The organism is Burkholderia cepacia ATCC 25416, assembly GCF_001411495.1.
Lineage (GTDB): Bacteria > Pseudomonadota > Gammaproteobacteria > Burkholderiales > Burkholderiaceae > Burkholderia > Burkholderia cepacia.
Genome location: NZ_CP012982.1, coordinates 1021551 through 1135778, shown reverse-complemented (window position 1 = coordinate 1135778; position 114228 = coordinate 1021551). Strand labels below are relative to the sequence as shown.

102 protein-coding genes and 4 pseudogenes (2 of these 106 running past the window's edge) are annotated in these 114228 nt (G+C 67.6%); 58 read left to right on the top strand and 48 right to left on the bottom strand.

From position 1 onward, the window contains the following. Window positions 1–1454 carry the 5' portion of a type VI secretion system Vgr family protein gene (locus APZ15_RS22470; RefSeq protein ID WP_226153303.1) on the bottom strand. Its footprint begins 745 nt before the window's first position, so 1454 of the gene's 2199 nt are visible here — the first part of the coding sequence; its start codon is at window positions 1452–1454; its stop codon lies off the left edge, out of view. Window positions 1455–1822: 368 nt separating this feature from the next. Here APZ15_RS22470 and APZ15_RS41090 point away from each other — a divergent pair. Continuing rightward, window positions 1823–2056, top strand: a pseudogene (locus APZ15_RS41090) (LysR family transcriptional regulator); the annotation flags it as partial. Window positions 2057–2101: 45 nt separating this feature from the next. Here the strand turns inward: APZ15_RS41090 and APZ15_RS22465 are convergent. After that, window positions 2102–3262, bottom strand: a complete 1161-nt coding sequence (locus tag APZ15_RS22465) for a WD40/YVTN/BNR-like repeat-containing protein (protein WP_027790611.1) — start codon at window positions 3260–3262, stop codon at window positions 2102–2104. A gap of 67 nt (window positions 3263–3329) precedes the next feature. Beyond that, window positions 3330–3599 (bottom strand): ubiquitin family protein, encoded by a 270-nt coding sequence (locus tag APZ15_RS22460; RefSeq protein ID WP_027790612.1) that lies wholly within the window; start codon window positions 3597–3599, stop codon window positions 3330–3332. A gap of 252 nt (window positions 3600–3851) precedes the next feature. On the opposite strand from APZ15_RS22460, the gene APZ15_RS22455 reads away from it, so the two are divergent. After that, a complete protein-coding gene (locus tag APZ15_RS22455) occupies window positions 3852–4217 on the top strand; it encodes an ASCH domain-containing protein (protein ID WP_027790613.1) in 366 nt (121 codons plus the stop codon). Between the two features lie 96 nt (window positions 4218–4313). On the opposite strand, the gene APZ15_RS22450 is transcribed toward APZ15_RS22455, so the two are convergent. After that, window positions 4314–5003 carry an aspartyl/asparaginyl beta-hydroxylase domain-containing protein gene (locus tag APZ15_RS22450; RefSeq protein ID WP_027790614.1) on the bottom strand — a complete coding sequence of 230 codons (690 nt, stop codon included), beginning with the start codon at window positions 5001–5003 and terminating at the stop codon, window positions 4314–4316. Between the two features lie 210 nt (window positions 5004–5213). On the opposite strand from APZ15_RS22450, the gene APZ15_RS22445 reads away from it, so the two are divergent. Next, window positions 5214–5558, top strand: a complete 345-nt coding sequence (locus tag APZ15_RS22445) for a DUF4148 domain-containing protein (protein WP_027790615.1) — start codon at window positions 5214–5216, stop codon at window positions 5556–5558. Between the two features lie 71 nt (window positions 5559–5629). Then, a complete protein-coding gene (locus tag APZ15_RS22440; RefSeq protein ID WP_027790616.1) occupies window positions 5630–5905 on the top strand; it encodes a DUF4148 domain-containing protein in 276 nt (91 codons plus the stop codon). A 267-nt stretch (window positions 5906–6172) separates the two neighbouring features. Here the strand turns inward: APZ15_RS22440 and APZ15_RS22435 are convergent, their stop codons facing one another. The 3 genes from APZ15_RS22435 to APZ15_RS22425 all read right to left on the bottom strand — a co-directional run bounded on the left by APZ15_RS22435 (window position 6173) and on the right by APZ15_RS22425 (window position 8880). After that, window positions 6173–6700 (bottom strand): cytochrome b, encoded by a 528-nt coding sequence (locus APZ15_RS22435; RefSeq protein ID WP_027790617.1) that lies wholly within the window; start codon window positions 6698–6700, stop codon window positions 6173–6175. A gap of 69 nt (window positions 6701–6769) precedes the next feature. Then, window positions 6770–8224: an ATP-binding protein gene (locus tag APZ15_RS22430; RefSeq protein WP_027790618.1), complete on the bottom strand. Its 1455-nt coding sequence runs from the start codon at window positions 8222–8224 to the stop codon at window positions 6770–6772. Continuing rightward, window positions 8221–8880 (bottom strand): response regulator, encoded by a 660-nt coding sequence (locus tag APZ15_RS22425; RefSeq protein ID WP_021156343.1) that lies wholly within the window; start codon window positions 8878–8880, stop codon window positions 8221–8223. The genes APZ15_RS22430 and APZ15_RS22425 overlap by 4 nt, the downstream gene beginning before the upstream one ends. A 279-nt stretch (window positions 8881–9159) precedes the next feature. On the opposite strand from APZ15_RS22425, the gene APZ15_RS22420 reads away from it, so the two are divergent. The 3 genes from APZ15_RS22420 to APZ15_RS22410 all read left to right on the top strand — a co-directional run bounded on the left by APZ15_RS22420 (window position 9160) and on the right by APZ15_RS22410 (window position 11827). After that, window positions 9160–9510, top strand: coding sequence for a hypothetical protein (locus tag APZ15_RS22420; protein WP_021156342.1), 351 nt, complete (start codon window positions 9160–9162; stop codon window positions 9508–9510). 65 nt (window positions 9511–9575) lie between these two features. Next, window positions 9576–10745, top strand: coding sequence for a bacteriohopanetetrol glucosamine biosynthesis glycosyltransferase HpnI (hpnI, locus tag APZ15_RS22415; protein WP_027790619.1), 1170 nt, complete (start codon window positions 9576–9578; stop codon window positions 10743–10745). Further along, on the top strand, window positions 10742–11827 hold the full coding sequence (locus APZ15_RS22410) for a lysylphosphatidylglycerol synthase domain-containing protein (protein ID WP_027790620.1): 1086 nt from the start codon (window positions 10742–10744) through the stop codon (window positions 11825–11827). Before hpnI ends, APZ15_RS22410 begins: the two co-directional genes overlap by 4 nt. A 43-nt stretch (window positions 11828–11870) precedes the next feature. On the opposite strand, the gene denD is transcribed toward APZ15_RS22410, so the two are convergent. The 8 genes from denD to APZ15_RS22370 form a co-directional block, all read right to left on the bottom strand. Continuing rightward, complete coding sequence (gene denD / locus APZ15_RS22405) at window positions 11871–12842, bottom strand: D-erythronate dehydrogenase (protein WP_027790621.1); 972 nt, start codon at window positions 12840–12842, stop codon at window positions 11871–11873. Between the two features lie 28 nt (window positions 12843–12870). Continuing rightward, the gene (gene otnI / locus APZ15_RS22400; RefSeq protein WP_027790622.1) at window positions 12871–13650 is read right to left on the bottom strand and encodes a 2-oxo-tetronate isomerase; all 780 of its coding nucleotides are present in this window, start codon (window positions 13648–13650) and stop codon (window positions 12871–12873) included. A gap of 76 nt (window positions 13651–13726) precedes the next feature. Further along, window positions 13727–15052 carry an MFS transporter gene (locus APZ15_RS22395; protein WP_027790623.1) on the bottom strand — a complete coding sequence of 442 codons (1326 nt, stop codon included), beginning with the start codon at window positions 15050–15052 and terminating at the stop codon, window positions 13727–13729. Between the two features lie 113 nt (window positions 15053–15165). Continuing rightward, entirely contained in the window at window positions 15166–15804 is a 639-nt protein-coding gene (otnC, locus tag APZ15_RS22390) for a 3-oxo-tetronate 4-phosphate decarboxylase (RefSeq protein ID WP_021156336.1), read from the bottom strand. Continuing rightward, entirely contained in the window at window positions 15801–17090 is a 1290-nt protein-coding gene (gene otnK / locus APZ15_RS22385) for a 3-oxo-tetronate kinase (RefSeq protein WP_027790624.1), read from the bottom strand. The genes otnC and otnK overlap by 4 nt, the downstream gene beginning before the upstream one ends. A gap of 19 nt (window positions 17091–17109) precedes the next feature. Beyond that, window positions 17110–18006 carry an L-threonate dehydrogenase gene (gene ltnD, locus APZ15_RS22380; protein ID WP_330996593.1) on the bottom strand — a complete coding sequence of 299 codons (897 nt, stop codon included), beginning with the start codon at window positions 18004–18006 and terminating at the stop codon, window positions 17110–17112. A gap of 64 nt (window positions 18007–18070) precedes the next feature. Next, window positions 18071–18775 (bottom strand): FadR/GntR family transcriptional regulator, encoded by a 705-nt coding sequence (locus APZ15_RS22375; protein ID WP_027790626.1) that lies wholly within the window; start codon window positions 18773–18775, stop codon window positions 18071–18073. 200 nt (window positions 18776–18975) lie between these two features. Further along, window positions 18976–20049, bottom strand: a complete 1074-nt coding sequence (locus APZ15_RS22370; RefSeq protein WP_027790627.1) for a GlxA family transcriptional regulator — start codon at window positions 20047–20049, stop codon at window positions 18976–18978. A gap of 302 nt (window positions 20050–20351) precedes the next feature. Here APZ15_RS22370 and APZ15_RS22365 point away from each other — a divergent pair, with 302 nt between their 5' ends. The 6 genes from APZ15_RS22365 to APZ15_RS22340 are packed head-to-tail and all read left to right on the top strand — an operon-like array spanning window position 20352 to window position 27379. Continuing rightward, window positions 20352–21737 (top strand): L-serine ammonia-lyase, encoded by a 1386-nt coding sequence (locus APZ15_RS22365; protein WP_027790628.1) that lies wholly within the window; start codon window positions 20352–20354, stop codon window positions 21735–21737. Window positions 21738–21751: 14 nt separating this feature from the next. Next, window positions 21752–22996, top strand: coding sequence for a sarcosine oxidase subunit beta family protein (locus APZ15_RS22360; protein WP_006480591.1), 1245 nt, complete (start codon window positions 21752–21754; stop codon window positions 22994–22996). A 16-nt stretch (window positions 22997–23012) separates the two neighbouring features. Next, on the top strand, window positions 23013–23312 hold the full coding sequence (locus tag APZ15_RS22355; RefSeq protein ID WP_027790629.1) for a sarcosine oxidase subunit delta: 300 nt from the start codon (window positions 23013–23015) through the stop codon (window positions 23310–23312). Further along, window positions 23309–26320: a sarcosine oxidase subunit alpha family protein gene (locus APZ15_RS22350; protein ID WP_027790630.1), complete on the top strand. Its 3012-nt coding sequence runs from the start codon at window positions 23309–23311 to the stop codon at window positions 26318–26320. Before APZ15_RS22355 ends, APZ15_RS22350 begins: the two co-directional genes overlap by 4 nt. Beyond that, window positions 26310–26942 (top strand): sarcosine oxidase subunit gamma, encoded by a 633-nt coding sequence (locus APZ15_RS22345; RefSeq protein ID WP_027790631.1) that lies wholly within the window; start codon window positions 26310–26312, stop codon window positions 26940–26942. Before APZ15_RS22350 ends, APZ15_RS22345 begins: the two co-directional genes overlap by 11 nt. Next, on the top strand, window positions 26939–27379 hold the full coding sequence (locus APZ15_RS22340; protein ID WP_027790632.1) for a dihydroneopterin aldolase: 441 nt from the start codon (window positions 26939–26941) through the stop codon (window positions 27377–27379). The genes APZ15_RS22345 and APZ15_RS22340 overlap by 4 nt, the downstream gene beginning before the upstream one ends. Window positions 27380–27765: 386 nt before the next feature. Here APZ15_RS22340 and APZ15_RS22335 read toward each other — a convergent pair whose 3' ends face one another. After that, a complete protein-coding gene (locus tag APZ15_RS22335) occupies window positions 27766–28839 on the bottom strand; it encodes an alkene reductase (protein ID WP_027790633.1) in 1074 nt (357 codons plus the stop codon). Between the two features lie 167 nt (window positions 28840–29006). Between APZ15_RS22335 and APZ15_RS22330 the strand changes: the two genes are divergently transcribed. Beyond that, on the top strand, window positions 29007–29882 hold the full coding sequence (locus APZ15_RS22330; protein ID WP_027790634.1) for a LysR family transcriptional regulator: 876 nt from the start codon (window positions 29007–29009) through the stop codon (window positions 29880–29882). Between the two features lie 30 nt (window positions 29883–29912). Here APZ15_RS22330 and APZ15_RS22325 read toward each other — a convergent pair whose 3' ends face one another. From APZ15_RS22325 to osmF, 7 genes are all read right to left on the bottom strand, one after another. Then, window positions 29913–30323, bottom strand: a complete 411-nt coding sequence (locus tag APZ15_RS22325; protein ID WP_080982123.1) for a lysozyme inhibitor LprI family protein — start codon at window positions 30321–30323, stop codon at window positions 29913–29915. A gap of 45 nt (window positions 30324–30368) precedes the next feature. After that, a complete protein-coding gene (locus tag APZ15_RS22320) occupies window positions 30369–31043 on the bottom strand; it encodes a lytic transglycosylase domain-containing protein (RefSeq protein ID WP_027790636.1) in 675 nt (224 codons plus the stop codon). Between the two features lie 157 nt (window positions 31044–31200). Continuing rightward, a complete protein-coding gene (arr, locus tag APZ15_RS22315; protein ID WP_021156322.1) occupies window positions 31201–31596 on the bottom strand; it encodes an NAD(+)--rifampin ADP-ribosyltransferase in 396 nt (131 codons plus the stop codon). A 32-nt stretch (window positions 31597–31628) separates the two neighbouring features. Further along, window positions 31629–32417, bottom strand: a complete 789-nt coding sequence (locus APZ15_RS22310; protein ID WP_027790637.1) for an ABC transporter permease — start codon at window positions 32415–32417, stop codon at window positions 31629–31631. Continuing rightward, the gene (locus APZ15_RS22305; protein ID WP_027790638.1) at window positions 32414–33361 is read right to left on the bottom strand and encodes an ABC transporter ATP-binding protein; all 948 of its coding nucleotides are present in this window, start codon (window positions 33359–33361) and stop codon (window positions 32414–32416) included. Before APZ15_RS22305 ends, APZ15_RS22310 begins: the two co-directional genes overlap by 4 nt. Then, the gene (locus APZ15_RS22300; RefSeq protein ID WP_027790639.1) at window positions 33358–34536 is read right to left on the bottom strand and encodes an ABC transporter permease; all 1179 of its coding nucleotides are present in this window, start codon (window positions 34534–34536) and stop codon (window positions 33358–33360) included. The genes APZ15_RS22305 and APZ15_RS22300 overlap by 4 nt, the downstream gene beginning before the upstream one ends. After that, window positions 34533–35456 carry a glycine betaine ABC transporter substrate-binding protein OsmF gene (gene osmF, locus APZ15_RS22295; RefSeq protein ID WP_027790640.1) on the bottom strand — a complete coding sequence of 308 codons (924 nt, stop codon included), beginning with the start codon at window positions 35454–35456 and terminating at the stop codon, window positions 34533–34535. Before osmF ends, APZ15_RS22300 begins: the two co-directional genes overlap by 4 nt. A 164-nt stretch (window positions 35457–35620) precedes the next feature. Here osmF and APZ15_RS22290 point away from each other — a divergent pair, with 164 nt between their 5' ends. Beyond that, a complete protein-coding gene (locus APZ15_RS22290; RefSeq protein WP_027790641.1) occupies window positions 35621–36550 on the top strand; it encodes a 2-hydroxyacid dehydrogenase in 930 nt (309 codons plus the stop codon). Between the two features lie 21 nt (window positions 36551–36571). Here the strand turns inward: APZ15_RS22290 and APZ15_RS22285 are convergent, their stop codons facing one another. Then, window positions 36572–36940: an NUDIX domain-containing protein gene (locus APZ15_RS22285; RefSeq protein ID WP_027790642.1), complete on the bottom strand. Its 369-nt coding sequence runs from the start codon at window positions 36938–36940 to the stop codon at window positions 36572–36574. A gap of 131 nt (window positions 36941–37071) precedes the next feature. After that, window positions 37072–39039 carry a Xaa-Pro dipeptidyl-peptidase gene (locus tag APZ15_RS22280; protein ID WP_027790643.1) on the bottom strand — a complete coding sequence of 656 codons (1968 nt, stop codon included), beginning with the start codon at window positions 39037–39039 and terminating at the stop codon, window positions 37072–37074. A 591-nt stretch (window positions 39040–39630) separates the two neighbouring features. Here APZ15_RS22280 and APZ15_RS22275 point away from each other — a divergent pair. Then, window positions 39631–40446 carry a hypothetical protein gene (locus APZ15_RS22275; RefSeq protein WP_027790644.1) on the top strand — a complete coding sequence of 272 codons (816 nt, stop codon included), beginning with the start codon at window positions 39631–39633 and terminating at the stop codon, window positions 40444–40446. Window positions 40447–40479: 33 nt separating this feature from the next. Here the strand turns inward: APZ15_RS22275 and APZ15_RS22270 are convergent, their stop codons facing one another. Further along, on the bottom strand, window positions 40480–41733 hold the full coding sequence (locus APZ15_RS22270; protein WP_027790645.1) for a lipoprotein-releasing ABC transporter permease subunit: 1254 nt from the start codon (window positions 41731–41733) through the stop codon (window positions 40480–40482). An 11-nt stretch (window positions 41734–41744) separates the two neighbouring features. Beyond that, entirely contained in the window at window positions 41745–42029 is a 285-nt protein-coding gene (locus tag APZ15_RS41085) for a hypothetical protein (RefSeq protein WP_124536427.1), read from the bottom strand. A gap of 12 nt (window positions 42030–42041) precedes the next feature. On the opposite strand from APZ15_RS41085, the gene APZ15_RS22265 reads away from it, so the two are divergent. Both APZ15_RS22265 and pbpC read left to right on the top strand, forming a co-directional pair. Next, the gene (locus APZ15_RS22265) at window positions 42042–48038 is read left to right on the top strand and encodes an MG2 domain-containing protein (RefSeq protein ID WP_027790646.1); all 5997 of its coding nucleotides are present in this window, start codon (window positions 42042–42044) and stop codon (window positions 48036–48038) included. Between the two features lie 45 nt (window positions 48039–48083). Then, window positions 48084–50495: a penicillin-binding protein 1C gene (pbpC, locus tag APZ15_RS22260; protein WP_027790647.1), complete on the top strand. Its 2412-nt coding sequence runs from the start codon at window positions 48084–48086 to the stop codon at window positions 50493–50495. 31 nt (window positions 50496–50526) lie between these two features. On the opposite strand, the gene APZ15_RS22255 is transcribed toward pbpC, so the two are convergent. The 7 genes from APZ15_RS22255 to APZ15_RS22225 all read right to left on the bottom strand — a co-directional run bounded on the left by APZ15_RS22255 (window position 50527) and on the right by APZ15_RS22225 (window position 61045). Beyond that, entirely contained in the window at window positions 50527–51933 is a 1407-nt protein-coding gene (locus APZ15_RS22255) for a methyl-accepting chemotaxis protein (RefSeq protein ID WP_027790648.1), read from the bottom strand. Between the two features lie 268 nt (window positions 51934–52201). After that, entirely contained in the window at window positions 52202–53272 is a 1071-nt protein-coding gene (locus APZ15_RS22250; protein WP_027790649.1) for a porin, read from the bottom strand. Window positions 53273–53457: 185 nt separating this feature from the next. Next, window positions 53458–55440 (bottom strand): acetate--CoA ligase, encoded by a 1983-nt coding sequence (gene acs / locus APZ15_RS22245; protein WP_027790650.1) that lies wholly within the window; start codon window positions 55438–55440, stop codon window positions 53458–53460. 277 nt (window positions 55441–55717) lie between these two features. Further along, a complete protein-coding gene (locus APZ15_RS22240) occupies window positions 55718–57625 on the bottom strand; it encodes a sigma-70 family RNA polymerase sigma factor (RefSeq protein WP_027790651.1) in 1908 nt (635 codons plus the stop codon). Then, window positions 57609–57923, bottom strand: a complete 315-nt coding sequence (locus tag APZ15_RS22235; protein WP_057056475.1) for a high-potential iron-sulfur protein — start codon at window positions 57921–57923, stop codon at window positions 57609–57611. Before APZ15_RS22235 ends, APZ15_RS22240 begins: the two co-directional genes overlap by 17 nt. Window positions 57924–58010: 87 nt before the next feature. Further along, window positions 58011–59252: a c-type cytochrome gene (locus APZ15_RS22230; protein ID WP_027790653.1), complete on the bottom strand. Its 1242-nt coding sequence runs from the start codon at window positions 59250–59252 to the stop codon at window positions 58011–58013. 71 nt (window positions 59253–59323) lie between these two features. After that, window positions 59324–61045: a methanol/ethanol family PQQ-dependent dehydrogenase gene (locus APZ15_RS22225; RefSeq protein ID WP_027790654.1), complete on the bottom strand. Its 1722-nt coding sequence runs from the start codon at window positions 61043–61045 to the stop codon at window positions 59324–59326. A gap of 429 nt (window positions 61046–61474) precedes the next feature. On the opposite strand from APZ15_RS22225, the gene APZ15_RS22220 reads away from it, so the two are divergent. Further along, window positions 61475–63883: a TonB-dependent receptor gene (locus APZ15_RS22220; RefSeq protein WP_027790655.1), complete on the top strand. Its 2409-nt coding sequence runs from the start codon at window positions 61475–61477 to the stop codon at window positions 63881–63883. Window positions 63884–63929: 46 nt separating this feature from the next. Here the strand turns inward: APZ15_RS22220 and APZ15_RS22215 are convergent, their stop codons facing one another. Next, window positions 63930–64964, bottom strand: a complete 1035-nt coding sequence (locus tag APZ15_RS22215) for an alpha/beta fold hydrolase (RefSeq protein ID WP_034196016.1) — start codon at window positions 64962–64964, stop codon at window positions 63930–63932. A 315-nt stretch (window positions 64965–65279) separates the two neighbouring features. On the opposite strand from APZ15_RS22215, the gene APZ15_RS22210 reads away from it, so the two are divergent. From APZ15_RS22210 to APZ15_RS22175, 9 genes are all read left to right on the top strand, one after another. After that, on the top strand, window positions 65280–67298 hold the full coding sequence (locus APZ15_RS22210; RefSeq protein WP_027790657.1) for a sigma-54-dependent Fis family transcriptional regulator: 2019 nt from the start codon (window positions 65280–65282) through the stop codon (window positions 67296–67298). A 320-nt stretch (window positions 67299–67618) separates the two neighbouring features. After that, complete coding sequence (pqqA, locus tag APZ15_RS39650; RefSeq protein WP_006485436.1) at window positions 67619–67693, top strand: pyrroloquinoline quinone precursor peptide PqqA; 75 nt, start codon at window positions 67619–67621, stop codon at window positions 67691–67693. A gap of 61 nt (window positions 67694–67754) precedes the next feature. Next, the gene (pqqB, locus tag APZ15_RS22205; RefSeq protein ID WP_027790658.1) at window positions 67755–68678 is read left to right on the top strand and encodes a pyrroloquinoline quinone biosynthesis protein PqqB; all 924 of its coding nucleotides are present in this window, start codon (window positions 67755–67757) and stop codon (window positions 68676–68678) included. Between the two features lie 2 nt (window positions 68679–68680). After that, window positions 68681–69400, top strand: coding sequence for a pyrroloquinoline-quinone synthase PqqC (gene pqqC, locus APZ15_RS22200; RefSeq protein WP_027790659.1), 720 nt, complete (start codon window positions 68681–68683; stop codon window positions 69398–69400). After that, window positions 69397–69678, top strand: coding sequence for a pyrroloquinoline quinone biosynthesis peptide chaperone PqqD (pqqD, locus tag APZ15_RS22195; RefSeq protein WP_021160296.1), 282 nt, complete (start codon window positions 69397–69399; stop codon window positions 69676–69678). The genes pqqC and pqqD overlap by 4 nt, the downstream gene beginning before the upstream one ends. A 1-nt stretch (window position 69679) precedes the next feature. Continuing rightward, window positions 69680–70819, top strand: coding sequence for a pyrroloquinoline quinone biosynthesis protein PqqE (pqqE, locus tag APZ15_RS22190; protein WP_027790660.1), 1140 nt, complete (start codon window positions 69680–69682; stop codon window positions 70817–70819). Window positions 70820–70956: 137 nt separating this feature from the next. Then, entirely contained in the window at window positions 70957–71748 is a 792-nt protein-coding gene (locus APZ15_RS22185) for an energy transducer TonB (protein WP_158605823.1), read from the top strand. A gap of 14 nt (window positions 71749–71762) precedes the next feature. Beyond that, window positions 71763–72506 carry a MotA/TolQ/ExbB proton channel family protein gene (locus APZ15_RS22180; RefSeq protein ID WP_049097997.1) on the top strand — a complete coding sequence of 248 codons (744 nt, stop codon included), beginning with the start codon at window positions 71763–71765 and terminating at the stop codon, window positions 72504–72506. Then, complete coding sequence (locus tag APZ15_RS22175) at window positions 72503–72925, top strand: ExbD/TolR family protein (RefSeq protein ID WP_027790662.1); 423 nt, start codon at window positions 72503–72505, stop codon at window positions 72923–72925. The genes APZ15_RS22180 and APZ15_RS22175 overlap by 4 nt, the downstream gene beginning before the upstream one ends. A gap of 69 nt (window positions 72926–72994) precedes the next feature. Here the strand turns inward: APZ15_RS22175 and APZ15_RS22170 are convergent, their stop codons facing one another. Further along, window positions 72995–74923, bottom strand: coding sequence for a S53 family peptidase (locus APZ15_RS22170; RefSeq protein ID WP_027790663.1), 1929 nt, complete (start codon window positions 74921–74923; stop codon window positions 72995–72997). Between the two features lie 1041 nt (window positions 74924–75964). Then, window positions 75965–76303, bottom strand: coding sequence for a helix-turn-helix domain-containing protein (locus APZ15_RS22165; RefSeq protein ID WP_021160302.1), 339 nt, complete (start codon window positions 76301–76303; stop codon window positions 75965–75967). A 78-nt stretch (window positions 76304–76381) separates the two neighbouring features. Between APZ15_RS22165 and APZ15_RS22160 the strand changes: the two genes are divergently transcribed. Together APZ15_RS22160 and APZ15_RS22155 are read left to right on the top strand one after the other, a co-directional pair. Beyond that, the gene (locus APZ15_RS22160) at window positions 76382–77281 is read left to right on the top strand and encodes a hypothetical protein (RefSeq protein ID WP_027790664.1); all 900 of its coding nucleotides are present in this window, start codon (window positions 76382–76384) and stop codon (window positions 77279–77281) included. 208 nt (window positions 77282–77489) lie between these two features. Next, on the top strand, window positions 77490–77723 hold the full coding sequence (locus tag APZ15_RS22155) for a hypothetical protein (protein ID WP_021160304.1): 234 nt from the start codon (window positions 77490–77492) through the stop codon (window positions 77721–77723). Window positions 77724–77817: 94 nt separating this feature from the next. On the opposite strand, the pseudogene APZ15_RS22150 reads toward APZ15_RS22155, so the two are convergent. The 5 genes and pseudogenes from APZ15_RS22150 to APZ15_RS22130 form a co-directional block, all read right to left on the bottom strand. Further along, window positions 77818–78058: pseudogene (locus tag APZ15_RS22150) on the bottom strand (aldo/keto reductase); the annotation flags it as partial. Between the two features lie 10 nt (window positions 78059–78068). Beyond that, entirely contained in the window at window positions 78069–78947 is an 879-nt protein-coding gene (locus tag APZ15_RS22145) for an alpha/beta hydrolase (RefSeq protein ID WP_059552768.1), read from the bottom strand. A 79-nt stretch (window positions 78948–79026) separates the two neighbouring features. Further along, entirely contained in the window at window positions 79027–79821 is a 795-nt protein-coding gene (locus tag APZ15_RS22140; protein ID WP_080982065.1) for an alpha/beta fold hydrolase, read from the bottom strand. After that, the gene (locus APZ15_RS22135) at window positions 79818–80624 is read right to left on the bottom strand and encodes a DinB family protein (RefSeq protein ID WP_027790666.1); all 807 of its coding nucleotides are present in this window, start codon (window positions 80622–80624) and stop codon (window positions 79818–79820) included. The genes APZ15_RS22140 and APZ15_RS22135 overlap by 4 nt, the downstream gene beginning before the upstream one ends. 140 nt (window positions 80625–80764) lie before the next feature. Continuing rightward, the gene (locus APZ15_RS22130) at window positions 80765–81196 is read right to left on the bottom strand and encodes a YciI family protein (protein WP_027790667.1); all 432 of its coding nucleotides are present in this window, start codon (window positions 81194–81196) and stop codon (window positions 80765–80767) included. Window positions 81197–81404: 208 nt separating this feature from the next. Here APZ15_RS22130 and APZ15_RS22125 point away from each other — a divergent pair, with 208 nt between their 5' ends. Beyond that, the gene (locus tag APZ15_RS22125; protein ID WP_027790668.1) at window positions 81405–81635 is read left to right on the top strand and encodes a hypothetical protein; all 231 of its coding nucleotides are present in this window, start codon (window positions 81405–81407) and stop codon (window positions 81633–81635) included. Window positions 81636–81681: 46 nt separating this feature from the next. Here the strand turns inward: APZ15_RS22125 and APZ15_RS22120 are convergent, their stop codons facing one another. Together APZ15_RS22120 and APZ15_RS22115 are read right to left on the bottom strand one after the other, a co-directional pair. After that, the gene (locus APZ15_RS22120; RefSeq protein ID WP_027790669.1) at window positions 81682–82383 is read right to left on the bottom strand and encodes an oxygen-binding di-iron domain-containing protein; all 702 of its coding nucleotides are present in this window, start codon (window positions 82381–82383) and stop codon (window positions 81682–81684) included. Window positions 82384–82430: 47 nt separating this feature from the next. Beyond that, window positions 82431–83636: an IS110-like element ISBma3 family transposase gene (locus tag APZ15_RS22115; protein ID WP_057056474.1), complete on the bottom strand. Its 1206-nt coding sequence runs from the start codon at window positions 83634–83636 to the stop codon at window positions 82431–82433. 458 nt (window positions 83637–84094) lie between these two features. On the opposite strand from APZ15_RS22115, the gene APZ15_RS22110 reads away from it, so the two are divergent. The 4 genes from APZ15_RS22110 to APZ15_RS22095 all read left to right on the top strand — a co-directional run bounded on the left by APZ15_RS22110 (window position 84095) and on the right by APZ15_RS22095 (window position 88895). Further along, window positions 84095–85627, top strand: coding sequence for a PAS domain S-box protein (locus tag APZ15_RS22110; protein WP_027790670.1), 1533 nt, complete (start codon window positions 84095–84097; stop codon window positions 85625–85627). 140 nt (window positions 85628–85767) lie between these two features. Beyond that, window positions 85768–85959 carry a CsbD family protein gene (locus tag APZ15_RS22105; RefSeq protein ID WP_027790671.1) on the top strand — a complete coding sequence of 64 codons (192 nt, stop codon included), beginning with the start codon at window positions 85768–85770 and terminating at the stop codon, window positions 85957–85959. A 416-nt stretch (window positions 85960–86375) separates the two neighbouring features. Further along, complete coding sequence (locus tag APZ15_RS22100; RefSeq protein ID WP_027790672.1) at window positions 86376–87527, top strand: branched-chain amino acid ABC transporter substrate-binding protein; 1152 nt, start codon at window positions 86376–86378, stop codon at window positions 87525–87527. Window positions 87528–87722: 195 nt separating this feature from the next. Then, window positions 87723–88895, top strand: a complete 1173-nt coding sequence (locus APZ15_RS22095) for an NAD(P)/FAD-dependent oxidoreductase (RefSeq protein ID WP_027790673.1) — start codon at window positions 87723–87725, stop codon at window positions 88893–88895. Window positions 88896–88986: 91 nt separating this feature from the next. Here APZ15_RS22095 and APZ15_RS22090 read toward each other — a convergent pair whose 3' ends face one another. Then, complete coding sequence (locus tag APZ15_RS22090; RefSeq protein ID WP_027790674.1) at window positions 88987–90168, bottom strand: serine hydrolase domain-containing protein; 1182 nt, start codon at window positions 90166–90168, stop codon at window positions 88987–88989. Window positions 90169–90524: 356 nt separating this feature from the next. Here APZ15_RS22090 and APZ15_RS22085 point away from each other — a divergent pair, with 356 nt between their 5' ends. The 3 genes and pseudogenes from APZ15_RS22085 to APZ15_RS41080 all read left to right on the top strand — a co-directional run. After that, window positions 90525–91652 carry an aminotransferase class V-fold PLP-dependent enzyme gene (locus tag APZ15_RS22085; RefSeq protein ID WP_027790675.1) on the top strand — a complete coding sequence of 376 codons (1128 nt, stop codon included), beginning with the start codon at window positions 90525–90527 and terminating at the stop codon, window positions 91650–91652. 178 nt (window positions 91653–91830) lie between these two features. Beyond that, window positions 91831–92241: a GNAT family N-acetyltransferase gene (locus APZ15_RS22080; protein WP_027790676.1), complete on the top strand. Its 411-nt coding sequence runs from the start codon at window positions 91831–91833 to the stop codon at window positions 92239–92241. A 370-nt stretch (window positions 92242–92611) separates the two neighbouring features. Next, window positions 92612–92740: pseudogene (locus tag APZ15_RS41080) on the top strand (IS3 family transposase); the annotation flags it as partial. A 454-nt stretch (window positions 92741–93194) separates the two neighbouring features. Here APZ15_RS41080 and APZ15_RS22070 read toward each other — a convergent pair. Then, window positions 93195–93830 carry a glutathione S-transferase family protein gene (locus APZ15_RS22070; RefSeq protein WP_027790678.1) on the bottom strand — a complete coding sequence of 212 codons (636 nt, stop codon included), beginning with the start codon at window positions 93828–93830 and terminating at the stop codon, window positions 93195–93197. Between the two features lie 169 nt (window positions 93831–93999). On the opposite strand from APZ15_RS22070, the gene APZ15_RS22065 reads away from it, so the two are divergent. From APZ15_RS22065 to APZ15_RS22015, 11 genes are all read left to right on the top strand, one after another. After that, window positions 94000–94305, top strand: a complete 306-nt coding sequence (locus tag APZ15_RS22065) for an acyl carrier protein (RefSeq protein WP_051363311.1) — start codon at window positions 94000–94002, stop codon at window positions 94303–94305. After that, a complete protein-coding gene (locus APZ15_RS22060; protein WP_027790679.1) occupies window positions 94305–94820 on the top strand; it encodes a gamma-glutamylcyclotransferase family protein in 516 nt (171 codons plus the stop codon). Before APZ15_RS22065 ends, APZ15_RS22060 begins: the two co-directional genes overlap by 1 nt. A 466-nt stretch (window positions 94821–95286) precedes the next feature. Continuing rightward, window positions 95287–96591: an MFS transporter gene (locus tag APZ15_RS22055; RefSeq protein ID WP_034196018.1), complete on the top strand. Its 1305-nt coding sequence runs from the start codon at window positions 95287–95289 to the stop codon at window positions 96589–96591. A gap of 37 nt (window positions 96592–96628) precedes the next feature. Next, a complete protein-coding gene (locus tag APZ15_RS22050; protein WP_027790681.1) occupies window positions 96629–97153 on the top strand; it encodes a flavin reductase in 525 nt (174 codons plus the stop codon). 26 nt (window positions 97154–97179) lie between these two features. Then, window positions 97180–98250: a DUF6421 family protein gene (locus APZ15_RS22045; protein ID WP_226153297.1), complete on the top strand. Its 1071-nt coding sequence runs from the start codon at window positions 97180–97182 to the stop codon at window positions 98248–98250. A gap of 50 nt (window positions 98251–98300) precedes the next feature. Continuing rightward, the gene (ilvD, locus tag APZ15_RS22040; RefSeq protein WP_027790683.1) at window positions 98301–100142 is read left to right on the top strand and encodes a dihydroxy-acid dehydratase; all 1842 of its coding nucleotides are present in this window, start codon (window positions 98301–98303) and stop codon (window positions 100140–100142) included. A gap of 2 nt (window positions 100143–100144) precedes the next feature. Further along, on the top strand, window positions 100145–101335 hold the full coding sequence (gene metC, locus APZ15_RS22035; protein ID WP_027790684.1) for a cystathionine beta-lyase: 1191 nt from the start codon (window positions 100145–100147) through the stop codon (window positions 101333–101335). A 68-nt stretch (window positions 101336–101403) separates the two neighbouring features. Then, window positions 101404–102720, top strand: coding sequence for an LLM class flavin-dependent oxidoreductase (locus APZ15_RS22030; RefSeq protein WP_021156686.1), 1317 nt, complete (start codon window positions 101404–101406; stop codon window positions 102718–102720). A 66-nt stretch (window positions 102721–102786) separates the two neighbouring features. Further along, on the top strand, window positions 102787–104418 hold the full coding sequence (gshA, locus tag APZ15_RS22025) for a glutamate--cysteine ligase (protein ID WP_027790685.1): 1632 nt from the start codon (window positions 102787–102789) through the stop codon (window positions 104416–104418). Window positions 104419–104458: 40 nt separating this feature from the next. Then, the gene (locus APZ15_RS22020; protein ID WP_027790686.1) at window positions 104459–105649 is read left to right on the top strand and encodes a benzoate/H(+) symporter BenE family transporter; all 1191 of its coding nucleotides are present in this window, start codon (window positions 104459–104461) and stop codon (window positions 105647–105649) included. A gap of 59 nt (window positions 105650–105708) precedes the next feature. Beyond that, the gene (locus APZ15_RS22015; protein WP_027790687.1) at window positions 105709–106869 is read left to right on the top strand and encodes a mandelate racemase/muconate lactonizing enzyme family protein; all 1161 of its coding nucleotides are present in this window, start codon (window positions 105709–105711) and stop codon (window positions 106867–106869) included. Window positions 106870–106998: 129 nt separating this feature from the next. Here APZ15_RS22015 and APZ15_RS22010 read toward each other — a convergent pair whose 3' ends face one another. Together APZ15_RS22010 and APZ15_RS22005 are read right to left on the bottom strand one after the other, a co-directional pair. Next, window positions 106999–107910 carry a LysR family transcriptional regulator gene (locus APZ15_RS22010; protein ID WP_027790688.1) on the bottom strand — a complete coding sequence of 304 codons (912 nt, stop codon included), beginning with the start codon at window positions 107908–107910 and terminating at the stop codon, window positions 106999–107001. 195 nt (window positions 107911–108105) lie between these two features. Then, window positions 108106–108564: a GNAT family N-acetyltransferase gene (locus APZ15_RS22005; protein ID WP_034196019.1), complete on the bottom strand. Its 459-nt coding sequence runs from the start codon at window positions 108562–108564 to the stop codon at window positions 108106–108108. 244 nt (window positions 108565–108808) lie between these two features. Here APZ15_RS22005 and APZ15_RS22000 point away from each other — a divergent pair, with 244 nt between their 5' ends. From APZ15_RS22000 to APZ15_RS21960, 9 genes and pseudogenes are all read left to right on the top strand, one after another. Continuing rightward, on the top strand, window positions 108809–109675 hold the full coding sequence (locus APZ15_RS22000; protein ID WP_080981992.1) for an AraC family transcriptional regulator: 867 nt from the start codon (window positions 108809–108811) through the stop codon (window positions 109673–109675). An 87-nt stretch (window positions 109676–109762) separates the two neighbouring features. After that, window positions 109763–110677: an alpha/beta hydrolase gene (locus APZ15_RS21995; RefSeq protein ID WP_027790691.1), complete on the top strand. Its 915-nt coding sequence runs from the start codon at window positions 109763–109765 to the stop codon at window positions 110675–110677. Window positions 110678–111407: 730 nt separating this feature from the next. After that, on the top strand, window positions 111408–111782 hold the full coding sequence (locus APZ15_RS21990) for a VOC family protein (RefSeq protein WP_027790692.1): 375 nt from the start codon (window positions 111408–111410) through the stop codon (window positions 111780–111782). A 127-nt stretch (window positions 111783–111909) separates the two neighbouring features. Continuing rightward, window positions 111910–112137, top strand: coding sequence for a hypothetical protein (locus tag APZ15_RS21985; protein WP_034196126.1), 228 nt, complete (start codon window positions 111910–111912; stop codon window positions 112135–112137). A gap of 151 nt (window positions 112138–112288) precedes the next feature. Beyond that, on the top strand, window positions 112289–112732 hold the full coding sequence (locus tag APZ15_RS21980; protein WP_049116941.1) for a hypothetical protein: 444 nt from the start codon (window positions 112289–112291) through the stop codon (window positions 112730–112732). Between the two features lie 60 nt (window positions 112733–112792). Continuing rightward, complete coding sequence (locus tag APZ15_RS21975; protein WP_226153298.1) at window positions 112793–113335, top strand: GNAT family N-acetyltransferase; 543 nt, start codon at window positions 112793–112795, stop codon at window positions 113333–113335. Between the two features lie 67 nt (window positions 113336–113402). Beyond that, window positions 113403–113870, top strand: coding sequence for a hypothetical protein (locus APZ15_RS21970; protein ID WP_027790696.1), 468 nt, complete (start codon window positions 113403–113405; stop codon window positions 113868–113870). A gap of 2 nt (window positions 113871–113872) precedes the next feature. Then, a pseudogene (locus tag APZ15_RS21965) lies at window positions 113873–114058 on the top strand (hypothetical protein); the annotation flags it as partial. Between the two features lie 105 nt (window positions 114059–114163). Then, window positions 114164–114228, top strand: the beginning of a protein-coding gene (locus APZ15_RS21960) for a hypothetical protein (protein WP_027790698.1). Its footprint extends 613 nt past the window's final position; 65 of the gene's 678 nt are visible here — the first part of the coding sequence; the start codon lies at window positions 114164–114166; its stop codon lies off the right edge, out of view.

The window sequence follows — 114228 nt, the reverse complement described above, 5'->3', positions numbered from 1 at the left end:
GCGTGGACGTAAATTTCCTCTTGGCCGGCTTCATCCTCGAAACGCAGTTCGTTGAAGCCTTCACCCTTGTGCGTCTGGCTTTTGATCGTCATCCGCGTCTTGTGCCTGGGTAATTCGTACGGCGGCAGTTGTAGGCGGTTGTAGGCCCTTGACAGGACGAGTGGCTGGTCAGCATCCCCGTCGAGGTAGCCGACGATCACCTCTTGCCCGATGCGCGGGATCGCCATATGTCCCCAGAGCGCACCGGCCCAATTCTGCGCAACCTGAATCCAGCAGGAGCTGTGCTCGTTGTATTTGCCCTCGCGATCCCACGGGAACTGCACTTTCACCCGACCGTACGCGTCGGTGTAGATCTCCTCGCCTTCCGGGCCCACTACTGTCGCGGGCTGCAAGCCGTCGATGCGCGGGCGCGGCAGCGGCTCGGCACGCCACTCGACATCGTCCGGCACCAGCATGGCGTCATAACGGTAATGCGTGCCCTGCTGCGCATCGGCACTCTCTTCCGCCTGGCTGGTGTATTGCTTGCCGTAATGGACGATGCTCACCGGACGCCAGCCGCGATTCATGTCTTCGCGCGGGTGACCGATGAGATCGAACGCGATGCCGGGTTGCAGGCGCGCATCGTCGCCGCTCACACTGGCCATTCGTGCATCGCGGCGGTGGCCGCGCAGGCGATCCTGCGTAAACGCCTTGCCACTGCCCTCGTGCTTGTAGCGGCCCGGATAGTCGTAGCGCGCGTAGCTGCGGCCCTGGTGATCGAGGTCTGTGCCCTCGCGCGGGTATTCGTGCGGATAGCGTGGACTCTTGAACGTGTAGTCGCGCTGCACTTGGCGCGAGGTACGCACGTTCTCCGTGTAGGCGAACGTGCGTAGGCAAGGCCGCGGCTGGTCACCACCGGGCGTGGGGTTATACAGCACCGGCTCGCCCTGCTGACGACCGAAGATAAACAGGCGATCGCAGTGGATCAACCGATGACCGTCGGCCTTGTGCTGGAAGGCGTAGAAAAAACCTTCCTCGCGCATAACGCGTTCGATGAAATCGTAGTCGGTGTCGCCGGCCTGCACGCAATACTCGCGCGCCAGGTGCTCGTTGGTGACACGCTGCTCGTAGTCCAGCGTTTGATGGTGTGCCTTGAGCACGGCCGTGGCGATCTCCGGCGCGCTCAGGGTCTGGAAGATGCGCCAATCAGACGAGAGCTTCAAGCGCGCCAGGCGAGGTTCGACCACGGCGGAATAGCGGGTGCGGCGAAATCCCGTCTCTCCTTGAACAAACGACGAAACGGCGCCGTGAACGTAGCGTACCGGCTGATTGCCTTGCCATATGGTAAGCAAGCCGCTGCGATCGAGAACCTTGCCGAAGTCCACCGATGGATTGGCGCTCGTCAGATCCAGTTCGAGCCGGAAAGTTTCGGATAACTTCTCTTCCAGGCGGAACGCGACGACTTCGAAATCCATTGTGTCTGGAATCGAGAAGGTAAAGCTAAATTGGCATGCTTGTGACATCGTGACGATTCTCCGGGCTACAAAACACGCTCCGATGCGCGACCTGTCACGCCCCGTTTCATGAAAGACGACATACGACGTGACACCGTGCTGTGAATGCCGATAGCGTGCGGTCGGCACGCCGAGGATTTTTCAGATCGATAGAATCGCTAGCGCGGTGCTTCATGTCCATGAGACATATTCGAAATGTTCCGTGAAAATCTTTGCGGCACCGTCCTGCCGAAAATGAGATTGCATCCGCGTATTCTTGTCAGGCAGTGAGCTTGAAAGCGAAAGGGGGATGACGCGCTGACGCGTGCTGTCGGGCTGGATTGATCATCGGTCGAGGGATCGTCGACCTGGACAGTTCAGTACGGGTTGACGAACATGTCGAACGTGACGCACTGACACCGATCGAGCCGTCGGTGCGGCTCGACGGCGCGCGTTTCGCCGCGCTGTGCCGGCCCGGGCGTGAGCGCGAGCCGCAGGTCAGGTCGTTTCTCGACTGGCTCGAAGCGGAGATCGCGCAGACGCGGGCGGCGGTGGCGCGGATGGGGGCGGGCGTCGAGCGCTAAAGCGGGGCGGCGCGGGCCGTGTGCGAACGGTGCGCCCGTACACCGTCACCCGAACCTGACGCAATACACCGGCGGCAAATGCGCGGACACCAACTGCCAGTGTTCCCCGCCGTCAACGGACGTCCACAACCCGCCGGTCGTCGACGCCATCGCGAGGCGCGTGCCCGAATCGTCCACCGCGAGCCCGTGCCGATACACGAGGTCGTACGCGGGTGCGGGCGGCAGCCCGTTCGTGAATGACTCGAAACTGCGCCCGCCGTCGCGCGTGCGTGTGACGACGAACCGGCCGTCCACCGGAATCCGGCACGCGTCCTTCACGGCCGGCACGAACCACGCGGTGTCCGGCTCGTGCGGATGCACGGCCACCGCGAAACCGAAGCTCGACGGCTGTGCCTCGATCCTCCGCCAGTGTTCGGCGCCGTCGGTCGAGCGGAAGATCGCGCAGTGATGCTGCGTCCACAGCACGTCCGGGTTGGCCGCGCACTGCACGACGCGGTGCGGGTCCTGCGCGTTGGGTTCGCCGCGTCGCTCGGGCGGCATGTAGTCGGCTTCCATGCCGTCGGCCGTCACACGCCACGTCGCGCCGCCGTCGGCGGTCTGCCAGACGCCGCCGCACGAGATGCCGATCGTCACGTGCCGGCTGTCTCGCGGATCGACCATCACCGAATGGATGCCCGGCGCATCGTATCCGCCGCCGCCCCATTCGGCGCGCTCCGGGCGATCCCACAATGCCCGGTTGAGCACCCAGGAACCGCCGCCGTCGTCGGAGCGGAACAGCCCGCCGGGAATCGTGCCCGCCCACAGCACGCCCGGCTCGTCGGTGCCGCCGGCTTCGAGCGACCAGATCTGCTGGAGCGTCCACGGCGGCTGCGGCGGGCCGGGCGGCGCGTCGCCCGTGTCGCCCGTGTCACTCGCGGCGCCCGTGCCCGACGGGGCGCTCGCGGGCGGATCGTCGGCAGGCTGCGGCGGATATACAGGCACCGCGCATTCTTCCCAGTCGGTGGCGCCGGCCCGCCTGCGATGCAGTTTCACGCCGAAATGCCCCAGGTTGAGCGCCGCATACAGCGTGCCGTCGCGCGGGTCGGCGAGCGCCATGCTGACCGGCTCGCCGGCGAAATGCGGCTCGCCGAGCGTCCAGCCGCCGTTGCCGCCGGGCTGCAGGACGAACAGGCCCTTGCGGGTGGCGACGAGCAGTCGATCGTTCATGTGCGATGTCTCCTGATGGCCCGACCTGGCGTTCCGGCACGCGGTCGGCGCTTGTGCATGCGTCCCTTTATCCGCCCGTCAGCGCCTGTACGACATAGACCCGGCTCGCGTTGCCGAGCACGTCGGACAGGCGCTGACGGTCGCGTATCGGCTGGCCGTCGATGAATACCGACAGGTGTTTGCGCAGCGCGCCCTGGTCGTCGAGGATGTAGCCGCGCAGTCGCGGCTGCTCGCCGAAAACGGTGTCGAATGCTTCGCCGAGCGTGCGGGCGTCGATTTCGCGCTCGGGCGTTTCGATATGCCGCTGGATCGAGGCGGCGAAGAAGAGGTGCGCCATGGCGGTGGCTGGCAGGAGCCGCGCGGAGGGGACGGTCTTTAGTTTAGGCGATCCGTCGGGGGCGCAAAGACGGCGTCTCGTAGTCGCCGTGCGCCGGCGTGCCGATCCGTTGCGGTCGACACGATCACGCGGATCGGCAACAATCCTGCCCGTGCCGCCGTGCCGCCGTGCCGCCGTGCCGCCGTGCCGCCGTGCCGCCGTGCCGCTCGACGGTCGCACGCTCTCCACTTGCCGATGAAGGAAATCCCCGCCATGCCGCGATCCGCGCTGTCGATCGTCAACCCGGCCGTCGACGATATCGTCGCGGGCCGCAAACGCGTGGAAATCCGCTCGTGGGCGCCGCCGGCCATCCCGTTGCGCGATCTCGTGCTGGTGCAGAACGCGATCTTCCTGCGACAGGACGGGCAGGAGGATCCCGACGGTATCGCGCTCGCGATGGTCGATGTCGTGGGGGTGCACGATTGGACGCCCGACGAAGCCCGCTCGCAAGGCAAGCAATGGTGTGCCGGATACGTGTGCTGGGAACTGGAGAACGTTCGGCAGATCGCGCCGCCTGTTCCGTGCGTCGCGAAGCGCGGCATCTATGCGTTGCCGGATGATTTCGGAAAGGTATCCTGATGATTTCGCCTGCATCAGGGGCGAGCCGAACGCCCTTTCGACACAAGAGAGGGCAGTCGAGACGAAGGATCACCCGGAGCGTGCCCGCCGCCCGCGCTAAACCGGAATCGATCGCCCGCGAATCCTGATCCCGATCCGCACGATGCCGATCACCGCATTCGACAGCCACGTGAGCAGGCGCGGCATCCCGCGTCGGCGGATATCGAGCAGGAGCACGATCCGCACGGCGTCGCTGTCGTTCCACACCTCGTGCATGAACGTATCGTCCCACAGCAGGAAACGGCCTTCGTCGAGCCGGAATTCGTGGCCGTCCACCTTCAGCACGGCGGCCGGCACGCCGTCCGCGCGCTTCGGCATCGACAGCACGAGATAGCCGCGCAGGATGCCGCGAAACGGCCCGCGATGCGGTGGAATGTGCTTGCCGGGTGCGAGGAACGACAGCGATGCGGACAGCACGTCCGGCGACGTCGCGACGATCGACGCGACGGTCGGGCAGCGCGACAGGTTGCGCGGGAACGGCTGGCCGTACGCCTGCATGATGAACATCCGCCAGTCGCGTGCATCGTTGGCCGAGATGTCGTACTGCTCGCGCATGATCTCGTGGAAGCGCGGGATGCGCGGCATGTCGCGCGCGACGGCGAGCGCTTCGGCCTGGATCGCGGGCCAGGCGCGCACGAAACGCTCGGCGTCCGGGAACGCGCCCGTGTCGAGCACCGCGCCGCCATCGATATGGCGGTCGTACAGCTTGCGAAGCAGGCCGGCTGCATAGTCGTAAGCGACGGACATGGTCGATCGGAACGCGATCCGTATGAGGTGACGTCAGTCTGCCCGAACCGCAACGGGCGCTGCGTTACGTCAGGTTACGCCCGCTGACGAATGAATGACAGCTTGATGAACACCCGGCGCTCGCGGATCGAAAGGCCGGGAATAAACGCAGCCCCTCCGTCGTCATACGGGTGTAGCACGTCGTCTCGTTGACTTCTGAAGGAGTGAAACATGAACACGCATTGGCTGGTGGCCGCCACGGTGGTGGCGATGTCCGTCGCGGGTGTCGCGACGCAAGCGTCGGCACAGGCGCTGACGCGCGCGCAGGTTACGCAACAACTGATCGACGCGGAAAACAACGGGTTGCGCTTCGTGACCGATACGTCGTATCCGGACGTGAGCCCGCTGTTCCGGCAACAGGCCGAACAGATGCCGCAGCGCCAGGCGAGCACGGCGGTCGGCAGCGATCCGACCGATTCATCCGAAGCCGGCAAGCCGGCGACGATGTCGCCCCGTCCGCGCGCTGCCGCATGCGTCGGCCCCGCGAGTTTCTGCACGATCTATTTCGGCAGCTGACGTACCCGCCTGCATCCGCAGGTCACGCATTTCCCAAGCTTGATCGAGATCCAACATTGAAGGAGTTCATGATGAAAACATATATCGCACTACTGATGATGATCGGCGCGATCGCCGGTCAGTCTGCCTTCGCGCAATCGGCCGCGCCGCTGACGCGCGCGCAGGTTCGCGACGAATTGATGCGCCTGGAAGCAGCCGGGTACGACCCGGCGAAAGGGGACGACGGCGAGTATCCGGCGGACATCCAGGCGGCGCAAGCGAAGCTTGCCGAACAGGACCGGGCCCGGATGGCGGCTGCCGCCGCGCATGCACCGGCGGCCGGTATGCCGGCGCAGAACAGCAACTAGGTGTCGATATGGTCTTGTGCGACTTCAGGCCGTCGTGTTCGCGGCACGGCCGTCCGGCAGCCGTTCGTGCCGCCCGACGCGGTGGAAGGACACCGGCCGCCGTGCCCGTCATCGTGCGCCGCTTCGCTCGGCGCCGCGATCATCTGGCCGGCGGCGCGCGATGGTCGGGCAGGCCGATCGCGCGATGAGCCGGGGCGACGACGGGTGCGGCGCTGGCGGCAGGCCGGTTCATGCGCGCGATGGCATGCCGTGCTGCCGATCGCGCGATTACCAGGGCATCATGCGCTGCAGGACCTGATCGCGCAGCACGAAGCGGTGCGCCAGCGCCGCTGCGACGTGCAGGCAAATGCCGGCGAACAGCGCCCAGGCGAGGACGCCGTGCACATCGCCCATCGCGTGGCCGAATCCGGAACCGGCCGCCGACAGCTCGGGCAGCGGCACGATCCCGAGCAGCGTCACGCCCCACGCGCGCGACGATGCGTTGATCCAGCCGAGCAACGGCACGGCGATCAGCAGCGCGTAGAGCGCGAAATGCGTGACGCCCGACAGCGCACGCATTGCGGGAGACAGGTCGTTCGCCGGCGGGCGATGCGTCGCGCGCCACAGCACGCGGCAGGCCATCGCGGCGAGCAGTGCGGTGCCCACGATCAGGTGCGCGGCGATCAGGCCGACGGGTTGCGTATCGCGATGCACGTCGGGCATCGTCCAGCCGATCGCATATTGGGCGACGATCAGCGCGACGATCAGCCAGTGAAGAAAACGCGCAACGGTGTCATAACGGGCGGGTGTGGACATGAAGGCTCCTGCGTACGACGGGGACGGTATTGGACGGGTGGATTCTACGACCGCATGCTTAACGAAACGTTAAGCACGCGGCATCTCATGCGGTGATCGGTCGTCGGGTGAGCCTGCCGGCCGCGCTTCGCCCGCGTCCGCCGACGGCAGTGCAACCGTGACGCCGAGGCCCTGGCCGCCGATGCCGGGCCCGAACTGCACGGTGCCGCCCAGGTATTGCGCGATGCGCGTGACGATCGACAACCCGAGCCCGCTGCCGGGCGACTGCGCGCCGCTGCCGCGATAGAAGCGGTCGCCGAGCCGCTCGTACTCGCCGGGGGCGACGCCGGGCCCGTCGTCGCGAACGACGATGCATTGCAGTGCGCCGTCGTCGCGCACGCCGAGCTCGATGCGGCCGCCCGGGCGGCCGTACTTCACGGCGTTGTCGACGAGGTTGTCGAGCAGGATGCCGATCAGGATCGGATCGGCGTCGATCGCGCGTCCGGAGACGGGGCCGGCCACGAGGTCGATGGCCTTGTCCGACGCCTTCGCGAGATGGCGGTCGAGGGCAGCGTCGACGAGTTCGCGAACGGCGAGCGCGCGTGTCGGAATGCGTTCGTATTCGTCGAGCCGCGCGAGCAGCAGCAACTGCTCGGCGAGACGCGCACTGCGGTCGACGCCTTGAACGACCCGCTGCATCGCCAGCCGCTGGAGTGCCGGATCGTCGGTCGCGATGGCCACCTGGGCCTGGACCTTGATCGCGGCAAGCGGTGTCTTGAGCTCGTGCGCGGCGTCGGACGTGAACGCGCGCTCGCGCACGATCGATTGCCGCAGCCGGGCCAGCAGGCGGTCGATCGCGTCGACCAGCGGACGCACTTCGTCCGGCACGGCCGCGATGCCGAGCGGTTCGAGCGATCGCGCGTCGCGCGCGCCGATCAGCGTCGACAGCGTCTTCAACGGCGCGAGACCGCGTCCGATCAGGTACCAGAGGAGCAGCGCCAGCACCGGGAGCGCGACGATCAACGGCAGGACGATGCCGCGCGCGGTGCCGGTCGCCAGGTCGCTGCGCGTGTTCGCGATTTCCATCACGCGGATCCAGCGCCCCGACGCGTCGTCGCGCAGCGTGTGCGTACGCCACGACGCGTCGCGGATGACGATCGTTTCAGGAATACCGCGCGAGTCGTGCGCGTCGGGCAGGCCGGCGGCGCCGGCCGGGAGGCTCGACGCGACGACCTGGCCCCGTGCGTCGCGCACCTCGAACAGCACGTCGCGCGGAAGGCGATCGCCGTCGGTTTCGGGGCCGGGTTTCGAGCCGCGGCGATCCAGTTCGACACGCGCGTCCGGCGGAACACGGGCGAGGCGGCCGAGGTCGGCAGGCGAGAGATTGACCAGCAGCGATGCATATTCGACGAGGCGGGCGTCTTCCCATTCGCCGATCTCGCGCGTCGCGTACCGGAAGCTGCCGAACACGGCGGCGAGCCATACGACCGTCACGCAGCCGAGCGCCATCGACGAAACGCGGCGCCGTATCGAGCGGGACGTCATGCGAGATCGACGACGTAGCCGACGCCTCGAACGGTGCGGATCAGTTCCGCGCCGAGCTTCTTGCGCAGGTTCGACACATGCACCTCGATCGCATTGCTTTCGATACCTTCCTGCCAGCCGTACAGGGTGTCCTCAAGGCGCGAGCGCGACTGCGGCGCGCCCGGGTGGCTGACCAGCTGAACCAGGATGGCCCACTCGCGCGACGTGAGCGCGATGCGCGACGCATCGCGTGTCACCGTGTGGGCGGTCAGGTCGATCGTGATGTCGCGCCACACGATCTCGTCGCCGGCGCGGCCCTGCGAGCGGCGCACGAGTGCGCGGCAGCGGGCGAGCACTTCGGTCAGTTCGAACGGTTTCGCGAGATAGTCGTCGGCGCCGTCGTCGAGGCCGCGGACGCGGTCGGCCACGGTGCCGCGCGCGGTCAGGACCAGCACGGGGACGGTGTCGCCCGCATCGCGCAACGCGCGCAGCAGCTCGGTGCCCGATTTCCCGGGCAGGCCGAGATCGAGCACGACGAGCGCGAAGCGCGTGGTCGCGAGGGCGGCTGCCGCTGCGTGACCGTCGCGCAACCAGTCGACGTGATAGCCGGCCTGGGTCAGGCTGATCTCGAGACCGCTGCCGATCAGGTCGTCGTCTTCAACAAGGAGGAGTCGCATGGTCGATTCGGGGGCAGGATGCCTGCGATTGTACGAGCGCGACGCGCCTGCCGCGCAACGGAATGTAATTGTGCTGGATCAAACTTCTCCCGATTCTGAAGAACGCTTAAGGTTCGGCGGCGGCAATCCCGCTACCATCGGCCACACCGTTTCCAGGGGGATTTTCCGCTGCCCCTGATCCCGAACCGGGTCACGCCTGTCAGGCTTGCCCGTCAATCCGCGACCTTGCCGATCGACGTCCGATCGACGCGAGTCGCCCGTACGGGAGATTCATTCCTCATGGCCCCCTCAACGATCGAGCGATGGCGCGCCTACCTGCTGATCGCCGCGCTGGCCGGCATGTTCGTCCAGTGCTTCGTGCTGGTTTCATGGCTGGCGCTGCGCGTACCCGAGGCATTTTTCACGACGATGACGTTTCGCATGTGGACCGTCGTCGCGATCGTCACCGCGATCCTTTCGGTCCGCAAGCTTGCCCGCGCGGCGTTCAGAGCGGCGCTGGATTGCGGATTCGTACACGTGACCGGAATCGATCGTCACACGGTAGCCGTGTCATCCGATTGCGCGTACCGTCGGTTGGTCATCCTTCATATCCGGCTCAACGGAAATCGGTTCCGCTACGCACACGGGTGAGCCCGCCTTCGCGCGTGCCCGCCCCGACGCACCACGGTCCCGCCGGGCCACCACTGGGGAATCGCATGGTGTTGCTGCATGTGCTGCACGCGCTGGCCGGCGCGATGTCGATCGTCTGCGGGCTGGGCGTATTGCTGGGTATTGCGTATACGGTCGCGGCCAGCGTGCTGGTCGGGCGGTTCTTTTCCAGGCCGGCGGCGCAGCCGCGCGAGTATCCGGGCGTCACCGTCGCGAAGCCGCTGCACGGCGACGAGTGGCAGCTCGTACAGCATCTCGAAAGCTTCTTCGTGCAGAATTATCCGGGCCCCGTCCAGCACCTGTTCGGCGTGCACGATGCAGGCGACGCGGCACTCGCGGCCGTCGAGACGCTGCGTGCACGCTACCCTGACGCGAACATCAAGGTCGTCGCCGATGCGCGGCTGTACGGGCCGAACCGCAAGATCGGCAATCTCGTGAACATGCTCGAACACGCGGAGTATGCGGTGCTGTGCCTCGCCGACAGCGACGTGCTGGTCGAGCGCGATTATCTGCGCGCGGTCGTCGGCGCGCTGCAGCAGCCGGATGTCGGCATCGTGACGAGCGTGTACCGCGGTGTCGCATCGCCGGGTTTCTGGCCCAGGATCGCCGTCGCGATGACGAACTACCATTTCCTGCCGGGCGTGATCACCGGGCTCTGCATCGGGCGTGCGCGGCCCTGCTTTGGCCAGACGATTGCGATCACGCGCGCGACGCTCGAACGTATCGGCGGCCTCGCGCGATTCGCGCATCACCTGGCCGAGGATCACGCGCTGGGCGAAGCGGTGCGGCAGGCGGGCGCGCAGGTCGTCATTCCGCCGTTCGTCGTCGGGCATGCGTGCGTCGAGGAGACGTTCTCAAGGCTGTACGCCCACGAGTTGCGCTGGAGCTGCACGATTCGCGCGGCGGACCGCCTCGGTCATGCGGGCTCGGTGCTGATGCACCCGGTGCCGCTCGCGCTGCTGGCGCTGCTGTTCTCGGGCGGCACGGCCGCCGCGTGCGCGCTGGCGGTCGCGGCGCTCGCCGCGCGGGTGCTGCTGATGCTGAAAACCAGCCGTGCAACCGGCGCGGGGCTGCGCGGCGCAATCTGGCTGCCGTTCGTCGATCTCCTGCAGTTCTTCGTGTTCGTGTCGAGCTTCTTCTCGTCGCATGTCGTGTGGCGCGGCACGCGCTTTCGCGTGAACCGGGAAGGGCGATTGTCGGCGGCGAGCGAATCATGACGACGCAGACGAACCCCGGCGGCGACGCAGCCCGGAACGCCACGCGCAGCGACGCGCGGCTTCGGCGCGCGGGGCAGGCAGCGGCGCTGGGCGGGCTGGCGCTCGCCGTGTGGCTGATCTGGCGCGAGCATCCGCTGGACATCCTGCATCGCCTGCAGATTGCCGGCGCCGGGCTGCTGCTCGCGGCGCTGGTTCACCTTCTGCCGATGCTCGCGAATGCGTGGGACTGGCGGATGCTGATCCGCGGCCCGAGCCGGCCGTCGTTCGCGACGATGCTGAAACTCGTGTGGATTCGCGAATCGATCAACGGGCTGCTGCCGGTCGCGCGCATCGGCGGCGAGATCGTGTCGTTCGGCCTGCTGCGGCAAGCGGGCGTGCGGCCGGCGACGATCGTGGCCAGCCTCGTCGCCGACATGCAGCTGACGCTGATCAGCCAGCTGGTGTTCGCGCTGGTCGCGATCGGCTACGTGCTCGGGCACGTCTCGTCCGATGCCGCCCGGGTGGCCGGTAACCTCGCGATCGGCATGGCCGCCCTGGTGCCGGTGCTGCTGCTGTTCGCGCTGGTGCAGCACGCGCGGCCGTTCGAGCGCGCGATGCGCGTGCTCAACCGCGTCACGAGCGGGAAGGTGGTGGCGCTCGTCGGTGAATCGGCGCGTACCGATCAGTCGATCCGGATGATCTGGAGAAAGACCGGCGTCGTCGTGCGCTACCTCGCGATCTGGCAGCCCCTGCAGTTCGTGGGCTACGCGCTGGAAATCTGGCTCGCGCTGGTCTTTCTCGGCGCGGAGCCGACCTTCGCGCAGGCGCTCGCGATCGAGGCGCTGATCCAGCTCGTGAGCAGTATCGCGTTCCTGATGCCGGGCGGCCTCGGCGTGCAGGAGGGCGGCTTCGTGCTGATCGGCGGGCTCCTCGGGTTCGATCCGCCGACGTGTCTCGCCCTGGCCGGCGCCCGCCGCGTGCGCGACCTGCTGTTCTATCTGCCGGGCCTGCTCGCGTGGCAGTGGGCGGCCGGTACGGCGAACCGGCCGGGCGGAACGAAACGCGCGTCGTTGCCCATCGGGGAATCCGCCCGGCCGCATTGATGCGGCCACGCAGGCCGTGCCCGCGCGGCCGGCGGCGCGGGAATCAGCGCCGTTCGTCGGCGAGATGGCTGCGGATCACGTCCGCGAACGACGTGTCGCCCGTCAATCCGAGGGCTTCCGCGCGCGACGTGTCCCAGCGGCCCGGCCAGCTGCCGACGATCTTCTCGACGCGCTCGTCGGGCACATGGCGGATCAGCTTCACGGCTTCGTCGCCCGCGACTTCGCGCAGCGCCGCGATCATTTCGTCGACCGATACCGACAGGCCGGGCAAATTGATCACGCGTTTGTTGCCGAGCTTCGCGCTGTCGATTTCGCAGCCCGCGACGAGCGCTTCGATCGCGCCGCGCGGCGACAGCAGCCACAGCCGCGTCGAACCCGGCACCGGGCACACGCTTTCCTCGCCGTTCAGCGGCTCGCGGATGATGCCGCTCGCGAACGACGATGCGGCCGCATTCGGGCGGCCCGGCCGCACGCTGATCGTCGGCAGCCGCAGCACGCGGCCGTCGACGAAGCCGCGCCGCGCGTAGTCGCACAGCAGCAGCTCGGCGATCGCCTTCTCGGCGCCGTACGACGATTGCGGGTTCAGCGCGGTGTCGTCCTGCACGACGTCGGGGAGCGTGCCGCCATACACCGCGACCGAGCTCGTGAACACGACGCGCGGCCGGTGGCCACGGGCGCGACACACTTCGAGCAGCGCGCGCGACGCGTCGAGATTGATCCGCATGCCAAGATCGAAATCGGCCTCGGCCTGCCCGCTGACGATTGCCGCGAGGTGGAAGATCGCGCCGGTTTGCGTGTCGATCGCGCGTTCGAGCACCGCGCGATCGGCGATGTCGCCGACGATCGACGTCACGCGCGCATCGCCGAAATCGCTGCCTTCGACGACGTCGAGCAGCACCAGCTCGTCGATCTTCTCGCTGCGGCCGTCGGGGCCGCTCAGTTCGCCGCGCTCGAGCAGCTTGCGCGCCAGGCGCTGGCCGAGAAAGCCGGCGCCGCCGGTGATCAGTACTTTCATGTTCGTTACCTTCCGAGGAATGCGTGAATTAGCGGGAACAGGCCCTGAGCCAGCCGAGCCCTTCCGACGTGCCGGCCTTCGGGCGGTACTCGCAACCGATCCAGCCGTCGTAGCCGAGCGTGTCGATCAGCTCGAACAGATACGGGTAGTTGAGTTCGCCGAGATCCGGCTCGTGGCGGTCGGGCACGCCCGCGATCTGGATATGGCCGATGCCCGCGAAATCGCGCCGGAGCTTGGTCGCGAGATCGCCTTCGACGATCTGGCAGTGGTAGCAGTCGAACTGCACCTTCAGGTTCGGCGCGCCGACTTCCGCGCGGATCGCCTGCGCGTCGTCCTGGCGGCTCAGGAAATAGCCGGGCATGTCGCGCTGGTTGATCGGCTCGATCAGGATCGTGATGCCGTGCGCGGCAGCGGCCTGCGCGGCATGGCGCAGGTTCGACAGGTAGGTGTCGCGATGGCGCGCGCGGTCGGCGCCCGGCGGCACCATCCCGGCCATCACGTGCAGCTTCCTGTTGCCGAGCACGCGTGCATAGTCGAGCGCCTGGTCGATGCCGCGCCGGAACTCGTCCTCGCGGCCCGGCAGCGATGCGGTGCCGCGTTCGCCCGCGGCCCAGTCGCCGGGCGGCGCGTTGAACAGCGCCTGTTCGAGGGTGTGCGCGTCGAGGCGCGCGCGGATGTCCTCGGCGGCGAAGTCGTACGGGAACAGGTACTCGACGGCCTTGAAGCCGTCGTAGGCGGCAGCGGCGAAGCGTTCGAGGAACGCGTGCTCGGTGTACATCATCGAGAGGTTGGCGGCGAAGCGTGGCATGGCAGCGGGTCCTGTGAATGAATGGGGCGGGGCATACGTCGCCCCGCGTCGAATGGCAACTCGGCGGTTCAGCGGTTCAGCGGTTCACGAGTTTCGCGGGCGTGAGCCACACGGCGATCGCGCCGATCACGAGCATCGCCGCCAGCACGTACATGCCGGACGCCGTGCTGTGCGTGACGTCCTTCAGGTAGCCGATCACGTACGGGCTCGCGAACCCGGCGAGGTTGCCGACCGAGTTGATGATCGCGATCCCGGCGGCGGCCGCTGAGCCCGCGAGGAACGCGGTCGGCAGCGACCAGAACAGCGGTGCGCAGGTCAGCACGCCGCCCGCCGCGAGCGACAGGAACACGATCGACACCGCCGTATTGTGCGAGTACGACGCGGCGACCGCAAACCCGACCGCGCCCATCAGCGCGGGCACGATCAGGTGCCAGCGGCGTTCGCGGCGCTTGTCCGCGCTGTGGCCGAACAGGTTCATCACGACGATCGCGACGAGGAACGGGATCGCGGACAGCAGGCCGATCTGCAGCGTATCGGTGATGCCGGTCGACTTCACGAGCGTCGGCATCCAGAACGTGAGGCCGTACTGGCCCGTGACGAACGCGAAGTAGATCAGCGACATCCACCACATGCGCGGGTCGGCGAACACGGCCTTCAGCGAGTGGCCGTGCTGCTGCTGTTCCTGCGGCTGCGCGGCGATCTCGTCCTCCAGCAGTTGTTTCTCGCGTTCGTCGAGCCACTTCGCGCCGCGGATGCTGTTGTCGAGATACAGGATCGTCGCGATGCCGACGAGCACGGCCGGCACGGCTTCGATCATGAACATCCATTGCCAGCCGTGGAAACCCGAGCCGCCGTGGAAGCGTTCCATGATCCAGCCCGACAGCGGGTTGCCGAAGATGCCCGACACGGGAATCGCGGACATGAACACCGCGATGATCTTCGCGCGGCGATGCGACGGGAACCAGTACGTGAGATACAGGATCACGCCGGGATAGAAGCCGGCTTCCGCGAGGCCGAGCAGGAAGCGCAGCACGTAGAACTGCGTGGGCGTCTGCACGAATGCGAACAGCCCGGACAGCAGGCCCCACGTGATCATGATCCGCGCGATCCAGATGCGTGCGCCGATGCGGTGCATCAGCATGTTGCTTGGCAGTTCGAACAGAAAGTAGCCAAGAAAGAAGATGCCGGCGCCGAGCCCGAACACGGTTTCGCTGAACGCGAGATCCTGCGACATCTGCAGCTTCGCGAAGCCGACGTTCACGCGGTCGAGATACGCGACCACGTAGCAGAGCATCAGGAACGGCACGATGCGCCAGAACACTTTCTTGTAGATGCGGTCGAGTTCCGCGGCATGGGCGGGCGCGGCGGGCGAGCGGCCAGCGGCCGCGTCGAGAGCAGTCATCGTCGTCTCCAGGATGTTGTGTGCCGGCGGCGTGTACGCCGCCGGATCATTGTGTGTGCTGACGGAAGGGCCCGCGCACACGGCGGGCATGGGAATCGTTGCGGGGTACGTCGCTACCAGCGCGCGCCGAAGCTGGCGCGCAATTCGTCGAGCGCGGCTTCGTCGAGCGGTTCGGGTTTCGGGTTCGTCATCAGCCACAGCCGCGCCGTTTCCTCGAGCTCTTCGAGCGCATACGACGCGTGCGACACCGATGGCCCCCACATCACCGGGCCGAGGCGGTCGAGCAGCACGCCGCGCACCTGGTCGGCGAGCGCCGCGACTTCCGCGGCGACGCCCGGATCGCCGGGGCGGCGGTAGCGGATCAGCGGAATGTGGCCGACCTTCATCACGTAGTACGGCGTGATCGGCGGCAGCACGTCGGTGTCGCGCCATACGCCCGCGAGCGTCAGCGCGACGAGGTGCGTCGAATGGGTGTGGACGACGCCGTTCGCTTCGGCATTGCGCGCGTAGATGCCGCGATGCAGTGCGAGCGTCTTCGACGGCTTGCCGCCCGATACGGGCTGGCCGTCGAGGCCGACCTTCGCGATGTCGTTCGGGTCGAGCCGGCCGAGGCACGCGTCGGTCGGCGTGATCAGCCAGCCGTCGGGCAGCCGCGCGCTGATGTTGCCGGCGCTCCCGACCGCGTGGCCGCGCGCGTACAGGCTGGCGCCGACGACGCAGATCTCCTCGCGCAGTTTCGCTTCGTCGCTCATCGTGCGGCTCCGTCCAGCGCGCGCAGCGCCTTGTCGAAAAAGTCCGTGGTGCCGAAGTTGCCGGACTTCAGCGCGAGGCCGAGCGGCTGGGCGTCGATGGTGGCCGTCGCCGGCACGCCCGGATCGATCTGCGCGCCGATCTGCAGCGACTTCACGTCGAGCGCCTGCACGACCGCGCCGGACGTCTCGCCGCCGGCGACGACGAACTTGCGCACGCCGAGATCGCGCAGCCCGCGCGCGATCGCCGCGAGCGTGGCTTCGACGAGATGGCCGGCCGCGTCGACGCCGAGCGCTTGTTGTACGGCCTTCACTTCGTCAGGCGTCGCGGTCGCGTAGATCAGCACGGGCTGCGGCAGGTGCGTGCGCGCGAACGCGAGTGCCTGGTCGACGACGGGTTCGCCGCGCGATGCCGCGAGCGGATCGATGCGGAAGCTCGGCCGCGTGGCGCGCCATGCGGCGACCTGCGCGTTGGTGGCCTTCGATGCGCTGCCGGCGAGCACCGCCGACAGGCCGTCGATACGCGGCAGCGACGCCGCGTTGTCGCGCTCGGGCAGTTGCTCCGCGCGGCGGAAATTCGCGGGCAGGCCGAGCGCGATGCCCGAGCCGCCGGTGACGAGCGGCAGGCCCGCGCAGGCCTCGCCGAGCACGTAGAGGTCGCGGTCCGACAGCGCGTCGGCGATCGCGAATCGTGCGCCTTCCGCACGCAACTGGTCGATCCGCGTGCGCACGGCGGCCGCGCCCAGCGCGATCGTGTCGTAGCGGATCAGGCCGACGGGCGACTTCGTTTGCCGCTGCAGCACGCGCACGAGGTTCGCGTCCTTCATCGGCGTGAGCGGATGGTTTTCCATGCCCGATTCGTTCAGCAGCACGTCGCCGACGAACAGGTGGCCGCGATAGATCGTGCGGCCGTTCTCGGGGAACGCCGGGCACGCGATCGTGAAGCCGCCGCCGGCCGCATTGAGCAGCGCATCGGCGACGGGCCCGATGTTGCCCGCGTCAGTCGAATCGAACGTCGAGCAGTACTTGAAGAAGAATTGCCGGCAGCCTTGCTCGCGCAGCCATGCGTAGGCGGCGAGCGATTGCGCGACGGCGTCGGCCGCGGGGATCGTGCGCGACTTCAGCGCGACGACGATCGCGTCCGCATCAAGCGTGGCGCCGTCGGCGGGCACGCCGATCGTCTGCACGGTGCGCATGCCGCTCTTCACGAGCATGTTCGCGAGATCGGTCGCGCCGGTGAAATCGTCGGCGATGCAGCCGAGCAGGGGACGGGAAACGGGAGCGGTCATGGCGGGTACGTCGTTCGAATCAGCGGGCGGGCGGCAGCGTGATGCCGGGGAAGGTCTTGATCACGGCGGAATCGTCCTCGCCGCCGTGGCCGGCGCTCGACGCGCTCATGAACATCTGGTGCGCGGTGGCCGACAGCGGCAGCGGGAACTTGCTGCGGCGCGCGGTATCGAGCACGAGGCCGAGATCCTTCACGAAGATGTCGACGGCCGACAGCGGCGTGTAGTCGCCGTTCAGGATGTGCGGCACGCGGTTCTCGAACATCCACGAATTGCCGGCGCTGTGCGTGATCACGTCGTACAACGCGTCGGCATCGACGCCTTCGCGCAGGCCCAGCGCCATCGCCTCGGCCGCCGCGGCGATATGCACGCCGGCCAGCAACTGGTTGATGATCTTCACCTTCGAGCCGATGCCGTGCGCATCGCCGAGGCGATAGACCTTGCCGGCGATCGCGGCGAGCACGTCCTCGCAGCCCGCGTACGCGGCGGCCGGGCCCGACGTCATCATCGTCATCTCGCCGGAGGCCGCGCGTGCGGCGCCGCCCGACACGGGCGCATCGAGCATCTGCAGGCCGGCGGCCTCGATGCGTTCACCGAGCGCGACCGCGAATTCCGGTGCGACGGTCGCGCTGGCGATCACGACGCCGCCCGGCTTCATCGCCGCGACCGCGCCGTGCTCGCCGAACAGCACCGTTTCGGTCTGCGCGGCATTCACGACGAGCGTGACGACGACGTCGCACTGCGCGCCGAGTTCGGCCGGCGTCGCGCAGGCGACGCCGCCTTCGGCCGCGAATGCCTGCAGCACGGTGTCGCGCACGTCGCATGCGTGCACGCGCAGGCCGGCGCGCAGCAGCGAGCGGGCGACGCCGAGGCCCATCGCGCCGAGGCCGATGACTCCAACATTTCGTGACATGGTCAACCTTGATCGATTCGGAAGAGGTTCGTGACAGCGGCGGCGCCTGTAACGGCCGCGGCCGCCGGCTTCAGCAGATGCCGGCTTCCGCGAGACGGCGGGCGGCGTTGTACATATGCGTGCGTGCCGCGTTGCGCGCGGCCATCGGGTCGCGCGCGCGGATCGCGTCGGCGATCGCCGCGTGTTCCTCGCGCACCTGGCGCGAGAAGTCCTCGCGCGTCGCTTCGTTGCGCCGCGTGACCTTCACGCCGGCTTCGAGGTACTGGTTCAGGAACTGCAGCGTCTTCAGGAAATACGGGTTGCCGGTGACGGCCGCGATCGTGCGGTGGAACGCGACGTCTTCCGCGACGCCGTCGCGCCCTTCGGCCACGGCATCGTCGATCTTGCGCAGCGCCTCGTCGATGTCGGCCATGTCTTCGTCGGTGTGGTGCAGGGCCGCTTCGGCCGCGACCTCGGCCTCGATCGCGCGGCGCACCGCGAGCAGGTGCGGCAGCGAGGTGGCCTCGACCGCTTCCGCATAGTCGATCCGCAGCGGCCGGATCGCGCCGTGCTGGTTCACGTACACGCCGCTGCCCTGGCGCGGCTCGACCACGCCTTCGTTCTTCAGCCGCGAGATCGCCTCGCGGATCACGGTGCGGCTCACGCCGAATTCCTGCGCGAGCACGGCCTCCGTCGGCAGCTTGCCGGTGGCCGAGAAGCTGCCGACTTCGATCTGCTTGAGCAGTTGCTGCGCGACATGGTCGCTCATCGCACGGGCGGGAATTTTCTCGAACATGGTGCTCTGGCTTGTAAGGTTATGTGGTCATCATACAAATTTGAGCGTGATGAAGCATCCGGGATAACCCTCGATCAACGGAGGGCAACGTCGGTCAAATCAACTGAAACCGGTTCCATTTGAAGGGAAATCGACGCGATCGCCTATCGCTTCGCGGTGGGTCGACCGGGCGGGAAAGAGCCGTGCGGGTGCGTTGGCGGTCAGTCGGCGATGTCCTCGACGGAGTCGTCCGTCGCATCTGCCGTCGCGCCGGCTTCCGCCACTTCGCCGCCGCGCTCCCGATAAGTCGCCGGCGGCACGCCGAACTGCTTGCGGAACTCGCGTCCGAGGTGCGACGCATCGGCGAACCCGCAGCTCGACGCGATATCGGCCACCGTGCGGTCGGAACTGGTCAGCAGCCACGCGGCCGTGCGCAGCCGCACCTGTTTCGCGAACGCCTGCGGGCTCTTGCCCGTTTCGGCCTTGAACAGCCGTTCGAGCTGCCGCGTCGACAGGTCGAGCTTGTTCGCGAGCTCGTCGAGCGACAGCGCCCGCCCGACATGCTGTTCCATCAGGAGAATCGCGCGCTTGACCTTCGGGTGCGTCGCCGGCTCGAGGCCCGGCGGATGCGGCTGCGGCGCATTCCCTTTCTGCATCTCGCCGACCAGCAGGATGCGCAGCGCCTTCTGCACGGTCGCGTGATCGAAATGGCGCAGCAGGATCGCGGCGGCGACGTCGATCGACGCGCGGCCGCCCGAGCAGGTGATGCGGCGCCGGTCGATCACGAACAGCCGGTCGGCGATCAGCAGGTCGGGATCGGCCGCCGGAAAGCGCTCGATGAAATCCCAGTAATGGAACCAGCTCACGCAGGTGCGGTAGCCGTCGAGCACGCCTGCGCGCATCAGCGTGAACACGCCGGTGCAGATCCCGACGACCGTTGCGCCGCCGGCCGCCGCGCGGCGGATGAAGTCGAGCGTCTCGGGGCCCGCCTGCGGCCCCGAATGCAGCAGCCCGCCGACCACCACCACGTAGTCGAACGGCTCGGCCGCGTCGAACGTTTCCCATGGCGTGATCTGGATCCCGCAGCTCGCGCGCACCGGCGCGAGGGTCTCGCCGATCACGCTCCACGCGCAGCGCACGGGCTTGCTGTAGTCGCCGTCGTCGGCCGACAGCCGGAGCATGTCGACGAAGCCCGAGAAGGCCGTCAGCGTGAAGTTCGGCAGCAGCACGATGCCGAAGCGGATGCGTCGCGGTGCGGGTTCTGCGAGGGGGGAAGCGGGTACGTCGGGTGTCATCGCGGCCAATCTCTTCACGCCGGGCAGGCGGTCTCACTCAGTCTGTCGATACGGGTAACGCGGGTACGGCAGTCGGGCACGGCCGGGCGACGCGGATGCAGCCAGCGTCGCCGATCGGCTCCGGCGCGACTTGTGGTTTTCCGTCGCGAACCATCGCCAAAACGCACTTTCCGGCCCGCCGGCGCGGCGCTTGGCGGCGGTATCCCACGCCGATGCCGTTTTTGTTCTATCGGCCGATTTTACGCTTTGATGTACTGGTGCCCAACGTCACTTGATGTATGTCCCCATCCAGAGGAAGCCAGATGAACGTCAGCGCGTTCGACCTGTTCAAGATCGGCATCGGCCCGTCCAGTTCGCACACGGTCGGCCCGATGATCGCCGCGTGTCGCTTCGCGTCGCACGTGGAGGACGCGAACCTGCTCGGTTTCGTGCGCCGCGTGCGGGTCGAACTATACGGCTCGCTCGGCGCGACCGGCAAGGGCCACGGCACCGACAAGGCCGTGCTGCTCGGCCTCGAGGGTCACCTGCCCGACACGATCGATCCCGACCTGATCGAGCCGCGGCTGGCCGCGATCCGCGCGGAGAAATCGCTGTCGCTGCTCGGCAAGCAGACGGTGCGCTTCGACGAAAAGGAACACATCGGCTTCTATCGCAAGCTGATGAGCGGCACGAGCATCGTGCACCCGAACGGGATGCGCTTCCAGGCCTTCGACGAACACGGCCAGCTGCTGGTCGAGAAAGAGTATTACTCGGTCGGCGGCGGCTTCGTCGTGAACCGCGACGGCGATCGCGTGAACGGCGTGCGCGCGGCGGTCGAGGTGCCGTACCCGTTCCGCACCGGCGACGACCTGATGCGCCAGTGCCGCGAGCACGGGCTGTCGATCGCCGAGCTGATGATGCGCAACGAATGCGCGCTGCGCCCCGCCGACGAAGTGCGCGCCGGGCTGCTCGCGATCTGGCGCACGATGGCCGCCTGCGTCGAGCGCGGCTGCAAGGTCGAGGGCGACCTGCCGGGCCCGATGCGCGTGAAGCGCCGCGCGGCCGAGCTGAATGCCCGCCTGCGCGCGCGTTCGGAAGAGTCGCTGCGCGACCCGCTGTCGATGCTCGACTGGGTCAACCTGTATGCGATGGCCGTCAACGAGGAGAACGCGGCGGGCGGCCGTGTCGTCACCGCGCCGACCAACGGCGCGGCCGGCGTGATTCCCGCGGTGCTGCACTACTACGTGAAATTCGTGCCGGGCTCGAACGAAGCCGGCATCGTCGAATTCCTGATGACGGCCGCGGCGATCGGGATCATCTACAAGGAAACCGCGTCGATTTCCGGCGCGGAAGTCGGCTGCCAGGGCGAAGTGGGCGTCGCGTGCTCGATGGCGGCCGCGGCGCTCGCCGCGGTGATGGGCGGCACGCCCGACCAGGTCGAGAACGCGGCCGAGATCGGCATGGAGCACAACCTCGGGATGACCTGCGACCCCGTCGGCGGGCTCGTGCAGATCCCGTGCATCGAGCGCAACGCGATGGGCGCGATCAAGGCGCTGAACGCGTCGCGCATGGCGCTCAAGGGCAACGGCCAGCACTACGTGTCGCTCGACTCGGTCATCAAGACGATGCGCGAGACGGGTGCCGACATGAAGACGAAATACAAGGAAACGTCGCGCGGCGGTCTGGCCGTGAACGTCATCGAATGCTAACGAAGGACCACAACATGAGCCGCTACTCGATATTCAGCCTGTTCCGCAACGGTCTCTCGTATCACGAGAACTGGGAAAAGCAGTGGAAGAGCCCGGAACCGAAGAAGGAATACGACGTCGTGATCGTCGGCGGCGGCGGCCACGGCCTCGCGACCGCCTACTACCTCGCGAAGGAACACGGCATCACGAACGTCGCGATCCTCGAGAAGGGCTGGATCGGCGGCGGCAACACCGCGCGCAACACGACGATCGTGCGCTCGAACTATCTGTGGGACGAATCGGCCGCGCTGTACGAGAAGGCGATGAAGCTGTGGGAAGGGCTGTCGCAGGACCTGAACTACAACGTGATGTTCAGCCAGCGCGGCGTGATGAACCTGGCCCACACGCTGCAGGACGTGCGTGACACCGAGCGCCGCGTGAACGCGAACCGCCTGAACGGTGTCGACGCCGAATTCCTGACGCCCGCGCAGATCAAGGAAATCGAGCCGACCATCAACCTGAACAGCCGCTATCCGGTGCTCGGCGCATCGATCCAGCGCCGCGCCGGTGTGGCGCGTCACGACGCGGTGGCCTGGGGTTTCGCGCGCGGCGCGGACCGCGCGGGTGTCGACATCATCCAGAACTGCCAGGTGACGGGCATTCGCCGCGAAGGCGGCGCGGTGGTCGGCGTCGATACGGTGAAGGGCTTCATCAAGGCGAAGAAAGTGGCGGTGGTCGCGGCCGGCAACACGACGACGCTCGCCGACATGGCCGGCGTGCGCCTGCCGATCGAAAGCCACCCGCTGCAGGCGCTGGTGTCCGAGCCGATCAAGCCGGTCGTGAACTCGGTGATCATGTCGAACGCGGTGCACGCGTACATCAGCCAGTCCGACAAGGGCGACCTCGTGATCGGCGCGGGTATCGACCAGTACACGGGCTTCGGCCAGCGCGGCAGCTTCCACATCATCGAAAGCACGCTGCAGGCGATCGTCGAGATGTTCCCGGTGTTCTCGCGCGTGCGGATGAACCGCCAGTGGGGCGGCATCGTCGATGTGTCGCCGGACGCGTGCCCGATCATCACCAAGACCGACGTGAAGGGCCTCTACTTCAACTGCGGCTGGGGCACCGGCGGCTTCAAGGCGACGCCCGGCTCGGGCTGGGTGTTCGCGCACACGATCGCGCGCGACGAACCGCATCCGCTGAACGCGCCGTTCGCGCTCGACCGCTTCTACACGGGCCACCTGATCGACGAGCACGGCGCAGCCGCCGTCGCGCACTGAACGAGGAGAAGAAATCATGTTGCTGATCGAATGTCCGTGGTGCGGGCCGCGCGCCGAATCCGAGTTCTCGTGCGGCGGTGAAGCCGACATCGTGCGCCCCGTCAACAACGAGAACATGACCGACCGTGAATGGGGCGAATACGTGTTCATGCGCGAGAACAAGCGCGGGCTGCACAAGGAGCAATGGCTGCACGCGCAGGGCTGCCGACGCTGGTTCAAGGCCACGCGCGACACGGTGACCTACGATATCAAGGGCTACGAAAAGTTCGGCGGCGACGCTGCCGGCAACGCACACGAAGAGGGCACGAGCAAATGAGCCAGAAAGACCGCCTCGGCACCGGTGGCCGCATCAATCGCGCGATTCCGTTGACGTTCACGTTCAACGGCCGCACGTATCAGGGCTTCCAGGGCGACACGCTCGCGTCCGCGCTGCTCGCGAACGGCGTGCACTTCGTCGCGCGCAGCTTCAAGTACCACCGCCCGCGCGGGATCGTGACGGCCGACGTCGCGGAACCGAATGCGGTCGTGCAGCTCGAATCGGGCCCGTACACGGTGCCGAATGCGCGCGCGACCGAGATCGAGCTGTACCAGGGGCTCGTCGCGTCGAGCGTGAACGCCGAGCCGACGCTCGAGAACGACAAGTACGCGATCAACCAGAAGCTGTCGCGCTTCCTGCCGGCCGGCTTCTACTACAAGACCTTCATGTGGCCGCGCAACATGTGGCCGAAGTACGAAGAGAAGATCCGCGAAGCCGCCGGCCTCGGCAAGGCGCCGGAAGCGCTCGACGCCGATCGGTACGACAAGTGCTATGCGCACTGCGACGTGCTCGTCGTGGGCGGCGGCCCGTCGGGGCTCGCGGCCGCGCATGCGGCGGCCACGGCCGGCGCGCGCGTGATCCTCGTCGACGACCAGCGCGAGCTCGGCGGCAGCCTGCTGTCGTGTCGCGCGGAAATCGACGCGAAGCCCGCGCTGCAGTGGGTCGAGAAGATCGAGGCCGAGCTGCGCAAGCTGCCCGACGTGACGATCCTGTCGCGCAGCACCGCGTTCGGCTACCAGGACCACAACCTCGTGACGGTCACGCAGCGCCTGACCGATCACCTGCCCGTGTCGATGCGCAAGGGCACCCGCGAGCTGCTGTGGAAGGTTCGCGCGAAGCGCGTGATTCTCGCGACCGGCGCGCACGAGCGTCCGATCGTGTTCGGCAACAACGACCTGCCGGGCGTGATGCTCGCCGGCGCGGTGTCCACCTACGTGCATCGCTTCGGCGTGCTGCCGGGCCGCAACGCGGTCGTGTTCACGAACAACGATCGTGCGTACCAGACCGCGCTCGACCTGAAGGCGTGCGGCGCGAAAGTGACGGTCGTTGATTCGCGCGCATCGTCGAATGGTGCGCTGCCGGCCGCGGCGAAGCGGCAGGGCGTGACGGTGTTGAGCGGCGCCGTCGTGACGGCCGCATCGGGCAAGTGGCGCGTATCGTCGGTCGACGTCGCGTCCAGCACGAACGGCCAGGTGGGCGGCAAGCTGCAGACGCTGCCGTGCGACCTCGTCGCGATGTCGGGCGGCTTCAGCCCCGTGCTGCACCTGTTCGCGCAGTCGGGCGGCAAGGCGTGCTGGAGCGACGAGAAGGCGTGTTTCCTGCCGGGCAAGCCCGTGCAGGCGGAAGCGAGCATCGGCGCGGCGGCCGGGGAATTCGGCCTGGCGCGCGCGCTGCGGCTCGCGGTCGATGCGGGCGTGGAAGCGGCGAAGGCCGCGGGCTTCACGGCCGAGCAGCGCCCGGTCGCGCCGCAGGTCGCGGAAACCGTCGAAGGCGCACTGCAGCCGCTGTGGCTCGTCGGCAGCCGCGAGGCCGCGGCGCGCGGGCCGAAGCAGTTCGTCGATTTCCAGAACGACGTGTCGGCCGCCGACATCCTGCTTGCCGCGCGCGAAGGCTTCGAGTCGGTCGAGCACGTGAAGCGCTATACGGCGATGGGATTCGGCACCGACCAGGGCAAGCTCGGCAACATCAACGGGATGGCGATTCTCGCGGGGGCGCTCGGCAAGTCGATTCCGGAAACGGGCACGACCACGTTCCGCCCGAACTACACGCCCGTTTCGTTCGGTACGTTCGCGGGCCGCGAGCTCGGCGATTTCCTCGACCCGATCCGCAAGACCTGCGTGCACGAGTGGCACGTCGAGCACGGCGCGCTGTTCGAGGACGTCGGCAACTGGAAGCGGCCGTGGTACTTCCCGAAGAACGGCGAGGATCTCCATGCGGCCGTGAAGCGCGAATGCCTGGCGGTGCGCAACAGCGTCGGCATCCTCGACGCATCGACGCTCGGCAAGATCGACATCCAGGGCCCGGATGCCGTGAAGCTGCTGAACTGGATGTACACGAACCCGTGGAACAAGCTCGAGGTCGGCAAGTGCCGCTACGGGCTGATGCTCGACGAAAACGGGATGGTGTTCGACGACGGCGTGACCGTGCGCCTCGCCGACCAGCATTTCATGATGACGACCACGACGGGCGGCGCGGCGCGCGTGCTCACGTGGCTCGAACGCTGGCTGCAGACCGAATGGCCCGACATGAAGGTGCGGCTGTCGTCGGTTACCGATCACTGGGCGACGTTCGCGGTGGTCGGCCCGAAGAGCCGCAAGGTCGTGCAGAAGGTGTGCCAGGACATCGACTTCGGCAACGAGGCGTTCCCGTTCATGAGCTACCGGAACGGCACCGTTGCCGGCGCGAAGGCGCGCGTGATGCGGATCAGCTTCTCGGGCGAGCTGGCCTATGAAGTGAACGTGCCGGCGAATGCGGGCCGCGCGGTGTGGGAAGCGCTGATGGCCGCCGGTGCCGAGTTCGACATCACGCCGTACGGCACCGAAACGATGCACGTGCTGCGTGCGGAGAAGGGCTACATCATCGTCGGCCAGGACACCGACGGCTCGGTCACGCCGTACGACCTCGGGATGGGCGGGCTGGTCGCGAAGTCGAAGGACTTCCTCGGCAAGCGTTCGCTCGCGCGCTCGGACACCGCGAAGGAGGGCCGCAAGCAGTTCGTCGGCCTGCTGACCGAGGACGAACAGTTCGTGCTGCCGGAAGGCGCGCAGATCGTCGCGAAGGACACGCAGGTGTCGGCGGTCGATCCGACGCCGATGATCGGCCACGTGACGTCGAGCTACTACAGCCCGATCCTGAAGCGCTCGATCGCGCTCGCGGTGGTGAAGGGCGGCCTGAACAAGATGGGCGAGAGCGTCGTGATTCCGCTGGCCAACGGCAAGCGCATCACCGCGAAGATCTCGAGCCCGGTTTTCTACGATACCGAAGGGGTGCGCCAGCATGTGGAATGAAACCAGAAACCAGACGCAGGTGGCGGGCGCGGGCGGCGTGACGCTTGAATCGCCGTTCGTGGGCGCGGCCGACGTGCTGAAGCCGCACCAGGCGCGTGCATCGAAGAAATTCACGCTGCGCGAGCGGCCGTTCCTCGATCTCGTGAACGTGCGCGGCGAGTTGAGCGATCCGGCGTTCGTCGCCGCGTTCGAGCGCGTGGTCGGCTGCCGGCCGCCGGCGGCGCCGAACACCGTTGCCCGCGGCGCCGAGTACGACGTGCTGTGGCTCGGCCCCGACGAGTGGCTCGTGCGCTCGCACGGGCCCGTGCAGGCGGGCGTGCTGGAGGCGCGGCTCGCGGAGGCCGTGCAGGGTTCGTATGCGGCGGCCGTCGACGTCGGCAGCGGTTATACCGTCGTCGAGATCAGCGGCGAACGTGTGCGCGACGTGCTCGCACGCGGCTGCCCGCTCGATCTCCACCCGCGCGTGTTCAAGCCGGGCCAGTGCGCGCAGTCGCACTACTTCAAGACGTCGATCGTGCTCGTCCCGATCGGCGACGATGCGTTCGAGATCGTCCTGCGCCGCAGCTTCGCCGACTATTTCGTGCGGATCATGCTCGACGCTGCCACGCCGCTCGCATCATGAAGCCGTTCGACGAACCGTTCGTGGCGATCGACGCGCCGCGCCTGCGCGGGCACGGCTGGAGCGTGTTCGTCGACGAACTGAAGGTGCCCGCGCGGATCGGCATTCATGCGCACGAGCATGAAGCGCCGCAGCCGATCGTGATCGATGCCCGGCTCGGCTATCGCTGCGAGCCGAGCGAGCAGGGCGAGTGGATCGATTACGACGGTTATTGCGCGCGACTTGCCGCGTTCCTGTCGCACAAGCCGCATACGCGGCTGCTGGAGACGCTCGTCGCCGACATCGCGGTGCTGTCGTTCCGCGAATGGCCGGCGCTGGAGTCGCTGACGCTGTCGGTGTACAAGCCGAAGATCCGGCCGGGTACGAAGCGCGTCGGCGTGTCGCTCGACTGGACGCGCGGGGATTATTTGCGGTGGACGGGGGCGGCGGGGCAGCTTTGAAGGGGGCGGGGCGGAGAGGCAATCCGCCCACGCGATTGCTCATTGTTCCTGGAATATCGGAACAATGGCCCGCTGGTGGTTGCCGCTCGTCTTTATTCCTGAAATATCGGAACAATGAGACGTTCCCCCCGTCAGTTGTCACGCGAGCGCTTTTGGGCAACCCACTGCGGACCCGCTCCAGCAGCTTGCGGTGGCCTTCCCGGTCAATGCATCGTGATGCCGCCCTCTACGAGCCATGCGTGCGACAGTCTCATCAGGATCGCTCCGTCCAACGTGACAGGTGGCGAGCAATGAGACGTTCGGCCTTTGACGGATATCGCGCGGTTCACCGGCGATAGCTGCGAAACAGTTCAGGCGTGTCGCAGCGATCGCCCCGTGTAATCGCGTCAAGCCGCAGCCGCCCCGTCCAACGCCGGATAATCCACATACCCGCGCGCATCGCCGCCGAAGAACGTGTCGCGCTGCGCGTCGTTCATCGGTGCGCCCGTCTTCAGCCGCGTGACGAAATCCGGATTCGCGAGCACCATCTGGCCGTACGCTTCGAGATCGGCAAGACCCGTCGCGACATCCGTGCCGATCGCGTCGCGCGTGCGGCCCGGCCGGTTCACGATCAGCGTGCCGCGCCAGCGCGCGCGCAGGTCCGAGAGCAACGGCTCGTTGCCCTGGTGCATCACGTGCAGGTACGCGAGGCCGAGCCGGTCGAGCTGCGTCGCCAGGTAGCGATACAGGTCCGGCCCTTCCACGCCTTCGTCGATGCCCCACAACGTGGTGCCCGGCGACAGGCGAATCGCGGTGCGGTCCGCGCCGATCTCGTCGGCGATCGCCTCGGCAACCTCGATCGCGAAGCGCGCACGATTTTCGATTGAACCGCCGTAGGCGTCGCTGCGCGTGTTCGCGTTCGGCGCGAAGAACTGCTGGACCAGATACCCGTTCGCGCCGTGGATCTCGACGCCGTCGGCGCCGGCCTCGATCGCGCGGCGCGCGGCGAAGCGGAAGTCGTTCACGGTGCCGCGCACTTCGTCCGTCGTCAGCGCGCGCGGCGCGGGAATCTCCTGCATCCCTTTCATCGTGAACATCGGCACGCCCGGCGCGATCGCGGAAGGCGCGACGCCCTGGCGATGATGCGGCGTATTGTCGGGATGCGACATGCGCCCCACGTGCATCAGCTGGATGAACAGGCGGGCGCCGCGCGCATGCACGCGCTCGCTGACCGCCTTCCAGCCGGCGACGTGTGCATCGGTGTAGATGCCGGGCGTCGTCAGGTAACCCTGGCCGTCGTCCGACGGCTGCGTGCCTTCGCTGACGATCAGGCCGAGATCCGCGCGCTGCGCGTAGTACTCGGCGGCCAGTGCGCCGGGCGTGCCGTCGAACGCGGCGCGGCTGCGCGTCATCGGTGCCATGACCAGGCGGTTCTGCAGCGTGTAGCGGCCGACACGGGCCGGGGTGAACAATGCGTCCATGGTGCGTGCTCCTCGAGGGTCGGGTAACGGCACCGGGGCGGTGCCGTCTCGGGCGCGGGCCGCGCACCGTGCGCGCGCCTCGCCGCCATGGACACATCATCCATTGCTTCCTTTTCGAGATAAATATGGTAGTTTGGATAACATTGATCCATTGATGGAGCAGTGGCGTGGAACTGCTGAACGACATGGCGCTGTTCGTGGAGGTCGTGAAGGCGAAGGGCTTTCGCAGCGCGGCCGACGCGCTGGGGATGCCGAATTCGACGCTGTCGCGGCGCATCGGCGCGCTGGAAAAGGCGATCGGCTTGCGGCTGCTGCATCGCACGACGCGCCGGATCGAGCTCACGGAAGCCGGGCAGCTGTATTTCGAGCGCTGCAAACGCATCGTCGACGAAGCGCGGCTCGCGCACGAGCAGCTCGGCGAGTTGCTGGCCGAACCGTCGGGCGTGCTGCGCGCGTCGTTTCCGGTCGATTTCGCGGTGGTCTACCTGGCGCCGCTGATCGTCGAATTCGCGAACCGCTACCCGAAGCTCACGTTCGATTTCGAACTGACGTCGCGGCGTGTCGACCTGGTGAGCGAACCATTCGACGTCGCGATCCGCATCGGCGAATCGGCCGATTCGCAACTCGTCGCGCGGCGGCTCGCGACGTTCCGCAATCACCTGTATGCGTCGCCGCGCTATCTCGAGCGCGCGGGTGAGCCGCGCGAACCGGACGACCTGCGGCGGCATCAGTGCCTGAGCGTGCAGCGCGTCGATGCGTGGACGCTGCACGACGCCGCGCGGGAGCTCGAGGTGCCGGTGGGCGGGCGTTTCATCGTGAACAGTGTCGGCATGGTTCGGCAACTCGCCGTGCACGAGGCGGGCATCATCCAGATGCCGGCGGAAGTCGTGGCCGACGACGTGGCCGCGGGCCGGTTGCGTCGCGTGCTGCCCGACTGGGAGGGCGCGCCCGTTCCGGTCTACGCGATGACGGAAACGCGCTTGCTGCCGGCGAAGACGCAGGTCTTCATCGAGTATCTGCGCGCGCATTTCGCGCAGGCGTGACGGGCGGCTGCGCGGACGATCGTCCGCCGTTCACTGCTGCGCCGGCTGCGGCGCGTCGCCCTGCGTTTCCCATTTCTTCAGGATGCGCACGCGCGCCTGGCTGAAGTCGACCCAGCAGTTCAGCCACGCGTCGTCCGGAATCATCTGCTGCGGATTGGCGGTTTTGACGTAGTCGCAGGTGTCGCTCGCGAAGCCGTGCCAGCTTGCCTGCGACTTCGCGAGCTGTTTCGCCGCATCGGGGTTGCGTTGCCGGGTCTTGCGTTCGAGCGACCGGTACGCGCGTTCCACTTCCTGGTTGTTGTTGTCGACGATGCATCGGCGTACCGCATCCATCGTCGGCCCCTGCCGTTCGCAATCGACCGCGGCGAACGCGGACGCTGCGCCGCTCGCGAGCGCGGCGACGGCGAGAAGGCGGGTGGCGTACCGGATCGTGTCGCGCATGCGCGGAGAGGGAGTCGTGGGGCGGGACGTGTGCGACGTACTTGCTTATTGCGCGTTGCGCGCCGACGTCGATGTCGACGTCGATTCGCTCACCGGCACCATCCGCGCCTTCGTCTCGTTCGCGGCTTTCGCGTCGTCGTCGGGTTCGAGCACGAACCGGAACGAATCGACCCGCTGCATGACCTTCGCCGCATACGCGCTGGATCCGCCGCTGTAGCTCTTCAGCCCGGCCTGCACGTTGCCGCCGGCCGCTTTCACGTAGCTGGAGAGAATCCGGGAGCCGGCCTCGACGTTCGCATTCGGTTCGGTCAGGTCCTTCACGTTACGCAGCATGCCGCGGTGTGCGGACGGCACGACCTGCATCAGTCCGGTCGCGCCGTGCTGGCCGCGCGCCTTTTCCTGGAAGCGCGATTCGATCGAGATGATGGCGTAAACGAGTGCGGGAGGCAGCGAATATTTCGTCGCAGTGACGCTCACGATATCGGCGAGCTTGGCGGCCCGCTCCTTCGCGACACCGAATTTCTTCGTCAGGTAGGACGTGATGCGGCGGTTTGCTTCGTTCGGCTGATCGTCGGCGTTCGCGAGCGGCGCGGAGGCGACAGCCGGCGCCGATGCCAGCACGTCGGGCGCAGAGGCAGGCACGGCGGGCGTTTGCTGGGCCGATACCTGTTGCGCAATGCCGAGCGAGAGCACGATCAGCCAGAAAAACCGTCGTCGCATGGTCGAGTGCGGGGAAATGGGAGGCGCATAGTATATCGGCCAATCGGGCAAGACGGTCGAGTGCCGGCTCGAATGAAAGCGATGTGTAGGCTTGTGACGTTCGCAACGATCGACGCGGCGATCGTTGCGTGGACACGCATCGGAGTCCGGATGACCGCTAGTTGATGATCTCGCCGATGCCGGTTTCGATGCGGATTCTCAGTTGCTGAATGAACGCCGGATCGTACGGTTCCCAGTGATCGAGTTCGCCAACGATCTTCAAGGGCGATGTGCTTCGATACGAGCGCGTCGGATTGCCCGGGAATTTCTTGTCCGTGACGTTCGGGTCGTTTTCGAAGGCCCCGGTGGGCTCGACGATATAGACCCGCGGCTTGCCGTCGCCTTTGGCCATTTCCGCGGCAAGGCCGGCGCCCTTGGGCAGGGCCGTGAAATAAACGTGATTCATCACGACGTCATCCCGGTAATTCGATCTGAAGCCCGCCGTCAGCAAGTCGCCGATCCGCAAATCCGCTTTCGTGCCATGAAAAAACGGGCCGGTGTCCAGGACAGCCACGGCTTCTCCCTTGGAAAATGTCGCGATGTCTTCTAGGCGCGCCGTGCGCTCGCCACTCGCGCAATCGACCCGATCGCATCGCTGACGAGTACCGCAAGCAGCCCGACGATCACGCCGCCCTGCAGCACGAACGCGGTATTCGACGTCTGCAGGCCCGCGATGATCACGTCGCCGAGGCCGCGCGCGGCGACCGTCGAGCCGATCGTCGCGGTGCCGAGATTGATCACGACCGCGAGCCGGATGCCGTTGACGATCACCGGGAACGCGAGCGGCAGCTCGACCGACACCAGTTGCTGCCAGCCGCTCATCCCCATCCCGCGCGCGGCGTCGACGACATCGCGCGGCACGTCCTCGAGCCCCGCGATCGTGCTTTCGAAAACCGGCAGCAGGCCATACAGCACGAGCGCGATCAGCACGGGTTTCAGCCCGAAGCCGACGGCCGGCACCGCGAGCGCGAGCACCGCGACCGGCGGGAAGGTCTGGCCGATGTCGACGACGCTGCGCGCGACCGGCAGGAAATCCGCGCCGGCCGGCCGCGTGACGAAGATCCCGGCCGCCACCGCGACGATCGTGCCGATCAGGCTCGACAGCGCGACCGTGCCGAGATGCGCGAGCGTCAGGTCGAGCAGGCTCGCGCGATCGTAGATGACGGGCGCGCCGTTGTCCGCGAACGGTGCGAAAAGGCCCTGCAGCCACATCGGCCGCACCAGCAGCACGAGCAGCAGCGCGAGCGCGGCGGCGCGCGCCGTGAACGCGGCAACGTGGCGGGGCAGGGGCGAACGCAAGGGCCGTGTGCGTTGCGTGGCATCCGGCGTCGTCATGCGGGCTGCCTCGCGTGCGCGCGGATCGCGTCGAGCGTGATGCGGCGCGCGCCGCGCGCGTTGCGTGCGTCGCCGTCGGCGACGGGCAATGCATCGACACCGCGCCACAGCAGTTCCGACACCGCATCGCGCAGCGTGCGCGTCGCGTCGATCGGCTCGCCGTCCGCATGGCCGGGTTCGGCCACTGCGTCGATCGGCGTCAGCGCGAGCAGGCGCAGCGGCCGGTCGACGCCCGCGACGAGCTGCTCGACGACACCGGCCGCCGGCTTGCCGAGAATCTCGGCCGGCGGCGCGACCTGCAGCAGCCGGCCGCCGTCCATCACCGCGATCGTGTCGCCGAGCTTCAGCGCTTCCTCGATATCGTGCGTGACGATCACGACCGTGATGCCGAGGCGGCGCTGCAACGCGAACAGGTCGTCCTGCGCCTTGCCGCGGATGATCGGATCGAGCGCGCCGAACGGCTCGTCCATCAGCAGCATCGCGGGCTCGGCCGCGAGCGCGCGCGCGACGCCGACACGCTGCTGCTGGCCGCCCGACAGTTCGTGCGGCAGCTTGTCCGCGAACTCGGCCGGCGCGAGATGGAACAGGTCGAGCAGCTCGTTCACGCGCGCGTCGATGCGCGCGGCCGGCCAGCCGAGCAGGCGCGGCACGGTCGCGATGTTGCGCGCGACGCTCCAGTGCGGAAACAGCCCGTGCCCCTGGATCGCGTAGCCGATGCCGCGCCGAAGCTGTTCGGGCGCGACGGTCGCCGTATCGACGCCGTCGATGCGGATCGTGCCGCTGGTGGGGGCGATCAGCCGGTTGATCATGCGCAGCAGCGTCGACTTGCCGCTGCCCGACGCACCGACGAGCGCGGTGATCGTGCCGCGCTGCATCGTCAGCGAGACGTCGTCGACGGCGACGACATCGCCGAAGCGTTTGCCTGCACGTTCGATCTCGATCATCCTGTACGCCCCTTCGCGAGCGTGGTCGCGGCTTCGAATATGACGGCGGCCACCAGCGCGAGCCCGATCGTCGGGATCGCGCCGAGCAGCACGAGATCGGCGGCCGATTGCCCGATCCCCTGGAAGATGAAGGTGCCGAATCCGCCGCCGCCGATCAGCGCGGCGACCGCGGTCAGCCCGATGTTCTGCACGAGCACGATGCGCACGCCGCTCAGGATCACCGGCAGCGCGAGCACGAGGTCGACATGCAGCAGCCGCTGCGCGCGCGTCATGCCCATCGCGCGCGCCGCTTCGGTCACGTGCGGCGGCACTTGTCCGAGCCCGACCACGACGCTCGACGCGATCGGCAGCAGCGAATACAGGAACAGCGCGAGCACGGCCGGCGCGACACCGATGCCGCGGATGCCGAGCGCGGCCGCGAGCGGCACGTGTGCGGCCAGCAGCCCGAGCGGGGCCATCATCAGCCCGTACATCGCGATGCTGGGGATCGTCTGCACGACATTGAGCACGGGCATCGCGACGGTCCGCACCGCCGCGATGCGCGCGCAGGCGATGCCGAGCGGCACGCCCGCGACGAGCGCGGCGGCCACCGAGCCGCCCGCGAGCGACACGTGACGGATCGCTTCGCGCCAGAAATCGTCGCTGCGCACCGCATATTCGCGCATCACGGAGAGGCCGTCCCACCAGCCGCTCGCGAGCGGCACCGAGATCGCCGCGATCGCGACGACGAGCGCGGCGAGGCGCCGCCACGGGCCGAACGCGAGCCGTGCGAGCGCGTCCGCGACGAGCACGGCCCACGCGAACAGCAGCAGCCAGACGCCCGCGTCGGGCGACACGCGCGCGAGCATGTCGTCGGCGGCGACGACGTGCGCCGCGGCCGCGCCGAGCGCGTACGCGAGCGTCGCGAGCCATGCGCAGCCGGCCGCGAGCCGCCACGCGGGGCGGCTCGCCTTCATCGCCCACAGCGCGCCGACGATCCACAGCGCGGCCAGCGCCGCGCCCTGCATCGCCGGCAGCGCGGCGAACACCGACAGCCCCGTGCCGGCCGCGATCCGGTTCGGCCGCAGCACGACGAACGGCAGGCCGAGCACCGCGACGATCGTGAGGATTCCGATCAGGATGCCGACCTTGTCGGGGATCACGCGCCGCGCGGACGCCGCCGCGCGTTCGGTCATTTCACGAAGCCCTTCGCTTTCAGGTAGCTTTTCGCGACGCCGGCCGCCGGCTCGCCGTTGATCTGGATGCGCGCGTTCAGCGACTGCAGCGTCTTCAGGTCGAGGCTCGCGAACACCGGTTTCAGGTAATCGGCGATCTGCGGGTGTGCTTTCAGCACGGCTTCGCGGATCACGGGCGCCGGCGCGTAGACGGGCTGCACGTGCTTGTCGTCGTCGAGCACCGCGAGGCCGCTCGACGCGATGCCGCCGTCGGTGCCGTACACCATCGCCGCGTTCACGCCGTCGGTCTGGTTCGCGGCGGCCTTGATCGTCGCGGCCGTGTCGCCGCCCGACAGCACGACGAGCTGCTCGGGCTTCAGCTTGAAGCCGTACGCTTTCTCGAACGACGGCAGCGCCGACGCGCTGTTCACGAATTCGGCCGACGCGGCGAGCTTCACCTTGCCGCCGCCCGCGACCCACTTGCCGAAATCGGAGAACGTCTTCAGGTGCTGCGACTGCGCGACGGGGGCGAGCAACGCGACGCCCCACGTGTTGTTCGCGGGCGCCGGGGCGAGCCACACGAGATGGTTCGCCGCGTAGTCGAGCTTCTTCGCGGCGTCGTAGCCCTGGCTCGCGTTCTTCCACAGAGGATCGTCGGCCTTGTTGAAGAAGAAGGCGGCGTTGCCCGTGTATTCGGGGTAGATGTCGATCTCGCCGCTCGTGAGCGCCTTGCGCACGATCGGCGTGGTGCCGAGCGCGATCTTTTCGGTGACGGGGATGCCGTGCGCCTTCAGCACTTGCGAAATCAGGTTGCCGAGCAGGTTGCCTTCGGTGTCGATCTTCGACGACACCACGACGGGTGCGTCGGCGTGCGCGCCGGGTGCGACGAGGGCGGCGGCGAACGCGAGGCCCAGAATCCGGGCGGGCAGGGCGAGCTTCATGAGCCAATCTCCAGGACGGGGGCGTAGGCCGCACGTTACTTGACTGGGCGGGCTTTGGCAAACCGCGTGCGGCGGCGTGTCCACAGCCCGCGTGGGGATAACCCGCATGAGTCGCGCGGGCTTGTTACACTCGATTTCGTCTCCGCCTGCCGACAATTGCCGACATGAAACCCGAGCTGCTGGTCCTCATCGCATTGCGCGGCGACGCGCACCGCGAGATCGCCGCGTCGTTCGACGTGCGCCATGCCCCGACTGCCGAAGAACGCGAACGCGCGATCGCCGAACACGGCGGCACGATACGCGCGGTGCTGACCAACGGCAGCACGGGGCTCACCGGCGCCGAGATCGACCGGCTTCCGCAACTCACCTTCGTCAGCGCGCTCGGCGCGGGCTACGAGCATATCGACGTCGCGCATGCGAAGGCGCGCGGCGTCACGGTCGTGACGGGCGCCGGCACCAACGACGATTGCGTGGCCGACCACGCGTTCGCGCTGCTGCTCGCGGCGGTGCGCAACGTGGTGCCGCTCGATGCGAAAACCCGTGCCGGCGTGTGGCGCGACGGGCTGCCGATGCCGCCGAACGTGTCGGGCAGGAAGCTCGGCATCGTCGGGCTCGGCAAGATCGGCGAGAAGTGCGCGCGTCGCGCAGCCGGCTTCGACATCGAGATCGGTTATCACAACCGGTCGGAGAAGAACGTTCCCTATCGCTATTTCGACCGCGTCGACGCGCTTGCGCAGTGGGCCGATTTCCTGATCGTCGCGACGCCGGGCGGCGCGGGCACGCGGCACCTGATCGACCGCACCGTGCTCGATGCGCTCGGGCCGGGCGGTTTTCTCGTCAACGTATCGCGCGGCAGCGTTGTCGATACCGCTGCTTTGGCAGACGCGTTGCGCGAAGGGCGCATCGCGGGCGCGGGGCTCGACGTGTACGAAGGGGAACCGGAACCGCCGCGCGCGCTGACGGATCTCGACAGCGTCGTGCTGACGCCGCACATGGGCGGCTGGTCGCCGGAGGCGCTCGATCGCTCGGTGCAGCAGTTTCTCGACAACGCGAAGCGGCATTTCGCGGGGCAGCCGGTGTTGACGCCGGTGTGATGGCCGCAGGGCGGGCGCGGGTCAGCCAGCCTGTCTGCAGAATTCCCAATAGAAATCCGGCAGGTTCGCCGGCTTGTCGCCATCGAGGTCGATCCAGCCGAACTGGTCGTGCTCGTCGCTCAGGACGATTTCGTGCCGATCGACCCGGCACTCGAAGCACACGATGAGCACGCGCTTGCCCGGCACGACCTCACACGAGCGGCTCGCCACGTAGCGGATCGCCGAGGCGACGATTCCGCATTCCTCCCGCACTTCGCGCGCGACGGTTTCCTCGAGCGATTCGCCGGCTTCGGGCCAGCCGCCCGGCAACTCCCATTCGTCGCGTGGATTGCGCAGGAACAGGACCGAGCGCCCGTCGCGGACGATGGCTTTCGCGCTGAGGGGGATCATGAGGCGGCACCGTTGGCGTTCGACTTTCGCAGCGTAGCGCAGGTGTGCCGTTCCTGCAGCGATCCCCCGCCTGCGCCAACGAGCGCGCAGACGGGGGAGGCGGCGCCGTTGCGCCGGACGCCGGCGTGCGGTTACACGCCTGCCGACGACGCCAGCGGCACCGTCACCGACGTCCCGGCCGGATCGAGCGTGAGGCCCGTGCCCGGCGTCGGCCGCAGCGTTGCCTCGTTGTCGCTGGACAGGACGACGAGCCCCAGCCGGTGGCCGGCTTCCAGCTTGTAGTCACGCGGCATGAACGTCAGCTTCAGGTCGTACGGCATCCCGGGCAGCACGGGCTCCGAGCGCCACTCGGACCACCGGTTGCGCGGGTCGGTCCACGCGCGCGTGACGATCGTGGCCGTACCGTCCGGCGCGCGATCGACCAGCAGGGCCGTCACGTTGGCCACCGCCGTGAAGGTCAGCCTGACGCGTGCGGTCGCGGCACCGGACAGGCGTGTCGCGGCCGTGAGCGGCGCGGTTTCGAAACGGCTGCGATTCTCGCCGGTCGGTGCGTTCGCCAGCGTGAGCGCGGTGATGCGCGCGTCGTCCGTGAAGCGCGCGAGCGGGCCGCCGGTCGGCAGCCGCAGCAACGAGCCGGTGCCTGCGCCGTCGCCGCCGGCAAAGTACGTGACCGGCGTGGCGTGACGTGCGGCCCAGTCCGCTTCCTTCAGCAGCGTGCCGTCCGCCTGCTCGATCACCGCGCGCGGATCGCGTTCGACGCCGTTGTCATAACCGATCAGGTAACGCGTAAACCAGCGGTTCACCTCCGCGGTCCATGCATCGGCCATCGCCGGCACGCGGGTCGGGTCGGTGTGCTTCAGGCGGTGCAGCCACAGCTGCGTCGGCACGCCCTGGCGCCGCATCGCGAGATACCACGCCGTCGACTGGTCGACGCGCACGTTGTCGTCGGTCAACCCTTGCGCAACGAGCGCCGGCGCGACCGCGAAGCCGGTCGGGATGTCGCGCGCGGCCCAGAACGGCGAATAGTCGCCGGTCTTGCGGTCTTCCTGCTGCAACGCTTCGTCGATCAGGTGCGTGCAACGCTCCGGATGCGCGTTCGTCAGCAGCGCCTTGATGTACACGTCGACGTCTTCGCCCTGATAGCCTTCCGGCGCACGCACGAGCCCGCCCGAGCGGTAGTAGCCGTACATGTTCGTCAACCCGGCGACCGGCACGATCGCATCGAGCCCGCGCGTGCGCAGGCTCGCGACCATCTTCGGCAGCGTGCCGTCGTACGACACGCCGTACATGCCGACGTGGCCCGTCGACCAGTTCGCGACGACCGTCTTGCCGTTCGCGTCCTTCGCGGTCGCGTCGCGGCCGAGCCAGCGGATCACCGATGCCATCGCGACCGATTCGTCGCGCGTGAGGATCGTCGGGCAACCGTCCGAGCCGGCGGTGCCGAGCGAATCCGCGTAGACGATCGTGAAGCCGCGCGGAATGAAGTAGCCCTCGATCCACGAGCGCCCGGCGGCGGCGGCCTCCACCTGCTGCAGCATCCGCACCTGCGGCGCGGCGGCCATGATGCGCGCGGACGTCGAGGCGGCCGCGGCCGCCTGCGCATTGGCGGCGGGGTGCGGCGTGCCGTCGAGTTCGACGTCGACGTTGTGGTCGGGGCTGTCGGCGAGGCCCGCGTAGTACGGGCTCGCGAGCACGATGACGGGCGTACGCGCGCCGTTCGCGGTTTCGGTCGGGCGCACGATGCGCACGTGGATGCGGTCGCGCGTGCCGTCGCCGTCGGAATCGACCGACGTGTCGACCCACGCGTTCTCCTCGATCGTGCCGCCCGACAGCGACGGCTGCACCTGGCCGTTCGCGATCACGGGGCGATAGCGGCCGCCGCTGGCCGGATTGGCGTACGGGACGCCGGACGGCGAGATGCGTGATGAGAGCGACTGCTTGTCGGCCGCCGATGCGGCGGCCCCCTCCTGTTGGCCCTGCGCGAGCGCCGAGACGCCCGCCACGCTGCCGCCGTCGTCGCCGCCGCACGCGGCGAGCGTCGTGGCCGCAACGAGCGCGGGAAGCCACGCGCGACGCAATCCGGTTCGATGAATGTCCATTGTCGACCTCTTGTTGTGATTGTCCGGAACCGGCCGGCCCGCGATATGCCCCCCGCGGCCCGGCCGGGTGCTGCATCGGATGAAACGGAACTGCACCTTCGAAAGCGCCGGGCGCGATGCCCGGGTGTCACGGCCGGTGTGGACGCGCGTCACGCGTCGCGCAACCCGGCGGGTGTCGGGGCGACTGCATTGCCCCGACCGGAAAGCGTCAGCACGGCCGCCGGTTCATGACGCGCGGTCGGCACGGGGCCGGTGGCGCGAAGTGAATGGAGGAGTGCGAATCAAATGCGGGCATGCCCGATCTTCCTTCAGGTTTCGGATGAAACGGAACGGCACGATGCGATGAGGCGGGGATGGTGCGAACGGCGGTGCTGCAACGGCAGGAAAGCGCGACGCGAGTCGGCGAGGCGAGCCGGATTGCTTTCCGGAAGCTTGCGCAAACTTATCTCAGTGAAATCCTGGTGTCAAACTTTTTTAGTTTCAGTCAAACAAAGTATTGGCACGTCCTTCGCGATCGATGTGCGATCGGTCTAAATTTCCGCGAAATTTGTCCGTAAACGGTAAAAAACGGATTGAAAGGAGAGAGAGGGCATGACGATTTCAGTCACGGCAGCGAGCGGCCTTACGCTTGCGCAGATGGTGCAGGAAGCCGCGCTCGACGGGCGTCGACAGGCGGACACGGCGGCCGGGAAACCGCAGGACACACCGCTCGAGATCCGGGCGCTGGACCCGGAAGCGATGCAGGCGGCGCGCACGAAGCAGTTGACGATCCTGGGCGACCTGTCGACGAAGCTGCGCGACGTCACCAGCCAGCTCGCGACGAGCCTGCAGGAGATCATCGCGAAGCGCCCGGACCTGGCCGACGCGAAGTTCGACTTCATGACCGACAACGGCCGGATCAAGGTCGTGTCGAAGACGATGACGGAGAGCGATCGCGCGTGGGTGGAGTCGACGCTGAACGCGAACGCGGGCCTCGTGCTCGCGACGCGCGAGTTTCACCAGCAGGCCGTCGACTTCGCCGAGCAGGGCGCCGCCGCGGTGGGCGACACGTTCTCCGACGACGATCGCAAGGTGGCCAGCCAGCGCGCCGACGCGGACTTTCTCTTCATGAAGGAGATGAATGCGTCCGTCGCGCGCAACCGGAAATTCGAGGAGGTCGGCGGGCATTTCACCACGCAGGACGGCACGCGGCTGAACTTCGACGAGTCGGCCGGCAGCGCGCGCGGCACGCTCGCGCTGCTGGATACCGATCGTCAGTTGTCGTCGGGCGCGGCGATCTTCGTCAGCGACGTGTCGGGGCAGAAGACGTACGGCAGGCGTGCGGGCCTGATCGACGTCGGCTTCGGGAACGCGTTCGAGGACATCCTGAACGGCACCCACAGCGTCGGTTTTCACGAGACGGCATGACGGCGCACCACGCCGCGCCGAAGCGCCGCGCGCCTATTCGTCGCGCAGTGCTTCGGCCGGCCGTACCCGCGCGGCGCGCCAGCTCGGGTAGAGCGTCGCGACGCACGACATCAGGAACGCGGCCGCGGCGATCTCGATCACGTCGATCGCCGCAAGCTTCGACGGCAGCGAACTGAGGAAGTACACGGACGGCGTCAGGAAGTGGATGCCGAGCAACCGCTCGACCGCCGGCAGCACCCACGGGATGCTCACCGCGATCGCGCAGCCGAGCGCGACGCCCGCCAGCGTGCCGGTGAGACCGATCGTCATCCCCTGGATCGCGAAGATCTTCATGATCGACCCCGGCGGCGCGCCGAGCGTGCGCAGGATCGCGATGTCGCCCTGCTTCTGCGTGACGGTCATCACGAGCGACGACACGAGGTTGAACGCGGCGACCGCGACGATCAGCATCAGGATCAGCGACAGCATGCGCTTTTGCAGCCGCTCGGCCTCGAACCACGTGCGGTTCTGCCGCGTCCAGTCGCGGATGTAGAGATCGCCCGACAGCGAGCGCGACAGTTCCAGCGCGACGTCGGGCGCGCGCTGCAGATCGTCGAGGCGCAGCCGGATGCCGGTCGGCGCGCGCACGTTGAACAGCGTCTGCGCGTCGCGGATATGGATGTATGCGAGCGCGCTGTCGTACTGGTAGTGGCCCGACTCGAACGTGCCGACCACGTTGAACTGCCGGAACTGCGGCAGCGCGTCGCCGATGCGCGCGGTGTTGCCGGGCGCGAAGAACGTGATGCGGTCGCCGATCTTCACGTGCAGCGCGTCGGCCAGCGCCGAACCCAGCACGATGCCCATCCCGCCCGGCACGAGCGCGTCGAGCCGCCCCGTCTTCGGCTTGCGCGCGATCTCGGACACGCGCGGCTCGAGCACGGGGTCGATGCCGCGCAGCGCGACGCCCGTCACGCTGCCCGCGTTCGTCAGCAGCGCCTGCGCGTCGACGTAGGGCGCGACGGCGCGCACCGCCGGATTCCGCAGCGATTCGTGCGCGGTGAGCCGCCAGTCGGGCATCGCGCCGGTGGGCGAGAAGATTTCCACGTGCGCGAGCACCGACAGCATCCGGTCGCGCACTTCGGTCCGGAAACCGTTCATCACCGACAGCACGACGATCAGTGCCGCGACGCCGAGCGCGATGCCGGCCATCGCCGCGCCGGCAATGAACGACACGAAGCCGTCGCCGGCCGAGCGCCGGCCGCCGCGCGCGTAGCGCAGCCCGATCTGCCATTCGAACGGGAGTTTCAAGCGGATTCCTTTCATTTCGATTCGATTCGTGCCGAGCCGCGCATTCTAGCGAACGCGGCGCGGGTGCGCGCAGCGGTTGGGGCGGCGAGCCGAAATCCCGCCCGACCGGACGGTCGACGGCCGGCGTTGCGCGCCGGCACACCGATATTTCCATCGTTTCGGGTCTGATCGATAATGGCGGCCAGCATCCGGTCGAACACAACATTCCAAGCATTCCGGCGCAACCAGGGCCGCGCCGTCACAGACCAATAAATCTCGGGGAACGCCGCCGAAGCCGGCCGCACGTCCTTGAACAAGGAAATAACAACATGGATTTGCTGCGCTTCCTGCTGCTCCTGCCGATTCGCGCGGCGGGCTTCGTCTGGTGGCTGCTCGGCTGCGCGCTGCGGCCGCTGGTCGGCGACGTGTCGTGGACGGCGCCCGCGTGGATGGGCATCACCGCCGCGGCCGTGCGCCGCCGCCCGTGGCACGCCGGCGGCATCGTGCTGCTCGCGGCCGCGCTCGGCTACGGCGGTTACTGGTTCAAGCATCGGCCGAAGCCGCCGGAGCCCGAGACCGTCACGTTCACCGTGAAGGCGCCGCCGATCACCACCTATGAGGTGGACGACAGCGACAAGCCGAAGATCACCGTGCATCCGCTCGACGTCGTGTTCTCGCAATCGGCCGCGCCGATCGAGCAGGTCGGCAAGCCGGCCGGAGAGGGCATCGAGATGACGCCCGCGCTCAAGGGCGCGTGGGCGTGGGTCGACGACAAGACGCTGCGCTTCACGCCGGCGGCCGACTGGCCGGTCGGCGCGCACGTCGAGGTGCGTTTCGCGGTGCACCGGGTGTTCGCGCCGCAGGTGACGATGCACGACGACCGCTTCGCGTTCGATGTGCCCGCGTTTGCCGCCACGTTCGGCAACAACGAGTTCTACCGGAATCCCGACAATCCGGCGGAGAAGCAGGCGCTGCTGCAGCTGCGCTTCAACTATCCGGTCGATCCGGCCGAATTCGAGAAGCGCATCGGCCTCGTGCTGGTCGGCCGCGACGGCAAGAATGCGACGCCGCTGCGCTACACGGTCAACTACGACAAGATGAAGACGAGCGCGTGGGTGTATTCGCAGCCGCTCGAGATTCCGCGCGATCCGCTGGTCGCACGGCTCGACGTCGACAAGGGCGTGAAGAGCGCGCGCGGCGGCAACGGCACGCCCGACGTGCTGCACGCGGCGGTCGACGTGCCGGGGCTCTACAGCCTGTCGATCGACAACATCGCGCCGACGCTCGTCGACAACGAGCGCTACGAGCCCGAGCAGGTGCTCGTCGCGGAAGCGTCCGACGGCGTGCGCAGCGCCGACCTCGCGGCGCGCGCGAAGGCGTGGGTGCTGCCGAAGCGCAAGCCGGGCGTCGACCAGGCGGACGACGATCCGCCGTACGAATGGAACGTGGCCGACATCAGCGATGCGGTGCTGAAGCAGTCGAAGCCGCTGCCGCTCGAGGCGGTGCCCACCGAGAACGATTTCGCGACGCTGCAGAGCTTCAAGTACCACGCGACGCCGGGCGAGCGCGTCGTCGTGCGGTTCGAGGGCGACCTGAAGTCGGCCGGCGGCTACCTGCTCGGCGAGCCCGTGACGACCGCGTTCACGGTGCCGGACTATCCGAAGCTGCTGCGCTTCATGGCCGACGGTTCGCTACTGTCGATGAGCGGCAGCAAGCGGTTGTCGGTCGTGTCGCGCAACCTGCCGGGGATGAAGGTCGAGATCGGCCGTGTGCTGCCCGACCAGCTCCAGCATCTCGTGAGCTTCAACAACGGCACGTACGCGCGGCCCGAGCTGTCGTATTCGTTCAGCGAGGATCACATCGTCGAGCGCTTCGTGCAGACGCGCGCATTCCCGGCCGGCGAACCCGGCAAGGCGCATTACGAAGGCATCGATCTCGGCCAGTACCTGAAGGGCGGCAAGCGCGGCGTGTTCCTGCTGCACCTGACGAAGTACGATCCGGCCGCCGAGAAGAAGAAAGCCGATGACGCGAAGGACGGCGATGCATCGTCCGGCGACGGCAGCCAGGATCAGTCCGACAACGCCGACTCGGGCGACAGCAGCGGAAACGACAACGACAGCGACAGCGCGCTCGGCGATACGCGCCTGATCGTCGTGACCGATCTCGGGATGCTAGTCAAGAAGGCGCTCGACGGCAGCCAGGACGTGTTCGTCCAGTCGATCCGCACGGGCAAGCCGGTTGCGGGCGCAACGGTATCGGTGCTCGCGGTGAACGGCCAGGCGCTGTTCACGCAGACGACGGGCGCCGACGGCATCGTGCATTTCCCGGCGTTCAAGGGGCTCGACCGCGAGAAGCGGCCGCAGCTGTACGTCGTGAAGAAGGACACCGACCTGTCTTTCCTGCCGGTGGCCGGCCGCGATCGCCAGCTCGACTTCTCGCGTTTCGACGTCGACGGCGAGCGCAATGCGACGGGCCAGGGGCAACTGTCCGCCTACCTGTTCTCGGATCGCGGCCTGTATCGGCCCGGCGATCCGTTCCACATCGGCCTGATCGTGCGTGCCGCGAGCTGGGCGCGCAGCCCGGCCGGCGTGCCGCTGCAGGCGGAGATCGTCGACCCGCGCGGGATCACGGTCGAGCGCAAGCCGGTGACGGTCGATGCGACGGGCTTCACCGAGCTCGGCTATACGACGGCCGAAACGGCGCCGACCGGTACGTGGACGGTCAACCTGTACATCGTCAAGGACGGCCAGCCCGGCGCGGAGCCGATCGGCAGCACGACGGTGCAGGTGAAGGAGTTCCTGCCGGACCGCATGAAGGTCGACGCGAAGCTGTCGCAGCAGGTCGTCGAAGGGTGGGTGAAGCCGAAGGGGCTGAAGGGCGTCGTCGACGCGCAGAACCTGTTCGGCACGCCGGCGGAGAAGCGTCGCGTCGCGGCGACGCTGACGCTGCGCCCGGTGTGGCCGTCGTTCCGCAGCTGGCAGGGTTATCACTTCTTCGACGCGCGCCGCGCGAAGGAGGGCTACACGACGACGCTGCAGGACGGCACGACCGACGAGCACGGCCATGCCGAATTCGACCTCGATCTCGACAAGTACGCGGATTCGACCTACCAGCTCTACTTCCAGGCGAAGGCCTATGAAGCGGAAGGCGGGCGCAACGTCGCCGCGAACGCGCAGACGCTCGTGTCGAACAACGACTGGCTCGTCGGCTACAAGTCCGTCGACGATCTCGGCTACGTGAAGCGCGGCAGCCCGCGCACGGTGCGGCTCGTCGCGATCGATCCGAACGCGAAGGCGATCGACGTGAAGGGCCTGCGCGCGCAGCTGGTCGAGGAGCGCTACGTGTCGGTGCTGACCAAGCAGGATTCCGGCGCATACAAATACGATTCGCGGCTGAAGGAGGTGCCCGTCGACGAGAAGCCGCTGACGATTCCGGCGGCCGGGCTCGACTTCACGCTGCGCACCGACAAGCCGGGCAGCTATGCGCTCGTGATCCGCGACGCGGACGGCACCGCGGTGAACCGGATCGAGTATTCGGTCACGGGCGACGCGAACGTCACGCGTTCGCTCGACCGCAACGCGGAGCTGCAGGTAAGCCTCGCGAAGCACGACTACAAGCCGGGCGAGCAGGTCGAGATCGCGATCCGCGCGCCTTACGCGGGCAGCGGCCTGATCACGATCGAGCGCGACAAGGTGTATGCGCACGCATGGTTCCATGCGGACACGACGAGCTCGATCCAGCACATCACGGTGCCGGCCGGTTTCGAGGGCAACGGTTACATCAACGTGCAGTACATCCGCGATCCGTCGTCCGATGAAATCTTCATGAGCCCGCTGAGCTACGGCGTCGTGCCGTTCTCGGTGAACCTCGATGCGCGCCGCAACGCGCTGTCGGTCGACGCGCCGGCGCTCGTGAAACCCGGCGACACGGTGAATTTCACCGTGCATTCGGCGAAGCCCGCGAAGGTCGTCGTGTTCGCCGTCGACGAGGGCATCCTGCAGGTCGCACGCTACAAGCTCGGCGATCCGCTGAAGTTCTTCTTCCGCAAGCGGATGCTTGAAGTCGGCACGTCGCAGATCCTCGACCTGATCCTGCCGGACTTCGAGAAGCTGATGGCGATGGCCGCGCCGGGCGGCGACGCCGACGATGCGATCGGCCGTCAGTTGAACCCGTTCAAGCGCAAGCGCGACAAGCCGGTCGTCTACTGGTCGGGGATCGTCGACGTGAACGGCGACACGCGCCTGAGCTACACCGTGCCCGACTACTTCAACGGCAAGCTGCGCGTGATGGCCCTGTCGGTGTCGCCGGACCTGGTCGGCACGTTCGAGGGCGCGACGACGGTGCGCGGCGACTTCGTGCTGTCGCCGAACGTGCCGACGACGCTCGCGCCGGGTGACGAGGCCGACGTCAGCGTCGGTGTCTCGAACAACCTGACGGGCGCCGGCAACCAGCCGGTGCCGGTCGCGGTCACGCTGAAGACGGGGCCGCAGTTGCAGGTGATCGGGCCGGCCACGCAGAACGTCGCGCTCGCGCCGCAGCATGAGGGCGTCGCGATGTTCCGCGTGAAGGCGACCGATACGCTCGGCTCGGGCGCGCTGTCGTTCGGTGCGCGCTACGGCGCGAAGGGCGCGCAGCAGCGCGTCGACGTGTCGGTGCGGCCGGCCGCCGCGTTCCGCACGCAGCTCGACATCGCGCGGCTCGACCCGGGCAAGAAGGCGAGTGTGCCGAACCTGCGGTCGATGTACGACGCGTATGCATCGCGCGACGCGAGCATCTCGACCGCGCCGCTCGTGCTGTCCGAAGGGGTGGCGTCGTATCTCGTCAACTTCGAGCACTACTGCAGCGAGCAGATGGTGAGCGCGGCCGTGCCGCGCGTGTTCGCGGCGAAGTGGCTGTCGGTGCGCGCGCTGACGAGCGCGATGCATGCGACCGACGCCGGCGCCGACACGACGAACGCGGCGGCGATCGCGCAGTTCCTCGGCGTGCTGCGCGGCCGGCAGAACGCGCAGGGCGGGTTCGGCCTGTGGAGCGCGACGCCCGACGCCGATCCGTTCGTGTCCGCGTACGCGATGCACGTGCTGCTCGACGCGCGCGAGCGCGGCATCGCCGTGCCGAAGGATATGCTCGACGCGGGCAACCAGTATCTGCAGAGGCTCGCGGCGAACGATTCGCTCGGCTCGCTCGACCTGCTGCGCCAGCGCGCTTATGCGGTGTACTTGCTGACGCGCCAGGGCAACGTGACGACCAACAGCCTCGCGGCCGTGCAGAAGCGGCTGCAGGATGCGTATCCGAACGACTGGAAGAACGACCTCGCGGCCGCATGGCTTGCCGCGTCGTACCAGCTGCTGAAGCAGGACAAGGAGGCCGCGGCGCTGATCGCGGGCCCGCAGGCGCTGCTCGAGCGCAAGCGCGCGTCCGACGGCGGTTACGTGACCGGCTACTACCTCGATCCGCTGACGCGCGACGCGAGCGTGCTGTACCTGATCGCGAAGCACTTCCCGGAGCGCGTGCGCAAGCTGTCGCCGCGCGCGATGGACAACCTCGCCGCGCCGCTCGTCGACAACCGCTACAACACGCTGTCGTCGGCGATGACGATCCTCGCGCTCGATGCGTATGCGGCGTCGAGCGCGGGCCAGCTCGACCAGCTCGCGATCGACGAGGTGCGCGCGGGCGCCGCGCCGAAGGACGTGTCGTCGATCCAGGCGAACCTCGTGCGCTCGGGCACGTGGGCGGCCGGTGCGTCGCGCGTCGACTTCGTGAACGGCAGCACGCTGCCCGCGTGGTGGATCGCGAGCCAGTCGGGCTACGACCGCGGCACGTCGACGAAGGCGATCAGGAATGGCCTGGAGATCGTGCGCGACTACACCGACACGGACGGCAAGCCGCTCGGGAAAATCACGCTCGGCCAGGAGATCGACGTGCACCTGAAGATCCGCGCGACGGGCCCGGCGAACGTCGGCAACATCGCGATCGTCGACCTGCTGCCCGGCGGCTTCGATCCGGTGATCGCGCCGCCGCCCGTCGCCGACACGCAGGACGGCGACAGCGACGGCGGCGCGTCGGCGCCGGTGGCCGATGCGCCGTGGCGTTCGCCGATCGGCGTCAAGGGCTCCACGTGGCAGCCGCAGTTCGCGGACGTGCGCGAGGACCGCGTGGTGATCTACGGCACCGCGACGACGGACGTGCGCGAGTTCGTCTACCGGATCAAGGCGAGCAACGCGGGCCGCTTCGTCGCGCCGCCGGCTTACGGCGAGTCGATGTACGACCGCCGCGTGCAGGCACAGGCACCCGGCGGCACGGCGCTGACCGTGGAGCGCGTGCGATGACGGCGCGGCTGCAACGGCCGCGCCGGGCGCGCGGAGCGCCCGCGCGTGGCTGACGCCCCGGTGCTGCGGCGCGCGCTGCGCGGCGCCGGCCGCTGGCTGCATCGCTGGCAGAACTGGATCGCCGGCGCGCTGCTCGTATTCGGTGCGCTGGCCGCGTGCCGGCTGTGGCCGCATCCGCCGCTGCGCGACTGGAAGCCGTCGTCGGTCGCGGTGGTCGACGCACAGGGCCGCTTGTTGCGGCTCACGCTGGCGAAGGACGACCGCTACCGCCTGTGGGTGCCGCTCGACCGGATGTCGCCGCAGCTCGTCGAGGCCGTGATGCTGCACGAGGACCGCTGGTTCCGCTGGCATCCCGGCTTCAACCCGTACGGCCTCGCGCGCGGTGCGTGGATCACGTATGTGCGCGGCGGCAATCCGCAGGGCGGCTCGACGCTGACGATGCAGCTCGCGCGCTCGCTGTGGCGGCTGAACACGCGCACGCCGGCAGGCAAGCTCGAGCAGGTTGCGCGCGCGGTGCAGCTCGAACTCTTCTATTCGAAACGGCAGATCCTCGAAGCCTATCTGAACGATGCGCCCTACGGCCGCAACGTCGAAGGCGCGGGCACCGCGAGCGTCGTGTATTTCGACCGGATGCCCGATGCGCTGACGCTGCCCGAGGCGCTCGCGCTCGCGGTGATTCCGCAGGACCCGGCGCGGCGCGTGCGCGGCGGGCAGGACGAGATCAACCGTGCGCTGGCCGCGTCGCGCAACCGGCTGTATGCGCGCTGGCTGACGAAGCATCCGGGCGATGCGTCGCTCAAGCCGCTGTTCGCGTTGCCGCTGGCGATGCGGCCCTTGTCGGCCCTGCCTTTCGACGCGCCGCACGCGGTCGACCAGGCGCTCGCCGCACGCAGCGCGTGGCGCACGGCCTCGGGCGATGTGCCGGACGGCAGCGACGGCGGTGCGCGGCTCGTGACGACGCTCGATCTCGACCTGCAGCGCACGCTCGAACGGCAGATCGCGCGTTATGTCGCGCGCAACGACACGCGCGGCGTGCGCAATGCGGCGGCCATCCTCGTCGATACGCGCGACATGGGCGTGAAGGCGCTGGTCGGTTCCGCGAACTTCTTCGACCGCACGATCGACGGGCAGGTGAACGGCACGCTCGCGCGGCGCTCGCCGGGCTCGACGCTCAAGCCGTTCATCTATGCGCTCGGTTTCGACCAGGGCGTGCTGCATCCGCAAACGGTGCTGCGCGACGTGCCGACCGCGTTCGGCCCGTATGCGCCGGAGAATTTCGACGGGCATTTTCTCGGGCCGATCACCGCGACCGACGCGCTGAACCGCAGCCGCAACGTGCCGGCCGTGTGGGTCGCGTCGCAGCTCAAGTCGCCCGACCTGTACCGGTTCCTGCAGGAAGCCGGCGTGCGCCGGCTCGCGAGCGCGCAGCACTACGGGCTCGCGCTCGTGCTCGGCGGCGGCGAAGTGACGATGCAGGATCTCGCGGGCCTCTACGCGATGCTCGCGAATCGCGGCGAATTCCGGCCGCTGCGGCTGCGCGCGGACGAACCGGCGCTGCCCGGCCGGCGTTTGTTGAGCGCGGAGGCGAGCTACATGACGATGGACATGCTGCGCCAGCATCTGCGCCCCGACGAAACGAGCGGCGCGCAGCCGTCGAGCGTGCCCGTCTACTGGAAGACCGGCACGTCGTGGTCGTTCCGCGATGCGTGGACGGCCGGCGTGTTCGGCCCGTACGTGCTGGTCGTGTGGGTCGGCAATTTCGACAACTCGACCAATACGGCGTTCGTCGGCGTCGACGCGGCCGCACCGCTGTTCTTCCAGGTCGTCGACGCATTGAATGCCGAGCGCACGCTCGTCGAGCCGCCGCGCGCGGTGCCGCCGCGCCTGAAGCGCGTGCGGATCTGCCTCGCGAGCGGCGACCTGCCGAACGAGTGGTGCCCGCAGCAGGGCTGGACGTGGTTCATTCCGGGCACGTCGCCGATCCGCGTGAGCACCGTGCACCGGCCGGTCGTGATCGACGACGCGACGGGGAAGGCCGCGTGCCCGCCTTACGACGGCAAGCGCACGCATACGGAGATCTTCGAGTTCTGGCCGTCGGATCTGCAGCAGGTGTTCGTGCAGGCCGGCATTGCGCGCCGGCGGCCGCCGCAGAACGCGGAGTGCCGCGACGCGGGGCAGGTCGACGGCGATCCGCCGCGCATCACGTCGCCGCTGCGCGGCAGTACATATGCGATGCGCGTGAAGAGCACGGAGGAGACGCGCATCGCGTTCAACGCGACGGCCGATGCGAGCGCGCATGCGCTGTACTGGTTCGTCAACGATGCGTTCGTCGGGCGCAGCGTGCCGGGCGATGCGCTGTTCTGGCAGCCGCGGACGGCCGGCAGCTATACGGTGCGCGTGGTCGACGATCACGGCCGCGGCGACCAGCGGCCGCTGGCGGTGGGGCTCGAACAGTAATGGACGAGGGCCTGCCGGTGCAGGCCGGGACTCAGACGCTGTAGCCGATCCGCAGCACGCCCCATTGCCGTCCGCCGACGACGATGGGAGCGGAAACGTCCTTCATCAGCGCGAAGTTGCCGTTGCCCATGTCGCGCCGATAGGTCTGCAGCAGGAACGGCTTGGTATGCGACACGGAGGTGCGCGCCGTGCGGTCCGTGTAGATCCGGCGATTCCGGCAGTTCGCGGCGTTCCACGCGGCGTCCGCGCGCTGCGGCAGCGAGAATTTCCGGTTGTGGGTCGGCAGGTAGCACTGCCGGTCGAAGCTCGCGCAATAGACGATGCGCGCGTCGATCCCGAGCACCGGCTCCTGGATGGCCGGCAGCACGCGGTCGGTGAAGTCGGTGAAGCGCGTCATGAACTGCTGCGGATCGGTGCCGGGAATCGGCACGTAGTGCGCGTCGAAGAGCGCGTCGAGTGCGATCTCGCCGCGTCCGACCGCTTCCTCGAAGAGCTTGCTGATCGCGGCGGCCGTGTGCCGCGCGGTGTCGATCAGGCGCGTGTCGGGCGATTCGATGCCGGTCGCGGCCGTGAGTTCGATGAGCGTCTCGGAGACGGAGAGCAGGTTGCCGAGCCGGTCCTTGGCCTGCGAGAAGTTGTCGCTCGAATCCTCGACGCCGGATGCCATCTCGCCGACCTGTTCGTCGAGCCGGTGGCATTGCGTCTCGATTTCGTCCGTCAGCGACGCGATCTGCTCGGCCTCGCCGGCGAGCTCGGTGATCGCGTGCCCGGTCGCGTGCACGACCTCGCCGATCGTACGCGTGCCCTCGCGCACGCGATGCGCGCGGGCGGCGTTGTCGGTGCCTTCCGCGATCAGGTGTTCGGTCTGCTCGGCGAGGCGCGCGAGGGTCGTCTCGATCTGGGCCGTCGCCTGTCCGGTCTTCGCGGACAGGTTCTTGACCTCGGCCGCGACGACGGCGAAGCTGCGGCCCGAATCGCCGGCGCGTGCGGCCTCGATCGCGGCGTTCAGCGCGAGCAGGTGAGTCTGTCGCGCGATCACGGAGATCTCCTCGGACACGGCCCGTACATGATCGAGCGCGTCGCGCAGCGCACCCATCTGGTTGCCGATCGACGTGACGCCTTCGACGAGGCCGTGGATGTCGGCGAGCGACGCCTCGATCGTCTGTTGCGACTGGCGAACCGCGTCCGACGCATTCGCGCTCACGGCGCGCACCTGCTGCGCCGCTTCGGCAATCCGGTGGTTGCCGCGCAACGTGACGGCGGCCGATTCGCGCAGCGTGTGGCAGACCTCCGCCTGTCTGGCGACGCGGGCCGCGACTTCCTCGACGTGACCCGACACGTCGCAGATCTCGATGCCGAGCTTGCCGGCCTGCTCGGCGATGTCGCCGACGAGCGCGCGCGACGAACGGTGGCCGCGGCCGATTCCGAAGAAGTTCACGTTGCGGGGTCTCCTTGAAGGGACGCGTGCCTGGTCATCGGCGGATGCTGGGCGTGCGCTCCTGTCTTGACGGCAGCGAGGGCACGGACTTGAGGTCGGGTAAACATCGAGACCGGGATCGGGATGGCGGATCGTCCGGCCGGTGCCGCGCGTTGCCCGCCGTTCACGGCTTTTGCTGCCTTTTGCGGCGTTTGCGGTGGCCGTGTTCCGGCGCCGGGCCGGACGGGCGCACGCGGGCTGCCCGTCCGGCCGGACGCGTCGCGCCGCGTCAGAACACGTGGTGGATGCCGGCGTTGACGCCGACCGTCGTGCCCGGCAACCCGAACAGCGCGCCGCCCGTGATGCCGAGGCCCGTATTCATCGCGCCATGGTTGTTGACGACACCGACCTGCGCATACAGGCCCGTTCGCTTTGACAGGCTGTAGTCGGCGCCGATCGCGGCGAGCAGCGAATGATTGTGCGAGTCGTTGCGATCGATCGTGTACCACGCGCCGGTGTTCAGGTCGAGGGCCGGCGTGACGCGATAGTCGAGGCCGGCGCTGTACACGTTGTTGCTGAACGACCCGGCAACCTTGTAGCTCGTGAACGACGCCTTGCCGGTCACGGGCCCGAACGTGTAGGCGGTGCCGATCGTGCGGCCGACGAACGCGACCGTGCTCGATACCGGCGTCGGCGACGTGCCGCCGTTGCCGTCGTAGAGCGCCGCGTTGAGCATGAAGCCGCCATTCGTATACGTGAGACTGCCGGAATACTGGCGTCCCGCCTGGAAGTCCCCGGCTTTTCCGCCGAAGCCGAACATCGCGCTGCCCGTGAGCCCGGCGATCGTCGGGCTCGTGTACGAAATCGCGTTCGGGTTGAAGAGGCCGGTGACGAGCACGTTGTCGACGTACGGGATCAGCGCGGCGCCGAAGTGCGAAACGTTGCGCGGGTCCGATCCGAGCACCGCGAGCACGAACGGCGAGAACTGCAGGCCGATCTTCGTTTCGCCGAACCCGCCGTCGATCCCGACCCACGCCTGGCGGCCGAAGAAGTTGCCGTTCGAATGGCCGAACGCCCCGTCGGTGATGTTGAAGCCGCTCTCGAGCTTGAATTTCGCGTGCAGTCCGCCGCCGAGATCCTCGGTACCCGTCAAGCCGAAGTTGGTCGGCGTCATGCCGGTATCGGTCAGCGCGAACTGGCGGCCCGCATTGCCGCCGGTCGCCGAGTCGAGCGACCGGCTCGTGTAAAGCAACGCGGCGTCGAGGTCGCCGTACAGCGTGACGCTGCTCTGCGCGAAAACACTCGTGCTCGCCGCCGCGCCGAGCAGCGCCGCGCAAATCGTCCGTGTCGTGATCTTCATCGTCTGTCTCCGTTTTGTTGAATGTTGTAATACGTATAGCTAATTAATATTTCGGCGGCGGAATCGACGCGTGCCGCCTGCAGGCCGTGCCGTCGGGGAACGCACGGCGGTGCTTCGCGAGGGCCGGAATGCGACCGCATCCCGGCACCGAGACGAAGCGAAACGCTCCGCCCGGGCGGGCGGTGTTACAGCGAACGGTTCAACTGCTCGAGGATGGCCGGGTTCTCGAGCGTGGACGTGTCCTGCGTGATCGCTTCTCCCTTGGCGAGCGAACGCAGCAGGCGCCGCATGATCTTGCCCGAGCGCGTTTTCGGCAGGTTGTCGCCGAAGCGGATGTCCTTCGGCTTCGCGATCGGCCCGATCTGCTTGCCGACCCAGTCGCGCAGCGTCTTCGCGAGCGCCGCGGCCTCCTCGCCTTCCGGACGCGCACGCTTGAGCACCACGAACGCGACCACCGCCTCGCCCGTCGTGTCGTCAGGACGGCCGACCACGGCCGCCTCGGCCACCAGCTCGTGCGAGACCAGCGCCGATTCGATCTCCATCGTGCCGAGCCGGTGGCCCGACACGTTCAGCACGTCGTCGATCCGGCCCATGATCGTGAAGTAGCCGGTGTCCTTGTCGCGCACGGTGCCGTCGCCGGCGAGGTACAGCGTGCCGCCGAGTTCTTCCGGGTAGTAGCTCTTCTTGAAGCGTTCCGGGTCGCCCCAGATCGTGCGGATCATCGCCGGCCACGGGCGCTTGACGACGAGAATGCCGCCTTGCCCGTTCGGCACGTCCTGGCCGGTTTCGTCGACCACCGCGGCCATGATGCCCGGCAGCGGCAGCGTGCACGAACCGGGCACGGTCGGCGTCGCGCCCGGCAGCGGCGTGATCATGTGGCCGCCCGTCTCGGTCTGCCACCACGTATCGACGATCGGGCAGCGCTCCTGGCCGACGTGCTTGTGATACCACATCCACGCTTCCGGATTGATCGGCTCGCCGACCGTGCCGATGATGCGCAGGCTCGACAGGTCGTAGCTCTTCGGATGCACCTTGTCGTCGGCCTCGGCGGCCTTGATCAGCGAACGGATCGCCGTCGGCGCGGTGTAGAACACGCTGACCTTGTGGTCGCCGATCATCTTCCAGAAGCGGCCGGCGTCCGGCCAGGTCGGCACGCCCTCGAACACGACCTGCGTGCCGCCGCAGGCGAGCGGGCCGTACGTGATGTACGTGTGGCCGGTGACCCAGCCGATGTCGGCCGTGCACCAGAACACGTCGGTGGGCTTCCAGTCGAAGGTCCACTTCATCGTCTGCGCGGCCCACAGCAGGTAGCCGCCGGTGCTGTGCTGCACGCCCTTCGGCTTGCCGGTCGAGCCCGACGTATACAGGATGAACAGCGGATGCTCGGCGCTCACCCATTCCGGCTCGCAGGTGTCGGATTCGGCGGCCGTCAGTTCGTGCATCCACAGGTCGCGGTCGGCATGCCAGTCGATCTTGCCGCCGGTGCGGCGATAGACGATCACGCTCTTCACCGCTTCGCAGCCGCCCAGCGCGAGCGCCTCGTCGGCGATGCTCTTGAGCGGCAGCGTCTTGCCGCCGCGTGCCTGCTCGTCGGCCGTGATCAGCGCCGTCGCGCCGACGTCGACGAGCCGCTCGTTCAGCGACTTCGCGGAGAAGCCGCCGAACACGACCGAGTGGGTCGCGCCGATGCGCGCGCAGGCCTGCATCGCGACGATGCCTTCGATCGACATCGGGATATAGATGACGACGCGGTCGCCCTTGCCGATGCCGCGCTTCTTCAGCGCATTCGCGAAACGCGACACGCGGGCGAGGAGATCCGCATAGGTGACGCGCGTGACGGTGCCGTCGTCGGCTTCGAAGATCACCGCGACGCGCTCGCCGTTGCCGGCTTCGACGTGACGGTCGAGGCAGTTGTACGACGCGTTGAGCTCGCCGTCGTCGAACCACTTGTAGAACGGCGCGTTGGACTCGTCGAGCACTTTGGTGAACGGCTTGTGCCACGCGAGGCCCTCGCGCGCGAGGCGCGCCCAGAAGCCTTCGTAATCGCGCTCGGCCTCGGCGACGAGCGCCCGATAGGCCGGCATGCCGGAAATGGTCGCCGCCTGCTCGAGCGCCGCGGGCGGCGCAAACTGGCGGGTTTCGTGAAGAACCGATTCAATCGTGGACAAGCGTGTCTCCATGCGTTCTTGGGATGCAGGGCTGCTGTTCGGGAAAACGCAACATGCGTGCCAGCATCAACGATCGATGCGCGCATTCGGCGGAAGTCGCGGCGCACCGCGCGCGTTTCGGGCGATCCGGTCGAACGGGCGACGGGGTGGATACCGTCAAGCCGAAGCCGGCCGTTCATAAATGCAGCACATCGTGTTGCAGTCCTCAACAGGTGGCGCGTGCCGGGGAAGGTGGTCGGCCGCTCGATCCGGAGCGCGGTGGGGCGACCTGACGGCGTCAGGCGATCAGCGACCGAAGCGCCGGTGCGTGCCCGAACTGTCTGATCCGTTCGAGCGCCGACACTTCGATCTGGCGAACGCGTTCGGCGGACAGGTTCAGTTGCCGGCCGATCTCGCGCAGCGAATACTCGCTTTCGACGTCGATGCCGTACCTCAAGCGGAGAATCCACGCTTCACGTGCCGGCAGGCGGTCGATCAGCGCCGCAACCGCCGCGCGAAGCTGGCGGGCGCTCGCGGATTCTTCCGGGGTCGGCGCGGCGTGGTCGATCGCGACGTCGCACAACGTGAGGTCGTGATCGGGAGAAACGGGCAGGTCCGCGGAGATGGGCTCGCGCACGATATCCATCAGATCCCGCACCTTGTCGACCGGGATCCGCATCTGCGTCGAGAGCGTCGGGGCGCCGGCAACCTCGCCGGTTCGTTGCGCATGCGTTCGCGCGAGGCGGGCCAGCTTGTTGATCGCGTCGACCGTATGCGCGGGCACGCGGATCGTGCGGCCCTGATCGGCGATCGCATGCGTGATGGCCTGCCGGACCCACCAGGTCGCATACGTCGCGAATTTGAAGCCGCGCCGGTGATCGTAGCGATCGACGGCCTTCATCAGGCCGAGATTGCCCTCCTGGATCAGGTCGAGAAACTGCAGGCCGCGATCGGGATAGCGCTTGGCGATCGACACGACGAGCCGCAGATTGCTCTGGAACAGCTTCGTTCTCGCGGGCTGCATCGCGCGCTCGATACGCGACAGTCGCGCGTCGATCGCGATCGCGATGTCGAGCGGCAGGCTCGACTCGCCGGCGAGGCCGGCGAGCGCGGCGCGTGCTTCGATCAGCGCCGGCGCGCGGCGGGTGAGGGCGGCAGCACAGCCGGCATGCGCGGCGATGCAGTCGGTCATCCATGCGCGCACGTCGTCGCACGGCATGAAGAGGTCGCGGCGCGGCGAATCGGTACGGATGCCCGATTCGGCCAGGATGTCGACGATGCGCTGCTCGAACTTGCGTGCTTGCGTCGCACGGTCGCGAATCGCGCGGCCGATGCGTTCGATCGCACGCGCGGTGAAGCGGATCCTGCCGGTCGACGCGGCGGCCTCGCGAAGCAGCGCCCGGTAACCGGCCGACGCGAAACCGCCGGTACGCAATGCGTGCTGCATCCCGGCGGCCAGCGCGCCGGCGCGGTCGAGCGATGCGACGACGCTGTCGCGCCATGCCGGGCTGTCCGGCGCGCGGTCCGTGTCGTCCTCCCCCTCCGGTGATTCCATGGTCGAATCACGCGCCGTTGCGTTGCCGGGCGATTCCCCGGGTAAAGCCGCGGGCGCTTCGTCAAGCGATTCGGCGTCGCCGACGAACCCCGTCACGTAGACCGATGCCGCCACCTTGCCGGCGCGGATGTCGCCGGCGATCGACGCGATGGCGTCGAGCGCAGCCGGGTCGCGGCTCAATGCGTCGATGCACGCCGCGCGGCCGCTTTCCAGATGAAGCGCGAGCGCGATCTCTTCTTCGCGGTCGAGCAGCGGTGTCGCGCTCATTTCGCGCAGATAGATGCGGACGGGATCGCTCGTGCGGGCCGCGAGCAGATCGGCGGTCGCGAGCGGGGCCGGCGCGTCGGCGAGCGGCGACGTCGTGTCCGTCGCTCGCGCGAAATGACGATCGAGCGTCCATGCGCTTCGCGAGTCGACGTGCTCGCGTACCTCGATTCCCCATTCGCCGAGCATCGACGCGGCGGCGTCGAAATCCGCGCCGTCCGCGGCATCGTCGGGCAGCGCGTCGACGATTTCGCCGCGCGTCACGTAGCCGCGACCGATGCCCAGCGCGACCAGCGCATTCAAACGGTCCGTGCGCTCCGCATTCGCGCCGCCGCGCGGCACGCCGTCGTGTTCGCGCCCGCGCCCGGGATCAAGCAAGCTTTGCATAGACGTTGCACCAGCCTTCGGCGGCAACCGCCTTGCCCCCGAACATCGGGCACGTGCCGGAGGATTCGCCGGCGACGGCCTTGTAGAAGCGGCAGTTCGAGCACGTCTGGCCGGCCTGGTACTTCGGGAACTTGCCTGCATCGACGGTCGTCGCCTTCGCGCGGTAGCCGAGCGCCTTCGCGGCCGCGTCGTTTTCGTCGACGAGCGGCGCTGCCGCGAATGCGCCGGTTCCGGCTGCGAGTGCGGCACACAGGCCGGCGGTCTGAACGATGAAGGTTCTGCGAGTGCGGGAGATCATGTCGTTTTCCTGAATAAAAAACCGGCCCCGCGCGCCGGGATGGCTTCCCGGCGCGGCGGTCGATCGAAGCGAAGGGAGAAAAAAGCGCTATTTGCGCGGGCCGGCGACGAGCGGCGCCTTTGACGAGGTGGCGACATCGGCGGTCAGCTTGCTCTTCGATGCGTCATAACCGTTCGAATAGAGCAGGAACGCCATCAGGTCCTCGTATTCCTGTGCCGTCATCTTGCCGGGGCGATCGGCCGGCATGTTGTTCGACATGTACTGGAAGATGCCGCCGACCGTGATGTGCGACTTGCCCTCGGGCGCGAAGGATTCCCCGCTCAGCGCGGGGGCGGTATTGCCTTCGAGCTGGTCGCCGTGGCATTTCGCGCAGGCGTCGCCATAGAGCTTCTTGCCGTGCTGTGCCTGCGCATTGTCGAACGACGGCACGCCGCTTTCGTCACTCGCCGAGACCTTGATAAAGCCGCCCGTCGCGGACGCTCCGCCGGCGAGCAGCACGCCGGTGCGCGGATGCCCGGCCGACGCGACCGCGCCGTCGAGGAAGCGGCCGCGCGACGGCGTATTGGCCGCTTGAGCGATGTTTTCCGGCAGGTTCCAGCCGCGTGTGAGCGCGGCGATCCGGCCGTTGGCATTCAGCCGCGACAACGCCGCGTCGATGCGCTGCCGCAGCGCGTCCCGATCGGGGCCGAACGCGAACGCGAGCTGCCAGTCCGAGTACGGCGACGCCGTGGCCGCGATCCGGAACGGCTGGCCGGGATGCGCACGCCGGTACGCCACGACGCTCGGATACCAGACGATCGCGCGCTGTGCGCGACCGGTCGCGAGCGCGTCGATGGTCTGCTCGGACGTGTTCTCGAGATCGAAGCGCGCGTTCGTCGCCTGTGCCGCGATCAGTTGCGACGGGCTGGAGTACGTGGCCGCGATCGTTTCCTTGCCGGTGGACGATGCATGCGCGTCGCGCAGCGTCACGCTGACGTAGCTGGAGCGCAGATACCCCTGCGAGAAACTCATCCGGGCATTCGATGCATCGGCGATCGCCGAGCGCGGGAAGCCGGCGATCATGTCGCAGTCGCGTTCGAGCGATTGCTTCAGTTCGGCGGCGGAGATGCCGTCGTCGCCGCCGTCGTCGTCCACGCCGCGCCGGTTGAACGAGGCGGCGATGCCGGCGGTTCGCAGCACTTCACGTGCGACCGACATGTCGAGGGCGGCGGTCGGGCTGCCCGGCAGCGTGCAGACGCGCACGCCGCCGGCCGCGGCGGACATCGGGGTCAGCGCCACGCCCGCGGCGAGCAGACTGGCGAGGGTCAGGGGAGCGAGTCGAGTTTTCATGGTCGTGCATTCCGGTTGAAACAGTGGGGGCGTCGCGCCCGGATCGGGCGCATGCCGGGCGCGACGCGCGTTCAGTCGAGCGCGAATACGTAGAGCGTGCCGCCGCGCGGAACGTCTTTCGCGACGTCGGCCATCGGGCCGCCCCAGATCGGGTTCGCGCCGCCGTATCCGGCGAGCACCGCGACATATTCCTTGCCGTCGACCTCGAACACCGACGGCTGCGCGATGATGCCGCTCGCGAGCTGCGGGCTCTCCCACAGCACCTTGCCGGTCGCCGTGTCGAAGGCATACAGGTGGCCGTCGAGCGAGCCGCTGAACGCAAGACCGCTCGCGGTGGTCGCGACGCCGCCGTTCCACGGTTTCTTCGACCAGTGGCCCCACAGTTTCTTGCCGGTGTTCACGTCGATGGCCTGCAGTTCGCCATAACCCTGGCTGCCCGGTTCAGGCTTGATCTCGAAGCCTTCCCCGAGGTACGGCAGGCCTTCCATGTAGCTGACCGACTTGCCGGACAGGCTCATGCACGCGTGAAGGGAAGGTACGACCGCGATGTGGCGCGCGGGGTCGTACGACACCGACCACCAGTTCTTGCCGCCGAGGAAGCTCGGGCACGTGTCGATCGTCGTGCCGGCCTTCGGGAACTTCGACGGGTCCGCGATGGGCTTGCCGTCGGCCGTGTAGCCGGTGACCGACGTTGCCGTGACGAACGGCTCCGCGTAGATCAGCTTGCCGGTCGTGCGATCGATCGCATGGAAGAAGCCGTTGCGGTCGGCGTGAATGATCGCGTCGTAGTCCTTGCCTTTGTACTTGATATCCGCGAGGATCGGCGTGTTGACGCCGTCGTAGTCCCACGTGTCGTTGCTCGTGTACTGGTAGTGCCACTTCAGGTTGCCGTTCTTCGGATCGAGCGCGAGCAGCGAGTCGGAATACAGGTTGTCGCCGGGACGCAGCGCCGCGAGCCACGGGCCGGGGTTGCCGACGCCCCAGTACAGCGTGCGGCTTGCCGCGTCGTACGTGCCCGTCAGCCAGGCGGCGCCGCCGCCGTGCGCCTGCATCCCGTCGGGCCAGGTGTCCGCGCCTTTTTCGCCGGGGCTCGGGATCGTGTAGCGCTTCCAGACCAGCGAGCCGTCTTCGGGGTTCAGCGCGGCGATGTACCCGCGAATCCCGTATTCGCCGCCGGAGGTGCCGACGATGATCGAGCCGTCCAGCGCGAGCGGCGCGAGCGAGAACGCATAACCGAGGCCCGGCTCGAACATCTGCTTCTTCCAGACGAGATTGCCCGTCTGCGCGTCGAGCGCCACGACCTCGCCGCTCAGCATCGCGACGTAGACGTTCTTGCCGTACAGCGCGACGCCACGGTTGACGACGTCGCAGCATGCGGTCTTGAACGATGCCGCGCCAAGCTTCGGTTCGTATTTCCACAGCTGCTTGCCGCTCTTCGCGTCGAATGCGTAGACGTTGTCCTTCGGCGTGGTCACGAACAGGTAGTTGCCGTTGATGATCGGCGTGGCTTCGAAGCCCTGCTTCAGCTCGGCGGGGAACTTGTAGGCCCATACCTGCTTGAGTTCCTTCGCGTTCGACGCGTCGATCTGCTTGAGCGGCGAATGCGACTGGCCGTCGTAGGTGCGGTAGTAGGTCAGCCAGCCCGGATCGGTGTGCGCATCGGTCAGCCGCTGGTAGGTCACGGCCGGGTAGTCCGCGGCCGCTTCGACGAGGCCGGGGTTCAGCGCGACGGCCGCTGCCGCCGCGATGCCGATCGTCGCCAGCCGGCTCGCTGAAGCCGAGAGTTTCTTCATGGTTGTCTCCTGAGTCATTGTGGTCGCACCGCCGCGAACGGTTCGTCGCGCCGGCACGGTGGGGATTCCGGGCCGAGTGCGCAGCCGTTCACGCAAGTCGCATGCCATCGCGGCGCGAAGCCGGTGTGACGCGGCACACGGGCGCGTCGTGCGTCGTGCGGCGTCGGACGCGTCGCGCGCACGTGTCAACGAAGGTGTTGCATTCAGGTACACCCCCGTGCGCGCAGTGTTGCCAAACATGACAGGTGGCGCGGCATCCGTGACAGGTGGAGCGCCGCCCGCGCCGGTGTCACGCACGCCGTGCGCGGCGACGCGCGCGGGCATCGTGCCGACGCGGCTGGCACGGTTCTCGCACGCTGCTTCGCGACAACAGCACGCCGCGCGGTGCGGGGCACACCACGGCGAAATACAAGCATGGAGACGAATGAAATGATCAGGAGGCCAAAGGCAGCCGGAAAGGGCGGCGCGATGCGACGCGCGCGTCGCGCGCGGCACGGTGGCGTGATGCGTGGCGCGCTTCTCGGGCCGGCCCTCGGCGCCATCGCGCTGTTCGGCCTGTCGACGGGCGGCGCGCGTGCGCAGCAGCCTGCGGACGGCACGGCCGCGACGGGCGGCGCCATGCCGCCGGCCGCCGTCGCGGTCGCGCCGCAAGTGCCGCAAGTGCCGCAAGCGCCGGCCGTCACATTGCCGACGGTGGTGGTCGTCGGCACGACGCCGCTGCTCGGGATCGGTACGCCGCTGCAGAAGGTGCCGGCAAACGTGCAGACGGTACGCGCGGCGGAACTCGATGCGCAGCACCGCGCGACGCTTGCCGACTTCTTCGCCGCGAACCTGCAGAGCGTGACGATCTCGGAGGCGCAGGGCAATCCGTACCAGACGGACGTCAACTATCGCGGCTTCACCGCATCGCCGCTGCTCGGTACGCCGCAGGGGCTGTCGGTGTTCGTCGACGGCGTGCGCGTGAACGAGCCGTTCGGCGACGTCGTGAACTGGGACATCCTGCCGACGCAGGCAATCGACCGGATGCAATTGATACCGGGCTCCAACCCGGTGTACGGACGCAATACGCTCGGCGGCGCACTGGCGATCACGACGAAGAACGGCAAGTCGAACCCGGGCGGAGAAGCCGAGGTGTCGGGCGGCTCGTGGGGCCGCAAGACGGCCGCCATCGAGCAGGGCGGCACGATCGGCTCGAACCTCGACTACTACGCGACGGCGAACGTCGCGAACGACGGCGGCTGGGCCGACCACAATGCGAGCCGCGTGCGGCAGGCGTTCGGCAAGCTGCGCTACACGGATTCGGACACGACGCTGTCGATTTCCGCCGGCGGCGCCGACAACGCGCTGTACGGCACCCAGACGATCCCGCGCTCGTTCCTCGACAACCGGAAGCAGGCGTACACCTATCCTGACCTGAACCGCAACAGTGCCGGCTACCTGACGCTGTCGGGCGATCGCTTCTTCGGCGAGCACGTCGAGCTGAGCGGCAATGCGTATTATCGGCACCTGCGCAACACCAACATCAGCAGCAACAACAATACCGATTACGGATCGGTCGGCGACGACGGCACGGTCGACGCGGTGCAGGGCACCAACGCGCAGTCGACGATCGTGACCGACAGCTACGGCGGCAGCCTGCAGCTCACGCTGCTCGGCAAGCTCGGCGGGATGGCGAACCAGCTGATCGCGGGCGTGGCGGCGGATGTCGCGAACTCGAGCTACGTCGCGTCGTCGCAGGACGCGTATTTCACCGACACGCGCGCGGCGATCGGCGTCGGCGATTTCGAGCCGCAGACCCGCGCGAAGACGCGCAATGCGAACCTCGGCGTGTACCTGAGCGATGCACTGTCGCTGACGCCGCACTGGACGCTGACGGTGTCGGGCCGCTACGACTGGTCGAAGGCGCAGATCGGCGACGAGAGCGGCGTGCAGCCGCTGCTCGACGGCAACCATACGTTCTCCCGGTTCAACCCGGCGCTCGGGCTCAACTGGAACCCGGTCGCGGGCTTCACCGCCTATGCGACGTACAACGAAGGGATGCGCTCGCCGACCGCGATCGAACTCGCATGCGCGGACCCGGCCGCGCCGTGCTCGCTGCCGAACGACTTCATCGCGGACCCGGCGCTCAAGCCGGTGATCTCGAAGACGTTCGAAGCCGGCATGCGCGGCCGCATCGGCGCCGCGACGACCTGGAGTGCCGCCGCCTACCGCACGACGCTGACCGACGACATCCAGTTCATCAGCAGCCCGGCAAGCGCGCAGGGGTATTTCCGCAACGTCGGCGATACGCGGCGGCAAGGCATCGAACTCGCGGGCCGCACGCGGTTCGGCCCGCTCGGTGTCGGGCTTTCGTACAGCTACGTCGATGCGACCTACCGGTCGTCGTGGACCGAGCATAGCCCGGCGAATTCGGCGGCCGACGCGAACGGCAACGTGGCCGTCAAGCCGGGGGACCATATCCCGGGCATTCCCGCGCACACGGTGAAGCTCCGGCTCGACTACGCGGCGACGCCCAGGTGGGATATCGGCGCGAACGTCACGTGGCGCAGCGGCGTGTATGCGCGCGGCGACGAGAACAACCAGGACGTGAACGGCAGGATTTCAGGCTACGTGCTCGTCGATCTCGACATGCGTTACAGGATCACGAAGCGCTTCGAAGTCTTCGCGAGCGTGACGAACCTGTTCGACAAGCGCTATGCGAGCTTCGGCGTGCTGGGCCAGAACTTCTTCAACGGGCCGAATCACACGTTCGACGGTGCGAATCCGGTCAACGAGCAGTTCGTCGGGCCGGGCGCGCCGCGCGGTGCGTGGGTCGGCGTGCGCTACGCGTGGGATTGAGCTTTGCCCGGCTGCGTGCATTGCTGCATCGCAGCCCGAGCGGCGCTCAAGATGTGCGCGACGGGCCCGGTCGGGCGAGCGGTGCCGCCGCGAACATCGCGGCCACGGCGCGCGCGATGCTGCGCGCCAATGCCGGGTCGCTTGCGAGGTGCCCGGCGCTCACGTGTTCGATCGCGGCCGCGGGCACGGCACGCGCGAGGCGGGCGACGTTGGCGGCCGGACAGACGGGATCGTGCATTCCGTGCGCGGCGAACAGCGGCACGCCAGCCTGCGCCGCCCGGCGCGCGAGCGCGAGCACGCGGCGCTCGCCGAGCCAGCAGTCGTGTCGCAGGTAGTGCGCCTGGATCCGGTACTTGTCGATCAGCCGGGCGACGGTCTTGTGCGAGCGGATCGCATCCGCAGGCGAGCGGCGCGGGTTCGGCGATGCGAGGATGGCGTTCTCGTACGCGTGCCACGCAAGCGCCACCGCTCGCTGCCGGGCCGCGCCCGCGCCGGGTTGCAGCCGCCGCGCGCAGCACGACAGCAGGCGATCCGGCTGGCTGCAGCCGGCCGCCGCGTACAGGCGTTGCCATTCGCGGGGCGCGCGCGTTCGCGACGTCGTGAACAACCGGCGGACTTCGCGTCGCGACGTCAGGAACAGCCCGCGCAGCACGACGCCGGTGACCTGTGCGGGATGTGTGCCCGCGTATGCAAGCGCGAGCGCCGCGCCCCACGAGCCGCCGACGACGCCCCAGCGCGCGATGCCGAGCTGCGCGCGCACCGCTTCGAGATCGTCGATCAACCGCGCGGTGTCGTTGTGGCGTGTGCCGCCGCGTGGCGCCGACGCGCCCGCGCCGCGCTGGTCGACGAGCACGACGCGCATCCGCGTCAGGTCGAACAGCCGCAGGATGCCGGCCTGGCTGCCGCTGCCCGGCCCGCCGTGCAGCACCACGACCGGATGGCCGTGCGCCGCGCCGGCGACGGAGAACGCGATCGATTGCGCGTCGCGGTGCAAGCGTCCGCGAACGGGCGCGGCGGGCGTGGATGGTGACGCCGGCGACGCGGGTCGGGATCGGGATAGGGTGCGAATCTGGGCAGGCATCGTGTCGAATCGGTTCGGGGAATCGGGGCAATCGTCACGCGGCCGCACGGGTGCCCGGGCGACCACTGTATTTGATCCAAGACAAAGCCAGAAACGCGCCAGCCGCAAAGATCGGGATTCGCACGGGTAGTCACGCGTCGGGCAGACGCGGTATCACGAAGACCGGCCCGTCCGGTGACCCGACCTGCCCGGCGGAGCCGGATCGTGTCTTGCAATCTGCTTTCGATTGGGGCCGTGCGCTTCGCGTGGCCCGATGCTTGCTTGCAATGACGGCAAAGAGTCCGGCAACTGACCGGAAGATCCCCGGAGGAGACAATGCGCGATGACGTAGAGCAGGCGGCCGGATCGCGGGCCGCGCATTCCGCCGGCTGGCCCGCGCCGTCGATCCAGAAAGCCCATGAGCGGTCCGAGACGTTCGGCCTGCAGGTCTCGGCACGCCCCGACTACGACGTGCTGTCGAGCGCGGCGCTGGTGCTCAAGCGCGAGCAGAGCCGCGTGCTGTGCGCGCATGCGATGCCGGTGATGGAGACGCTGCACGAGCAGATCGTCAACACGCAGAGCATGATCGTGCTGACCGATGCGCAGGGGTTGATCCTGCATTCGATCGGCGACGACGATTTCCTGCGCCGCGCGGAGAAGGTCGCGCTGCGCCCGGGCGCGAACTGGGCGGAGGACCGGCAGGGCACCAACGCGATCGGTACGGCGCTCGCCGAGCTGTGCCCGATGGTCGTTCACGGCGACCAGCACTTCCTCGCTGCGAACCGCTTCCTTACCTGTTCGAGCGTGCCGATCCTCGATCCGTACGGCGACGCGATCGGTGTACTCGACGTGACCGGCGACCACCGCAGCTACCACCAGCACACGATGGCGCTCGCGAAGATGTCGGTGCAGATGATCGAGAATCACCTGTTTACGACGACCTTTCAGGAGACGTTGCAGGTGTCGTTCCATGGCCGCCCCGAGTTCCTCGGCACGCTGATGGAGGGGATCGTCGCCTTCACCGCCGACGGCCGTTTCCTGTCGGCCAATCGCAGTGCGCAGTTCCAGCTCGGCATGCCGCTCGCCGCGCTGCGCGCGCATACGCTGTCGTCGCTGTTCGACGTCACGAGCGCACAGTTGATCGACCGCATGCGCGCGAGCACCGACCGGCACCTGATGCTGAACCTCGGCACCGGTGCGGTGGTCTGCGCGCGCGTGCATTTCCGGCGCGCGACGCTCGCCGAAGGCAGCCGGCCGACGGACGTTCACGACGCGGGTGCGCCGGCCGCGCGCGCGAACGCGGTGCCCGCGCCGGCAGCCGGCACGTCGGCCGGCCTGTCGCGGCTCAACTACCTCGACACCGGCGATCCGCAGGTTGGATGCGTGATCGCGAAGGTGCGCAAGGTGATCGGCAAGGACATCCCGATCCTGATCACCGGCGAGACCGGTACCGGCAAGGAGCTGCTCGCGCAGGCGATCCACAACGACTCGCCGCGGCGCGATGCGCCGTTCGTCGCGGTCAACTGCGCGTCGATTCCGGAGACGCTGATCGAGTCCGAGCTGTTCGGCTACGAAGAGGGCGCATTCACCGGCGCGCGCCGCAAGGGCTCGATCGGCAAGCTGCTGCAGGCGAACGGCGGCACGCTGTTTCTCGACGAGATCGGCGACATGCCGTATCCGCTGCAGGTGCGGCTGCTTCGCGTGCTGCAGGAGCGCCTCGTCAACCCGCTCGGATCGACGAAGACGATCGCCGTGGACATCGCGATCATCTGCGCGACGCACCGCGATTTGCGCGACATGATTGCGCAGAACCGCTTTCGCGAGGATCTGTACTACCGGCTGAACGGCCTCGTGGTGCGCCTGCCGCCGCTGCGCGACCGCACGGATCTCGCGGTGGTCGTGCAGAAGATGCTGCAACGGGAAGCCTATGCGGGCCCGGGCCGGCCGCCGCTGTCCGTCGCGCCGGACGTGATGGCGCTGTTCGTGCGCTGCGCGTGGCCCGGCAACTTCCGCCAGCTCGGCAACCTGCTGCGCACGGCGGCGGCGATGGTCGACGACGACGGCGAGATCCGGCGCGAGCACCTGCCGGACGATTTCTTCGACGACCTGCGCCGCGACGATACCCGGGCCGAGCCGGCCGCGCACGATCCGTCCGCCGCGGCATGGCCCGCGGACGCGCTCCCGGCAGGCGACGCGCGGTTGCAGGATGTCGCCGCGTCCGCGATTGCCGCTGCGCTCGCGCGCCACGGCGGCAACGTGTCCGCGGCGGCGCGCGCGCTCGGCGTGTCGCGCAACACGATCTACCGGAAGATGCCGGCCGCCGACCCGCAGCGCCAGCCGTCCGACGAAAGCTGACGCGCGCCACGGGTTCGCGGCCGCGCGGCCTGTCACAGCCGGTGTGTCAAGTTGCAACACCGGTGTTCAACGATTCAACACCTGTCACCGCCCATGCGCATCGTGCGGCCGTGGCGTCGAACCGCATTCGCGCCAATCGCGTAGGCAAATCGTAAGGATTGCGTCCCGATGCTCGGGCGAGCGCCGCGCATCGCTGTCGGGCCGTCGAAGTGCGGCCTCGGCACGCTCCTTGCTGAATAGGAACCGACCGCTCGATTGCCGCGGTTGTACGACTCACCGACTCACCGACGCAACTCATCAACTCAATCAGGAGACACATCATGCAGTGGACCACCCCGTCTTACACCGACCTGCGTTTCGGCTTCGAAATCACGATGTACATCGCCAACCGCTGATCGCCGAGCGTGCCGCCCGCTTTGCCGTGATCGGCGCGGGCGGCGTCGGGAGCTGACGCCCATGAAGATCAAGATACTCGGCTCGGGAGCCGGCGGCGGCCTGCCGCAATGGAACTGCAATTGCGCGAACTGTCGCCGCGCGCGCAGCGGAAGCGGCCACGTGCTGCCTCGCACACAGTCGTCGATCGCGGTCAGCGACGACGGCATCGACTGGATCCTCGTCAACGCGTCGCCCGACATCCTTTCCCAGTTGCGCGCGGATCCGGAGTTGCAGCCGGCACGCGCGATTCGCGACAGCGGCATCGCCGCCGTCGTGCTGTGCGACGCGCAGATCGATCACGTGACGGGCCTGCTGATGCTGCGCGAGCGCTCGACGCCGCTGCCGCTCTACGCGAGCGCGCCGGTGCTCGACGACCTGTCGACCGGCTTGCCGCTCGTGCCGCTGCTCGGCCATTACTGCGGCGTCGCCGCGCATACGATCGTGCTCGGCGAGCCGTTCACGGTGCCGGCGGCGAGCGGGGTCCGCTTTACCGCGATTCCCGTCGACAGCAAGGCGCCGCCTTATTCGCCGCGGCGTGCGTCGGCCGCACCCGGCGACAACATCGCGCTGTCGATCGAAGATGTCGCGAGCGGCCGGCGCGCGTTCTATGCGCCGGGGCTCGCGGCCGTCACCGACGACGTGCGCGCGGCGATGGACGGCGCCGATCTCGTGCTGGTGGACGGCACGTTCTGGAGCGGCACCGAGATGATCGACCTCGGCCTGTCGCGCAAGCACGCGGCCGACATGGGGCATCTCGCGCAATGCGCGGAGCACGGGCGGCCCGGCATGATCGACTGGCTCGACACGCTGCCCGCGCGCACGCGCAAGGTGCTCACGCACATCAACAACACGAATCCGATTCTCGATCCGCATTCCGTCGAGCACGCGCACCTGCGCGCGCATGGCATCGACGTCGCGCACGACGGCATGCAATTCCAGGTCTGACCATGAACGCACCGATTCCCGCTACGGCATTGCATCCGACGCCCTGGAGCGCGACCGAATTCGAGGCGCGCTTGCACGCGCTCGAATCGCGCTATCACATCCATCACCCGTTCAACCGCCGGCTCAACAGCGGTGCCTGTTCGCCCACGCAGATCCGCGGCTGGGTCGCGAACCGCTTCTACTACCAGATCAACATCCCGCTCAAGGATGCGGCGATCCTGTCGAACTGCCCCGACCGCGACACGCGGCGCCGCTGGATCCAGCGGCTGATCGACCACGACGGGCAGGGCGACAACGAAGGCGGCATCGAGGCATGGGTGCGGCTCGGCGAGGCGTGCGGTCTCTCGCGTGCCGAACTGTGGTCGCTCGAGCACGTGCTGCCCGGCGTGCGTTTCGCGGTGGACGCATATGTGAATTTCGCGCGGCGCGCGCCATGGCAGGAAGCCGTGTGCTCGTCGCTGACCGAGATGTTCGCGCCGCAGATCCATCTCGACCGGCTCGCGGGCTGGCCGTCGCATTACCCGTGGATCGAGCCGGACGGGTTGCATTACTTCCGCAGCCGCGTGCCGCTTGCGCAGCGCGACGTCGAGCACGGGCTTGCGGTGACGCTGCAGCACTTCACGACGCCGGATGCGCAGCAGCGTGCGCTCGGCATCCTGCAATTCAAGCTCGACATCCTGTGGTCGATGCTCGACGCCGTCGAAAAGGCCTACCCGCAATGAACGCGATCGAAGCTGCCAGCGGCGTGCCGCTGCGCCCCTGCCTCAGGGGCATGTACCGCCTGCAATGGGAGGCGGCCCAGGATGCATACGTGCTCCTCTATCCGGAAGGAATGGTCAAACTGAACCCGAGTGCCGGCGAGATCCTCGCGCGTTGCGACGGCACGCGCGAGCTGGACGACATCATCGGCGAACTCGAGCGCCTGTTCAGCCAGTCGGACCTCGCGACCGACGTGTACCGTTTCCTCGATCATGCGCGACTGCGCGGCTGGCTCGACTGACATGGCTCCCGACACTTCCCGGCCGTCCGCGCCGCTGTGGCTGCTCGCGGAACTGACGTACCGATGCCCGCTGCACTGCGCGTTCTGCTACAACCCGGTCGATTTCGCGACGCACGGCGCGGAGCTCGACACCGATGCGTGGCGCACGGTCATCAGCGATGCGCGCGCGCTCGGCGCCGCGCAGATCGGTTTCTCGGGCGGCGAGCCGCTGCAGCGCGACGACCTCGAGACACTCGTCGCGCATGCGCGCGGGCTCGGCTTCTATACGAACCTGATCACGTCGGGCGTCGGTCTGAACGTCGCGCGCATCGAGCGGCTCAAGGCGGCCGGGCTCGACCATATCCAGTTGTCGCTGCAGGATTCGACGCGCGAGCTGAACGATTTCCTGACGAGCACGCGCACGTTCGAGCTGAAGCGCGGCGTCGCGCGGCTGATCAAGGCGCACGGCTACCCGATGGTGCTCAACTGCGTGCTGCATCGCTACAACCTGCCGCACGTCGGACAGATCATCGAGATGGCGCTCGACCTCGGCGCCGATTACCTCGAGCTCGCGAACACGCAGTACTACGGCTGGGCGATGGTGAACCGCGACCAGCTGATGCCGACCGTCGAGCAGGTGCGCGAGGCGGAGGAAACGGTCAACCGCTATCGCAAGCTGATCGGCGAGCGTTGCAAGATCCTGTTCGTCGTGCCCGACTATTTCGAGCGGCGCCCGAAAGCGTGCATGAACGGCTGGGGTTCGGTGTTTCTCGGCGTCGCGCCGGACGGCACCGCGCTGCCGTGTCATGCCGCGCGCTCGCTGCCGGGGCTCGCGCTGCCGAACGTGCGCGACCGGTCGCTGAAGGAAATCTGGTACGACAGCGACGCATTCAACGCGTATCGCGGCGAGGACTGGATGCGCGAGCCGTGCCGCACGTGCGACGAGCGGCATGTCGATCACGGCGGCTGCCGGTGCCAGGCGTACCAGTTGGCCGGCGACCCGGCGCAGCCCGATCCGGTGTGCGAGAAGTCCGCGCATCACGGCCGGGTCGAGCAGGCCGTGCAATTCGCGCGGCGACCCGCGCCGCGCGACGAACAGCCGCTGGTGTTCCGCAGCAAGGAGAATTCGCTCGCGCAGTGTGGAGCGGCCTGCGACTGCTGACAAGGCACGGCGGCGGCGGCGGGGTGAACAGGGCGAGGCAACGCGATGGAAGCCGGATCGATAGATATGCATTCCTCTTCATGTCGGCGATGTGGCGCGCGTGTACGAGGATGGGTGAGCGCGGGAAGGCGGGTGCGATGAGCACCGCTGCCTTCGGAACGCGGCAGGCAACCGGCGTGCGTGGTGCCGCTGGCGATCGGGTACGCCGTCGCGGAACTCGCGTCGCGTCGGTCTTCGCTGCCGTATGCGTTCTGCATGCCGCCCTGTTCGTTCTGCTCGCACATGAGCAGATCGTACGACGCGAACCACTGCAACGGCAGGTGATGGTGGCGACGCTGATCGCGGCGGCGCCGGAGGCGTCGACGACGGCGGCCGCGAAGGCGAAGCCGGTTGCCGCGTCGCGCGCGGTGCAGGAGGCTACGTCCGTGCCCCGATCATCTGCGGGCAGTGTGTCGCGGACGAACCGGCAGGTCGCATCCGGCCGTCCCCGCCCGCCGGCGCATGACGCGCCTGTGCCGGCTCCGGCACGGCCAGGTCCGTCCTCGCCGGCCGCGGCGCAACGCGATACGCCGCGCGACGATGCGGCCGTACGAATGCCGACGCAGACGCAGACTCAACCCGAATCCCGATCGTCTTCCGTGTCGGTGCCACCGCGCTTCGTCGCGCATCCCGACTGCGCGCTGGTCAAACCCGACTACCCGCCGCAGTCGCTGCGGCTGGGCGAGCACGGCACCGTGCTCGTCGAACTGGAGACCGATGCGGCAGGGCAGATCGTCGCCGCGCGTGTCGTGACCGGCAGCGGTTATCCGCGTCTCGACGCGGCGGCGCGTGAAGCCGTACTGGCGAGCCGCTGCGCGCCGCATGTGTTCGACGGCGCGCCGGTGCCGACGCGGGCACGCGCGCCGATCGCGTTCAATCTCGACGACTGACAGGACACTTCATCATGACAATCTACGGAATCGAGCACGTATGGACGCAGGGCGACCCGATGACGCGCGCGGTCGCGCTGTTGCTCGTCGCGATGTCGATCGCATCGTGGACGGTGATCGTGATCAAGGCGATCGAACTCGTCGGCATCCGGCGCCGCGCGGCGCGCGCGGAAGCGCGCTTTCGGGACGCCGGCGGCGCGGCCGGCGCGATGCACGCGCTCGGAGGGCAGGACAGGCCGTTCGTCGATCTCGTTCGCGCGGGCCAGGCGGCGATCGCGCATCACGAAGCGAGCAGGCACCGGCTGCACGACCGGATCGACGCGAGCGACTGGCTGTCGCGCAGCCTGAAGACGTCGGTGGACGAATCCGCGGCGCGGATGCAGCGCGGGCTCGGCGTGCTCGCATCGATCGGCAGCACCGCACCGTTCGTCGGACTGCTGGGCACCGTCTGGGGGATCTATCACGCGCTGCTGTCGCTCGGCGCAACCGGCGAGGCGAGCCTCGACCGGGTAGCGGGGCCGGTCGGCGAGGCGCTGGTGATGACGGCATTCGGACTGTGCGTCGCCATCCCCGCCGTGCTCGGCTACAACACGCTGGTGCGGCTGTCGCGCGATATCGTTGCGCGGCTCAACCGCTTCGCGCACGGGCTGCATCTGTTGCTGCTGACCGGCAGCGTGCCCGAGCCCGCCGGCCGCCCTGAACCGGCGACCAGGATGCCGGCCGACCTGCACCCTGCCGCCGACGGAGCACGAGCATGAACGCCGGCCCGGACGACGCGCCCGAAGGGAATGCGCTGGCAGCCGAGATCAACATGACACCGCTGATCGACGTGATGCTCGTGCTGCTGGTGGTGTTCATGGTGACGCTGCCGGTGCTGCATCACGCCGCGCGCGTTGCATTGCCGCAGGCGGCGAGCCCGCGCGAGGATACGAGCGTGCCGCATGTGGATGTCTCGATCGATGCGGGCGGCGGCGTGAGCTGGAACGCGCAGCCGGTGTCCGAAACCGGGCTGGCGGCGCGTCTCGCGGCGGCGGCCCGCACCGCGCCTCAACCGGAAGTGCGCCTGTCCGCCGATCGCGCGGCCCGCTACGACAGCGTCGCAAAACTGCTTGCGGCCGCACAGGCGGCCGGTCTCACGAAAGTCGGCTTCGTTACCGCGCCCGCTCGCGGCCGATAGCTCGCGCGGTGTCGCGTTGCATGGGCGATGCGGTGCGGCACCTTCGCCGCGCCGCATCGCGCCGGGGGCTTACTTCGCCGAACTCGCGCTGACCTTCGCGAAGTCCAGGCTGCCGAAGCCCGTATCGTCGTCCCAGCCGGCCTTCGCGGTATAGCCATGGCTGCTATAACCGTTGTTGCCCGAGGTCACGTCGTGGAGCAGCGACGTATTGGTCGGGAAGTTCTGGTAGAACGCCGACGTCGGCAGGCCGAGGCTGTTGTTGTTCGCCGATTCGACCCGCGCCCAGCCGCCGACGAAGATCGGCGAAGCGAGGCTCGTGCCGCCGACGAGCTGGTTGGTCTGCCCGTTGATGACGATGTACGCGCCCGTCGATTGCGCGGCGTCGAACGCCACGTCGGGCACCACGCGTTTCGTCACCGTGCTGCCGAGCGCGGCCGTCTGCCAGCTCGGCGCGGTTTCGAACGCGCTCACGCCGCCGCCTGTGGCCCAGATCCGCACGGCGTTGTCGACCGGGTTGCCGTTGCTGTCGAGATCCGCGTACGCGACGCCTTCGTTCCACACGGTTTCGCCTGCCCACGTCGTGGTGCCGGTGGTCGAGAGCGTCGTGCCGCCGACCGCGACGACATACGGCGAACTCGCGGGCGACGACACGCTGTACTTGGACAGGTTGATCGTTGTCCTGACCGACGTGCCGTTGTACGTGCCGATGTAGCCGGGCGCGCCTTGCGGCGACGTCGACCATTGATAGACGCCCGCGTCGCCGGCCGAGACCGAGAAGACCTGGCCCTGCGCGACGGCCTGCTTGAACACCGCGTCGTCGGCGGCGAGCGAGCCGTCCGAGTTCGCGGCGGTTTCGTCGAGGCCGAGCGACACGTTGATGACGGTCGCCTTGTTGTCGGTCACGGCCTTGTTGTACGCCGCAGTCAGCGTCGCGTCGGTGAGGCCGCTGTCGTTGCTGTCGCCGTTCACCGCCGAGTAGAAGATCAGCTGCTTGACGCCGCCGGACGTGCCGATGATGTCCTGGCTGTCGAGATCCCATTCGCCCGGATCGCCGTCGTCGGCCAGCGTGCCCGATCCGCCCGCGACCACGGCCGTGTTGACGGTCGGCAGGCCGGCATTCCGCGTGAAGGTGTTCAGGTCGGCGATGGTCTGGGTCATGTCGCCCCAGGTGATGATGCCCACCGTGGTGTTGGTCGCGGCGGGCAGGCCGCTCGCATCGTAGATCTTCGCGAAATCGGTTGGCTGGTGGCCGACCTGTTGCGACGCGGCGGCCGCGTTCTTCGCGATCTTGTTCGGCTCGATGGCGGCGGCCGGCGCGAAGCGGTGGAGCAGGCGGTGCGGCACCGCGGCGTTCTGCAGGCCGAGCACCGCGTCGACGACCGGGCCGAGCGACGCCGGGATCAACGCGGCCGAATCGTTCGCGAAGACCGGCTTGCCGCGATAGTTGAAGCGCTTGATGCTCGCGTGGAAGCCGTTTTGTGCGTTGGTCGCGTTGCCGTCGGCGGAGACCAGCGTGTTGTTCTCCGACACCGTGACGTTGCTGAAGCCGTTTGCCTTCAGGTGGGCCACGACGGCCGCGACCTGGTCGTCGGTCGGCGCGAAGCGCGCCTTGAACTGCGCGGGCGTCAGGTACTTGCGGTAGTTCGCGCTGCCCGGCTGGTTGACGTCGCGCAGGAACGCGTCGAGCTGGTCGGTGTTGCGGTTCTTCAGCACCACGGTGACATGCAGCGGCTGGCTCAGTTCGAGCGGGGTGACGTGCGTGTCGGTGAGCGCCGGCGTGCCGATGCTGTTGAGCGAGTACGCAGGCTGGGCCTGCGAGGCGGCCGAAGCAGCCGCGGCGGGCGCATTCGACAGCAGGAAAGCGGCGGTGCGGGTCGGCACCCAGTTGGTTGCGGCCTGGGCGGGCAGCGGCGCCAGCGTGGCGGCTACCGCGAGCGGCAGTGCGGCGAGGGCAAAGCGTTGCGAGAGTGTGCGATTGACGTGCTGAGTTCTCTGCATTGTGAGCTCCGAGATTTCGACGAAGAACCGGTGCAGCGCGCGACCCGGATCGCGGGTAGCGGCAGGGCGGCGCATGCAACCTGACGCAAGACCGGACCGACCGGCGTGATTCACGGCGACATAAGTTTTCCTCCCCCTCCCACCATCAAGATCGGAGGCCGGCCCAGGTGTCGGATTCGCGTATCGCGAACATCGATCCCGCGCACGGCCTGCTATCGTGCCGGCTCGCGTCGCAGCAACGGCGCGCGTGCCGGCCATCTGTTTCTCTTCAATCCGCTGTTGCGGATGTTTCGCTGCGTTATCACTTAATTAGGAATCCAATGAATGAAATCCGTATAAGCGGGCAATGCATGGTCGAGCGACGACGTGGTGTGCGTGTTTCGTGTGAGGTGCTGCGGGCGAGATCGAATGTCCCGGTCAACCGGGAGAGATGTCGACATCGTCCTCTTCCGCCAGAAGCGGAACGGGATGACCGGTGAAGCGGGAGCTGTGTGTTGCGAGCGGGTGCTGCGGCTTACGAATCAGCTACTTCTCGTTTTAAACGTAATAAAAACGGAAGTTGATTGTCGGGCCGTTGATTTCCTGATGCGGATTCGATTTCCCGGCGATATTGCTTGCGGGGAAAGATAACAAGAAAGAAAACGGCGAGTCAAACTTTTTTTGATTAGGTTTAAAAAGTTTAGATAATCGCTTCTCAGGGTGTTTTTTATAAACGGAAAACGATTATGTAAGTCATTCGTCATCCATGACGAGTGTGACCTTGACGCAATGCAGGCGCAGCGCAGGCGTTGCCGAGAACCGGTGCGGCCGCTGTCATTTATTTCGCGGCGGCGTTCCGAAGCCGGGTCTCGAGGTTTCCTTGCTGGCGTGTGGCGGGAGAGCACGCGTCCGGCGCAGCGCTCGATTCCCTTCGATTGAAGCCAGGCGGATCGCACGCCGGGTGTGGCACGGCATCTTCTTTTCCTTCTTGCCGGCTTTCCCGATTCCCGCAGCGGCGGCGCGCAGGTCGCGCGCCATGTGCCGCGCATCACGGCCCGGCGATCATCCGTCGTCCGCCTTGGCCTGCAATCCCTTCAACCCCTGGATCACGACCAGCAGCGCGCGGCCGTGCTCGTCCGATCCGTCCCACGCGTCGACGATCGCGTCGCGCAACAGGTCGTTGTATTGGCGGCGCGATGGCTCGGTATCGACGCCGTAGAAATTGCATAGCTTATTGAATGGCGCGCTGCGGCGCAGCCGATGCCCGTTCGACAGCCTCAGGCGCGATACGGTCGGCTGGCTGACCCCGGAGAGTCGCGCTATTTCGCTGGACGAACGTGTATCTGCCAGCAGACGGCGCAACAGGTCTTGTACGGGAAAATCTTGGTCCGGGGCTTCCATGCGATGCATTATACCTATACAGTTACGGCTGTTGAATGGGCTTGCTGTCACCAGCGAGGCTGTATCCCGAGAAAGTTGATGACACTGAAACACCTCCCACCCACGTTCTGCTGGACCAAGATCGGTACCGAGTCCGGCGAGGAACTGCCGACCGTCGTGCTCCGCAAGGAATGGGAGCGCCGGCTCGGGGGCGGGCGTTTTCTGTGGGGCATCAACCAGCCGCTCGGCAACAGCGCGCAGATCGCCGCGCACCGCACGGGCTCGCTGCTCGCGCTGTTCTCGCCGGTCGCGTCGCGCCCGCGCCCGGGCGAACGCAAGGACGCGCTGTTGTGGAATGCCTGGATCGACGCGAGCGGGCAGGTGCGGCCGTTGCCGCCGCATACCTTCATCGCGAGCCGCTCGACCTTGCCGTCGGGCCGGCGCCGCGAACAGCATTACGCGCTCGTCTGCGCGTCCTCCACCGCGCTGACGGTCGGCACGCAATTGCGCGTGTTTCCCGATCACCTGCGCAGCGTGAGCACCGGCAAGGCGCTCGGCGCCGCACAGGGCGCGGCCGTGGTCGATTGCGTCGGGCGAGCGAAGGAGCAGACGGGCAAGAGCTATCCGCTCGCGCTGTCGGTCGAACTCGAGGCACCGTATTTCGTGCGGCTCGCCCAGCCGTGCGTGCTGAAGGCGCGCGATCTCGCGGAAGTGAACAAGGCGACGCGCGCCGGTGATTTCGATCGCTTCGTCGAACTCGTCGCGCGCTTGCGCGGCCGTTCGCCGACGGACGCCGTGCGCGGCGTCACGCGCGATCTGTTCGACGTGCCGCCGATCGAAACGGCGGCCGCGTATGTGGCGCCCACGCACGTGGCGCGCTTGCGCAACCGGCCGGCGGCCGAGCATCCGCGCGATCTCACGGGCGACCTGTTCGACCTGTCGCCGGGCGAAGCGGCCGCGTTCGCGGGCCTTGCACATCCGCGCATCGGGCGCGCGTGACGAATCGCGCGCGGCACGTCGCGCAAGAATTTGTTGCAATCTCGCCATAGCGGAGCGGCGAGTGCAGAGGGACAATCGGCTCGAAGCGCGCTGCGCGGCGGCCGATGCGTCGACGATCGACGGTTCGTGGTTCACGCATGCCGACATGCGCACCACGCACACGGGGCGTCGGCGTGCTTCACACTGCAACCCTGAGGGAGAAGTGTCGATGTCGACCCACATCTGTTCGCGGGAAGCCCGGGCCGCGCAACGCTTCGTCGAAGCGACGCGCAACGTCGATCAGGCCTTTCGCGCCGTGCGCGGCGAAAGCGACGACGACGGTTCGTCGGCCGAATACGCGCGCGCGATGTCGCGCCTCGATCGCGCGCTCGCCGAGCTGGCGCGTGCGCAGGAGTTCTTCGATCGCGTGGTCGGCGCCGATACCACTGCGCACGACAGCTGATTCCGCCGCTTCCACGTGTCCGCGCGTCGAGTGACGCGCATGCCTCTTCATGCCGGGCAGGGCAGCCCGGCATCTCATTCGTCCCGTTCAGATTTCAGACCTTGCGGCCTTCGACCGGATAGCCGGGCTCGGTATACCCGTGCGTCGATGCGTGCCCGGGCGGCACGAGCGAATCGAAACCGTTCGTCGTCCGGGCCGAGTTCGAGCGTCAGCGTATCGATGTCGCTGTCCCGATGCGCTTCGGTGCGCGGCCGCGCGATCGTCGAGCCGACGATGCGGTTCTTCATGACCCGCACGAGCGCGAACGCCACCGATGTCGTGCCGCGCGGCGGCGCGGCATACGCGTCAGCCCGCGCGTGTCATCTCCGGCACAGCCGGTGCGGGATGGTACGCGTAACCGCGATGCTGGAACGAGGTCGCGAAGAACCGCATCTGGTAGCGGATCGCATTCGCCCAGTAATCCCACGTATGACCGCCGGGCCGCTCCGTGTAGTCGTGCGGCACGCCGAGCGCGAGAAGGCGCTCATGCAGCGTGCGGTTCGAGCCGACGAAGGAATCGTCGCGGCCGCAATCGATCGCCAGGTCGAGATGGGCGCGCACGAACGCGCGCGCGCTTTCGACGATCACGTTGCGGTTCCAGAATGACGAATGGCGTTCGGGATCGCCGAACACGTGGTCGATGCCCGGCTCGTCCGCGCAGCAGCGCGGATCGACCGCGCCGCTGATGCTGCCGACCGCGCCGAACGTGTCGGGCCGGTCGAGTGCGATGCGCAGTGCGCCGAAGCCGCCCATGCTGAGCCCGGTGATCGCGCGTGCGTGCTGCGTCGCGATCGTACGGAAATGCAGGTCGACGTAGGACACGACTTCATCGCCGATGAAGGTTTCGTAGCGGCTGCCCGAATCGAACGGGCTGTCGATGTACCAGCTTTCGTGCCCGCCGTCGGGCATCACGAGGATCACGTGATAGCGGTCGGCGAGCGCGGCGATGTGCGTGTTCGACGTCCAGTCGGTATGGTCGCCGCCCGAGCCGTGCAGCAGATAGACGACCGGATAGCGCTCGTTGCCGCGGTTGTCGCGCGCGTAATCGTCGGGCAGCACGATCGTCGCCTTCAGCGTCTCGCTCATCGCGGCGCTCGGGATCGCGACGACCCGCGCATGAAACGCGAAGGCAGGGCTCGTGACGGCCAGCAGCAGAAGCAGCCAGAAGGTACGTGCCAGGTGCATCGATCGTTGCATGTGTCGACCCAGTCCGGCGCCGGACGCCGGGAAAACCCTGTTCCGGTGACTCTAGCAACCGCGCCTTTCAACCAAATTTCGGCGAATCATACGGTTTCGGCATTTTCCCCGCCTGACGACCGGAGATGCCTGCTGCGCCCAGGATGCGCCCGATTGCATCGCGAAACGCATCCGGCCGCTCGGCCGGAATCAAGTGCCCGCAGCCTGCGATCGTGTCGAAGCCGGCGCAGCGCGCAAGCGCCCAGTCGGGCACGTGCCAGCCCGCGCACGAGCGTTCGCCGGCGACGAGCCAGACGGGATGACGCTCGAACACTTGCGCGAGCGCCTGCAGGTAGCCGGGTTCGCCCGTCGTCGCGACGACGGAGCGGCCCATCGCGCGCAGCGTCGATGCAGGTTGATGCGCGAGCCAGCGGCAGGCATCGTCGAGCTGGCCCGGCGACGGCGCGTCGATCGCGCCGCGCAGCCAGCCGAGCGGATCGGCGCGCAGCCCGTCGAGCATCGCGTCGGCCTCGCCGGGCGTCATGCGGCCGACCGACGCCGACCAGAACGCATCGTCGAGTGTGAAGTTGCCTTCGACGTTGACGATCCGCCGTACGCGTTTCGGGTGCGCATGCGCGAACAGCATCGCGATCGCGCCACCGACCGAGTGGCCGACGACATCGACCGGCTGCGCGCCGAAGTGAGCATCGACGGTTTGGCGCACATGCTCGACCTGAGCGGCGAGCGAGATCGCGTCGAACGGCACCGCGCGATATGCGCCGTAGCCGAGCAGGTCGGGCGCGAGATGCGGGCCGTTCCATCCGCGCACGTCGAGCGTGCCGATGAAACCGTGAATGAAGACGACGGGCGTGGGCTGGGTCATGGGGCGGGCGGGCAAGGAAGGGGCGGCAATGCGAGTTCGGCGAGCAGTTCGTCGAGTTCGAGCACGTGCGTGCGGTCGTGGTCGAGCAGTTCGCGCACGAGTTCGTCGAGCGACATGCGGCGGATGCCGTCGCGCAGCCCGCAGCGTGCGAGCTGCGCGGGATCGAGCGCGGCGGCGACGGTGCACAGCGCCGCGCGACCCGTGCGGAATGCCGCGACCGCCGCGTCGAGCGGCTGCGCGAGATAGTCGCGTTGCGCGGCGAGTGCGGTGCCGTCGACGGAGGCGATCACCGGCAGGTCGAGCGTGCGTACGGCGTTGATGCGTTCGGCGAACACTGCGTCGAGATCCCGCAGGTGGCACGCATGCTCGACGAGTGAGAAGCCCGTGCCGCCGGGGCGGCGCGTCCGCAGTGCGGCCGGCACGTGCGCCGCATACGCGGCGAGCCGATCGGGCAGTTGCGCCAGCGCGGCGACGACACCGGCGAACGGCAACAACTGCGGATGCGCGCTGAACACCGCGCCGTAACTGAACAGCGTGCCGCCGAGCCGCCCGCGCGCCTGCACGACGTCGTGGCCGTGGCGGCGCATGACGTCCGCGACCATCGCGCCGCAAAACTGGCGGGCCGTCGTGTCGGTTTCGATTTCGGGGAATTTCAGCGCGATCTCGTGCTGGATCGCGCCGATCGCGGCGACGCCCACGCGCGACAGCGCCGCGAATTCGACGTAGCGCTCGGGTTGAGCGATCAGTGCTTCGAGCTGGGCGCCGAGCGCGGTGGTGCGGAAGCGGTCGAAACGGGAATGCATGATGGAAAGAATCGGCCGAGTAACGTCTCAAAACGATACGTTACTCGGCCGGTAGCGTCAACGGCGGGATGTGCGCGATGCGCTGCATCAAGCGTTGCCGGCGCCCGGCGGTCACGCAAGACCGCCTGACGCCGCCAGTCTTACGCGTGTTTCCCCGCCTCGGCTTGCGCACTCTGCTGCGCTTTCAGTTCCTGCAACTCGGCCGTGAATGCCGGGCTGAAATCCTCGGCCTCGAACAGCGGGCGGATCTCGATGTCGGAGTCGCCGGGCATCGGATTCGGGCAGCGCTTCACCCATTCGACTGCTTCCTCCATCGATTTCACCTGCCACAGCCAGAAGCCGGCGACGAGTTCCTTCGTTTCCGCGAACGGGCCGTCGATGACGGTGCGGTTCCTGCCGGCAAAGTGCACGCGCTTGCCGCGCATGCTCGGGTGCAGCCCGTCGGCGGCGAGCAGGATGCCGGCTTGCGCCAGTTCTTCGTTGAACCGGCCCATCGCGGCGATCATTTCGGGGTCGGGCATCCGGCCGGTTTCGGAATCGGCGGTGGCCTTGACGATTACCAGGACGCGCATGGTCGTATCTCCTTGAAAGGAATGAGGGGGCGCCGCCGGCCGTGCCGACGGCAAAACGATCGGTTACGACAACACGACGCGCGACGGCGACGCGAATCGACATCTGGCCCGACGAATATTCGGGGACGCCCGCACCGGCGGGCGATGCGGCGGAGCCCTTTGCCAAAACTGTTATGCTGGTCCTCACCACGTTCACGCGGAGGGTGCCATGGCTGCTAAGGAAGTGTCGAAGAAGAAGTACCTGAAAATCCTGAACAAACGCCTGCGCGCGGAACCGGCGGCACCGGCCGGCGCGTCGTTTGTCTTTTTCCCGCTGGGCGCGAAGGCGAAGAACGCGACGGGTGTCGTGTCCGGCGATGCGCGCAGCAAGCGCGAACTGGCGGTGATGGCCGCGGTTCAGCGCAAGGCGGCCGAAGAGTTCGTCGTCGCCGGCGCCTGACCGGAACAACCTGCCGGACCGTCGTCCGGGTTGCCGCCACCACGGCTTACGCGGCGGCGGCCTCGCAATGCGCGATTGCGCCGGCGAGCACGCGCGGGATGTCGTGTGTGATGGCCGGGCCGTGCATCGGCAGGATGACGTTGAGATCGAGCGTCTGGATCCGGCGCAGCGCGCTCGCCAAGTGTGCGAGCGACGGCAGGTAGTCCGAGCGCCGGATCGAATCGAGGATGGCCGGCAGCGGGTCGTCGGCGGCTTCGTCGCCGAAGCGCATCAGGATGTCCGACGACAGCAGCGCCTTGTACGCCGGCAGATACACGACGAGCGCATCCCATTGATGGACATGCTTCGTGAAGATCGGCACGACGTCGACGCCGGAGATCGTCGTCGGCTCGCCGTCCTTCAGCGGCTTCGCGCGCACGCCGAAGATATCGGCCAGCCCGTGCGTGCAGATCGGATGCGCGTACGCGACGAGCGCCGGATTGGCCGCGAGGAAGTCGGGCAGTGCGCCCATCTCGTCGACTTCGAAATGCGGGACGACCACGCTGCTCACCATCGACGGCGCGATGCCGACGGTCGCGAGGCTCGCGCTCAGTTGCGGAAAGTTGGAACGCGTGCCCGTTTCGATGCAGACGACGTCGCCATCGGGCGACCGGACGAAGAACTGGCTGAAGCCGAGCTTCAGCTTGTCGATGTAGGTCGTTGCGCGAAACAGGCCGCTGCGGATTTCTTCGATACGGGCGGTGTCCATCGAGGCGGTCCTTGCGCGGGCAGTGGGGGGTGCCCCTATGTTGTTCGTCAAGCGTTAGGGGCTGACTTGGGTTGGTAAATGGTTCCGTCACGCAGCATGGCGAACAGGACGTCGCAGCGTCGCCGCGCCAGCGCGATGAGCGCTTGGTTGTGGCGCTTGCCCTGCTGGATCTTGCGGGAGTAATAGGCCCGTGAGACTGGGTCTCGTAAGGCCGCGAAGGCGGATAGGAACAAGGCGCGCTTGAGCACCTTGTTGCCCCGTCTAGATGGGTGCTCGCCACGGATCGACGATCCTGAGCGCCGGGTGACCGGCGCGAGGCCTGCGTAGGCCGCCAGATGCGCGGCGGAGGCGAAGGCTTTATGGGCGACTTCGGTCAGGAGTCTGGCAGCGGTCCTGACGTCGACTCCCGGCATGCTGGTCAGGACCGGCCAAAGAGGGTGAGCAAGCACCAGCTGTTCCACTTCGGCAGCGACCTCGTCGCGCTGCTTACGCAAGGCCGCAAGCTGCTGGGCCAAACGAGGCATGACGATGGTGGCAGCTTGCGTGCCGGGCACGGTCACGGCTTGTTCGCTCAGAGCCTGAACGATCTCGGCCGCCAAGCTCTTGCCCATGCGCGGCGCGAGCTTAGTCAGGCGGTTGGCGAGCGTCTTCTCGCTGGTTGAGGCAAGCGCGGCGGGCGACGGGTAGCGCTCAAGCAGATCGAGCACCGCCGGATGGTCGAGGCGCGGTCCGAGAACGCGCTCGAGCGCTGGATGGATCTGGGTAAGCAGGCCGCGAATGCGGTTGCTGGTTTGAGTGACCTGAGCGGCGAGATCATCGTCGAAGCCGCACAGCATGGTGAGCTCGGCGAGTTGCTCGTCAGCCAATCGAAGCGAGCGCAGCGTATGCGGCATCGAGCGGGCGGCTTCGGCAATGATCGCGGCATCGCGGGCATCGGTCTTGGCTTCACCTGCGTGCAGATCGGCGATGCGGCGCATGGCCAGTCCCGGCAGATAGGCGACGAGCACGCCTTCAGCGCGAGCGACGGCCACTGGCAGCGCTCCGATGGTGGAAGGCTGATCGACGACGAACAGGAGTCGACCATGAGTCTTGAGTTCGGCGATGAGGGCGCGCAGCTTGGCCTCATCGTTGGGCAGCGCTTTGTTGTACAGACGCTTGCCATTTCGATCGAGTGCAACAGCGTGATGCTGGCCCTTACCGACGTCAACGCCGACGAAAACATCGACGGCGTCATGCTGTTGAGTGTCTTGCATCGCAGTTTGTGCAAAGTGAACGGATTGGCCTGCAACAACGGTGGCAAGTCTCGGCATCCACGTTACGGACGGCGTCGGAATATTCCGGCCAAACCCCTATCAGCGATCACCAGCCACCCACCAGACCCGGCGACAACACCCCCCGGATCATGACTGCGACTGGGGGCGGGAATCATACCGGGCCTGGCTGGCCAAAGCCCCATTATTGGGACGGGAAGATAGTAACGGGGGCGCTCGCGGGGTGCGGCGCGCGCAAAGCAGGCGCGGAGAATGCTTCCGGGATCGGCGGGATGCCGCACGGTGGCGGCACGCGGTGCGAATGTACTATGGCGATTAGTGCATCCGCGCCTGTCGCGCACGGATGCGGCGCGCGATCATCGCCACACGCGCCGGCCGGCGCGTGTCGACGAAGCGGCAACCGGGCCGGCGGTCATGCTGACGACATGGACAAGCATTCGATGAACGAACAGGTAAACGAACAGGTGCTGAAGTCGCATACCGACCGGCGCCAGCTGCACCAGATCATCGCGGGGCTCACCGAGGGAGTGATCCTGGTCGAACCCGACCAGCGGATCGTCTGGGCGAACGAGGCCGCGCTCGCGATGCACGGCGTGACCGAGCTGAAGGCGCTCGGCGAGACCGTCACCGATTACCGCGAGCGCTTCCGGCTGCGCTACCGGAACAACCATCCGGTGCGCGACGGCCACTATCCGATGGATCGCGTGATCGCGGGCGAGGAGTTCAGCGACGTGACGGTCGAAGTGGAATCGGCCGCCGACGAAACCGTGAGCTGGGTCCACCGCATCCGCAGCCTCGTGCTGACGAACGCGGCCGGCGAGCCCGACTGCCTCGCGCTGGTGCTGCACGACGCGACCGAATGGGCGAGCGCCGAGGAGCGCTTCGAGCGCACCTTCAACGCGAACCCGGCGCCGGCCGTGATCTGCCGGCTCGACGACCTGCGCTACGTGAAGGTCAACCAGGGTTTTCTGGACATGACCGGCCACGCGCGCGACGACGTGCTCGGCCGCTCGGTGTACGAGCTCGACGTGCTCGAACAGGCCGAACGGCGCGAACTCGCGATCGAGCGGCTCGGCGAAGGCGCGACGATTCCGCAGATGGAGGCCGTGCTGAAACTCGCGGACGGCAGCACGAAGGCCGTGGTCGTCGCCGGGCAGCCGATCGACATGAACGACGAGGCATGCATGCTGTTTACGTTCATGGATCTCGAGCCGCGCAAGCAGGCCGAGCGCGCGCTGCGGCAGAGCGAGGAACGCTTCGCGACGGCGTTCCGGATGGCGCCGGTCGCCACCGCGATCGTCACGGCCGACCGCTTCGAATTGCTCGACGTGAACGGCGCGTTCGCCGCGATGACGGGCCATGCACAGGACGACCTGCTCGGCAAATCCGCGGAGGAAATCGGGTTGTGGGCCGAACGCGGCGCATGGCAGCGCATCGAAGGCCGGCTCGCGCGCGACGGCAGCGTGCGCAACGCCGACGTGCAGATTCGCACGCGCGACGGTGACGTGCGCGATTGCGTCGTGTCGGCCGACCCCGTCGCGATACACGGGCGCGACTGCCTGCTCGTCGCGCTGCTCGACATCAGCGATCGCAAGCGCACGGAGATGGAACTCGTGTACGCGATCGAAACGGCGATGCAGGATGCGTCGTGGTTCAGCCGCACGCTGATCGAGAAGCTGGCGAACGTGCGGCGCGCGAACGCGCCGGATGCGGGCGCGCAACTGTCGGACCTGACCGCGCGCGAGCGTGACGTGTTCGACCTGCTGTGCCACGGTCTCGCCGACAAGGAAATCGCCGGCCGCCTCGGGCTCGCGCCGAACACCGTGCGCAATCACGTCGCGACGATCTACGCGAAGCTCGACGTGCACAGCCGCGGCGAGGCGATCGTATGGGCGCGCGAACGCGGAATCGTCGGCGCGGCCGACGCGAACGGCACGCGCGGCGCGAAGGGGGGCGAGAACGGCAGGGACTGACGCCGTCGGTACGAATGCACCATGCGCGCTGGTGCATCCGCATCTGCCGCGCGCGGCGCCCGCTTGCGATCCTGTCCACTCGGCGGCGCGGCGCTGGCCGTCATGCCGCCGGTTCTCCCCAACCATCGCAGGAGACGACCATGGACAGGAATCGGATCGAAGGCAAGCTCAAGCAGGTCAAGGGTTCGGTCAAGGAAGCGCTCGGCAAGGTCACGGGCGACCGCAAGACGGAAGCGGAAGGCGTCGCCGAACAGCAGGCCGGCAAGCTTCAGGAGCAGGCCGGCGAGGCGGCGGATGCGGCGCGCAAGCAGACGGGCGCCGATCGGCACTGACCGATAACGCGGCGCCGCGGGCGTCGCTGCGGCCGGCCGGGCCGTCATCGCAACGATGATGCGCTGCCGGCATGACCACGACCGGCCTTGATGGACGGACGCCGGCGCAGCTTCCCATGAAAACTGCCTGCCCGCGGTTCACGGCTGCGCGGGCCGCGGGCCGGCCGCGCATGCGGAACTTGATGACAAATCCTCACTACATAGTTCCGATATTTCGTTTGCTGCACGGGTATTGGCTACCCACAATCCATTCACCTCTTTCGCGATGAAAGGCTCTTCGGAGACGGAGCCGCAGCGATCGACCGGCCAGGTGCGTTGCACGACGCCCCGGTAGCGGACGAGACGACCGGCACGCGAGAGAGTGTCGACGCGCGGTGGTCGCGCGTTGCATCCCGGCCCCCAGAACAAGGATTGTCATGACGTTCCGCATTCGTTCGCTTTCCGGCGTCGCATTGACCGCCGCGATTCTCGCGCTCCAGACGGGCGCGGCCCACGCGCAGGAGACGGTCGTCAAGGTCGGCGTCGCCGGTCCGCTGACGGGGGGCGGTGCCGCTTACGGCAAGGACATCGAGAACGGCGTGCGCATGGCCGTCGACGAAGCGAATGCCGCGCATCCGACGGTGGGCGGCAAGCCCGTGAAGTTCGTCGTCGCGTCGCAGGACGACCAGAGCGATCCGCGCACCGGCGTGCAGGCCGCGCAGCAGCTCGCCGACGCGCAGGTGGCCGTCGTGATCGGCCACTTCAATTCGGGCACGACGCTGCCCGCGTCGAAGATCTACGCGAAGGCTGGCATTCCGATGATCACGCCGTCGGCGACCAATCCCGACATCACGCGTGCCGGGCTCGGCACCGTGTATCGCGTGATCGCGACCGATACGCAGAACGCCGGCAACGCGGGCGCCTATGCGGCGAGCGTGACCAAGGCGAAGCGCATCGCGATCATCGACGACCGCACCGCGTTCGGCCAGGGCGAAGCCGACGAATTCGAGAAGGCCGTGAAGGCGAACGGCGGCACGATCGTCGCGCGCGAATTCACGAACGACAAGGCGGTGGATTTCAGCGCGCAGCTCACGAAGATCAAGAGCACCAACGCCGATCTCGTGTTCTTCGGCGGCCTCGACGCGCAGGCCGCGATGCTCGTGAAACGCATGCGCCAGCTCGGCATCCGCGCGCAGTTCCTCGCGGGCGGCGGCGTGATGAACGCGAACTTCATCAAGCTGGCCGGCAACGCGGCGGAAGGCGCGGCCGTGTGGGAATACGGGCAGCCGCTGTCGCGTCTTGCGAAGGGCAAGGCGTTCGAAACGAAATTCCGGCAGAAGTACGGTGTCGACATGCTCGCGTATGCGCCGTTCGCCTACGACGCGACGTGGATCGCGATCAACGCGATGCAGAAGGCGAACTCGACGAAGCCGGCCGATTTCAACGGCGCGCTGAAGGGCACGCGCTACGACGGCATCACGGGCACGATCGCGTTCACGAACACGGGCGACCTCAAGAGCCCGAGCTCGACGCTGTACGAGGTGAAGAACGCCGCGTGGCAGCCCGTCACGACGAAATCGGCGGATTGAACGCAACAGGCGCGGGCGGACTTTCGCGGCGCTGCCGGACGTGCTGAAATGCCATCGGCGATCGGTTGCGATCGCGGCGCACGCCGGTGCGGCAGCCGCACGAGTCCGCCCGCGCGACGCCGCGTGCGACGCGGCACGAACAACCCACGGGCGCGGCCGGCTGGCCGCGCCCTTCATGTGCAACTGGAGTCAGTCGTGAGTTCTCAAGTCGTCATCGTCGGCGGTGGTGTGATCGGCAGCTCGATCGCCTATTTCCTGCGCGCCACCGATCCCACGGTATCCGTGACCGTCATCGAGCGCGACCCCACCTATGCGAGATCGTCGTCGGCGTTGTCGGCCGCGTCGATTCGCCAGCAGTTCTCGACGCCGCTGTCGATCCAGATGTCGCTGTTCGGCATCGACTTCCTGCGCACGATCGGCGAACGGCTCGAAGTGGACGGCCACCAGCCGTCGATCGACCTGCACGAAGGCGGCTACCTGTTCCTCGCGACGCCGGCCGGCGACGCGACGCTGCGCGAGAACCATGCGCTGCAGACGAGCCTCGGCGCGGATATCCGGCTGATGGACCGCGATGCGCTGCGCGCGAAGTTTCCGTGGCTGAACGTTGACGATCTCGTCTCGGGCTCATATGGCGTGAGCGGCGAAGGCTGGTTCGACGGCTATGGGCTCGTGCAGGCATTGCGCAAGAAGGCGCAGGCACTGGGTGCGCGCTACGTGCCGTCCGACGTGACCGCGGTGGTGCGCGACGGCCGCAAGGTGACGCATGTGGTCACGGCCGACGGCGAACGCCATGCGTGCGACACGCTCGTCAACGCGGCCGGTGCGTGGGCCCGCACGCTGTCGTCGATGATGGGCATCGACATCCCCGTCCATGCGCGGCGCCGCAGCATCTTCAACGTGTCGTCGCCTGCCAGGCTCACGGATTGCCCGCTGCTGATCGACCCGACCGGCGTGTATTTCCGGCCGGAAGGGCGCACGTACATCTGCGGGACGTCGCCGAGCCCGGATCGCGATCCGGACGACCTGCCGCTCGACGAAGTCGACCACGAGCTGTTCGACGAGGTGATCTGGCCGACGCTCGCGAACCGCGTGCCGGAGTTCGAGGCGCTGCGCGTGGAGAACTGCTGGTCCGGGTACTACGAGTACAACGTGTTCGACCACAACGCGATCATCGGGTATCACCCGGACCTCGACAACGTCGTGTTCGCGAACGGCTACAGCGGCCACGGGCTGCAGCAAGGGCCGGCGACGGGGCGCGGGGTCAGCGAACTCATTCTGGGCGGGCGTTACGACACGCTCGACCTGTCGTCGCTCGGTTGGGCGCGGGTGCTGGAAAACCGGCCGATCGTCGAAAAGAACGTCGTGTAGCGCGGCGTGCCCCGCCCGGTGTGGTGGGCGGGATTCTCCTTGTGTCTCGACTCATTGGCCCGACCGTGTCGGGCCTTTTTTGTTGCGCGTGTCAGCCGGCGCCGTAGATCGCGTCGCGCAGATCGATCGTGTACTGGCCGTTCATCCCTTCGTAAAGCGTGTTCGACAGCGACACGACGGTGAGCCCGCGGGCGCGGTCGACGAACCACGAATGCCCGTAGACCCCGCCCCAGCGCCACGTGCCCACGGACTCCGGCGATGCCGCCGCGAGCGGGTCGCGCAATACGGAGAACCCGATGCCGAACCCCGCGCCGGGCAGGTCGGGCAATTCGAGGTTGCCGGTGTGGGCGCGGCCCATCTCGTCGACCAGGTCGGCCGGCAGCAGCGAGCCGCCACCCGCACGCAGCGTGTCCAGCAGGTTCAGCACGTCGCCGGCGGTGCCGACCATCCCGGCGCCGCCCGACGGGAAGGCATCCGCGTCGAGCGCGCGCGACGGCGAATACGTCACGCCGACGGTTCCGTCGAAGATGGGCACGGTTTCGTTTTCGGCGAGCCGGTGCGGTTGCGGCGTGTCGTTGACGTAGGGCGTCGCGAGCCGCGCGGGATCGCGTGCGACGAATCCCGTGTCGCGGGCGCCGAGCGGGCGGAGCACGAGCGTGTCGATGGCGTCGGCGAGCGGCAGCCCGCTGACGGCCTCGATCAGCGCGCCGACCACGTCGATCGAAAGCGAATAGTTCCAGCCGGTTCCCGGCGCGAACTGCAGCGGCACGCTCGCGATCCTGCGCAGGTTCTCGGCGAGCGTGATCGATGCGGCGTCGAGCCCGTCGGAGGCGCCCGCGCGCGCATAGGGGCCGGTCGCGTCGGCTTCCGTGAAGCGATAGCCGAGGCCGGCCGTATGCGTGAGCAGGTGGCGCACCCTGATCACCGGCACGCTGCCGTCGTGCAGCGCCGGGCGGAACCCGGGCAGCCAGCGCGTGACGTCGTCGTCGAGCGACAGCTTGTGTTGCGCGACGAGCGCCATCGCGGCCGTCGAGACGATCGGCTTCGTCACCGATGCGAGCCTGAACTGCGTGTCCTCGCGCATCGGCGTGCGCGCTTCGCGATCGGCGAACCCGGCCGCGCGGCGATAGACGAGTTCGCCGTCGCGTGCGATCAGGACGACCGCACCAACGAGGCGATGTGTTTCGAGTTGACGGGACAGTACCGCATCGACGCGCTCGGCGAGTGCGGGATCGGTCGACGGCTGCCGGGATGATGCGCGGTTGGGGATCATCGAAGACTCTGTCGTGAAAGGTGAGCCGACATGGTAGGCGGCATGCCCGGGAAGTGGCGTTTATCCATACGTCGAACAGGGCTTCGTGCGCCGCACCGGCCGACGCGGGCGGCCACGGGGTAGGGGATTCAACCGGGCGCCACGGCAGCCGCGTTGCGGTGCGTCATGCCGGCTGGCGGCCGCGTCATGCCGGACCTGCGCCGGGCAGCCGCCAAAATATGCCCCAAGCGGCGGGCGGCGTTCGTTAGAATCTGCTTTCGTCGAGGAAACAACGCAATTGCATTGGGGCAGGGCGGTATCGCGTCACGGACACTGCCTGCCCGGAATCGATCGTTCATTTTTCACCGGAGGCGAGCATGCCAGGTTTACTTCCCGATGTTGACCGCGAGGGGCTCCTCGAATATTCGGTGGTGTACACCGATCGCTCGGTCAACCATATGTCGCAACGCTTTCAGGGCGTCATGCGCGACATCTCCGGCACACTGAAAAACGTCTACAACGCGAAGTCGGTCGTGATCGTCCCGGGCAGCGGGACGTTCGGCATGGAAGCCGTCGCGCGGCAGTTTGCAACGAACAAGAAGTGCCTGGTCATCCGCAACGGCTGGTTCAGTTTCCGCTGGTCGCAGATTTTCGACATGGGCAGCATTCCGTCCGAAACGACGGTGCTGAAGGCGCGCCCGGTCGAAGCGGGGCGGCAGGCCGCGTATGCGCCGGCCCCGCTCGACGAAGTGGTCGCCGCGATCAGGGAACACAAGCCGGATCTGGTCTTTGCGCCGCATGTCGAAACCGCGTCCGGGATGATGCTGCCCGATGCGTATCTGCGCGCGGTGGCCGACGCCGTGCATGCGGTCGGCGGCATGTTCGTGCTGGATTGCATCGCGTCCGGCACGGTGTGGGTCGACATGCAGGCGAGCGGCGTGGACATCCTGATCAGCGCGCCGCAGAAGGGCTGGAGCGCGTCGCCGTGCTGTGCGATGGTCATGCTGAGCCCGCTCGCACGCGAGCGCATCGATGGCACGACCAGCACCAGCTTCGCGTGCGATCTCCGCAAGTGGCTGCAGATCATGGAAGCCTACGAGGGCGGCGGGTTCGCGTACCACGCGACGATGCCCACGGACAGCCTCACGACGCTGCGCGACGTGATGAAGGAAACCGAGGCATACGGGTTCGACAAGGTGAAGGCGGAGCAGCTCGAGCTCGGCAAGCGCATTCGCGCGCTGCTGGCCGACAAGGGTTTCCGGAGCGTGGCGGCTGAGGGCTTCGAGGCGCCGGGCGTCGTGGTCAGCTACACGGACGACGACGGGATTCGATCGGGGAAGAAGTTCGCCGACGTGGGCTTGCAGATCGCGGCCGGCGTGCCGCTGCAATGCGACGAGCCGGAGGATTTCAAGACCTTCCGTCTGGGGTTGTTCGGTTTGGACAAGCTGCATGATGTCGACGGTGCGGTTGCGCGGTTTGCCGACGCGCTGGAGCGGATTCTCTAAGCCGCTTGGCGGACCTGGGCGAGGCCGTGGGCGGTGGGTCGTTGTACCCGCGGCCTGCCGCCTCTCCCGATTCGTCGTCATGGTCTCGTTTGATGTGCGCGTTCGGGCTCCGGGTTCGACGGAGTCATCCGCGGCGGGGCCGATCCATCCGCCTGTACGGCTTACCTGAAAGGCTCGCATGGCATACATCGTTCGACACGAAGTTCCGCCGGTATCCACCTACATCGACATTCGTCTTGCCGCAGGGTTGAGCAGGAAGTCGGAACAGGCCGCGACGATCGGGTTGAAGAACGGGCTTTTCAGCGTCGTGGCTTACTGCGACGGTGTGCCGGTCGGAATCGGCAGGGTCATCGGCGACGGCGGCTGCTTCTTCGAGATCGTGGACATCGCGGTGTTGCCCGCTCACCAGAAGAAAGGCGTAGGTGACCTGATCATGCGGGCGCTGATGGGCTACGTTCACGAGCATGCGCCGCCGACCGCGTATGTCAGCCTGATGGCCGATCACGGCACGCCGAAGTTCTATGAACGTTATGGTTTTCAGCCGTCGTCGCTGCCGGAGAAGGCGGGGATGTTCCTGCGGATTGCGTAGCGTGCGGGAGGCCGATCATCGCGGGTGATCGCTGGCCGTCGACCGTGCCGGAAACGGCAGACGTGCGCGCTTACCGCCGCTCATCGTCGCCACGGTCCGGTCTTCCTTGAGTTTGTCGACACGCTTTTGCACTGAGCGCGCCTGCTTCTCATTGTCATGCTCACGGCCCCAGGCGGCGACGCGTTTGCTGCCGATGGCGAGCCGGTCAATTTTCTTTTGTTCGGCGGCACGGCGCATCTGCGCCGCCGCGTCGGCATCGGCGATCCGAATGGACCACAGGCTGGCTGGCGCCATGCGTTCGGCTATACGCAGCCGGGCTCGACTTTGTCGTTCGTGAGCGGCGGGCCGCTGTCCCGCGCGGCCACCGTGGCTTTCGTTGCGCTTCCAACGACCTCGGCGGAACAAGTCGGCACGACGCCGGCAGCCGAAGCATTCAGTGACCGCAATCAACGTAATCCGGAAGTTGGATTGCGTTGCTGGCGTGCTATATCGAGACCGCTCGAGGTTGGTCGCCAGTTGAAGCCGATTTTGCCCCGGCAATGCACGCCAATCCCGCTCCATTCGCCGCAATCAATTCGCCAGGATTGGCAATATCGGACTCGTCGGCCAATCTCTGATTAATATGCGTGGCGACTTAGTGGAAGACGAAAAATATATTGGACGTCACGAAATGGATGTTGCATTGTTCACGCATTCGATGCGATCGCAGAAAATGAGCTGAGCGGTGTAGCGCCGCGAAAGCAGAGAACGTCATATGCGATTGCGGTCGTGGCTCCTGTTCCCGGAGTCGTGGCCTGGACGATCCGCGGCGTGCGCGACGCATGTGCGCGCGCGTGTGCAGGATCGGCGCAACAGACAAAGAAAAGCGGCGAAAAGGACCTGAGAAGATGAAGGAGACGCGACGGACGCGGGCGGCATTCCGGATCGGGCGCAAACCCGACCCGGCTTCGCCGCTACGCCCAGATCGAGATCTGTTCGACCGACAACGCGGTCGCGACGGCAGGGCGGCGGAGCATGCGCTCCGTATGCGCGGCCCAATGTTCGAACCCGCGCATGTCGAGCTTCAGCATGTTCCCCCATTTGAAAAATATCAGCAGCATCGGATCGACGATCGAGTAGTGCTCGCCGAGCGCCCAGTCGCGCGCCGCGAGCCGTTCGTCAATCTGCGCATACGCAGCGAGGATGCCCGAGCGGCCTTTCGCGCGAATGCCGTCGTGCGCGGCCGGGTCTTCGCTGAAACGCGACGGATGGAAGTTGAGCGCGACCGTTCCGGGCAACACTGACGCCAGCCAGTTCATCCACTCGACGGCACGTGCGAGGCCCATCGCGGTATCGGGCACGAGCCGCGCCTGCGGAAAGCGCAGCGCGAGATAGAGCAGGATCGCCGACGACTCCGTCAGCACTTCGTCGCCGGTGTGCAGCACGGGCACCTTGCCTTTCGGGTTGAGCTGCCGGAATTCGGCGCTCTGCGTCGCACCGTCCTTGATCGAGACGAGTGCGAGTTCGAATGGTTCGCCCAGCTCGCGCAAGATGACGTGCGGTGCAAACGAAAGATGGCCGGGGCAGTAGAACAGCGTATGAGTTGTCATATTGATTAAGTCTCCTATTTATCTCTGGTGGAGATGCTGACCGGGTTTGTCGTGTCGACGCGTCGCATGGTGCATGACGCCCGATCGAAAGTCAAAAGCGAAGGACGATGTGAAGGATCTTGCGGTTCGGTGAAGACGAAGCCGGCCAGTGCGATACGCGCGGGCCGGGATGAACGTGCGTTTCTGGAGCGTGATCGTGATGCGGATGATGAGCCTCGACGAATTGATCGACAGCGTGAAGACGTTTCTGGCCGGGATCGACCCGGGCGCGCCGGCGCGCGTGACCGCGCAGACGAACCTGCTCGACGCCAACCTGCTCGATTCGCTGTCGCTTGTGCACTTCGTGCTGTTCATCGAGCAGACGCTCAGGATCGACATCCCGATCGGCGACTTCGTGCTCGACTCGATCGCGTCGGTCGCGGCGATCTACGACCACTACGTGCTGGGCACGCCGCATGCCGCGAGCGCGTCGTGATGACGCCGGACGACCTGCTTCGTGACGAGCCGTTCGCGTATTTCGCATACGGCTCGTGCATGAACCTTGCGAGCCTGTCGACGTCGCTCGGCTGCGACGCGGCGACGTACTTCGCGGGCGCGGCGCGCCTCGACGGCCATCGCCTCGCGTTCAATTACGCGTCGCTCAACGAGCCGGTCTGCTGCGCGAACATCGAGCCGGCTGCCGGTGCGATCGTCGAGGGCGCGCTGTACCGGTTGCCGATGCGCATGCTCGACGCGCTCGAGCGTCGCGAAGGCGTGCATCTCGGCCGCTACGTCCGCTACGCGGTCGAGGTGCTGGCGCCGGGCGGGCAGCGCGTACATGCGCTGACGTATCGCGGTGCGGTCACGCTCGATTGCGACGCCGCGCCGAGCGCGCGCTACCGCGACCTGCTGGTTCGCGGTCTGGCCGACGCGGGCGTGTCGGCGGCGTATCGCGACCGCACGGTCGCCTACATGGCGGGGCTGCGCGATCGGCCGCCGCGTGCCGCATGACGGAATCAAGGCATCGAGCGCTCCACAAGAGCGCCCGATCCAGCGGTGCGTTCGCGACTTCGAACGTCGACGAGCGTTTTAAAGGCGCCCTAAGCGGGCATGTGAGCAAAAGGTTGAACATGAACAAGGCTTTCGACCATCCGCGCGTTTTGCGCACCTTGCGCGTTGCCTGCGACGCAGCGCCCGGGCACAACGACGTACAACGAGCCCCCGGACCCGCGGTAACGCCACGAACGGACCTCGCGAGGCCGATGCGCACCTGATCCGCGCCCGCGAGCCGGATCGACACCCGCCCGGCGTGCCGCACACAGGTGTGCGGCACGCGGCACCCCGCATGCGAGAACGAGCCGACCGGAGGAGGACGGCTCGCCGCCTTGTGCGCCGGATCGCGGGTGCCGCCGTCGGGCGACGCGTGCAGGACGCCGTGCGCAACGAATGACAATCGATCGCAAACAAGGAAAAAATCATGGAGACGCTCGTATCGACCGTATTGCCCGCAGCGCGGGTGTCGGAAGACGCCGCCTATCGCAAGGTCGCGTGGCGGCTGATGCCGTTGCTGCTGTTCTGTTACCTGGTGTCGTATCTCGACCGCGTGAACGTGGGCTTCGCGAAGCTGCAGATGGCGGGCGATCTCGGGCTGTCCGACGCGGCCTACGGGCTCGGCGCCGGCATCTTCTTCTTCGGCTATTTCATCTTCGAGGTGCCGAGCAACCTGATCCTCCACCGCATCGGCGCACGCGTCTGGATCGCGCGAATCATGGTGACGTGGGGCGCGGTGTCCGCGCTGACGATGTTCGTCACGACGCCGACGGCGTTCTACGCGATGCGATTCCTACTCGGCGCCGCCGAGGCCGGCTTCTTTCCGGGCGTGATCCTGTACCTGACCTACTGGTATCCGGCCCATCGGCGGGGGCGGATCACGACGGTGTTCATGACGGCCGTCGCGCTGTCGGGCGTCGTCGGCGGCCCGATTTCCGGCTACATCCTGAAGGCGTTCGACGGCATCAACGGGTGGCACGGCTGGCAGTGGCTGTATTTGCTCGAAGGGCTGCCGTCGATCGTCGCGGGCTTGCTCGTCTACGCGCTGCTCGACGACCGGATCGCGCAGGCGAAGTGGCTGAACGACGAAGAGCGCGCGCTGCTCGAACGCAACGTGAATGCCGAGGACGCGGTCAAGTCTCACCTGTCGCTCGGGGCGGTGCTCGCGAATCCGCGCGTGTGGCTGATGTGCGCGATCTACTTCTCGTTCGTGATCGGCCTGTACGGCGTCGGCTTCTGGCTGCCGACGCTCATCCATGCGACGGGCGTGGCCGATCCGTTGACGATCGGGCTGCTGTCGACGGTGCCGTATGCGCTTGCGGTAGTCGCGATGATCGCGATCGCACGCAGCTCGGATCGCCTTCGCGAGCGCCGCTGGCACCTCGCGGTGCCCGGTGCGATGGGCACGGTGGGGCTCGTGCTCGCGGTCGGCTGGGCGCATCAGACGGGGCTTGCGATCGCGGCGCTGACGCTCGCGACGATGGGCATCCTCACCGCGATCCCGCTGTTCTGGAGCCTGCCGACCGCGTTCCTCGGCGGCACCGCGGCCGCCGCCGGGATCGCGATGATCAATTCCGTCGGCAATCTCGCAGGCTTCCTCGGCCCTTACCTGATGGGGCTGCTCAAGCAACTGACCGCATCGAACGACGCGGGCCTCTACATGATGGCCGGCTGCATGGCGCTGGGCGGACTGCTCGCGCTGTCGCTGCCGAAAGCGCTGGTGAACCGGTAGCGATGCGCGGCTTTTCCCCCATGCACGGAGACAGGACATGATCCACAACGAACCCGCACTGTTCCCCGACCAGTCGATGGGCGCCTCGCCGCAGCGCTTTCGCGACGCGATGTGCCGCGTGGCGTCGGCCGTTCACGTACTCACGAGCGACGGACCTGCCGGGCGCTGCGGCATGACGGCGACCGCCGTGCTGTCGGTGTCCGATGCACCGCCGACGGTGCTCGTGTCCGTCAATCGCGGCAGCGTATCGGCGCAGCGGCTGATCGCGAACGAGGTGTTCTGCGTGAACACGCTCGGCGCCGCCGACCGGTTTCTCGCCGACGTGTTCGCGGGCCGGACCGCGCACGAGCGCGACGCGCGCTTCACGGTGGGCGAGTGGGGCGAGCTTGCGACGCGCGCGCCGGTGCTGGCGAGCGCGCGCATCGCGCTCGACTGCCGGCTCGTCGCGTCGATGAGCGCGGCGACGCACGAGCTGCTGGTCGGCGAAGTGGTGGCGCTGCACTGTGCGGCGCCCGACGACGACACGCTCGTCTATCTGCAGCGGGAGTTCCGCGTCGTGTGACGACGCGTGCCGACAGGATGACCGACATGAAACGCGAAATCGTACTAGCCACCAACCGCTGCCGCGGCGAGATCCTCGCCGGCGGTTTTCGCACCGACGTCGCGCGCATCGCGCAGTGCGCACGCGCGCATCTCGGCGACTACGCCGACAACCCGCATGTGCGTGCGCTGCTCGTGGCGCTGGAGAACCGCTGCCTCGCATCGGGGCGCCTGCTCGATCTCACGTACTCGGTGGACCCGAGCTTCATCCTCGGGTTCTTCGACGTGCCCTACAACGCCGATGCGTTCCTCGAGGCGGCCGCGATCGCGCCCGTGCCGATTCCGCCGAGCGTGCTCGCGATCGCGCCGGACGGCAACGCGCTGCCGGTGCAGATCCGCATGTGCACGGACGGCTTTCTCAATCCGCTCGCGGTCGCGGTATTCGGCGAGAACTTCATCGACGCCGACCTGCGCGCGTATCACAAGGCGTACTACTTCATCGACAAGTTCGTCGAGCGCTTCAAGCGCCATACGCGCCCGGCAATCGAGGCGAACTGGTCGCCCACCGCGTTCCCGGATCTGCTCGTGGCGGACGACGAGCTGCTGACGCAGGCGAGCGCGATCTGGGTCCACCTGCACGAGTACCACCATCGCACGGGCTTCCTGCCGATCCCGGAGTACCTCGATGCGAAGAGCACGCGCAACGGTGCGGGCGCGGAGGAGTTGCGGGTCGACATCCTGTCGATCCTCGCGCTGTTCCGGCTGCGCTCGGACGACCGCGTGCTGCGCGCTTCGATCCAGTACATCCTGGCCGAGCGCCTGATCCGCTACCCGCTGCAGGCGCCGCCGCTCGACAACTACGACGCGCGCTCGTCGGTCGCGCTGTTTCATTACCTGTCCCGTCACGGCGTGATCGCGCAGCGTGGCGGTTCGCTCTATTTCGAAGGGGGCTACGAACGCCTGACCCAGGCGCTCAGGTCCATCGTGATCAAGCTGACGGCGCTCGAATACAAGCTCAGCGTGTCGTCCGATCTCGACCGGAGAAAGATCCTGTCGTTCGTGCTGCCGACGCTCGCGAAGAACGACAACAACTGGGGCGCGGCCGGCAGGCCGCATTGACGGCAGCCCGCTGCCCGCCCCATTTCGCAACGAATCAACCGAGGATCACGATGCCCACCTATCGTTCACGCACTTCCACGCACGGCCGCAACATGGCGGGCGCGCGCAGCCTGTGGCGCGCCACCGGGATGACCGACGCCGATTTCGACAAGCCGATCATCGCGGTCGTCAATTCGTTCACGCAGTTCGTGCCCGGTCACGTGCACCTGAAGGATCTCGGCCAACTGGTCGCGCGCGAGATCGAAGCGGCCGGCGCGGTTGCGAAGGAGTTCAACACGATCGCGATCGACGACGGCATCGCGATGGGCCACGACGGCATGCTGTACAGCCTGCCGTCGCGCGAGCTGATCGCCGACAGCGTCGAGTACATGGTCAACGCGCACTGCGCGGATGCGATGGTCTGCATCTCGAACTGCGACAAGATCACGCCGGGGATGCTGATGGCCGCGATGCGCCTGAATATCCCGGTGATCTTCGTGTCGGGCGGCCCGATGGAATCCGGCAAGCTGACGTTCCGCGGCAAGCGCCGCGCGTTCGACCTGATCGACGCAATGGTGGTGGCGGCCGACTCCCAGGTGACGGACGACGAGGTGCGCGCGGTCGAGAACGTCGCGTGCCCGACCTGCGGCTCGTGTTCCGGGATGTTTACCGCGAACTCGATGAACTGCCTCGCCGAAGCGCTCGGGCTCGCGCTGCCCGGCAACGGCTCGGTGCTTGCGACGCATGCCGAGCGCAAGCGCCTGTTCATCGAGGCCGGGCGCACGATCGTCGATCTCGCGCGCCGCTACTACGAGCAGGACGACGCGAGCGTGCTGCCGCGCTCGATCGCGACGCGCGATGCGTTCGAGAATGCGATGACGCTCGACATCGCGATGGGCGGCTCGACCAATACGGTGTTGCACCTGCTCGCCGCCGCGCACGAAGGCGAGGTGCACTTCACGATGGCCGACATCGACCGGCTGTCGCGCCGCGTGCCGGTGCTGTGCAAGGTCGCGCCGTCGGTGCAGGACGTCCACATGGAGGACGTGCACCGGGCCGGCGGCGTGATCGGGATCATGGGCGAACTCGATCGCGCGGGGCTGCTGAATACGACGCTGCCGACCGTCCATGCGCCGAGCGTCGCGCACGTGCTCGCGCGCTGGGACGTGATGCGCAATCGCGTCGATTCGGTGTCGCGCTTCTATCGCGCGGCGCCCGGCGGCGTGCGCACGCACGTTGCGTTCAGCCAGGACAACCGCTACGACGAACTCGATCTCGACCGCGCGAACGGCTGCATCCGCGATGCCGAGCACGCGTTCTCGCGCGACGGCGGGCTCGCGGTGCTGTTCGGCAACATCGCGCGCGACGGCTGCATCGTGAAGACCGCGGGCGTCGACGGCGGGATGCTGAAGTTCACCGGCACCGCGCGCGTGTTCGAAGGGCAGGAGGAGGCGGTCGAAGGCATCCTCGGCGGTGCGGTCGGCCCGGGCGACATCGTGATCGTCCGCTACGAGGGGCCGCGGGGCGGCCCGGGCATGCAGGAGATGCTCTATCCGACCAGCTACCTGAAATCGAAGGGGCTCGCGAAGCAGTGCGCGCTGATCACCGACGGTCGCTTCTCCGGCGGCTCGTCGGGGCTGTCGATCGGGCACGTATCGCCCGAGGCGGCGGAGGGCGGCGAGATCGGGCTGCTCGAGAACGGCGACGCGCTCGAGATCGACATCCCGAACCGCTCGATCAACGTCCTCGTGTCCGACGACGAACTGCGGCGGCGCCGCGAGGCGATGGAGGAGCGCGGCGAGCGCGCGTGGCAGCCCGAGAAGCGGCAACGCCGCGTGTCGGGCGCGCTGCGCGCTTACGCGGCGATGACGACGAGCGCGGCGCGCGGCGCCGTGCGGATCGTGAAGGGCTGACCGTGCGGCCCGCCCCGAACCATCCGGCGGCCGATGCGCAGGTCGACACCGTGCTCGTCACGGGCGGCCGCGCGCCGGCCGCGTATCACGGCTTCGTCAACCCGCCGGTGTATCGCGGCTCGACGGTGCTCGCGCCGAGCGTGGCCGACCTGCTGGGCTACACGCAGCCGTACGTGTACGGCCGGCGCGGCACGCCGACCACGGCCGCGCTGCAGGACGCGGTGCGCGCGCTCGATCACGGCGCGGGTGTCGTGCTGTGCCCGTCGGGGCTTGCCGCGATCACGACCGCGCTGTCGTCGTGCCTGTCGGCCGGCGACCATCTGCTGATGACGGATGCGGTGTACAAGCCCGCGCGCCAGCTGTGCGACGGCGTGCTGCGGCGCGCGGGCATCGAGACGACCTACTTCGATCCGCTCGCGTCGGTTGACGCGCTCGCCGCGCTGATCCGGCCGAACACGCGTGCGCTGTATCTCGAAGCGCCCGCGTCGCAGAGCATGGAGCTGTGCGACGTGCCGGCGTTCGCCGCGCTCGCGCGCGACCGCGGGCTCGCGGTGCTGTTCGACAACACGTGGGCGACGCCGCTGTTCTTCGACGCGTTCGCGCACGGCGCCGATCTCGTGATCCAGGCCGGCACCAAGTACCTCGCCGGTCATGCGGACGTGATGATCGGCATGGTGTCGGCGTCCGCGCGCGCGCTGCCGGCGCTCGAACAGTATCAGCGCGACACGGGGCAGTGCGTCGGCTCGGACGACGCGTTTCTCACGCTGCGCGGCATCCGGACACTCGGCGTGCGGCTTCGCCAGCACCAGGCGAACGCGCTGCGCGTCGCGCGCTGGCTCGCCGCGCGTCCGGAAGTGCGGCGCGTGTGCTATCCGGCGCTCGAGGACGATCCCGGCCACGCGCTGTGGGTGCGCGACTTCGGCGGCGCGACGGGGCTGTTCTCCGTCGTGCTGCGCCCGGCGCCCGCGCAGGCCGTCGCCGCGCTGCTCGAGGGGCTCGCGTATTTCGGGCTCGGCTATTCATGGGGCGGCTATGAAAGCCTCGCGATGCCGTTCGACTGCAGTGCGTACCGCACCGCGTCGCACTGGGACCCGGGCGGCCCGTGCGTGCGCTTTCACATCGGGCTCGAAAACGCCGACGACCTGATCGGCGACCTCGAGACCGGCTTCGCCCGCTTCAACGCCGCGCGCTGACGCCGACAAGAGCAGCACGCGCGCGGCCCGCACGTTTCGCGCCGCATTTCAATGACGAGGAACCCCGTATGACGAAGCAACTCTGCCTGGGTGGATTCATGCGCCCCATCTGCCTGCACACGGCGTGGTGGCGGCACCCGAGCGCGCCGACGCTCGCGAACTTCAACTGGCCGGTGATCCGGTCGCTCGCGCAGAAGCTCGAGCACGCGTGCTTCGACGCGGTCTTCACCGCCGACCACCTCGCGGTGATGCCGATGCCGCCGAATGCGCTCAAGCGCAGCGGCACGATCACGTCGTACGACCCGCTCGTGATGCTGTCGGCGATCGCCGCATGCACCGACCGCATCGGCCTGATCGCGACCGGCACGACGAGCTACGAGGATCCGTACCTGCTTGCGCGCCGCTTCGCGTCGCTCGACCACCTGAGCGGCGGCCGCGCGGGCTGGAACATCGTCACGACGGTGAACCCGGAGGCTGCGCTCAACTTCGGTCTCGAGACCGCGCTGCGCCACGCCGAACGCTACGAGCGCGCCGAGGAGTTCTTCGACGTCGTGACGGGGCTGTGGGACGGCTGGTCCGATCACGCGCTCGTGATGGACAAGGAGGCGGGGGTGTTCTCCGATCTCGACAAGATCCGGCCGCTCAACCACAAGGGCAAGTTCTTCTCGGTCAAGGGGCCGCTGAACATCGCGCGGCCCGTGCAGGGCTGGCCGGTGATCGCGCTCGCCGGTGCGTCGGAGGAAGCGCGCGACATGGCCGCGCGTTCGGCCGACCTGGTGTTCGGCAACGCGCGCAGCATCGAGACGGGCCGTGCGTTCTACCGCGACGTGAAGTCGCGCGCGGTCGCGGCCGGGCGCAACCCCGATCACGTGAAGATCCTGCCCGCCAACCAGGTGTATGTCGGCCGCACGCGCGCGGAGGCGCTGGCGAAGAAGCGCTACATGGACGATCTCGTCCACGTGGACAGCAACATCCCGAACCTGTCGATCCGGCTCGGCGTCGACTGCTCGAAGTTCGATCCCGACAAGCCGTTGCCCGAGCTGCCGCACACGGAACAGGGGCAGGGCAACCAGCGCGAGTGGGCGGCGCTCGCGCGCCGCGAGGGATTGACGGTGCGCGAGCTCGCGAAGCGGGCGGCCGAATCCGGCACCGGCGAGATGGTCGGCACCGCGTCCGAGATCGCCGACCAGATGGAGGAGTGGCTGATGACGGAGGCGTGCGACGGCTTCATCGTCGTGTTCTACACGGTGCCTGACGGCTACGACGACTTCGTGACGATGGTGGTGCCGGAGCTGCAGCGGCGCGGGCTGTTTCGCACCCGCTACGAAGGCACGACGCTGCGCGAACACATCGGCCTGCCGCGGCCGAAGAGCCCGCTCGACTGAGCGGCGCGTCGCCAGATTTCGTTCCGGGAGACCGCAATGACCCACGATTCACCCCGATCCACATGGATGACGACGCCGTACCGCCGCCGGCTCGGCGTGCTGAGCGACGCCGCACACCTGCCGCTGCTCGGCGACGGGTTATGCGGCGTCGAGCGCGAGACGCTGCGCGTCGATGCCGCCGGCCGGCTCGCGCTGACGCAACACCCGCACGCGCTCGGCGCGGCGCTCACGCACCCGTCGATCACGACCGACTACGCGGAGCCGCTGCTCGAGTTCGTCACGCCGCCGCAGCACGACGCGGCCGACGTGATCGAGCGGCTCGACGAGCTGCACCGCTTCGCGTGCCGCGCGATCGGCGACGAGCTGCTGTGGAGCCAGTCGATGCCGTGCCCGCTCGACGACGACCGCCGCATTCCGATCGCGTGGTACGGCACGTCAAACATCGGCATCCTGAAGCACGTGTACCGGCGCGGGCTGGCGTTCCGCTACGGCAAGGCGATGCAGTGCATCGCCGGAATCCACTACAACTATTCGCTCGCCGATGCCGTGTGGCCGCTGCTGCGCGACGTGCGCGACGGATGCGAGCCGGCCGGCCGCGACGCGCGCGACATGCGCTCGGCAGGCTATCTCGCGCTGATCCGCAATTTCCATCGCTACGGCTGGCTGCTGCTGTATCTGTTCGGCGCGTCGCCGGCGCTGTGCGCGGGTTTCGTCGCCGGCGACCGGCACGGGCTCGACGCGTTCGATGCGCAGACGCTGTACCTGCCGTACGCGACGAGCTTGCGGATGAGCGACCTCGGCTACCAGAACCGGGTGCAGGGCGCGTTCGCGCCGTGCCTCGACAACCTGCCTGCATACCTGGACGGCCTCGCGCGAGCCGTCGCGCAGCCGTGCCCCGAGTACCAGGCGATCGGCGCGAAGCGCGACGGAGAATGGCTGCAGCTCAGCACGCACTTGCTGCAGATGGAGAACGAGTTCTACTCGTCGATTCGCCCGAAGCGCACGGTGCGCAGCGGCGAGCGGCCGATCGATGCACTGCGCAGCCGCGGCGTCGAATACGTCGAGGTGCGCTGTCTCGACATCGATCCGTTCGCGCCGCACGGCGTCGCCGAGACGACGCTGCGTTTTGTCGACGCGTTCCTGCTGTTCTGCGCGCTCGACGACAGCCCGTGCCTCGCAGGTGCCGAGCAGGACGCGTGCCGGCGCAACTTCGCGGCGGTCGCGCGGGAGGGGCGGCGCCCGGGGCTCGAGTTGCAGCGTGGCGGCGAGCGCGTCGCGCTGCGCACGTGGGCGCACGAGTTGCTCGCGCGAATCAACGAGGCGGCCGGCGTGCTGGATCTGCAGCGCGGCGACACGCGCACGACCGCCGCGCTCGACGCGCAATACGCGAAGCTCGACGATCCGCAGGCGACGCCGTCGGCGCGTGTGCTCGATGCACTGCACACGCTGCGCGACGATCCGGGCGGCGCGTGTTTCGCGTTCGGGATGCGGCAGACGCTCGCGCATACCGGGGCGTTCCGCGCGCGTCCGCTGCCGGCCGACGTGCAGGCGCGCTTCGACGCGATCGCGGCCGAATCGCTGAGCCGGCAGGCCGACCTGGAGCGCACGCAGATCGGCAACTTCGACGCGTTTCTCGCCGCGTATCACGCGGGAACGCTGAACCAGGAGTGCGGCGAGCCGACACATGGCGCGCACTGATACGGTCGCCGCCGTATCGAATCCATCTCACGGAGGACAGATGAGCAGTATCGCGGAAATGAAGACCGATCGCGGGTTCTCGGCGCGGGCGGCCGGCGCGGGCGCGCTGGCGTCGTTCGTCGGCTTTGCATCGACGTTCACGCTGATCGTGAATGCGCTGACGAACGTCGGTGCTACGCGCGCGCAGGCCGCGTCCGGCCTGATGGCCGTCTCGATCGTGATGGGGCTGGCCGGCATCGTGCTCAGCTACCGGACGCGGATGCCCGTCAGCGCTGCGTGGTCGACGCCCGGCGCGGCGCTGCTGCTCGGCCTGGGCGCCGTGAAGGGCGGCTATCCGGCCGCGGTCGGCGCGCTCGTGCTGACCGGCGTGCTGCTTACGCTGGCCGGGCTGTGGAAGCCGCTCGGCCGCGCGATCTCGAGGATTCCGCTGCCGATCGCCAACGCGATGCTCGCGGGGATCATCCTGAACCTCTGCGTCGCCCCGGTGCACGCACTCGAGCAGTATCCGCTGTACGTCGCGCCGATCCTGCTCGTCTGGGTCGTGATGATGCGGGTTCGCAAGATTCTCGCGGTGCCTTGCGCCGCGGTCGCGACGCTGATCGTGATCGCGTTCATCGCGAAGACGGGGGGCGTCGGCGCGACCGGGATGTTGCCGCACCTCGCGCTCGTCGGGCCCGTGTTCTCGGCATCGACGATGGTGAGCGTCGCGGTGCCGCTTTTCATCGTGACGATGGCGTCGCAGAACATCCCGGGCGTCGCGGTGCTCAACGTCAACGGCTACCGGCCCGAAGCGTCGCGGCTGTTCACGGCCACGGGGCTGTGCAGCCTGCTCGCGGCGCCTTTCGGCGCGCCGCCGATCGGGCTGGCCGCGATCACCGCCGCACTGTGCGCCGGCGAGGAGGCCGGCCCCGACGAATCGCGGCGCTACTGGGCCGGCATCGTCTGCGGCGCCGCGTACATCGTGTACGGGTTCGCGGCGAGCGCCGCGACGCTGTTCATCGCGGTCGCGCCGCCGGTCATCATCGAAGCGGTTGCCGGCCTCGCGCTGATGAACGCCCTCGGCGGCGCGCTGCTCAACGCATTCACCGACAAGGACGCGCGCGAGGCCGCGATCCTGACCTTCCTCGTGACGATGGCGGGCCATGCGTTTCTCGGCATCGGCGGCGCGTTCTGGGGCCTGCTGACCGGCATCGGGCTGACGTTCGTGCTGCGTCGCGAGAAGGGTCGGTGATGCCGCGCGACGACGCGGCCCCCGCAGTTCTGCCATTCCCTTAAAAAAACGGAGAAGAGATGCAGCACAACATCGTGAAAGTGACCGCGACGCCGGTGTTCGCGCGCGGCGACGCGGAGATCGCCGGCGTGCGGTTGTCCGGCAAGCTGTCGGGCGTCATCGTCGAAATCGAGACGTCGCAGGGCGTGGTCGGCCACGGCTTCACGGCGATCACCGACGAAGCGGTCGTGGCCGCGGCGATCGATCACGTCGCCGCACCCAACCTGGTCGGGATGAACGTCGTCGAGCGCGAGCGGATTCTCGACAAGCTTTACTGGTTGTTATGCCCACGTGGGCAGACCGGCTATGCGGGGCACGTGATTTCCGCGATCGACATCGCGGTCTGGGATGCGATCGGCAAGATCGCCGGGCTGCCGGTATGGAAAATGCTCGGCGGCGCGCGTCCGGTCGTGCCGCTGTACACGACGTTCGGCTTCGCGTCGCTCGAGCGCCCGGAGCTGATACATGCCGCGCGTGCCCTCGTCGGCGCCGGACATCGCCGCATCAAGATGATCGTCGGCTATCACGCGCTTGCGCGCCGCGACGAAGGGCGCTCGCTCGACCAGGTCGTCGCGGACGACGTCGCGCGCGTGCGCGCGGTGCGCGATGCGGTGGGCGACGCCGCCGAGATTTACATCGACGCGAATTGCGGGCTCGACCACTATCACGCGCTGCGGCTTGCCGAGCGCGTGGCCGATTGCGACATCGGTTTCTTCGAGGAGCCGATCGCCGAGAACGACCCCGCGAAGCTCGCCGACCTGAGAAAGCGCGGCGGCATTCCGGTCGCCACCGGGCAAAGCGAGGGGCAGTTGTTCCGGTTCAGGGATTTCCTCGTGAACGACGCTGTCGACATCCTGCAGCCAAACGTGTGCGTGTGCGGCGGGTTCTCCATGGCGGCACGCGCGGCCGCGCTCGCGCAGGCGTTCGGCGTGCCGATCGACAATGGCGGCACGTTCCCGTTCCACAACATGCATCTGCACGGCGGGCTCGCGAACGGCGGCTCGGTCGAGTGGCACGTCGTCGCGGTCGAGATTTGCCGGAACCTGTTTACCGGCCTGCCGGCCGAGCAGAACGGGACGCTGGCACTGCCCGACACGCCGGGCCTCGGCTTCGGCATCAATCGCGACGGTGTCCGCGAATTCTCGTCGGGCCCGGGATCGCAGGGGCACGGCAAGGCGTGAGTGTCGGCCGGCGCGTCCGCCGGCGAGGACGCGCCGGCCGTGCGTCGACGGCTTCCCGCGCGTCGTCGCGCGGCAAGTGGCTTGCCAATCCGCCCGGACATGCCAAAGCGGATCCGCCTGCGGCCGGCCTCATGCCGAGGCTAGTGTCCGCACGATATTGATGAAGCTGGCAAGGACGTGCGCGATATCGCCTTTGCGCCAGACGAGGCCGGTTTCAACGACGAACGAGCCGTGTGCGAGCGGGCGATAGACGACACCGGTACGCCGCAGATTGCGCAACGATTGCGGCACCAGGGCGACGCCCATGCCGGCGGACACAAGGCTGACGATCGTCTGCATCTGGATTGCTTCCTGGCCGATGTGCGGGACGACACCGACGTCGCTGTAGCACTCCATGATCGCGTCGTAAAACCTCGGGGCGAGACGACGCGGAAAAATCACGAGCGGAAGGTCTGCCACTTCCTTCAGGTGAATCGGCACGTCGTCGGGTGCCGTCGACGCGGCGCTCGGCATCGCGAGCACGAGCGGCTCGCTCAGGAGCGGCAGATACGACAGCTCGGCCACGTAGCGTGGCGGCAACGGCGGAATGATCAGGCCCGCGTCGATGTGGCCCGCGACCAGCTCTTCGATTTGCACGTCGCTCGTCGCTTCGGTCAGTTGCAATCGCACCAGCGGATAACGCATGCCGAATTCGCGCAGCAGCGAGGGCAGCAGCCCGTAATCGGCAATCGAGACGAACGCGAGCGACAATCTTCCGGTCTCGCCGAGGGCGAGGCTCTTTGCCAGCGCGGGAAGCTCCTCGGCCGCGGCAAGCAGTTTCAGCACCGTCGGAAGCAACGCCTCGCCGACTGCCGTGAGCGCGACCGCACGCTTCGTGCGTGCGAAGAGCTCGACGCCGAGTTCGCGTTCCAGGGAGCGTATTGCCTGCGACAGCGGCGGCTGGGTCATCGAGAGGCGTGCGGCCGCACGGCCGAAGTGCCGCTCCTCGGCAACGGCCGCGAAGTAATACCACTGGCGAAGATCCGGGGGGAAGTTGGGCATTCGTTCGACCTGAAGCGGCTGAATGGTGATGAATCATATATTGGACCAGCGGCCTGTGGCGCATCGGGAGCCGGTTCGTTCTTGTGTGTGCGGGACGCATGAGCCGATGGCCAGGGCGCCGCTTTATGCGACGCAAACGCCAGGAAAGCCAGCCGGCAATTGACGGACCGGCGACGTGGAGCATGCGGACGGAAGCTACCGCGTCAGGCAATACAACACATCGGGACAACCTTCCTCGTTCCTGCTTCCGTCGTTATATGCAATGGCAACGAAACCATGCCGCTCATAAAACGCGGCCGCATCGCGATTCATCTGGAACGTATAGAGCTGGAGCTTGCCAACCGTCTGCGACTTCACCGATTCCAGGAGGGCGGAACCGATCCCTTGTCGTTTGAATTCGGGGCACACGTACAACTGGTCGAGCCATGCCGCACCGTCAGCGATGACGTGTGCGGCCATGCCGACGATGCGATCGTCGTACATCGCAACGGTCACGTTGCCCGACGGGACAAGTACGTTGGCAATCCAGTCGCGGACGGCCGCATCGGAGTGCGCGAGCGGCGCGTAGGATGCGAGCGCGTTGCGCGACCGCAGATACACGTCAGCCACCTCCGCGGCATCAGCCGCCGTCGCTCGGCGCAGGATCAAGGGCATGTATCGGCTGCTCCGGAAAATTAATTGCGTGCACAACGATAGCAGCACGGAATCGAACTTCCAAGTTCGTGCGGCATGCTGCTGAAACTGCCGACATCGGAAGTCCGGCGCTGCTTGTCGAGTTTGCGCTACAGCGGTGAGATCGGGTTGCCGATTTGCTGCTTCATTCCGACATTCCCGTATCATCCGTCCGGTTCGCCGGGTCCCACGCGCCGGCGATTCCGCACACATGAAAGGACGAGCGATGAAGGTCGAAAGGCGCGGCCACGGTAAAGCGATCGGGCACGGCGAGGCGGCGGATCCGAAGCGGGCCGGCATCGCACCCGTCACGAAGAGTACCGACCCGCGCGACTACCAGCATGCACCGGCTATCGCGGCCGTCATGCCGAAAGCATTTCCCGACGGCTTCGTCGTCGCGGAGCATCGGCACACGCGCGCGCAACTTGTCTACACCACGACAGGCATCGCCGAAGTCATCGCCTGCCGGTCGCTGTGGATGATCCCGCCGCATCGCGCACTCTGGATTCCGCCCGACCTGCCGCACGCGATGCGCGCACACGGGCAACTCGAAATGCGCACCGCCTACGTCGACCCGCGAGCCTGCCGATCCGCGTACCCGAATCAGCCGGGCCTGGTCAACGTTTCGCCGCTGCTGCGCGAGTTGATCGTGCGTGCGTCGTCGTTCCCGGTCGAGGTCGATCCCGACGGACGCGACGCGCTCGTCATCCAGCTCATGCTCGCCGAAATCGAGTGGTCTCCCGAGCAACCGTTGCGGCTGCCGTCCGGCCAGGACCGGCGTCTTGCCCGGGTCTGCGACGCGATGCTCGCGAATCCGGCCGATCAGCGAACGCTGACGGAATGGGCCGACGAAGTCGGTGCGTCGAGCCGGACACTGGCCCGGCTGTTCACCGCCGAAACCGGGCTGTCGTTCAGCCAGTGGCGCCAGCAGGCCAGGATTTCGGCCGCGCGCCCGCTGCTGGCCTCGGGACGCTCCGTGATCGCCGTCGCGGCCGAACTCGGCTACGAAACCACGAGCGCCTTCTCGACCGTGTTTCGCCGGTTTGCCGGCATGACGCCCAGCGCGTACGCGAAACTGTCCGATTCCGCGTAGCAAACGTCCTTCCGGCAAACGCGGAGTGCGGCGCGCACGCTTATCGTGTCTGTCATCGAATCCACTGACCGAACGAGGTAAGCCGACATGACGCGACACGACATCGAATTCCTGTCCGAAGCCGCCACGCTGCGAGGCTGGTACTACGAACCGGCGCAGCGCATCGCCGGCACGCAAGCGTATCCGGCCATCGTGATGGCGCACGGCTTCTCCGGCGTGAAGGAACAGTATCTGGACCGCTACGCCGAGGTATTTGCCGCCGGCGGTTTCGGCGTGCTGCTCTACGATCACCGGAATTTCGGCGCGAGCGACGGGTATCCGCGTCAGGAGATCGACCCCGTGCAGCAGAAGCGCGGCTATCGCGATGCGATCAGCTATCTGCTGACGCGCCCGGACGTCGATGCCGCACGCATCGGCATCTGGGGCACCAGCTACAGCGGCGGCCACGTGCTCGAAGTCGCGGCCATCGACCGGCGCGTCAAATGCGTGGTTTCGCAGGTGCCGACGATCAGCGGATATCAGTCGGCGTTGCGCCGCACGCGTTCCGATCTGGTGCCCGCGGCGCTGGCTCGCTTCGATGAAGATCGCCGGCAGCGATTCGCCGGCGGCGTGCCGGCGATGTTGCCGGCAGTCAGCGCGGACCCCGCGACAGCCTGCGCGATGGCGGGCGCGGATGCGTACCGGTTCTTCACCGAGTCGGCGGCGCGGTGTGCGCCGAACTGGAAAAACGAAGTGACGCTGCGCAGCGCCGAGATGTCGCGCGAGAACGAACCGGGCCAGTTTGTCGACCGCATCTCGCCAACCCCGTTGCTGATGATCGTGGCCAACGACGATCTGCTGACGCCGACTGACCTGTGCCTCAAGGCGTGGGAAAACGCGCTGGAGCCGAAGCGCCTGCTCCAGATCAAGGGCGGGCATTTCACGCCGTATCTCGAGCATTTCGACGAAACGAGCCGGGCGGCGGTGGAGTGGTTCACGCTGCATCTGTCCGGCGCGCGCTGACCCGTTGCAGCGCGTGAGTGCGGTGTCCGCGGCTTGCACGAATGGCGATACCGCCAGCTTCGATGGTGCCCGCGTTTGAGGGGAAGGCGGCAAGGCATTCCGAGGCACGACTACATCCGTCGCCCGCCCGAAGCAACACCGGCGAACGGCACGCCGCGATGCCGCACGCGCTCGCGGACGATGTGTCGCCCCTTGGCCCGCACACGGCGGCGGCCGATGCTTCGTTATATGGAGTAATAGCTGTAATGTGGCCTGAAATTTTCTTTTCGGCGACTCGGGCTAGACTGGTCTCGCCTTGATACCCCCCCAAGGTGTTGTGTGTTCTCGGCTTGGCCCGCGCTTTCAGGTGCGGGCCAATTTTTTCGGGCGGGCGCCACCGGCCGTTCCGCTCCCGACCCTGCCGGCGAATGCGTCATCCGGCACCCCCGTTTCGCAATAGCCATTCTTTCCGAACCCTTTCATGGAAGCCTGGCGATCGACAATCGGTCGCAACGTCGTGTGCGATCGTCCGCTATTGCCCGGATCATGATGACGTCAGGCAGCGCGGTGTGACCGCTCGATGAGGGGTGAGCGGGATTCTTCTTGTATCTCGCTCGTTGGCCCGACCGTGTCGGGCTTTTTTTGTTCGAGGGCGGGCAGGTGTGCCACCGATCGCTGCATGTGGCAACATCGCGGTGATTTGCACATCCGATCCGGGTGCCGGCAGACCCATCCATCCGAAGGGGGAGTCATGTTTGACCATGTCAAATTCGGCGTGAGCGACTTTGCAGCCAGCAAGACGTTTTTCCTCAGCGCACTTGAACCGCTTGGCGTCGTGGTGGTGGGTGAGGGCGATCCGTCGTACGGCATCGAGATGTCCCCGCCTGGCAAACCATCGTTGTGCCTGTTCCAGACGTCGGAGAAGCCGGCGCATCTTCACATCGCGTTCGTGGCCGACGACCGGCAGCAGGTCGATGCGTTCTATCGCGCGGCGCTGGAAGCGGGCGGGAAGGACAATGGCGCGCCGGGGCTGCGGCCGCATTATCACGCGAACTACTACGCGGCGTTTGTCATCGGGCCGGATGGGCACAATATCGAGGTGGTGTGTCATCAGGCGCAGGGGTGATGCCCTGTCGGGCAGCATGGGGCGGCGAGGCGGCTTGCAATGTCATGCGCGGATGGACGGCGGTCGACCGATGCCGCCGAATCGATGAGCGAACGCATGCTTCATGCGAGCAACGGAGCTTTCCGGGATGAGTGACATCGCCATTGACCTGCCTTTTCCCGTCATCGCGATTCTCATGGGGGCCATCTACTGGCCCGTGACGCTTTGCGTCGGCGCTGTCGGGCTGTATGTCGGCGTGACGCGTCTGCGCGGTATCGTGCGCGTTGCGTGCGTCGCCATTGCACTCCTGTTCATCGTTGATGCCGGCGCGGGGATCTATGAGGCTCTCCGGCAGGGCTTGAATGCTTCGCACTAGAGGCGTGTTCGGCGTGCGTGCGTGTACGCGTCTGAGGCGATTGCGGATGGACTACACTCGGCCGAAACTCGCTGCGTCGTGAAATCGACAAGCGGCAAATACGATACGAACACAATCCGGGGCGGGGAGCGCAAGCTTCCTGAAAGAGACGATGCCAATCAGCAAGTTGAAGGCCATGCCGGCGTTTCGCGCCGACGCACCGCTGCAGATCCGTCACGCCATCGCGCTCTTCACGATCGTCTGGCTCATCGAGGCCGGATTCGCCGTCTGGCTCACGATGCTGGGTTTCGACCAGGCTGGCGAAGTCCCCGCGGCGAAAGCCGTGCTCATGCGCAAAGGCGCTGCGATGGTCGGGATCATCCAGGCCTTCTGGCTTTTGCTGAACGCGAGCCTGATCGTGGGCCTCTGCCAGCGACAAAAGCTGGCGCGTGTGCTGGAACTGGGGCTCACGGTCGTCACGACGATGGCCCTTCTCGTGATGGGGCTCCCTTTCAGGCTGAGCCTGATCGAAGTGGGCTTTCTCGCCAATGCGATCGCAACCGTGCTCATTTACACGGGCCCGTGTACGCGCTGGTTCCAGGCGGCAGCTTCATGAGAGCGTCGTGCCTTCGGCTGACCGGGCGAGTGCCCGCTGTCGAAAATACGGCTTGGCGGGATGGCGGCTGTCGAGCCGCGACGTGAAGACGCCACGGAGAAACGGACGATGACCTCGAAAAACATCCGCAGGGCAACGGCAGACGACGTACCGGCGCTGACCCGGATCCGGAACGATGCACACGCGAAGAAGCTCACGTACGGCGACCATGCGTGGGGCAAGGAAGGCGACGGATTTTCCGAGCGGTGGGTACGGAGCAACGTTGCTGAAAAGGACGTGTATGTCGTCGAGCTGGACGGCGCGTTGGCCGGAACGTTCTCGCTCGGCTTCGGCGAAGACCGGCACTGGGGGCCGCAGGCGCCGATCGCCGGTTACGTGCACGGGCTTTGCGTGCGGCAAGGCTTCAACGGGCTCGGGCTCGGCGGTTTCATGCTCGACTGGTGCGCTCGCAAGGTGAGCAGCTTGAACCGGCATTTTGTCCGGCTCGATTGCGCCGTCGAAAACGTGACGCTCTGCGCTTACTACGAGTCGCTTGGCTTCATTCGCGTGGGGTTGAAATCGGACGGGATTGTCTGGTCGCTGTACGAGAAACCCGCTGTTTAGCGTTCAACTGGAACCTCGGCAAATCCACCTGGATACCTCAACCAACCGCCGTACCCCGAGAACACGCATGCGAGCCGAACTGCGCGACCCCGTCGACCACGACAAGCTTCGACACCTGCTGCCGCTGACAAGAGCCGTGTTTCAACTGCACGAGAACGGACGCGGTTACGTAGCGGAGTTGCAGCAGATTTCCCGATTGCTTGGCGAGGACGTCGATCAAATCGACGTGCTCGGCGCGTTTGGCTCGACGAGTGCCGACGGATTTGCGAAGCGACTGGCAATCGACTGGCATACCGTGCCGACCGATCTGTCGGAACCGGAGCTGCTGGAATTGCTGGATGCCGTATGGGGATCTCGAGGCGACGAGGCGCTTGTCGATTACTGGGTTCGATGTCTGTCGGTCAACACCGGCGATGACCGCATTTCGGACCTCATCTTCTGGCCCGAGGCCTACTTCGGCGCCGGATACGACGGGCGGGAGCTTTCGCCGGCCGAGATGCTGGAGGTTGTTCTCCGCAAGCGGCGCAGGGAATGAAACCGGCGCTGATCAGCTGGCTCGGCGTGACGATGTATCTCGACGAGGCCGCGAGGCTCGCCGCGCTGGGCTTCAGCCACAGCAACACATGGACGCCGGACGAGTTGAACCGGCGCTACCTCGCGAATCGCGCCGACGGGCTGCACATCGGCGCATCGCCGGGGCGTCTGGTTCTGGCGACGGTCTGACGAACCAGCGCGAAGCGCATCGTCGGCCGCAACCGCCCGTTCGACAGAAGCGGCCGGATCATCGACAATTCGCGGCTATCAAAACATGAGAGAGAGGGCAGGTGCATGCGCAGGGTCGTCAAGTCGCTCGGGGTGATCCTGGGCATTTCCGTCGCCGGCATCGCGGGTGC

Excerpts from the sequence above, each read along its gene's own strand:
- APZ15_RS22055 (WP_034196018.1), top strand. The coding sequence starts at position 95,287 with ATGGAGACGCTCGTATCGACCGTATTGCCCGCAGCGCGGGTGTCGGAA.
- osmF (WP_027790640.1), bottom strand. The coding sequence starts at position 35,456 with ATGAAGCTCGCCCTGCCCGCCCGGATTCTGGGCCTCGCGTTCGCCGCC.
- APZ15_RS22185 (WP_158605823.1), top strand. The coding sequence starts at position 70,957 with ATGAGCACCGCTGCCTTCGGAACGCGGCAGGCAACCGGCGTGCGTGGT.
- APZ15_RS22080 (WP_027790676.1), top strand. The coding sequence starts at position 91,831 with ATGGCATACATCGTTCGACACGAAGTTCCGCCGGTATCCACCTACATC.
- APZ15_RS22425 (WP_021156343.1), bottom strand. The coding sequence starts at position 8,880 with ATGCGACTCCTCCTTGTTGAAGACGACGACCTGATCGGCAGCGGTCTC.
- APZ15_RS22085 (WP_027790675.1), top strand. The coding sequence starts at position 90,525 with ATGCCAGGTTTACTTCCCGATGTTGACCGCGAGGGGCTCCTCGAATAT.
- APZ15_RS22005 (WP_034196019.1), bottom strand. The coding sequence starts at position 108,564 with ATGCCCTTGATCCTGCGCCGAGCGACGGCGGCTGATGCCGCGGAGGTG.
- APZ15_RS22110 (WP_027790670.1), top strand. The coding sequence starts at position 84,095 with ATGAACGAACAGGTAAACGAACAGGTGCTGAAGTCGCATACCGACCGG.
- APZ15_RS21980 (WP_049116941.1), top strand. The coding sequence starts at position 112,289 with ATGCCAATCAGCAAGTTGAAGGCCATGCCGGCGTTTCGCGCCGACGCA.
- APZ15_RS22090 (WP_027790674.1), bottom strand. The coding sequence starts at position 90,168 with ATGATCCCCAACCGCGCATCATCCCGGCAGCCGTCGACCGATCCCGCA.
- APZ15_RS22135 (WP_027790666.1), bottom strand. The coding sequence starts at position 80,624 with ATGCATTCCCGTTTCGACCGCTTCCGCACCACCGCGCTCGGCGCCCAG.
- APZ15_RS22465 (WP_027790611.1), bottom strand. The coding sequence starts at position 3,262 with ATGAACGATCGACTGCTCGTCGCCACCCGCAAGGGCCTGTTCGTCCTG.
- APZ15_RS22045 (WP_226153297.1), top strand. The coding sequence starts at position 97,180 with ATGAAACGCGAAATCGTACTAGCCACCAACCGCTGCCGCGGCGAGATC.
- APZ15_RS21985 (WP_034196126.1), top strand. The coding sequence starts at position 111,910 with ATGAGTGACATCGCCATTGACCTGCCTTTTCCCGTCATCGCGATTCTC.
- APZ15_RS22140 (WP_080982065.1), bottom strand. The coding sequence starts at position 79,821 with ATGACCCAGCCCACGCCCGTCGTCTTCATTCACGGTTTCATCGGCACG.
- APZ15_RS22365 (WP_027790628.1), top strand. The coding sequence starts at position 20,352 with ATGAACGTCAGCGCGTTCGACCTGTTCAAGATCGGCATCGGCCCGTCC.
- APZ15_RS22210 (WP_027790657.1), top strand. The coding sequence starts at position 65,280 with ATGCGCGATGACGTAGAGCAGGCGGCCGGATCGCGGGCCGCGCATTCC.
- APZ15_RS22105 (WP_027790671.1), top strand. The coding sequence starts at position 85,768 with ATGGACAGGAATCGGATCGAAGGCAAGCTCAAGCAGGTCAAGGGTTCG.
- hpnI (WP_027790619.1), top strand. The coding sequence starts at position 9,576 with ATGGTGTTGCTGCATGTGCTGCACGCGCTGGCCGGCGCGATGTCGATC.
- APZ15_RS21990 (WP_027790692.1), top strand. The coding sequence starts at position 111,408 with ATGTTTGACCATGTCAAATTCGGCGTGAGCGACTTTGCAGCCAGCAAG.
- APZ15_RS22050 (WP_027790681.1), top strand. The coding sequence starts at position 96,629 with ATGATCCACAACGAACCCGCACTGTTCCCCGACCAGTCGATGGGCGCC.
- APZ15_RS22175 (WP_027790662.1), top strand. The coding sequence starts at position 72,503 with ATGAACGCCGGCCCGGACGACGCGCCCGAAGGGAATGCGCTGGCAGCC.
- APZ15_RS22010 (WP_027790688.1), bottom strand. The coding sequence starts at position 107,910 with ATGCCCAACTTCCCCCCGGATCTTCGCCAGTGGTATTACTTCGCGGCC.
- pqqE (WP_027790660.1), top strand. The coding sequence starts at position 69,680 with ATGGCTCCCGACACTTCCCGGCCGTCCGCGCCGCTGTGGCTGCTCGCG.
- APZ15_RS22115 (WP_057056474.1), bottom strand. The coding sequence starts at position 83,636 with ATGCAAGACACTCAACAGCATGACGCCGTCGATGTTTTCGTCGGCGTT.
- otnC (WP_021156336.1), bottom strand. The coding sequence starts at position 15,804 with ATGAGCGACGAAGCGAAACTGCGCGAGGAGATCTGCGTCGTCGGCGCC.
- APZ15_RS22155 (WP_021160304.1), top strand. The coding sequence starts at position 77,490 with ATGTCGACCCACATCTGTTCGCGGGAAGCCCGGGCCGCGCAACGCTTC.
- APZ15_RS22320 (WP_027790636.1), bottom strand. The coding sequence starts at position 31,043 with ATGCGACGACGGTTTTTCTGGCTGATCGTGCTCTCGCTCGGCATTGCG.
- APZ15_RS22250 (WP_027790649.1), bottom strand. The coding sequence starts at position 53,272 with ATGAAGATCACGACACGGACGATTTGCGCGGCGCTGCTCGGCGCGGCG.
- APZ15_RS22455 (WP_027790613.1), top strand. The coding sequence starts at position 3,852 with ATGCCGCGATCCGCGCTGTCGATCGTCAACCCGGCCGTCGACGATATC.
- APZ15_RS22440 (WP_027790616.1), top strand. The coding sequence starts at position 5,630 with ATGAAAACATATATCGCACTACTGATGATGATCGGCGCGATCGCCGGT.
- APZ15_RS22370 (WP_027790627.1), bottom strand. The coding sequence starts at position 20,049 with ATGACACCCGACGTACCCGCTTCCCCCCTCGCAGAACCCGCACCGCGA.
- APZ15_RS22420 (WP_021156342.1), top strand. The coding sequence starts at position 9,160 with ATGGCCCCCTCAACGATCGAGCGATGGCGCGCCTACCTGCTGATCGCC.
- APZ15_RS22225 (WP_027790654.1), bottom strand. The coding sequence starts at position 61,045 with ATGAAGAAACTCTCGGCTTCAGCGAGCCGGCTGGCGACGATCGGCATC.
- APZ15_RS22355 (WP_027790629.1), top strand. The coding sequence starts at position 23,013 with ATGTTGCTGATCGAATGTCCGTGGTGCGGGCCGCGCGCCGAATCCGAG.
- APZ15_RS22100 (WP_027790672.1), top strand. The coding sequence starts at position 86,376 with ATGACGTTCCGCATTCGTTCGCTTTCCGGCGTCGCATTGACCGCCGCG.
- APZ15_RS22430 (WP_027790618.1), bottom strand. The coding sequence starts at position 8,224 with ATGACGTCCCGCTCGATACGGCGCCGCGTTTCGTCGATGGCGCTCGGC.
- APZ15_RS21970 (WP_027790696.1), top strand. The coding sequence starts at position 113,403 with ATGCGAGCCGAACTGCGCGACCCCGTCGACCACGACAAGCTTCGACAC.
- APZ15_RS22445 (WP_027790615.1), top strand. The coding sequence starts at position 5,214 with ATGAACACGCATTGGCTGGTGGCCGCCACGGTGGTGGCGATGTCCGTC.
- APZ15_RS22015 (WP_027790687.1), top strand. The coding sequence starts at position 105,709 with ATGCAGCACAACATCGTGAAAGTGACCGCGACGCCGGTGTTCGCGCGC.
- pqqD (WP_021160296.1), top strand. The coding sequence starts at position 69,397 with ATGAACGCGATCGAAGCTGCCAGCGGCGTGCCGCTGCGCCCCTGCCTC.
- APZ15_RS22220 (WP_027790655.1), top strand. The coding sequence starts at position 61,475 with ATGATCAGGAGGCCAAAGGCAGCCGGAAAGGGCGGCGCGATGCGACGC.
- denD (WP_027790621.1), bottom strand. The coding sequence starts at position 12,842 with ATGAAAGTACTGATCACCGGCGGCGCCGGCTTTCTCGGCCAGCGCCTG.
- APZ15_RS22435 (WP_027790617.1), bottom strand. The coding sequence starts at position 6,700 with ATGTCCACACCCGCCCGTTATGACACCGTTGCGCGTTTTCTTCACTGG.
- APZ15_RS22300 (WP_027790639.1), bottom strand. The coding sequence starts at position 34,536 with ATGACCGAACGCGCGGCGGCGTCCGCGCGGCGCGTGATCCCCGACAAG.
- APZ15_RS22165 (WP_021160302.1), bottom strand. The coding sequence starts at position 76,303 with ATGGAAGCCCCGGACCAAGATTTTCCCGTACAAGACCTGTTGCGCCGT.
- APZ15_RS22235 (WP_057056475.1), bottom strand. The coding sequence starts at position 57,923 with ATGATCTCCCGCACTCGCAGAACCTTCATCGTTCAGACCGCCGGCCTG.
- APZ15_RS22335 (WP_027790633.1), bottom strand. The coding sequence starts at position 28,839 with ATGGACGCATTGTTCACCCCGGCCCGTGTCGGCCGCTACACGCTGCAG.
- APZ15_RS22290 (WP_027790641.1), top strand. The coding sequence starts at position 35,621 with ATGAAACCCGAGCTGCTGGTCCTCATCGCATTGCGCGGCGACGCGCAC.
- APZ15_RS22160 (WP_027790664.1), top strand. The coding sequence starts at position 76,382 with ATGACACTGAAACACCTCCCACCCACGTTCTGCTGGACCAAGATCGGT.
- APZ15_RS22395 (WP_027790623.1), bottom strand. The coding sequence starts at position 15,052 with ATGACTGCTCTCGACGCGGCCGCTGGCCGCTCGCCCGCCGCGCCCGCC.
- APZ15_RS22130 (WP_027790667.1), bottom strand. The coding sequence starts at position 81,196 with ATGCGCGTCCTGGTAATCGTCAAGGCCACCGCCGATTCCGAAACCGGC.
- APZ15_RS22020 (WP_027790686.1), top strand. The coding sequence starts at position 104,459 with ATGAGCAGTATCGCGGAAATGAAGACCGATCGCGGGTTCTCGGCGCGG.
- APZ15_RS22060 (WP_027790679.1), top strand. The coding sequence starts at position 94,305 with ATGACGCCGGACGACCTGCTTCGTGACGAGCCGTTCGCGTATTTCGCA.
- APZ15_RS22030 (WP_021156686.1), top strand. The coding sequence starts at position 101,404 with ATGACGAAGCAACTCTGCCTGGGTGGATTCATGCGCCCCATCTGCCTG.
- APZ15_RS21975 (WP_226153298.1), top strand. The coding sequence starts at position 112,793 with ATGGCGGCTGTCGAGCCGCGACGTGAAGACGCCACGGAGAAACGGACG.
- APZ15_RS22065 (WP_051363311.1), top strand. The coding sequence starts at position 94,000 with ATGAACGTGCGTTTCTGGAGCGTGATCGTGATGCGGATGATGAGCCTC.
- APZ15_RS22265 (WP_027790646.1), top strand. The coding sequence starts at position 42,042 with ATGGATTTGCTGCGCTTCCTGCTGCTCCTGCCGATTCGCGCGGCGGGC.
- APZ15_RS22070 (WP_027790678.1), bottom strand. The coding sequence starts at position 93,830 with ATGACAACTCATACGCTGTTCTACTGCCCCGGCCATCTTTCGTTTGCA.
- gshA (WP_027790685.1), top strand. The coding sequence starts at position 102,787 with ATGACGACGCCGTACCGCCGCCGGCTCGGCGTGCTGAGCGACGCCGCA.
- ilvD (WP_027790683.1), top strand. The coding sequence starts at position 98,301 with ATGCCCACCTATCGTTCACGCACTTCCACGCACGGCCGCAACATGGCG.
- APZ15_RS22170 (WP_027790663.1), bottom strand. The coding sequence starts at position 74,923 with ATGCAGAGAACTCAGCACGTCAATCGCACACTCTCGCAACGCTTTGCC.
- APZ15_RS22145 (WP_059552768.1), bottom strand. The coding sequence starts at position 78,947 with ATGCACCTGGCACGTACCTTCTGGCTGCTTCTGCTGCTGGCCGTCACG.
- APZ15_RS22325 (WP_080982123.1), bottom strand. The coding sequence starts at position 30,323 with ATGCGCGACACGATCCGGTACGCCACCCGCCTTCTCGCCGTCGCCGCG.
- APZ15_RS22240 (WP_027790651.1), bottom strand. The coding sequence starts at position 57,625 with ATGCAAAGCTTGCTTGATCCCGGGCGCGGGCGCGAACACGACGGCGTG.
- APZ15_RS22460 (WP_027790612.1), bottom strand. The coding sequence starts at position 3,599 with ATGGCGCACCTCTTCTTCGCCGCCTCGATCCAGCGGCATATCGAAACG.
- APZ15_RS22310 (WP_027790637.1), bottom strand. The coding sequence starts at position 32,417 with ATGACGACGCCGGATGCCACGCAACGCACACGGCCCTTGCGTTCGCCC.
- pqqC (WP_027790659.1), top strand. The coding sequence starts at position 68,681 with ATGAACGCACCGATTCCCGCTACGGCATTGCATCCGACGCCCTGGAGC.
- APZ15_RS22180 (WP_049097997.1), top strand. The coding sequence starts at position 71,763 with ATGACAATCTACGGAATCGAGCACGTATGGACGCAGGGCGACCCGATG.
- APZ15_RS22350 (WP_027790630.1), top strand. The coding sequence starts at position 23,309 with ATGAGCCAGAAAGACCGCCTCGGCACCGGTGGCCGCATCAATCGCGCG.
- APZ15_RS22285 (WP_027790642.1), bottom strand. The coding sequence starts at position 36,940 with ATGATCCCCCTCAGCGCGAAAGCCATCGTCCGCGACGGGCGCTCGGTC.
- APZ15_RS22305 (WP_027790638.1), bottom strand. The coding sequence starts at position 33,361 with ATGATCGAGATCGAACGTGCAGGCAAACGCTTCGGCGATGTCGTCGCC.
- APZ15_RS22215 (WP_034196016.1), bottom strand. The coding sequence starts at position 64,964 with ATGCCTGCCCAGATTCGCACCCTATCCCGATCCCGACCCGCGTCGCCG.
- APZ15_RS22275 (WP_027790644.1), top strand. The coding sequence starts at position 39,631 with ATGACGATTTCAGTCACGGCAGCGAGCGGCCTTACGCTTGCGCAGATG.
- APZ15_RS22280 (WP_027790643.1), bottom strand. The coding sequence starts at position 39,039 with ATGGACATTCATCGAACCGGATTGCGTCGCGCGTGGCTTCCCGCGCTC.
- APZ15_RS22000 (WP_080981992.1), top strand. The coding sequence starts at position 108,809 with ATGAAGGTCGAAAGGCGCGGCCACGGTAAAGCGATCGGGCACGGCGAG.
- APZ15_RS22345 (WP_027790631.1), top strand. The coding sequence starts at position 26,310 with ATGTGGAATGAAACCAGAAACCAGACGCAGGTGGCGGGCGCGGGCGGC.
- otnI (WP_027790622.1), bottom strand. The coding sequence starts at position 13,650 with ATGCCACGCTTCGCCGCCAACCTCTCGATGATGTACACCGAGCACGCG.
- APZ15_RS22230 (WP_027790653.1), bottom strand. The coding sequence starts at position 59,252 with ATGAAAACTCGACTCGCTCCCCTGACCCTCGCCAGTCTGCTCGCCGCG.
- APZ15_RS22410 (WP_027790620.1), top strand. The coding sequence starts at position 10,742 with ATGACGACGCAGACGAACCCCGGCGGCGACGCAGCCCGGAACGCCACG.
- APZ15_RS22340 (WP_027790632.1), top strand. The coding sequence starts at position 26,939 with ATGAAGCCGTTCGACGAACCGTTCGTGGCGATCGACGCGCCGCGCCTG.
- APZ15_RS22120 (WP_027790669.1), bottom strand. The coding sequence starts at position 82,383 with ATGGACACCGCCCGTATCGAAGAAATCCGCAGCGGCCTGTTTCGCGCA.
- APZ15_RS22450 (WP_027790614.1), bottom strand. The coding sequence starts at position 5,003 with ATGTCCGTCGCTTACGACTATGCAGCCGGCCTGCTTCGCAAGCTGTAC.
- APZ15_RS22360 (WP_006480591.1), top strand. The coding sequence starts at position 21,752 with ATGAGCCGCTACTCGATATTCAGCCTGTTCCGCAACGGTCTCTCGTAT.
- APZ15_RS21995 (WP_027790691.1), top strand. The coding sequence starts at position 109,763 with ATGACGCGACACGACATCGAATTCCTGTCCGAAGCCGCCACGCTGCGA.
- APZ15_RS22375 (WP_027790626.1), bottom strand. The coding sequence starts at position 18,775 with ATGTTCGAGAAAATTCCCGCCCGTGCGATGAGCGACCATGTCGCGCAG.
- pqqB (WP_027790658.1), top strand. The coding sequence starts at position 67,755 with ATGAAGATCAAGATACTCGGCTCGGGAGCCGGCGGCGGCCTGCCGCAA.
- otnK (WP_027790624.1), bottom strand. The coding sequence starts at position 17,090 with ATGACCGCTCCCGTTTCCCGTCCCCTGCTCGGCTGCATCGCCGACGAT.
- APZ15_RS22125 (WP_027790668.1), top strand. The coding sequence starts at position 81,405 with ATGGCTGCTAAGGAAGTGTCGAAGAAGAAGTACCTGAAAATCCTGAAC.